We start from the raw sequence: 115,343 nt of genomic DNA on the forward strand, positions 1-115,343 counted from the left end.
GACGCAGGCATTCCCTCACCGCTCTCCGACTCGGCGCGTTTCTTGATCAGGGCAATGACGTCCGTTGCGAATTGATCGGCCATTCTGTTTCCTGTCTTTCTTTCCCGCGTTTCGACCCGGACCCGCGGCTCAGTTCCTGAGGCGCGCCGCGTCGCGAAAGCCATCACGCTTGTGCGACTGACAAAGCCCAATGCTCATAAAGCCGGATCAGGTCCGGCCGGTGTGTGGCGTAGGTGCAGTATGACGATGTGAGCCGCTACACCGTGCGCGTCGTAGCCGATTGCGCGGGCTTCCGGTCTCGCGCCGGCCCAACTGCGGCCGCTTTCGAATGGCTTTGCGTGGAAGGTTCCCAGTCTGTCCATAGGCTCGGAAGAAGTCGGACAGTTGACATGGCCGGTCAGTTGCAACTCCCTTTCCCAGCACTCCACTGCCCGGTAGAGCGCATGAAAGTTCTCCTTTCGGGCAGTTCTTAAGACGCTCGCCACGCCATGAGGCAGTGGGGCATCGGTGTGCGTCAGGTGCTTCTGCCCATGCAGGATTCCACAACATTGATGAAATCGTTTGTTTCGATGAAAGGCATCCACACTTTGGATAGTTGACCACGCGTTTCAAAGATCGTGAACTACATCTCGTCGTTGTGCTCGACGCACTTCCGACAAGTAACCTCACGGGCGCGGCATGCAGGATCCGAGCCCAGCCGGTCATGAGTGCGGCCTTGCCGGGTCGGGCGATAGGCAGTCATGCCCTTCCTGCGGGTCAAGCACTCCGAAAAAACATTTCCCCCATAAATGCTAGATCTTCCGCTGCCTTTTCGCGTCACAGGCCGTCAAACGTCCGGCCGTTCACAACAGTGATCCGGCAAGTGTTTGGCTGCGCGAGACGATGCTGCAGGGAGTCGTCCTGCATGGCACTTCGCTATGATGCTGCGGTGCCGTCTAACGGCGCCTCGTGTTTGAACACACTGAACGGCCACCGCGATCAAAATCGATGGTTCGAGGACCGTTGATCATCACCCCGCCAGCCTCGATCTTGTTTGCCGCCACGAGAGCGACACAGAGACTGCTGGTGAAGATGCCCGCCTGCCCGCTATGTTCCGGATGGTTGACCATCCCGGATGGACCCATCGAGGGTGTCAAGGCGAGCATGAGCACAGGCGCGAACAGTTCACGGGCAGGCGCGACGGTGGCCGCAAAGCAACGTCGCGCCAGCATGCGATCTCAGCAGGATCGGCACCATCCTCTCAGGGAGCAATGCGAGTGGCTGGCTTAGCCGCTGCGACGCTGCCCGGCATCGATGACGAGGACCTGGCGCCGTGCGAGGAGCAAGAGTAGACGGATAGTATGCGCGGGAGTGGCGACCGACCACCTTGTTTCTAAGGCAGACTGAAAGCGGCTCTTACCGGGCGGCTACGCTGTTTCAGAGACTGGGGCGTCGTGCACATCCAGCCGATACTCTTTGTTGCGGATTGCGAACCGATTGCATTGCCGCAGTTACTGGCATCATGTTAACGCGTCGGACGGCGACATTGGCGAGCACGGTTTTGTGGCCGCAGTTGACAAAGCCCATAAGTTCTAGATGCTGCGTGCTAGAATAGATGTTTGAAATCGCAGGGAGTTTCTGATGTCCAACCTTAAGGAAACTGAGGCAACCCAGGCAGCAGGCGAGGTGCCCGTGAAGGAACAGACACCCGATATAAAGGCGCCGAAGACGCGGAAGCGGACCGCGCAGCGCGCAGGTGCTATACGAACCAGAGCCGCCAGCTCGGCTCTTCAGGCGTCTTCATCTAAAGCGATCGCTTCGCCTACAGTCCGGGCAGCGCGGAGAAATTACTCTGAGAACGAGCGTGCCCAGAAGCTCGGCGAGATCGAGAAGCAGATCGGACGGGGAGAGAGTATCAAGGCAGCCGTTCAGAACGCTGGAATATCGGAACAGACGTACTATCACTGGAAAAGGGCTGCTGGGCAGACAACACAGAGCGATGAGCTCAAGGATCTTGTGAAGCTTGAAGAAGAGAACGCCCGTCTGAAGAAGCTCCTCGCTGACCGGCTCCGGAAAGAAAACGCCGAGCTCAGGAAAAAGCTCGGGCTTGCTTGAGCCCTTTGCCGCCATAGGCAAAAAGCCCGAGGGGCGACTGACCTGAGCTCCAAGGTGACCTTCCTTTCTTCCTGTGACACAGCGAACAGCGTCGCGCCCAGCAGCCGATACTGGCGCAACGAGCTGTTTCGACCTGAGACCGGGCAGCCGGCAACTGAAGACGTTCTTGACGAACGCGCCCAGCCGCTCCCGCCGCCAGTGGTGATCGAGCTGGAGGTCGCCGGCAAGGTGCGGCTGCGGATTCCACTGACCACGCCGCCAACACTGGCAGCGGCGATGGTGAAGGCGCGGGGCGTTTCATGATCCCGGTCCCGAGCCAGGTGCGGATCTGGTTGGCGGTGGGCCGGACCGATATGCGTCGCGGAATGCAGCGTCTCGCTCTGCAGGTTCAGGAGACATTGGGCCGGGATCCGCATTTATGCGTCGGGCGAGATTATGTGGCGGAGCCGCCCTGACCCCTTCGGACCGGCCAAACCCAGCTTGCCTCCGCCACATAAACATTCAGATGGAGTTCAGCAGTTGCAGAACGGAGTCATTTGGTCGGAAACGCACGCCGTGATCGCCGGTGACGCCCGCCTTCTCGAGTCCATTGCGCATCATCTCTACATCCGCTGTGGCATAGCGGTGGGTCGTGGCGACCCGTGCATGCCCGAGCCAGGCTTGGATCGTCAAAAGGTCCACGCCGGACTGGAGAAGCTTCATGGCGAGGGAGTGCCGGAAGATGTGCGGCGATATGGGCTTGTCGGCCAAAGCCGGTCTGGTAGGCCCGGCGCTCGTTGCGGGCGCCGAGGAATATCGGTCGCGGCTCGTGACGGGCGATCCCGCGCTCGCTCAACAAGGATGTCAGCGCCCGCAGCCGGGTCCTTAGCAATGGGGACGACGCGGTCTCTACGCCCTTTGCCGCGCAGCAGCACTTGTGGGTGCGGCCGCTCCAACTGAAGGTCGTTTGCGTTGACGCCGGTGGCTTCGGAGGCCCGGGCGCCGGTTCGTGCCAAGAAAGAGCAGAAAGGCTCGGTCGCGCCGACCACGGGGCGTCTTTGGATCTGGCGCCGCGATGAGGGTGTCCACTTCGGCCGTGGTGAGGTGGTACGTCACGTCAATGTGCGTCCGTTTAATGGGAATCGTCAGCACGCGTTGGGCGACGCCGAAGGATGCCGGGTCGGCGGCAGCGACGTGGCGGAAGAAAGATCGGATCGCGGCCAAGCGGGCGTTGCGCGTGGTGACGGAATTGTTCCGCTTCTCCTCGAGTTCGTCGAGAAAAGCGAGAACGAGATCTCGATCAGCTCTTCGAGCGCCAACGCCCCCGGCTTCTTCCGCAATCGGGCGGCGGCAAAGAGGATCAGCATGCGCAAGGCATCGCGATAGCTGGCCACGGTCGCGGGAGTCGCATTGCGCTGCTTCGTCAGGCGCCGGCGGAAATAGGACTCCAGGAGCGGCGCTAGGAGTAGGTGTTAACTCATGCTGCTCCTTGAGCGCGCCGCCATCGAGTGCCACCTCGGCTTGATCAATCAGATCAACGAGGCGTTGACGGTGGTCGAGGCGGATATCGCGGTGGTGCCCACTAGGATCCGACAATCCGTCGCCTGATGACGTTGCCTCCGACGTCACCGTGGGTGCGAACGTTGCCGCGGCAATCGGCAACATTCGGCGCTTCAGCGATCCACAGAGGCTTGTCGCCTACCTTGGCTTCTTCCGAGCGTGCGGCAGTCGGTGAGGGACCGGCCTATCATGGCCGCATCACGAAGCACGTCTCCTGAATCGAAACCTCTATCCGATCGACGAACGCCTCAAGTCTCGCAGGCGAGCAAGGCCGGGCGGGTCCAGATGTAGTAGGTATCCTAATCATCGCCGAGCGTGTTTAGCTTGGGTCGCGCAGAAAGGTGGATGGCGTGAGCGCGCTGAGATGGATCGCCATTTGGACTAAACGACGGGACGGCTGACTGGTATGCGCGTTCAATTGATCTGGCGCCTTAAATGCAGGAAGGCTTCGCGGCCGGTACGAGGCGCATCCCTCCTCCGAAGCAGCACGCCCAAGTATCATCACAAGCCCCGAGCGCTCGCGTTCGGCGATGTCCAATTTCCGACAATGTCGGAATACAGTCAGATCTGCTGGATTGACTTTAAATGGTTTTCTCATTTGGCACAGCGCATGCTGGTTATCCGCAAACACGTGACCGACCAACAAGAAGTCGCATGATCACCTCACCAAAACATACAGCCGCGGAACAATCACTTGGCCCGAACTTGCTTATCGCCCTCCCCGTCACCACAACCGGAGCCATCCATGTCTGACGGGCTGCCCAGGATACCTACTGCGACCGCGCTTGCCCGGTGACGACCGCTCCGGCTCCGCCCGTTACCGACGAGGCAAAGTGACGGATTTCCTGCTTTTCAACGACATGGAGGTGGTTGTCATTCCCGCTGGGGGACAGACTCGGCCTGTTCAAGGCATTGCGCGAAGGCGGCAAGATGACGGCCACCCGTGCGCGAACTCAAGGAGCGCAGCCTGTATCGTGTATCAGGCAAATAGGCCGTCGGTCAGTGACCTTGACACAGGGGACATGCGCAAGGTCCTGAAGTTTGATGTAGCGATAGAAGGGTGCCAATGACAACAATAGCTTACAGGAACGGAACCATGGCTGGCGACGGCCGAGCCTTGGGTTTTGACTCAGTATCCGTCGGTGAGAAAACGAAGGTGTTTCGCTTATGCGACGGCACACTCATCGGCGTTTCCTCTTCGTCCTTGGGTATTCCAAAGGCCGTTCGAGACTGGGTTGAGAAGGGCATGGATGTTTCTGATATTCCTGTGCCGCGCAACGACGACAATTTTGAATTTGAGGCGCTGATAGTGCGCAAAAATGGGGAAGCCGTATTGTTGGACGGCAATTGGCTGCCAAGTGATCCCGTGAAAGGTGAATATTATGCCATCGGGAGCGGCAAGCAGTATGCTTTGGCCGCGCTGGTTTTGGGCAAGTCAGCTAAGGAAAGCGTCGAAGTTGCCGCGAAACTCGACGTTTGGACTGGTGGCACAGTCACTGCCATAACTCACTAAACCCGCCTTTCGGCGGGAGTGTGACAGTGCGAGCGTGGAAGTAGGGCGCCACCCCGGGGCACGTCGAGCCCTGTCATCTGCTTGCGTTGTTGGACATGTGAGCTGGTCCATAAGCGCGCGAAAGCGTCCAGTTGTGGCCAAAAGCACGATTTGCGACAGAACCGGCCCGCTTCTATGAGTATGGGCCGCTTTTTGCGGCCAGCGTGCTTGCCATCCTGCCGCCAGTGGCCGTCGCCTTCTTCTTCCAAGGTTACCTCGTCATGAAGTAGAGCACCACGATCTTGTCGGAGAAATCGGAAAGGCGGACGGCCCTTCCGTCCGCGTCGGCCAGTTCGAAAGGCGGCGCGGCCTGCTCGTCGATCGCCTGGAAGAACCTCTCCGCGCTGTCCCTCATCTTGTCGAGATCGGCGCCCGGATGGTGGGCCAGCGCGGAGGTCGCGAGGATCAGCGCCAGAAATTGAATCGCAAGCGACGGTTTCGCTTTCATGGACAATGCATTCCGGTTGGGGGCGTTCGAGGGCTCCGCGGCTAGGATTGGTCTCACTGTGTCTGCTCCCGCTCCCGGCGGCTCATCTGCCTGATAGGCGCGTTCCCGCTCGGGCCATGTGCTTTTGATGAAGGCCAGAACGGCCCGGATCTCCTCGTCGGTGAGGACATTCCCGAAGCCCGGCATGTCGCTCTGGTAGCCGCCGCCGACGACCGCGGCCGGTCCCGGCGCCGGCATGCGTCCCGAAGGCAGCGGGCTTTCCAATCGCGCTGACCTTCGCCTGGCTAAAACCGTCTTGCCTAGCGCTATCGCCGCGGCCGGGGCGCCGCCACCGGCCATCCGGTTGGCGAGCCAAGGCAATGTCCAGACCAATCCGAGGCCTGCCGCGGCCACGCATCGATAAGAGGACCGACGCCCTTCTCCTTTGCCGCCGCTGGAGAACAGGTACTTGATCAGCGCGGCCGTCCCGAGGACGAGCACGACGACGACAAGCAGCCACACCAGGCCCATGCCGAACATCATCATGCCGCTCATGCATTCCATCATCGAAGCCTCCTATTCCGTGGCGTAGACGCCGCCGGTCCCGTCAGACTTCCGGATTTCGAGAATCTCGAAGGGCGCTTCCTTCGTGCCACTCATGCCGGGGGAGCCCATCGGCATGCCGGGCAGCGTCATGCCCTTTGATGTCGGGCCGCTCGGTCAAGAGCTTGTTGACCGTGCCGACCGGCACATGGCCGCTCACCACATAGCCGTCGATGAACGAGAGAAGGCAGCCATCGGCTTCCGGCGGAATGCCCTCTTCGCGGCTCATGGCGAAAAGGTCGTGCGTCGGCCTTGACGGTGACAGCGAAGCCGTTTCCTGCAAATAGCCGGCATAACCTTCGCAGCAGCCGCATTGCGGGTTCTTGTAGAGCGTGACGTCCTTTCGCCGGCGAACGCCGGAGCGGCGCCTGACAGGATCGAGGCGAGGACAAGAGCTATCAGGGTATTGGACATTTTTGCTTCTCCTTCGGCTTGTGGACTGGTCAGGCGACCGGCCGCCTGGTGTTCGAGAACGTGGCAGTGGAACATCCAATTGCCGGGATTGTCGGCGACGAAGGCGATCTCGACCTTCTCGCGCGGCGAAACCAGCGCCGTGTCCTGCCATTCGCGTTGCTGGAATCGATTTTGCGGAAGTAAAAAGGCCCCGGCGCTGGGTCGGCGCGCAGGGCCTTCAGGCATGTACGAGATACCAGCATGTCCAGTTATGATCGTGCGCTATCATAATGAACAAACGGTGAATGATCGCTATCCGAGGTGCAGGGCGGGCGAGATGGTGGGGGCGGTGGGGGACCTGTACCGCTGCAGCGGGGCCACGAGCAGCGACTCGAGCCATGCGCCACGCTGCAGGACCTCGATTTCGGGCCAAGCCTCGAGCCCGCAACTCGCCTTGCTTCTCGGAAATCATAAGGCTTTGTGGGGCGGTTAAGCAGCGCGATATGGCCGCGGCGATACGAAGTTTTCATCTTTACCCTGTTCAGACGGTCAGGCTGCCTTCGCCGCCGGCTTGGCTGCCTTGACACGGGTTATACTGCGGCGACCGTCGACGCCGATCGGAACGTCACCGTCAACCGTAGCGCGACGCACAACCCGGTGCTGGTCGCCATAGTCGTTGACCGCATAATGCTGGGTAGCACGGTTGTCCCAGATAGCGACGTCGCTTACTTGCCAGCGCCACCGCACGGTATTTTCCGGGGCAGTGACGTAGGACTGGAACACCTCGTAGAGTTTGGCGGAATCGCTCTTGGAAAGGCCGACGAGGCGCTGCACGAAATTGCCGAGCAGCAGCGACTTCTCCCCGGTTTCCGGATGGACGCGCACGACCGGATGCTCGGTCTCGTAGATCGTCGATGTGAAGACTTCCTCGAAGTGCCTCTTCTCTTCGGCTGTGGCGCGCGGGCGCACGGCTGCGTAGTCGTAGGCATTGCTATGAATAGCCCACAGATTGTCCGCCAATATTTTGAGCGGCGCCGGCAGATTCTCGTACGCGGCGTGCGTGTTGGACCAGATCGTGTCGCCCCCCGCCGCCGGAATGACGACGCCACGTAGGACCGAGAATTTCGGATAGGCATCGACGAAAGTCACATCGGTATGCCACTGGTCTGCCCTGCCACCGCCACGGCCGGAATCGAGATTGAGGATTGAGGCCGTGCCGGCTGCCGGCCCCTGCGTGGGATGAGGTACAAGGTCACCCAGACGCCGCGCGAACAATTCCTGCTCCGCATCGTCGAGATGCTCCTGGCCGCGGAAGAAGATCACCTTGTGCTTTAGAAGAAGCTGGTTGATGGCTGCTATCGCTGCGTCCGAAAGGTCTCCGCCAAGGCGAACGCCTCTGATTTCAGCTCCGACACGGCTGGTCAGCGGTACAACGTCGGAGTCAAGAATGGTCCGGTTGACAAGGACTGGATTGCTCATGGGTTCTCCTGTTTGATCTTGAAAGGGATAGCAAGTCACATCCGGCCAGCGGATGTCCGCGCTGCGTTGAAAAGTCTCATCGCTAGTCGACAGAGCTATCGAACAGGATAATTGACGTAAACTATAGAAAGAATGTTCTAAATTAAACTGGCTCGACGAAAGAGCAGTCTCCGTTGCTCCGGTCTCGGTGTTGAGTTCTCTAAGGCTGCGCCACACCTTGGTCTCCACGCCGGCATATGATCTCATTGTGCAGCCCCGTGCTCGCACGCCCCGTAGTGGCGAAACTAATTGCAAGCTGCTGCAACACGCCCCCCTGGCGGCCTGCACCGAAACGACGACAGGGGTGCATCTGATTAGCCGTGAACCCAGGTCTCAAAAACCATCCGGCGTGACGAGCGGACGCACCGCACGTGTGACACCCGCCTTGTGGGGCAGGCTTGCCTTTCTCAATCCCGGCGTTGGTCGACGTCCCAATGAGCAGCAAGCTATTATCGGCCGCCGAATCTTGGTGGCTTCGTCGAGAGCCTCAATCAACCAAGCGGCGAAAGCCTCGCTAGAGTCTCGCCCGCCTGTCGCTATGAAGCAGTTGCAGGCAGCGCTGCTTCAGGCGCATGAACTCGCCCGATGCAATGATTTCCGTTGCCCTGGGTCTTTCGAAGGGCACTGTTTCGATTCCCTTCTTCTTCGGCGCGCGGCTTGATGCCGACATACGGTTTCTTGACCTGCCGCCTGAACGGCTGCCGAAGCGGGTGCCCCGCCAGCGACCCCGACAATCCACTGTTCCGCAACTGCTGAAGAGCCGACTGCGCTCGCATCCCGATGCTGCGCAACGGCACTATGCCGACATTCTGGAGACCGCAGCCGCATGAGCCTCGAGATGTTCCGCCGACCGTCGACAAAGGCGTCCTCGCCTGCGTCCGCCATTTGCGTCAGTGCTCGATCTGATTGGGGAGACGCCGGTCGTCGAACTGAAGAGCTTCGATACCGGCAGGTGTCGTCTCTTCGTCAAGCTCGAAAGCCAGAATCCCGGCGGATCGATCAAGGATCGCATTGCGTTGTCGATGATCGTTAATGCCGAACAGCGTGGCCAGCTCGCGCGGGGCGGTACAATCATCGAAGCGACCGCTGGCAACACAGGGCTCGGCCTGGCCTTCTGGCGGCACGAAGCGCGTGATCGCGTGTCCAAAAGCTGACAGCGTCAGACAAATGTCAGGTTCATTACAACCAACATCTGGGCACTGTCGAGGTTTTTCGAAGCAATGGGCGCTAACTGCGCGCTGAGCGCGTTGGCATGGCTTTTGAGACTGAGTGACTGTGACTGCACTCAATGGGGCAAGACGAGCGATCCGCTCCTCCCTGAACCCGTGTGCCGTCTCTGAGAGGAAACCAGCTCGTGCAGAAACCTTTGGAAATAGCTTTGGACCGCAACGTGGTATTGCAGATGGAGTCCCCGGCTCCTTCGATTAAAGTCGAGAACTGGCTGCGTGGCGAGCCCCTCACCAGCTTTGAGCCCGGCAAAGTGTGCATAGTCGAATTTTGGGCAACTTGGTGCGGCCCATGTGTGGACGGGATGCCCCATCTGATCCAGCTGCAGGAGAAATACAAGGACAACGGCGTTGAGATCGTCGGAGTCGCGGCTTCTGAAGACGCTCCAACGGCCGACGAGGCCCGAAGCACGTTGGACGCTTGGTTGACCGAAAAATTCCCGAATCTGAACTATCGGATCGCATTCGACTCCACAGGCGAAATGGACAAGCTTTGGATGGAGCCCAGCTTTTCTTACGGGGTCCCGACCTCGTTCGTGGTCGACCGAGACGGCCACATCGCCTTTATCGGTCATCCGACGCAACTCGATGAGGTTTTGCCGAAGGTGCTTAACGGCAGCTGGCGCACCAGCGATCAGGCAAAATCCGCCGATACGGAGCGGATTGCGGAAGGCGAAACCATAGCGCGCGAACAAGCGCTGACCAAGCCCATATACGACAAACTTCGGCCGGCAATGGAGGCCGAGGATTGGAAGACGGCGCTCTCGGCGATTGAAGAAGGCATCGCCTTGATACCGGACAAACTCAACTTCCGAGTGAGTCATGTCAATCTGTTGCTTCACAGAATGCGCGACATGCAGGCCGGCTTGCCCGTAATGCGCCAATTCGTTCGCGACGCGATCGACAGAAAGTCCGAGGGATGGATGTATTGGGCGCTATACCAACTCTTCGCGCCGGGCTTTGATTATTCCGGCTTTCCGTCTGCTGAGCGCTTCGCGATGGGCGAAGAGCTGTCCAAACACATCGTGGCACTGCCGCAAGGCGGCGGCTCTAAGTTCCTGTCTTATCCGGTGGTCGCTCAGTACTATCATGAGAGCGGCAACAAAGATCGCGCCATCGAGTTGCTCGAGCAGACACTGAAAGCGCTGGAGGGTCCGGAGCCTGTCTCGGACGACCTGAAACAGCACCTTCTACCCGAGTTGCTGCAGGCTCTGGCCAACTACAAGGGTGAGAAGGTTTGTTACGGCGCTCTCTGTGTGGCTCCGCAAGAGGATTTTCCCAAAAGGTGAAAGGGGGCGGCCAAGGAGGAAACCAAAGAGGGGCGATAGTCGAATGGCTTACTGGCCAATTCGTCCATTTCCCTGACGTGGTTGTACAAATAGGCCGGCCCAGGCGTCCAGCCCAGCCTCGCCGTTATCCGCAAACACGTGACCGAGCAAGGAGAAGACGTGCCTGATCAACTCACCAAAACATACTGCCGCTAAGGGTCTCCCGGACCCGTCAAAGATGGCACTGGAGTAAGGCTGGCAACATGAAGCTCGGCGCTGCCCACCGATCCACCTGCGCCCACAGGCGGGGAAGACGGGGGACGCAGCCGACCGCCTGTCTCTGCGCCAGGCAAGAACGGAGGACAGGACGATGACGGAAGTGACGCCATCTGCGACGAACGGCCCGGCCGCGCAGACGAAAGCGCCAGCCGTCAAAAATCCGTCCATCGCCACTGGCCTGACCAGGATCGGGCGGACCCCTACCGGGTTCGCCGCCCACGGCCTCTACGATCCGCGCAACGAGCACGATGCCTGCGGCGTCGGCTTCATCGTCAATATGAAGGGCGTGAAGTCGCATCAAATCGTCACGGACGGCCTGGCGGTGCTCGAAAATCTGACGCATCGCGGCGCCGTCGGCGCCGACCCGCTGATGGGCGACGGCGCGGGCGTGCTGGTGCAGCTTCCCGACCGCTTCTTCCGCGAGGAGATGGCCAGCCAGGGCGTCGAACTGCCCAAGCCCGGCCATTACGCCGTCGGTCATGTGTTCATGCCGCGCGATCCTGAGCTTCAGGCGCATATCGAAGGCATCATCGCCGAGGTCGCGCAGCTCGAAGGCCAGCCGCTGCTCGGCTTTCGCGACGTGCCGGTCGACAATTCATCGCTGTCAAAGGCGCCTGATATCGCTGCTTCAGAACCGGTCCAGCGGCAGGTGTTTTTGGGTCGTGGCGCCGAGATCGAGAGCGACGACGATTACGAACGGCGGCTCTACATCCTGCGCAAGGTCATTTCCGGTCGTATCCACGAAGAGACCAAGGGCGTCGACAATGGCTTCTACGTCGTGTCGATGTCATCGCGGACCATCGTCTACAAGGGCATGTTCCTGGCCTATCAGGTTGGCGCCTATTACAAGGATCTGACCGATCCGCGTTTCGAGACGGCGCTGATCCTCGTCCACCAGCGTTTCTCGACCAACACCTTCCCGTCGTGGAAGCTGGCGCATCCCTATCGCATGGTCGCCCACAATGGCGAGATCAACACGCTGCGCGGCAACGTCAACTGGATGGCGGCGCGGCAGGCCTCGGTCGATTCCGAACTGTTCGGCAACGACATCTCCAAGCTGTGGCCGATCTCCTATGAGGGGCAGTCGGACACCGCCTGTTTCGACAATGCGCTCGAATTCCTGACGCAGGGCGGCTACTCGCTCGCTCACGCAATGATGATGCTGATCCCTGAGGCCTGGGCCGGCAACAAGCTGATGGATCAAGATCGCAAGGCCTTTTATGAATACCACGCCGCCCTGATGGAGCCGTGGGACGGGCCGGCGGCGGTGGCCTTCACCGACGGCCGCCAGATCGGCGCCACGCTCGACCGCAACGGGCTGCGCCCGGCGCGCTATATCGTCACCGACGACGATCGCGTCATCATGGCCTCGGAAGCCGGCGTGCTGCCGGTGCCGGAGGAAAGGATCGTCAAGAAGTGGCGGCTGCAGCCCGGCCGCATGCTGCTGATCGACCTGGAGAAGGGCCGCATCGTTTCCGACGAGGAGATCAAGTCGGAGATCGCGACCAGGCATCCCTACAAGAGCTGGCTCGCCAACACCCAGCTCATCCTCGAAGACCTGAAGCCGGTCGAGCCGCGGGCGCTGCGCAGGGACGTCAGCCTGCTCGACCGCCAGCAGGCGTTCGGCTTTACCCAGGAAGACACCAAGCTGCTGATGTCGCCGATGGCGACCACCGGCCAGGAAGCGGTCGGCTCGATGGGCACCGACACGCCGATTTCGGCGATGTCGGACAGATCGAAGCTGCTCTACACCTATTTCAAGCAGAATTTCGCCCAGGTCACCAACCCGCCGATCGACCCAATTCGCGAGGAACTGGTGATGAGTCTGGTGTCGTTCATCGGGCCGAGGCCGAACATCTTCGACCTCGTCGGCAATTCGCGTCGCAAGCGGCTCGAGGTGCGCCAGCCGATCCTGACCAATGGCGATCTTGAGAAGATCCGCTCCATCGGTCACACCGAGGACCGTTTCGACACCAAGACGATCGACATCACCTATGCTTCGAACGAAGGCGCGGCCGGCATGCAGGGCGCCATCGACCGGCTGTGCGAGCGCGCCGAGGCGGCGGTCGCCGGCGGCTACAACATCATCATCCTGTCCGACCGTCAGCTCGGGCCGGACCGCATCGCCATCCCGGCATTGCTGGCGACGGCGGCGGTCCACCGTCATTTGATCCGCAAGGGATTGCGCACGTCGGTGGGGCTGGTCGTCGAGTCCGGCGAACCGCGCGAGGTGCATCATTTCTGCTGCCTTGCGGGCTATGGCGCCGAGGCGATCAATCCCTATCTCGCCTTCGACACGCTGCTCGACATGCACAAGCGCGGCGAGCTGCCGGCCGAAGTCGACGCCAATGAGGTCGTCTCCCGCTACATCAAGTCGATCGGCAAGGGCATTCTCAAGGTGATGTCGAAGATGGGCATCTCGACCTACCAGTCCTATTGCGGCGCGCAGATCTTCGACGCCATCGGGCTGAAGACCGATTTCGTGCAAAAATATTTCACCGGCACCGCGACGCTGATCGAAGGCGTCGGGCTGGAAGAGATCGCGGCCGAAACGGTCAGCCGCCACGCCGACGGCTTCGGCAACGACCCGGTGCTGCGCAACAGCCTCGAGGTCGGCGGCGAATACATGTTCCGCATGCGCGGCGAAGCGCATATCTGGTCGCCCGATGCGGTGGCCACCCTGCAGCACGCCGTGCGCCAGGGATCGTGGCAGACGTTCAAGGACTATTCCGCTCAGATCGACAGCGAGACGGCGCGGGCGCAGAGCATTCGCGGCCTGTTCAAGATCAGGCTGGCCGAAGAAACCGGGCGCAAGAAGGTCGCGCTCGACGAGGTCATGTCCGCTGCCGATATCGTCAAGCGGTTCTCGACCGGGGCGATGTCCTTCGGCTCGATTTCCAGGGAAGCGCACACCACGCTGGCCCGCGCCATGAACGCCATCGGCGGCAAGTCTAACACCGGCGAGGGCGGCGAAGAGGCCGACCGTTACCTGCCGCTGCCGGACGGCGGCAAGAACCCCGAGCGTTCGGCGATCAAGCAGGTCGCTTCCGGGCGTTTCGGCGTGACGGCGGAGTATCTGGTGAACTCCGACGTGATGCAGATCAAGGTGGCGCAAGGCGCGAAGCCCGGCGAGGGCGGTCAGTTGCCCGGTCACAAGGTCGATGCCACCATTGCCAAGGTCAGGCATTCGACGCCCGGTGTCGGCCTGATCTCGCCGCCGCCGCATCACGACATCTACTCGATCGAGGATCTGGCGCAGCTCATCTACGACCTCAAGAACGTCAATCCGGCGGCTGATGTCTCGGTCAAGCTGGTCTCCGAAGTCGGTGTCGGCACGGTTGCGGCCGGCGTCGCCAAGGCGCGCGCCGATCACATCACCATTTCCGGCTATGACGGCGGCACCGGCGCATCGCCGCTGACCTCGCTCAAGCACGCCGGCAGCCCGTGGGAAATGGGCCTTGCCGAGACGCACCAGACGCTGGTGCTCAACGGCCTCAGGTCGCGCGTCGCGCTGCAGGTCGATGGCGGCCTGCGCACCGGGCGCGACGTTGTCATCGGCGCGCTGCTTGGCGCCGACGAATTCGGCTTCTCGACCGCGCCGCTGATCGCGGCCGGCTGCATCATGATGCGCAAGTGCCATCTCAACACCTGCCCGGTCGGCGTCGCGACGCAGGATCCGGTGTTGCGCAAGCGCTTCAAGGGCACGCCGGAACACGTCATCAACTTCTTCTTCTATGTGGCGGAAGAGGTGCGGGCGCTGCTCGCCGAGATGGGCTACACCCATCTCGACCAGATCATCGGCGACACCGAACTCCTGGAGAAGCGGGCGCTGATCCAGCACTGGAAGGCGCGCGGGCTCGATTTCAGCAAGATGTTCTTCAAGCCGGATGCGCCGCATGAGGCGGTGCACTGGACCGAGCGGCAGAAGCATCCGATCGACGACGTGCTCGACCGCAAGCTGATCGAGTTGGCCAAGCCGGCGCTCGAAGCCAGGCAGCCGGTCAGCATCGAGCTGCCGATCCGCAATGTCGACCGTTCGACCGGCGCCATGCTGTCGGGCGAAGTGGCAAAGCGCTTCAGGCACAAGGGCCTGCGCGAGGACACGATCTCGGTGAAGCTCACCGGCACCGCCGGCCAGTCCTTCGGCGCCTTCCTGGCGCGTGGGGTTTCGTTCGAGCTGGTCGGTGCCGCCAACGACTACGTCGGCAAGGGCCTGTCGGGCGGACGCATCGTCATCCGCCCGCCTGAGAACACGAAGATCGTCGCAGCCGAGTCGATCATCGTCGGCAACACGGTGCTCTACGGCGCGACCGAGGGCGAGGCCTATTTCTGCGGCGTCGCCGGCGAGCGTTTTGCGGTTCGCAATTCGGGCGTCGCTGCCGTCGTCGAAGGTGTTGGCGACCATGGCTGCGAGTACATGACCGGCGGCATTGTCGTCGTCATCGGGCAGACCGGCCGCAACTTTGCCGCTGGCATGTCGGGCGGCGTCGCCTATGTGCTCGACGAGGTGGGTGATTTCGCCGAGCGCTGCAACATGGCGATGGTCGAACTGGAACCCGTTCCCGAAGAAGACGACCTGATGGAGAAACTGCTCCATCATGGCGGCGACCTCGATCACAAAGGCCGCGTCGACGTGTCCGGCGACATGACCAGCCATGATGAGGAGCGGCTCTATCAGCTGATCTCGAACCACGTTCATTACACGGGTTCGGTGCGCGGCCGCGAGATCCTCGACAACTGGGCGACTTTCCGGCCGAAATTCCGGAAGATCATGCCGGTCGAATACCGCCGCGCGCTGATCGAAATGGAACGCATGCGCATGGGCGTTGCGGCGGAATAGGTATTGGGATTGCCGGGAAGCAAAGCTTCCCGGTCGATGCCTTCATCAACAATCCTGGCCTCGGACTGAAGGTTGCCATGGCTGCCTTATGAGGTTAACGGGTGCGTCGTCGAGCGCGCCATCTGGACAGCAGGGACTGGACTATGGGCAAGGTAACAGGGTTTCTCGAGATCGACCGGCAGGTGCACAAGTACCAGCCGGCTTCCGACCGCATCCGGCATTTTCGCGAGTTCACGCTGCCGATGTCGGACAAGGAGGTCGAGAAACAGGCCGCGCGCTGCATGGATTGCGGCATTCCGTACTGTCACGGGCCGACCGGCTGCCCGGTCCACAACCAGATCCCGGACTGGAACGACCTCGTCTACAATGGCGACTGGGACAATGCGATCCGCAACCTGCATTCGACCAATAACTTCCCGGAATTCACCGGCCGCATCTGTCCGGCACCTTGCGAGGAAGCCTGCACGCTGAACCTCGAGGACATTCCGGTCGCCATCAAGACGATCGAGCAGGCAATCGCCGACAAGGCCTATGAAACCGGTCATATCCGGCCCTATCCGCCGGAAAGGAAAACCGGCAGGCGCGTCGCAATCATTGGCTCGGGGCCGGCCGGCATGGCGGCCGCCCAGCAGCTTGGCCGCGCCGGCCACGACGTTCACGTCTATGAGCGCGAGAGCCGGCCGGGCGGGCTGATGCGCTACGGCATCCCCGACTTCAAGATCGAGAAGCACTACATCGACCGGCGCATCGAGCAGATGCAAGGGGAGGGGGTGAGCTTCCATTGCGGGATCAATGTCGGCGTCGACAAGCCGGTGGCGGAGCTGCTCGCCGAATATGATGCGGTGCTCTATTGCGGCGGTTCGGAAACGCCGCGCCCGGCCAACATTCCCGGCGACGATCTCGATGGCGTGCATGACGCGATGCCTTACCTGGTGCAGCAGAACAAGCGCATCGGCGGCGAGCCGATCCAGTCGGTGGCGTGGCCGTCGCCGCCGATCGTCGCCGGCGGCCAGCATGTCGTCGTCGTCGGCGGCGGCGACACCGCGTCCGACTGCGTCGGCACCGCCTTCCGCCAGGGCGCCGTTCGTGTCACCCAGCTCGACATCCGGCCGCAGCCGCCGGAAAAGGAGGACAAGCTTTCGGTCTGGCCCTACTGGGCGACGAAGATGCGCACCTCGTCCTCGCAGGCGGAAGGCGCCGAGCGCGAGTTCCAGGTGGCGACGCTCGAATTCATCGGCGAGGACGGCGCGCTGACCGGCGTCAAATGCTGCGAGGTCGATGAAAAGCGCAAGCCGATCGCCGGCACGGAATTCGTCATCCGTGCGGATCTCGCCTTCATCGCTATCGGCTTCGCCGGGCCGGCCGCCGTCGGGCCGGTGTCGGAGTTGGCTGGCCAGATGAAGATCGCCATCGACAGCCGCCGCTCGAACAATGTCGAGGCCAATGATCGCGACTACAAGACCAGCGTCGAAAAGCTCTATGCGGCGGGCGATGTGCGCCGCGGTCAATCGCTGGTCGTCTGGGCGATCCGCGAGGGCCGTCAGGCAGCGCGTTCGATCGACGAGGCGCTGATGGGATCGAGCGTGCTGCCGCGCTGAGTCTGTCTCGAGACCCTACTTGCGCGGCCATCTGAGGGCGCTTTGCCCTTCAGGTGTCCCGGGGGCAGGTTTACGGACTGATCGCCGTGGTCGTTTCGGTTGTGGCCGCGGCCGCAGGCTGCCGCCTTGGCGGCCAAGAAAAATCGTCGGCGCGGCCGGGCGAAGCAGCGGGCGCCTTGCCCTCGACGACGAATTTTTCACCGGGCCCGGCTTGGCCGGCGCTGCGGCACCGAGGAGTTCCGAACCGCCGTCGAGTGCCGGTGATTTCGAGTCGGCGTCGGTAGCCGGGGCGGCGGCCTCAGTCTTTTCGTTCGAGGGTGGACTACGCTACTGGCCCAGTACCGGCAAGCATCGAAGGACCTTTACAATCATAAAGGTACGTCACCGGTCTCGCGGCTCACCTATGACGATCTAGACGCGCATTCGAGTGAAGTCTTCTTCAACGCGATCCACAATCCGACTGGCATTTTCGTAAAGGCCTCCTCGGTGCCGGCGGCATCAGGGAGGGTTTTCTCATGACGAGGACTTCTTACGGAAATGGGGGGGCTACTCAAACACATTCAGTGATCAGCGCGGGGGCGGCGTCAGCTATTTCACCGCCGATCTTGGATATAATTTTGAACGCGCCGCGCTACCGCATCGGTGCTTTTGTTGGCAACAATTTCTGGCACGAGAGCTACGACGCTTTCGGTTGCACGCAGCAGGCGACCAACTGGAGGACCTGTGTGCCAACCGTCCCGACCTACGTCAACCTCATCAGCCAGGACAACGATTGGCATTCGCTGCGACTCGGCTTGGCCGGGCAGACGCAACTCACCGCGCGACTCAGCCTTTCTGGTGACGTGGCGTTCCTCTTCACGCGGCTCGACGGCAAAGATCAGCACCACATGCGCCCCAAGATCAAGCTAATTCCCGAAGACGGCGATGGGCATGGCGTCCAGCTCGAGGCGGTGTTGAACTACAAGGTCACGGATTTGTTCAACATCGGCGTCGGCGCCCGCTACTGGGCCGTGGCGAATAACGGCACCGCTCATTTCGAAGAGGCAATGGGCGGTCGTGGTTCCCCGCAGGCCGACGATTGGAAGGCAAAGCGCTACGGCGTGTTCGTGCAGGCTAGCATCAAGTTCAACTGAGAGAGCAAGAACCGGGGAGAGCGGCGATGCCACTCCAGCTCATTACGATCATTGGATCAGCAGAAGGAAGTTTTCCGAAGAGTTCTGCAGGCGTGCGCAAAGTCGCCAGACAAAGTTCTCTCGGTCCATAGTGTACGTGCCGTCACGCCCGTTCTCGACATGGTTGAATGATACGTCCCGCGCGATAGATCAAAGTCGTTCTTCATTGGTTTTCCGGAAATCGCGGGAGCACAGCGTGCTGTGACCCTCGGCTGCTGGTTTTCTGTCAACGCGCAGATGAGGGAGAATGAGCGTACAGCAAAAGTCATCAGTGCTGTCGCTTTCGCCAAAGCCCGCCGCAGCTAAACGGGGCCCCACGTCCGGTAGCGCCCCCTGCCGGTCACCTCACGGATGCCGAGTTCGGCACCAGCCCGAGCGCAGCGCGCTGGCTAATTTTCAGCTCGGCCGCGACCAGACCTGCCGACACCAGCGGCCGCGCCAGCACCAGCTCGATCAGCGCCGGCAGGCTCGAGTTTTTGCGCCGGTTCCTGAGCCGGCGCTCCATCTGGCTTTTGGCCAGCGCCTGGATGATTGCAAGGCTGAAACAGTCGATGGAACGCCCCTCCAGCGAAGCCGAACCGGACGAGGCGCGCGCGCCAGGTCCTTCGGCTGCCATCGGCACGCTGGGTTTAAGTGCTTGGGGTGACACGGCGTGATCTCCGCCGTTGGCGGGAACAGGGCAGTGCAATAGTACTGCCCTGTTCCTTTTGATCAGAGGCCAGTGCGGATTTCTTCGGCAAGCGCCCTCAACGTCGTCTCGACGTCATCGCCGTTTACCATCTTCTGCATCGCCACGGCCCATGCGTTCATGGCTTCGCCGAAGCCGACACGCGGTGTGAAAGCCAGCGCGGCGTGGTCCTGTGTCTTTTTGAAGCTGTCAACGAAGTTGTTGAACTCGGGCTGCGAAGCGTACTTAGTCCAGGTGTCGTCCTGCCAGGTCGACGTGCGCGGCGGATTGACGAGCTGGCCGGCAAGGGCACCCTTGAGCGCCACCTGCTTGGAGGTGGCCCACGGGATGAACAGCCAGGCCGTGCCCTTCTTTTCGGAAGCCGCGTTCATGGCGAGAGCCCAGATCCAGATGTTAGAATCGAAGCTCGTGGCGCTCGGTGCGTGCAGCGGCGGAGCGAAGGCGATCTTGCCGGATGCCGGCTTCCCCGCAACATCGTTCCAGAAGCCGAACATATTTGAGTCGATCGCCATCGCGGTGCGGCCGGACGAGATGCCGTCCACGAACTCGTACCAGTTATCATTGGCGAAGGAAGGAGCCGCGCACTTCTTGATCATGTCCACGTAATCCTTGTGGAACGCGATCGATTCCGGCGAAGCCAGTCCCGTGTCGAGCTTGCCGTCCGTGACGACAAAATCGTGGACACCGTAGGAGCGGGCGATCGAGACTGCGGCGGTGTGGATACTGCTCCAGAAACGCACGCCTCGCACCCCCAACGGCGTGATGGAAGGATCGGCGGCTTTGAGTTGTTCGCACGCCTTTGCCATTTCCGGCGGAGACGTCGGAACCGCGATGTTATACTTCTCCAAGGTATCGTTGCGGTAGAACAGCTGGATGTTCTCAAATGCATGCGGGATTGCCCAGATCTGGCCGCCCTCCCCCGTTGCGATCTGACCGGCTTCCATCTTCCAGGTAAGCGCCGCACGCAGGCTCGGGAAGGAGTCGTTGTAGTCGTATCCAGCATCGGGTAAAAACGGGTAACCGGCACTTAAAGGCGTTGTAGTGTCGCCACCAGAAATACTGCTCCGTGGTGCTGGCCTTTGCGTGGGGGCACAACACGGCAACTACCCGCTCAAAACGGTTGGTCCTCTACCTCTTATTCACCGTCGCTTTCCTCGCGGCCTAACCCGGCCGGAATATCCGTTGCCAGAAAAAGGCCTCGCGGCCGGTTCGAGGCGCATCCCTCCTCCGAAGCAGCACGCTCAAGTATCGTCACAAGCCCCGAGCGCTTCGCGTTCGGCGATGTCCAAATTCCGACAATGTCGGATACAGTCAGATCTACTGGATTGCGTTTGAATGGTTTTCTCATTTGGCACAGTACATGCGGGTCATCCGCAAAACACGTGACCGACCAACAAGAATTCGCATGATCACCTTAACACAACATACAGCCGCCTCGGAACAATCACTTGGCCCCTGATCGCCCGCCCCGGCACCACAACCGGAGTCATCGATGTTCTGACGGGCTGCCCTAGGATACCTGCTGCGACAGGGCCGACCACCGAAGCGAGCGACAAATTCTCTCTCAACGCCGAGCAAGAGCTGGTGTTCGCCGATGAAGACAGCCCGGCCTTCATGGCAGGCGCATTCGAGTTCCTGTCCGCGCTGTGGCTCGATGAAGAAAAGGTGAGGCAGGCATTCCAGTCCGGCAATGGCGTCGGGTGGCACGATCATAGCGCGTGTCTGTTTCGCGATACGGAACGGTTCTTCCGTCCAGGCTACAATGCCAATCTGATCGACTCCTGGCTGCCGGCCTTGGAGGGCGTCGTCGAGAAGCTCGAACGCGGCGTGGACGTCGCGGATGTTGGATGCGGTCATGGTGCATCGACCGTGCTCATGGCACAGGCCTTCCCCAATTCGCGCTTCGTCGGCTTCGACTATCATGCCCCTTCGATTGAGCGCGCCCGCAAGGCGGCCGAGGTAGCCGGCGTCGGCGTCAACACGCGGTTCGACGTCGCGGCCGCCAAGAGCTATCCCGGAACCTACGACCTCGTCACATTCTTCGATTGCCTTCACGACATGGGCGACCCGACGGGCGCCGCCACCCATGTCCACGGATCGCTCAAGCCGGATGGCACGTGGATGATCGTCGAGCCGTTCGCGCATGATCATCTGGCGGCGAACCTCAATCCCGTCGGACGCGTTTACTATGCCGCTTCCACGTTCGTGTGCACGCCCGCGTCCGTGTCGCAGGAAGTCGGGCTCGCGCTTGGAGCCCAGCCCGGTGAGGCGAGGCTGCGCAAGGTGGTGACCGGTGGCGGCTTCAAGCGATTGCGTCGCGCCGCGGAGACACCGTTCAACATGGTGCTGGAGGCCCGCCCTTAGCGTGGCCGTCGCCAGAAATTGCAGCTCATCGCATTTGATGAAGATCACCGCCAAAAATCCGGACGCATCGGGCTTTTCAAGGCGTCTGGGTTCACGCAGAGGTCGCTGCCGAGCCGCCTTCTCTAAACCACTGAAGTCGATGTCCGGCGGCAGATTCTTTCCCTCTCTGCCGCCACAAGGCGAGCAGCCTCGCTGTAGGCGTCTTCCCGCCCAGTGCTTTCTCGACCCGCCGCGGTGGGCTGATCGTCTCGGATCGTCATCAAAGCGGTGGACGCCGGTGCGAAGTCTGGGCATGGAGATCGGCACCTCCGAGGTCGAGCGGATCTGCTAAAAGCGCCAGGAGCGGCACGCGACCAGTGGCCTATTTACGACACGATGGGCTTCCACCTTCGCAATACGCTCGGTGAGTGTCATCTGGATAGCCTCATCGTGTTTGCAGCTTCACGACGCCTTACGACGCAACGCCGTTTGGTATCCAAGCCATTGGTGGATTTCAGCGGCTATACGCTCGGCATGCGCGGTGACTTCGGGAATTCCCATCAATTCGCCAACGCTGCCGCGCGCCAGCGGCCCGCTGACGAAAATGCTGTCGGTCGGTCGGCCGGAAGTGCTGACCGCACGGCCTTGGCTGTCGGTCGCCAGGCCAAGGCCAATCGGGTCTAGCCGGACCAGTCCCATTCGCCCGAGATCGGCAATTGCTGTGTTGGTCCGGAAAATATCGGCATGCGCCGGCCCGGTCGTGACGACCACCCTGTCGAACGTCTCGGTTGTCTGAGTGGGTTGGCGCCTTGGCCGCAGCGTGACCCGAATGCGCCCGTCGACCTGCTCGGCGCCGACGATCGATGCGGCGCGATAGGCGAGCATGCCTTCGGCAACGCGGCGATCGAGCACGTCCGCGACCTGTGGCGCGATGCGGAAGCGATGCACATCCCACAGCGTGCGCAAATGGCGCACGAGGCGGCGTTGCTCGTCGAGCGGCAGGGCCTGCCAGATGATTTGTCCCTGACGTCGGACGGCATCGAGGACCGGGTGCCAGTCTTCGCCCCGACGCTTGGCATCTAGGATCGTGGCCCGGATGCGTCTGAGCATCACTGTTGCGCTGCGTGAAGGCAGACTGATGAAATCACCAATCGGGTCGCCCGGGAGCACCGCGTGGCTGCGCGAACGATAACCATGACGTGACAGCGCGACGATGCGGCTACGATGCCCATTGCGGTCCAGCGTGGCAATGATATCCGCCGACGTCAATCCAGTGCCGACTACGAGCACTTGGTCGTCGCGGCCGATCGCTTGCAGCCCTCCGAGATCATAGGGATTGGCCACCAGCCGGGCAGCAGCAGCCACAGACCGCAGGGCCGATGGCAAGGCCGGTGGCGGATGCGTCGCCGCAATCACTAGGGCGTCGGCTGCGAGCGTCCTTCCATCAGCGAGAATCAGGATGTAGCCCTGGCCACTAAGCTCGACTGACGCGACGGCGGACCTGACATGACGGATCACTTTGCCGAACAGAAAGGGTTGTAGATAAGATTCCACGTAGCGCCCGAAAACGCGTCGTTGTGGGTAGAGTGCTCCATTTGCGGCAATAGCCTCGGCATCGTCGAGAATCGCGCCGGTCTGCTCCAGCCAATCGGCAAAGTGGCTGTCCTGGCCGGAGATCAGCGTCATTCTCGACGCCGGCACATTGATGCGGTGTGAAGGATCGGCCGTCGAGTAGGCCAGACCATAGCCGAGCCCCTCTCTGGGCTCGACGACCACGATATCGGCAGCACCGGCGGGCAGCAGCCGCGCAAGATGAAACGCGGTCGCCGCACCGGAAAAGCCGCCACCGATGATGGCTACGACCGGTCCCCTGCCCAAGTCTCTGGCGCTCAAGACTGACTCGCGCGCAGTGCCGAAGGCCGATGGTCGCCGGCCACCGTTTCGCCGAACGGTCCCATGTTCACTGCCGTCGGGCGCGTCGAGATTTCATGATCGAGCGGCAACAACGGCAACACCAGTTCCTCCTCCAGATGCGGATAGCCGGACAGGATAAAGCTATCGATGCCAATGCGCCGGTATTCGTCGATCCGTTCCGCAACTGTCGCCGCATCGCCGACCAGGGCGGTGCCGGCGCCGCCGCGCACCAGGCCAACGCCAGCCCACAGGTTCGGACTGATTTCGAGCTTGTCGCGGCGGCCGCCATGAAGCCGGCTCATGCGCGACTGGCCGACGGAATCCATGCGCGCGAAAACCTTCTGCGCCTCGGTTATCGTGTTGTCGTCCAGGCGGCTGATCAGGCGGTCGGCATCGGCCCAGGCCTCATGATTGGTCTCGCGGACGATGACATGCAGCCGGATGCCGAAGGTCACCTGGCGCCCGGCTTTCTCGGCAAGACCGCGCACATGGGCAATCTTTGCCGCGACGTCCGCCGGCGGTTCGCCCCAGGTCAAATATTTGTCGATCTGTTCGGCGGCGACCGCGTTAGCGGCATCGGACGAGCCGCCGAAATAGAGCGGCGGATGTGGCGTCTGCACGGGCGGAAACAGTAGGCGACCGTCCTCGATACGGAAGTGCTTGCCTGCGAACGCTACGGTCTCGCCGCGAAGCACCGCCTTGTAGATGTCGAGGAATTCCCGCGTCACCTCATAGCGCTCGTCATGGCTGAGGAAGATGCCGTCGCCCTTGTTCTCGACCGGATCCCCGCCGGTGACGACGTTGATGAGCAGGCGTCCGCCGGAAATGCGGTCGAGCGTCGAGGTCATGCGCGCGGCTAGCGTCGGCGATTGCAGGCCCGGCCGGACGGCGACAAGGAAGCGAAGCCGCTGCGTCAGCGGTGCCAGCGCCGACGCCACGACCCAGCTATCTTCGCAACTGCGTCCTGTCGGCAGCAGCGCGCCATAGTAGCCGATGGCATCGGCGGCTTTCGCGACTTGGGTGAGATAGGGCAAGTCGACCGCCCTGCCCCCCTCTGAGGTGCCGAGATAGCGGCTGTCGCCATGAGTCGGCAGAAACCACAGGACCTTGATCCTGTCGGGAGTGGCAATGCTCATGAATGGTCCTCTGTGATTTGGAGGCGCTTCGCTCAGCTCCAGGCATGGAGCGGCGGATTTACGTCGTTGAGGTAGTAGTTGCCGAGGATCGCGTATTTCCAGCGCACCGGATCGTGCAGCGTGTGGGTGCGGGCGTTGCGCCAGTGCCGGTCGAGATTGTGCTCGGCCAGCGTCGAGCGTGTGCCGGCGAGCTCGAACAGCTTGTTCGTGGCAATGATGGCGATCTCTGTCGTGAGGATCTTGGATTCGGCAACCGCGATCTGCGCTTCCGCGACGGTCTTCTCGTTCGGGTCGGCCACGGCGCGATCGACCGCAAGCCCGGCCCTTTCCAGAACCGCCTCTGCCGCGTTGGCCCGCAGGCGAAGGTCGCCAATCGCCTGGATCGTATAAGGATCCTGCCAGGCATGATCGACGCCGCTGTCGATCCAGGCGCGCGACTTGGTGCGCACGAAGCCGACAGTCTCGTCGATCGCCGCCTTGGCGATGCCGAGATCGACCGCGGCCTGGATGATCTGGAAGATGGCGCCGTCGGCCGTCGGCCTGTCATAGCCCTTGTAGCCGGGGACAAGATGCGTTTTGGGCACCTTGACATTGTCGAGCAGGACCGTGCCGGACAAAGTCGTCTTCTGTCCGAAGCTCGACCAGTCGTCGATCACCGTCAGTCCGGGCGCGCCGCGATCGGCGATGGCATACCAGGCGCGCCCCTCGTCATCGAGCGCCACGATCGGAACCAGATGGGCAAGCAGAGCACCGCTCGAATAGAATTTCTGGCCGTTGACCACGACATGGTCGCCGGCGTCGACGAACTTTGTCTCGAAGTCGGCCGCGCGCTTGGAGCCGAACTCGGAGAACGCGTTGCCGAAGCGCGTGCCGGACAGCACCTCAGCGAAAAGCAGCTTCTTCTGCGCCTCGTCGGAGACGGTGCGGATAGCGGCGACGACGCCAAGATGGTTCTGCGGAATCTGGCCGAGCGACGGATCGGCCGCCGAGATGATGGTGATCACCTTCGACAGGGTCACATAGGAGAGCTCCGGCCCGCCATAGGCTTTCGGCACGTTGATCGACCACAGGCCGCTCTGCGAAAACGCATCGAGCTCTTCCTTCGGCCAGATGCGTTCACGATCCCGCTTGGAGGCATCCCTGGCGAATTCGGCGGCGAGTTTTTCGGCGACAGCGATTGCCTCGGCATCGGCCTTGATCACATGCGCCTTGGCAGAGGGTCGTTCGACCGGCGGGACGGCACTGCGGCTATCCGACGCCTGCCTGGATTGGATGGTCATGCTGCTGTCTCCTTGGGAAAATGTTGCGGTGGAAGCGGCGCGCCGCCGAGGTAGTAGGTTTTGATATCGGTGCGCTGGCGCAAGTCGGCAGCCGATCCTTCCAGCACGCTGACGCCGTTCTCGAGCACGGTGGCGCGGTCGGCGTATTTCAGCGCGACCGCCGAATTCTGTTCGGCAACGAGGATCGAAAGGCCTTCGTCGCGGTTGAGCCGTTTCAGGGCGCTGAAGATCTCGTCGACGATCAGCGGTGCCAGCCCCATCGACGGCTCGTCCAGAACAAAGAGTTTCGGCCGCGACATCAGACCCCGGCCGATAGCCGTCATCTGCTGCTCGCCCCCGGAAGTGAGGCCGGACCGGGTTCGCCGCTTCTCGGCGAGCCTTGGGAAAAGTGAATAGACACGATCGAGGTCCGCCTTGACGCCCGTGCGAGAGGACGAGCGTCCGAGCGCGCCGGTGAAGAGGTTCTCTTCGACCGTCAGCGAGCGGAAGCAATGCCGGCCCTCGAGGACTTGGACAAGGCCGCTGCGGACTAGGTGCGAGGGGCTTGCCCTTGAAACATCCTCGCCACCGAAGGTGATCCGACCGGCGGTAATGGCGCCGCGCTCAGCCGGAAGGAGATTGGATACGGCGCGCAGCAGTGTCGTCTTGCCGGCACCGTTGGAGCCGAGCAGCGCGACGATCTCGCCCCTGCCAACCAACAAGTCGACGCCGTGTAGGGCGGCGATGGCGCCGTTGTAGACAGCCTCCACGCTGCTAACTGACAGTATCGGGTATTCCGGGATGGACATCGATGACTCCGCTCGGGAAGGTGGATGGCGCGGCCGGCCAGATTTGTCGGCCGCACCATACCAAATTCAGTTGCTGACCACCGCGTCGGCGTCCTCGGCCGTGCGGATCTTGATGCCCTTTTCCTTGGCATACGCCTCGGACGACTTCTCGATGATCGGACGCAGCAGCTTCCAGTCGGGAGCGATCCAGTCGGAGACGACATTCCACTTCTTGCCGTCCCATTGCTGGAAGGTCACGTAGCCGTCACCCTCGTGATTGTCCCAGGAGACGTTGATCGAGTGGAACAGGTCCTTGGCGCCGAGTGCCTCGACGCGCGCCGGATCGAGCTTGAGATGCTCGAAGCCCCAACGCACTTCGTCGCCGGTCAGCGTGCGGTTGCCGAACTTGGCCTGTGCGATGCGGACCGCCTCGACATTGAGGATGCCATTGACGATGCCGAGATTGTGGTAGACCGAGCCGATGCGGCTTTTGTCCTCGAGATTGCCTTTGCCGTCGCCGTAGACCGTTTTGACGATCTCCTGGACCACCGGATACCGCTCACCCGAGGCCTGGGTGGTGATGGCCGTATAGCCCTTGGCGGCATCGCCGGCGGGGATGACATCCTCTTCGGAATTCGACCAGACATTGCCTATGATGTGATCGGCCGGGAAGCCTGTCTTCTGCGCGGTCTTCAAGGCGACGGGGTTCATCACGCCCCAGCCGCGCAGCACGACATAGTCAGGATGCTCGCGCCGGATGGTCAGCCACTGCGCCTGCTGCTCGTTGCCGGGATGCGGCACCTCGATCTGCGACAGCTCGAAGCCGTATTTCTGCGACAGCAGCTCATAGATCGGGATCGTCTCCTTCCCATAGGGCGAGCCGTGATAGAGCACGACGATGTTCTTGCCCTTGAGCTTGTCGAGGCCTCCTTCCTTGGACGCGATGTAGTTCACGATGCCGGAGGTCTCGCTGTAAGGATTGAGCAGCAGCGGGAAGACGTAAGGGAACACCCGCCCGTCGGTCGTGTCTGTGCGGCCGTGGTTGATGGTGATCAGCGGCACCTTGTCGTCGGTGATGCGATCGATCATGGCATAGGCGATGCCGACCGAGAGTGGATTCCAGGCAGCGATGCCGGGATTGCTCTTCAACCGTTCATACACCTCGACGCCCTTCTCGACCTCATATTGCGTCTCGCCTTCGCTCCAGGCCAGCTTGACGCCATTGACGCCGCCGTCGCGGATGTTGATCAGGTTGAGATAGTCGATGAAGCCACCGAAAAAGCCGGTTCCGCCGGCCGCATACGGACCGACACGGTAGCTCTGCAGGGGAAAGTATTGTTCTTCGGCGTGAACCGCCGTCGCGCCGAGCACGAAGGCCGTGGCGATCGCCGCTTTTCTTAGGTGACTGAAGAAGGTCATTGCTTACGTCTCCTGATGGGTTGGTCCGAGCGGAGGAGGAAGTTGAGCGGCAATCAGCTGGACCTTGAGCCGATCCGTCGTTTGAGGCGGTCGAAGAGGGCCGACAGCCCGCTCGGTTCCGCGATGAGGAAGATGATGATAAGGGCGCCGAGCACGATGCGCTGGCTCATGTCGAGAACGCCCGAATCGAACAGGCCGCCGAACAGGAAGGCGCCGAGCCGGGACAGAAAGAGCGGGAGGACAACGATGAACGCCGCACCCAAAAACGCGCCACGGATCGAGGCCAGCCCGCCGATGATGATGATGAACAGGATCTGGAATGAGCGGTCGAGATTGAAGCCTGCCGGCTCGACGGTGCGCAGATAGGTGAAGGCCCACAGCACGCCGGCGATACCGATGATGAACGACGAGATGGCGAACGCCAGAAGCTTGGTTCGCAGCACCGGCACACCGATGACGCGTGCGGCGGTTTCGTTGTCCCGCACGGCGATGAAGTTGCGACCGGTCGCGCTGTTGACCAAGCGCCAGACGAGGGCCGTCAGCACCATGACCGTGGTGACCGAAAGCAAATAGCGGCCGGTCGCGCTGTCGAGCGAAAGACCGGCGACGGCCAGGTGCGGCGCCGAGATCACCCCGGACGGGTTGTCGTTGGAGAACCAGCCGAACTTGGTCAGCGCCCATTGCCCGAAGAACTGGGCGGCGAGCGTCGAGACGGCGAGGTAGAAGCCGCGCAGCCTGAGACTGGGCAGGCCGAACACGACGCCGAAGCCGGCGGCGGAAATTCCGGCCAGGATCATGGTCACCGCCAGCGGCAGGCCTTCGACCCTGAGGTTGAAATTGTAGGCGCCGAACGCGCCCACCGCCATGAAGGCGGAAGAGCCAAGCGAGAGCTGGCCGCAATAGCCGGTCAGCAAATTGAGGCCGACCGCCGCCAGGCTGAGCGCCAGGAATGGCAGCAGGATCGCCTCGACCAGATAGCCCGAAGCATAGGCAGGGACCACGCCGTAGGCGACGACGAACAGGGCGGTCGCCAACGCCAGCTTCTGAACGAGTTTCGCCCAGTCGACTGGAAGCCTTGCGGCGTCGAGAGCTTGCACGGCCATGGTTCAGACCCTTTCGACGGTTTTCTGGCCAAACAGGCCGGAGGGGCGCACCAAAAGCACAACCAGCGCCAGCGCATAGGCGAACCAGCCCTCGATGCCGCCGCCGACGAACGGGCCGAGATAGACCTCGGCCAGCTTCTCGCTGGCGCCGATGATGAGGCCGCCAACGATGGCGCCGAGGATGGAATCGAAGCCGCCAAGCACCAGCACCGGCAGCGCCTTCAGCACGATCAGCGACAGCGAGAACTGGACGCCGAGACGCGCGCCCCACAACAGTCCGGCGACCAGCGCGACGAAGCCGGCCGCCGTCCACACGGTGCCCCAGATGCGAGGCAGCCGCAGCCCGACGGCGAGGGCCGCGAACTGATCGTCGGCGACGGCGCGAAACGCAAGGCCGATCCGCGTCCAATAGAAGAAGGCGCTGAGGCCTGCGACCATGGCGGCGGCGATCGCCGCCGCCAGCAGGTCGAAGGATGAGATCAGTATGCCGCCGACCTCGAAGGGGGTGTCGTCGATGCCGAGGTCGAGCCCGTGCACCTGCGTGCCCCAGATAAGCTGGGCGGCACCTTCGATGATGTAGGAGAGCCCCAGCGTCGCCATGAACAGCGTCATCGGCGAGCGGTTGACCAGCGGCCTGAGCACGGTCCGCTCGATGGTGAAGCCGAGCGCGACCATGACCGCGAAGGTGATGAGCAGCGAAAGCGCGAAGGGGATGCCGCGTTCGACGAGGCTGACAAAGGTGAGCGCTGCGAACAGCACCATCGACCCCTGCGCGAAGTTCAGCACGCCCGACGTCTTGTAGATCAGCACGAAACCTATGGCGACAAGCGAATACATGACGCCAGAGAGCAGGCCGCCGACCAGCACTTCGATGACGAAGAGGAAATCATAGTAGCTCATCGGATGTCCTCGCCATTCTCGCCCTCGGCGGTGCCGATATAGGCCCGGATCACTGCCGGATCGGCCCTGACCTCGGCCGGCGTCCCGTCTGCGATCTTGCGGCCGTAGTCGAGCACGGCGACGCGGTCGGAGAGGCCCATGACGACGCCGATGTCGTGCTCGATCAGGATGATGGTGACGCCGTGCCGGTCGCGCGCGGCGCGCACGAAGCCGGCCATCTCGGCCTTCTCGGTCGCCGTCAAGCCGGCCATCGGCTCGTCGAGCAGCAGCAGCTTCGGCTCGGCGACCAGCGCGCGCGCCAGCTCGACCCGCTTCTGCAGGCCGTAAGGCAAGGTGGCGACGAGGCGGTCGGCGACGCTTTCGAGATGCAGGAAGGCGACTATCTGATCGGTCTTTTCGGCGATTCCCGCATCTTCGCTCCGGGCGCGTGGCAGACCTGCAATATGTTCGACGAAACTGGCGCGCCTGGTGTGGACGCGGCCGCACGCGATGTTGTTGCGCACGGACAGACCGCCGAATAGCGCCAGGTTCTGGAAGGTTCGCGCAACGCCGAGCCGTGCTAGACGGCTCGCCGGCACCCGGGAGAAGGACTGCCCGCCGATCGCAATCCTGCCGCGGTCGGCGTGATAGAGGCCGCTGATGATGTTGATCAGTGAGGACTTGCCGGCGCCGTTGGGGCCGATCACCGCGCGGATCTCGCCGACTTCCACTTCGAGATCAACATCGCTCAGCGCCTTGACCCCGCCAAAGGAAATGCCGATCCCGCTCAGCGCGAGAACCACATCCGGCCGTGACGACAGGCGTGCCAGACGCCTGTCGCCGACGGGGTTAGCCACCGCGAGGATGGCGGAAATTTCGGACGCGCGCTCGTATGCGGCCGCTCCCAGCGAAGCACCAATCATGAAACATTCCTGCTTTTGAAGGCGTGTCGGCTGCGGCCCCGTGGGCCGCGCCCGTCCTATTCCGCGGCGACAAGCTCCCTGTCGCGAGCTGCTTCCAGTTCGCGCACCAGAGGAATGACGCGCTTGCCGAAGAACTCGACCTCTTCCTGGAAATGCAGGAAGCCGAGCAGGATCAGGTCGGCACCGGCGTCCTTCAGTTTCAGGATGCGTTCGGCGATCTGTTCCGGCGTGCCGATGAGATTGCTGCGGAAGCCGTCATTGTACTGAACGAGATCCTCGAGGGACGACTTCGCCCAATTGCCTTCGCCTTCCGGCGAGGCCTTGCCGGCATTCTTGACCTGATCGGCAAAGCCCTGCACCGCCTCCGGATTCGCCTTGGCGATGATCTCGTCGAGCACGGCGCGCGCTTCCTGCTCGCTCTCGCGGGCGATGGCGAAAGCGTTGACGCCGATCCTAACCTTGTGGCCGTTGGCTTTCGCCTTGGTGCGGATGTCGTCGACCTGCTTCCGGATCTCCTCCGGGGTATTGCCGTTGGTGAAATACCAATCGGAGACACGAGACGCCATGTCGCGAGCGGCTCGCGACGAGCCGCCCTGGAATATCTCGGGCAAGGGCTCGATCGGCTTCGGCTTCATGGAATAGTTGGTGAAGCGGTAGAAATCGCCCTTCAGCGTGAAGCTGTCTTCCGTCCAGATGCCGCGCAACGCTCGGATAAATTCCTCCGACCGGCGATAGCGCTCGTCATGATCGAGCCAGAGTTCGCCAATCGCGGCGAACTCGCCTCGGAACCAGCCGCTGACGACATTGACGGAGACGCGGCCATTGGTCAGGTGGTTGATGGTAGCGATCTGCTTGGCCGCCAGCGCAGGGTTCCACGGACCGGGCAGGATCGCTGCGATGACCTTCAGCGTTGTGGTCGCGGCAAGCAAGGCATGGCTGAACGAGACTGATTCGTGCTGGTTGTCGGCCCCATAGCCGGCTGTGAAACGGATCTGGCTCAGCGCATAGTCGAACCCGTTGGCCTCGGCAATCTGGGCGAGCTTGCGGTTGTAGTCGATATCCCAACCCGTCCGCTGCTCGATGTTGGAGATGACCAGGCCGCCGGAGACGTTCGGGACCCAGTAGGCGAATTTGATGGCGTCGGAATGCGAACTCATGTCGTCGTTTCCCCTGTTGATTGGCTCAGCCGACGCGGGTGGCGACGGCGGCATTTGCGTGACTTGAGTTGAGCAAGGAGACCGCGTCGGTAGCGGCCCTTGCAATACGCTCGATGATGGCTGCGCCGACGATTTCGCCATCGACGAAATCGTCGGGCGTGCCGTAGACGCCCGTAGGGACGGTGACAGCGCCAAAAAAGCCGAACAATGGCCGGAGCTGATGTTCGAGCACCAGGCCATGGTATGGGCTCCCGCCGGTCGCCGCGAGAAGCACGGTCTTGCCCGTCAACGCGCGATAGTCGACCAGGTCGAACAGGTGCTTGAGAGCGCCAGTGTAGGAAGCCCTATAGACAGGCGTTCCGACCACGAGCAAATCGGCCTTCTCGACACGCTGGATAATCGCTTCTCCAGATGCGCCAAGTGCGCCGCGGGATAGTCCGGCGAAAAGCGACGGTGCTGCCTCCGTGATCTCAATCAGACCGGTGTCGGCAAGCAGGCGCAACGCGACCGCCTTGACCAGCGCATTGACGACCGCCGTGGTGCGGGACGGGTTGCTTACACCGCCGGATATTCCAAGAACCGATAATCGTGCCAAGTCATCTATCTCCCACACATGCGCCATAGGCCACCACCGAAACCAAACGATATTCTACGAAATCTGTAGACATAAGGTACTTTGTTCTGATGTTTTCACGTCAATGGGAAAAACGGCGCTGCTAGGAGCGGCACGCCCACCGCATTCGATCTCAAATGGGATTAACTTGGCAGGGGCCGTAGGCGTCACCCGCGAGTTCGACTTTGGTGAAAACAGGGGTCGTGTCCCACCGCGTGGTGTAGGTCGGCGATAGCGAAGCCGCTCGCGAGCGCGCCCTCAACAGCGCTGTAGCGAGCGAGCGGCGCAGCGGCGGTCATCGATGTTCTTCGGTAGGGTTGGGTTGCTGACACAACCTGATTCGAAGGAACCACCGATGACCAACGACATGATGAACCTGCGCACGCTCGTAGAGAAGACCCCCGATGCCGATATCCTGCGCGAGATGATCGGCTTTGCCGCCGAGCGGCTGATGGAGCTGGAGGTGGGCGCCGCCACCGGCGCGGCCCATGGCGAGAAGAACCCGCTGCGGCTTGTCCAGCGCAACGGCTACCGCGACAGAGACTGGGAGACGCGGCGGCACCGTCGAGCTGCGCATCCCCAAGCTCAGGAAGGGCTCTTACTTCCCGAGCTTCCTTGAGCCGCGGCGCATGGCCGAGAAGGCGCTGATCGCCGTCATCCAGGAGGCCTACGTCCAGGGTATCTCGACGCGCTCGGTCGACGACCTGGTCAAGGCGATGGGCATGAGCGGCGTCTCCAAGAGCCAGGTCAGCCGGCTGTGCGAGGAGATCGACGGCAAGGTGAAGGCCTTCCTCGACAGGCCCATCGAGGGCGACTGGCCCTATCTGTGGATCGATGCCACCTACCTGAAGGTGCGCCGCGGCGGACGCATCGTCTCGGTCGCCGTCATCATCGCCGTCGGTGTAAACGCAGACGGCCGGCGCGAAGTGCTGGGCATGGAGGTCGGCACGTCTGAGGCCGAGCCGATCTGGACGGAGTTTTTGCGCAAGCTGACCCGCCGCGGCCTGCGCGGCGTCAAGCTCGTCGTTTCCGATGCCCATGAAGGCATCAAGGCGGCCGTCACCAAGGTGCTGTGCGCGACATGGCAGCGCTGCCGGGTCCATTTCATGAGGAACGTGCTGGCGCATGCCGGCAAGAGCGGCCGCCGCGTCGCCTCGGCCTTCATCGCCACCGCCTTCGCCCAGGAGACGGCCGAGGCCGCCAGCACCCAATGGCGCGCCGTTGCCGACCAGATCCGGCCGAAGGTGCCCAAGCTCGCCACCATCATGGACGATGCCGAGCCCGACGTGCTTGCCTACATGACCTTCCCCAAGGAGCACCGTGCCAAGCTGCATAGCACCAACCCGATCGAGCGCCTCAACGGCGAGATCAAGCGCAGGACCGAGGTCGTCGGCATCTTCCCCAATGACGATGCCATAGTCCGTCTCGTCGGCGCCCTCCTGCTCGAACAGAATGATGAATGGGCCGTGCAGCGGGCGCGCTACATGACCCTTGAGACCATCAGCCAGATGAGCGATGATCCGCTCATCAGCCTGCCGGCAGTGGCGCGCTGATCAGTCCGGCCCTTGCCGGAGAGCACGGCGACCAATGCCGTTACCTACACCACGCCATGGGGCACGATCAAAACAGGCTCCGCCGGCGCGATATGAGGAATGTCGTCCAGCCGTTTGTGACAGCGCTCTCCACCGATGCCACGCAATCAAATGAGCGCGTGTATCATGACGGCTAGGCGTGCGAGAAACGTCCTCAGGCATTGCCCTACGAAGGAGCCGATATTAGCGCCGAGATTTCAAGGCTGGTCAGGGACGATTGAGAGTTTTGAGCACCGGCAGCACGAAGGCGGCAATCGCAGCGTCATGCCTTCGGAACCATCGGTAGCTGCTCAATACGTTCTGTTGTGCTCCTGCCTGTATATGTGTTGCGTAATTCCCCTGAATGGCAACGGATTACCTGCGTCTGGTTATTCATTCTTCACCACTCACCCGCCCTTGATGATCTTTCGAAGCCGGGCGGGATCGGACAAAATCGCGAGGTCCTTCAACGGATTGCCGTAGACGGCGATGAGATCTGCGTGAGCGCTAGGCGCGATGGTGCCGATGAGGCCTTCCATGTTGAGCACGCGGGCAGCATCCACCGTCGCGGATCGGATCACGTCCCGAGGCTTGAGAACGCGGCCGCGCAGAAGAAATTCCTCTGATTGGTGCCCCTGCATCTGGCCAAGCAGATCGGAGCCGTAGCCCATGGTCACGCCAGCGCTTTGAAGCATTTCGAGCGCCGACAAGCCGGCATCGAGAACGAAGCTCACCTTTTCAAGGGATTCGGCGGACATGCCGTATCTGGCTCCGTCCCGAGCGACGACAGCAAAGGTGATGTTCGTCGGGACGACGAACGCGCCTGCCTCGCGAACCCGGTTGGCGGTTGTCGCTTTGATGAGGTTTCCATGCTCGATTCGGATGGTCGACGTTTCATCCCAGATTTACTTTCGCGCCTCACGCCGGCACTCGCGCACATAGTCCGCCGGGTTATGTCGCCAAGCGCCGAGCGGATTTGCGGCAAGGGGAAGTCCGGGCACTCCTCGCACCCTCGTCCTCGCGCAACACCGCACGTAACAGAAACGATAGCACGCATTCTCACAATTAACGACGGCTGTTCGGCAGTGGGCTTCGTCGCGAGCGAGGACGAGAGTGTCGGGTCTACAACCAAATGTCGGAGGTCGGACCCAAATGTCGGAGGTCGGACACGCAAGGCCCTTACCACGTAGGTGATTGAAAGCTTTATTGACGAGGCGCTCCAATGGCCGGCCCGCAATGCGGGAGATATTGTTAGAGGCGTCTCGAATGACTTCTCCGCGGGACCCGAAGGGCGTCTCAGGCATCCTTTGGCACGATTAGTGCAACGGATGATCCGCAAACGTTGCACCGATACGATGTGAGGGGAGCGTCACCCAGATTTTTGTGTTGACCGTCCACTCACTCTTCACCCAGTGGCTGCCGCGCAGGCGCTTGCGGACGCCGGTCAGCCCGATAGCTCATCGATCCAGATCAGCGGAGAACAATACACAGAATGGGAACGAGATCAGCATGAACTCGAATTTTAGTCGTTTGGCCCAAGCCACCGCTATGAACTTGCTCTGGACGTCGGCGAACGAAGGCATGTGGATGCCGGCCCAGATTACGGAACTTGGCGCGGCCATGCGCGCGAATGGACTCCAGCTTGATCCCGCGCAGCTCAGCCGTCTAGACACTGCCCCGCTCAACGCGATCGTATCACTGGGCGGATGTTCAGCTTCCTTCGTCAGTCCGCAAGGACTGGTTGCGACCAACCGTCACTGCGTGCTGGAATCGATCCAGTACAACAGCAAGGAGAGTCAAGACTATCTCACCAAGGGATTTCTAGCGAAAAGCCTTGGTGAAGAATTACCCGCGGTGCCCGGCAGCCGCATCTATGTGATCGAGGATATCCGTGATGTGACCGCCGACATGCTCAAGGGCGTATCGGACAAGCTGAACGGCTTTGCCCGCTATGAGCGGCTCGACAGGAACCGGAAGGCGCTGATCGCCGCATGTGAAGAACAGCCCAATCGCCGCTGCGACGTGGAGTCCTATTATGGCGGCGCCTCCTACTATCTCCAGCAGAAGCTCGAAATTCAGGACGTGCGCCTCGTCTATGCGCCCGCGCTCGGCATCGGTAACTTCGGCGGCGAAACGGACAATTGGACGTGGCCGCGCCACACAGGCGACTTCGGTTTTTACCGCGCTTATGTCGCTCCTGATGGTTCCTCCCGGCCTTATGCGCGCGACAACGTGCCCTACCGGCCGAAGAGCTGGCTGCGCATTGCCTCTAAAGGCGTGCAAGACGGCGATTTCGTCATGGTCGTCGGCTTTCCCGGAAAAACCAATCGGTTCCGCACGGCGGATGAAGTACGGTTCAATTTCGCGCGGTACGAACCGCTGTTGCAGCATTTGCTGTCGGATTATGCGGCCCAGATAAACCAAACCACGGCAGGCAATCGAGAAGCGCAGATCCGCTACGCCTCCATCCTGCAAGGCGTGGAAAACTACAAGAAGAAGTTGGCGGGCGATCTCGCCGGGGCCAATGCGATCGGGCTCGACGTGCGCAAGGCTATCGAGGAGAAAGCTTATCACGACTGGGTCGCCGATGATCCCGCGCGGCAGGCGCGCTATGGCGCAGCGATCGGCGAACTGGGCGCCATGGTGGACGAGAATAGCCAGGCCTCGCTCGAGGGGCTGCGCCAGGCGCTGCTGAACCGCGCGCAAATGCTCTCATCCGCGCGCACTCTGTATCGCTGGGCCAAGGAGCACGAGAAGCTCGATGAAGACCGCGAACGCGGCTTTCAGGATCGTGACCGTAACCAGACCGTGGATCAACTGACGCAGATCGAACGCGGTTACCTGCCCGACATCGATCGCAAGCTATTTGAGGCCGCGCTCGATGAATATCGCCGGCTAGACGCAAAGGACCGCGATACTGCGTTCGAAACGGCTCTGGACCAAATCGGCCTTGACCGACTTTATGCAGAAACCAAACTCGCCGACACGGCCACGCGGCTCGGCTGGCTCGACAAGCCGGCTGCTGCCTTCGAGGCGTCGGACGATCCTTTCATCAAGCTGGCGGTCGCGCTCTATCCCGGCGACATAGCTGCGGAGCGCGCGGCGAAGGACCGCGCTGGCCGAGCGCAGGCGGCGCGCGCGACTTATATGCAGGGCCTGCGCGCCTACTGGCAGGCGATTGGCCGGCCGGTGTATCCCGACGCGAATGGATCGCTGCGCATCACCTGGGGCAAGGTGTCGGGGCGAACACGCGACGGGCAGATCTGGACGCCATTCACCACGGCTGAGGGACTTCTGGCCAAGCACACTGGCAAGGGCGAGTTTGATGCGCCGGCCGCCGCCGTCGCTGCGATCCGGGCCAAGAATTATGGCCCCTATGTCGCGCCGGAGCTGGGCACTTTGCCGGTCGACTTCATGTCCACGGTCGACATTACCAATGGCAATAGCGGCTCGGCCACGCTGAATGGGCGCGGCGAGTTCGTCGGTCTCGCCTTTGATGGCACGCTCGATGGAGTGATCTCCGATTGGGCATATGCCGCAGACCGCAGTCGAAGCATCCATGTCGACAGTCGCTTCATGCTTTGGACCATGGACAAGATTGACGGCGCTGCCTGGTTGCTCAAGGAGATGGGAGTGCTGCCGGCGTCGCGTTCATGAGCGGGGTAGTCTGGCGGTAGGCCGGCCTGTCGGCGTCATACCTCCACAAATCCCCCTTGGAATTTTAGACAAATCCCGTGCGGAAGCGCCGCCTCAGCCGGTCTTGCAGCGCCTGCCGGTCGGCGACGAGGTCGTCGCAGCGACCCGGCGCCGCTGCCCGGCCATCAATTGTCCAATCGGCGCCCACGTGCCAACACAAACACGCCGCAGTCATAAGCATTCGGCTGTCGGGTCATGGGGGCTGCCTCGAAGGTGCCGTTCAGCACCCTTGCGAGCTGGTTTGCAGGCTCGTCGTTGTGGCCCTGTCCGGGAGGAGTCGTGGTGATAGGCGACCCGCTCCGGGTTGCGGCCATCAACGAGCAGCAGCGAGCAATGGGTGCTGTCGCTGGTACGATTGCCATTGCTCACTGGCACGAATAGGAAGTCGGCTGGGCCGACAGCTCGATTATAGATGACCTGCAATGTCTCTTGCGCGTTCTGCGACCCTGCGTAACGCATTTGCTCCACCTCGCGACCCAAGTTCCATGTGCCAGTCTGCCCTTTATGCGACTTTTCGAGCACAGACCGGGAACATCTGGCGCCCAAGGCCAGTTTAGCGCTGGAAAAGCCAATGTGCGGGAGTTCAGAAATGGCCGCTCCGGGGCCGACTGCGGTCCGTCCGGTTTCGGCCCCGGTTGATGGAAAGCTGCCCATAACCAACCGACGCCCTTTCGGCCGCTCGTACTCAAATACCGAAACCACGATAGCGGTCATTGCCCGTAATAATGTCAATTCGCTTCGCTACGCATGCGCAGCGATTTCGGGCTCAACTCCGAAGCGCCAAATCGCGGCGGAACCGATCGCTGTGGAGATTATGCCTGGGGCGCGACACCTTCGGGACGGGCGCTTTCCGCCCCTTCCTCGGCCGCGGCCGTTGCCTGCGCCCGTGCAGCGCGCTCCACCATCTCGCGCGTAACGACTTTGCTATGATCCCGCTCACGGTAGAGACGCGCATACGCGGAGTCGTCGACATCGCCCGGGCCATAGTCATGGTAGTCGAGATGACGCCAACCCCGTTCCGTGAGGTCCATGCCGTATTCTACGCCGACAAATCCGCTCAAGGGCACGATATAAGTCTTTACGAAGGGAACGTCCTCGTATGTCCGCTTGATGAACTGGGCGCCGGGCGTGTTTTCGATAAACCATGGTTGCCGGCCGAATCCGCCAAACTGCAGTTGGATGATGTGGCCCAGCGTTTTCAATGCCGATAGAGCGTCCTCCCGCATTGTGGAGTAGGTCGCGGGGTTAAAGTGGACCGAGCGGTTGCGCAGCGTCGCAAGCTCCATGAAAGCTATCCCAACATCAGGCAAGAGCACGCCCCAGTCTTCCAGCACGCGCACGGCGAACCGCCAGTCATCGAAAGACTCGCTGCGATAAACACGGCGGTAGTACGGCGACGCTTTGTAGTGATCCCGAAGGTCCAGGATGAGGTGGTTCAGGATGCGCTCGCCGAGGGCGCACGCAGCGACCAAGGCTGGGAAGTAGAGCCCTGATACAAAGGCGCGGCGCGCCTGTTCATGCATCAGGTTATGATAACTGACGATGGAGAACGCCTTTGCGCCAAGGTCCTTAGTGTCCTGGATCACTTGCGCATGGCGGCGTTCGCCGTACTCGGCTTTAAGCCTCTCAATCGCATTGTTGCGGTTCTCGATATGGAGCACCTTCACTTTCTCCTCCCAGTGCTCGCTCGGATCGTCGAGACTCATCGGGGTGGAGTCGAAATCATAGGCAAACGGGTGATATTCGCCGCCGCCCACGGTCTCGCACGGATACGTGCCCCTCATGGTCGTAGAGGCCGCGCGGCAGGTCGGCGACCGTGATGAACCCTTCTGATACAGCGCTCTCCGCGTGGCCGTTGCTCTCGGTCTCAGCGGCTTCCCGGCGCTTGGGCGCCACGTGCTCAGGTTTCATATCTTCGACAGCAGTCGGCTCTTGATCGGCCATGGTCCGTCAGCTTGCCGTCGCGGGTGCGGCCGTTCGGCGGCGCATCCTCACCTTCAGCGCATCCGGATGGAAATTGCCCATAAGATGGCCGCATCCTGTTGTACGGAAGGGCGAAGGCTTGTTCTTGCCCCCGACCGCCTCGAGCTTTTCGTATAACCCTTCGCTGACGGTTAGCATACGTGGATCGGCCCAGATAAAGAGATTATCGTCAACGATCTTCCTCATTCTGAAGATCCATGAACTCGGCGCGCCGGACGCCGAACCACAATGTGCGCTTGCCATATAGACCCTCCGCGAGGCTGTCGAACGTGATAATCTTGAAATCGTCGCGCTCTTCGGCGTCAATACGGCTGCGCCGCAGTTCGCTCTCCGCGTATTCGGCGCGGCGGCCGAACACCAACACGAATTTCGGGTAGGTTGGGTTGCGTTGCATCGTCACCGGCACGCTGATCGTGCTCAGCTGATTGAAGAAGGCCTGCGGGTTACCTTCATCGAAAGTCAGCCTCCAACTGCTGATCTGCTGCGTGCACGAAATCCGGGTGGTACTCGTGGCCGCCGTCCATATAGAAGCGCGAGGTCGGCCTTACCCGCGAGCCCCTCGGATATTCGGATTTGATCACCGAGCATTGGCTATGGATTTGACCAGCGCTGCTGAACCGGCAGCGATGGTGCCACTCTGGCCCGCGATCGCAATGTTGAGCTGCCGCACTGGGCGTTCATCGACCGTATCGTGAAGACTTATCTTTCCGTCGCCTTGTCCTGCTCCCACGGCAACGTCTGACGCGATCGGGAGCCACATCTCGACCGTCGGATCGTTAAGATCGGTGCGATTGGGCGCGGTTAGTTTCACGACTGGCCGGCTGCCGACGATGAAGCTTTTCTTCGGCTGGACGATGCGCAGTATGGCGATGCCACGTCGCTCAAGCACGCGCATCACCTCTGCACTCGGTTGTCCGATTGTCTGAACTCGAACGTTGCGTACTGTTCGAGCCTTGGCATCGGCCGTCGCCAGCGCTTCGATTTCGTCAAGTCGATGGGGTGCGGCTTGGCGGAGCTCGTCGAGTGTATCCTCAACCATTCGCAGTGCTTCAGCATCGGAGACGTTGGCTCGTTGGGTCTCAGGACTGCGTCGCCACTGGGTTAGAAAGAATATGTACCAGAGGCGCTTTTGCTCGGATGTAAGGACGGGAAGCCGGCCCTCCCGTGCCGGCACCAGAATGGATTGCACGACTCCAACAGCCTCGCTCTCAAGAACTGAAAGAGCGTGCTCCATTGCCGGATCCTTGGCCCCGGTTTCAGAAAGCGTACTGTACAGATGATTCTGATGGAACAGTTCAAGAGGCCTTGCGCGGCGGACCGTGACGGGTCGTTCGCGGAGGCGGCACCAGTGCAGCCAGCCATCCGAGTCTGTGAAGCCGTTCAGGATCATCTGCGGCACGTAGTGATGGCGCTTGGGAACTGACATCGGTCCGATCGTCTAGGTGCTAGTTGTGATGCACGGCGGTGCCATCAACAGATCGCCGTCGATACGACGTGGATCGAGAAACTCAGGTCGGCGGATGAGGATCTTAAGCAGGCTACGCAATGCATCGAGCGCCAGGTCCTTCGCCGCCAAATCCCGTTCTGCATGTGCGTCGGCAGCGCCAATTCGTCGCCGAGTGCCATGGACAATGGCTGATCGGGTCGAATAGACCACCGCGATCGCGTCACTCATGGCTTTCGCACCAGCTTGACCTCCCTCGATACCTGCCAACGCGGCTGCGCGCATCCGGAGCTTCCACGAGATCGCCTGCCCGTCTCCGTCGCCAAGTAAAACCTCAAGAGCGATTGTGGCGTCGAGAATTGCGTCGGCGAGGTCACTGCGCGTCATTGCCGTGTTCAGGCGACGGGTGGCCAAGGCAAGCCTTTCGCCTGTTGAACTTTCTAATGCTTCAAGAAGGCATGCGACCTTGCGCATCTGCGCCTTGCTGACGAGGGGTAGGTCCGCACGGTTCCAACCAAAATCGTCGAACACCTCGGGATAGCGGCGTGCGCCAACGGCATAAACATTGGGCAGCCCATAATTGTGCCGGTGACGCCAGCCCCTCGCAAGCCGGATTTCCTGCGCATATCCAGTCTCGATCCCGGTCTCGAGCCGGAGCGCAGCGAATAGCGCATCGATGCGCTCGCGTGCTTCCGAGCTGAAGTTCGATAGTGTCTGGCTAAGCTCGATCCAATTGCCGTTCGGAACGTCCCATCCGGTAAGCACGAAAGCATGGGTCGCGGCCGCGAGCACTTGGTCATGACCGTTAGCGCCGTAGGCCTTCATCTCCCATCGCGCTCGTTGAAAATCTGGCGACATTCGCATGATATAGGCAGAGGGTCCGAGGCGCACCCGGTCGAAGTCGAACCGGACGAGTGCGATCGGCGCGAGCACCGCAAGCTTCAGGCGCGAGTCAAACAATCCTTTGAAAAGCGGCTTCAGAACAACAGCGCGGGTCGCGTCCGTCGCGGGGGCCGCGCCGAAGCGAAGAAAATGAACATCCGCAGCCCGCGCGACTAGAAGGTCGATAGCGACCCTTGCTAACGGATTTTCCGCGTCGGATCCCGTCGGGGGAATGCGGGCGATTTCGGGGTATTCAAGGGCGAACGCTGCCAGCCTCGCCACTGCAGGGAAACGAATGGGTGGGAACTTGCCTAACTGACGCGCCTCAGGGTCGTTGTAGGGAGGTTCGAGCAGTGAAGCATATTCTAGCGGACCCACCCCCGTCCAAGCGCCATCGCCCAACGATGCCATGCCGTTGTTATGCAGCGAGAAGGTCGGATATCTGCTCACCTTGGATGGTTTGCCGCCACCCTCAAGCTTGGAAAGAATGGCAGATACGACTTCATCATACGCTTCGGCCAGCAGCTTGCCTAGGCGCCTCTGTAGCGCGCTCTCCTGGGCGGCTTCCTCATCCATCAAGTTTCCCCTAGTCGAGCAGTGACATTCCGAGTTGGTTTGTTGGAAACTAACATGCAACCAGCCCGAGGCTTAAGACTGCTGCCCGTTTTTCGTTCTTCGAGTGTGGTCGCCTCATCCGTATGCGGGGAAATAGTCAGCAAAAATCCACCGCCATTCGTCGATCGCCAGCTTCGCATATCCCTGGTTCGAGTAGTTTTCCGCAGTACGGGCCCGCCGATACGCCTGGTCGAGAGCGGCGATCATCCTGTCGGCCTCGGACTTAGCGAGATAGGAAGCGACGTCGTCGCTGTAGCCGGCGGGATCGGCAATCTTGGTCCAGACCTTGTCCCTCATTTTGTCGAATACCCATCGAGCGCCGCTCGGATAGTCGGTGATAGTGACGTCCTTCAGAACATGGCGCACTAGGACCTCCAGATGAAAGGAGCGGAAGAGATTTCCCTTCTCGCGGTTCCAGCACTTCAGCATCTTGATCAGTGGCACGAGTGAGCCGTGGTGAGCTTTGTTGGACGCGGACCACAAGTCGACGTGCTTCTTCGGATCCGTGGGAATCCATCTCTTCAGGTGCGAGTCGGGAATAAGAAACCCACCGCCAGTTCGATAAAAGCCCGGAACGACATCGACCTTGAAATCCGTGAAGGTGATGGTCACCGCTTGGCCGTCGGGCTTTATTTTCGGTGTCTTCGGATACCTCTTCTTGAGTGTCGTCATCACGGATGACAGCAGTGCATGCTGGCTTTGGTCCGTGTAGTATTTCGGATCGAGCACGATGAAGACGTCGATGTCTGCCGTAGTGAGGGGTGCGATCATCGTGTTTCGGCGATAGGACCCGGTCAGAAAGGATTCGAGAACTTCGAAATCTTCGGCGACCGTGTCCCGCACGTTCTGCTGACGGCTGGACGTAGTGCTTTCCTGAAGACTTGTGATTTCAAGGTTTGTTCTGAATTGGCGAAAGCCCTCCGATATAGTTGTGACCATGTTTGCCTCAGATTCCGAGACGACCGCGAATCTGATCCCATTCCTTCGTCAGGCGCGCGTTGTGCTTATGAAACAGCCTAGATGAGAGAAGGATCGCGGCCGTAGATTTGGTCGTCTCATAGAACGAGAAAAAGTCGATCGCCTGCGATTGAGCTGCGGGTCGCGAGAAGGCCTGCTTTCCTGTGAACAGTCGAGTTAGATTATCGAAAACCTGCTCGCTGCGGATACGGAGCCATTCCATCCGGAGCCACCGGGCGATGATATCCTCACTGAAGACCGCCTGAGCCGCGACAGCAAGGACTTCGAGATTCGTGGAGCGATTCAAGACGGCGACGAAGTAGATGACGAGGTAACCTGCGGTCTTCGTTCGCTGTCCGACGAGCATCTTTCGAACAATCTCGCGCGTGAAGAACGTGCTTTCCATGACCGACGCCGCGAGGCGCTTCAACGGGTTTGTCTGGTCATTATTGTAGTAGCCGACTGTCTCTTCATGCGTCAGCGTCACGCCGTAACTGTTCGACAGCAATTCCTGCCGGCGTTTGTCTTCGGCACGAGGAAAGAGATAGAGCTTCTGGACCTGTCCCTGGAAAAAGAACAGCAGCACGCAAACGATGAAGACGATCTGCACGATATCGTAGACAATCGGATAGGCCACCTTGTCGGCGAAAAGCGCCGCAATCGAGAGGATCGAAACCACCCAGAACAGTCCAGATCCGACAGCTTCGGCCCGCTCGAGGGGCTTGTAGTAGTTGCCACCTACCGTATCTACCCTGGGCATCGATAGCTCCCTTTCCTCAACCTACTTGATCACAGCGTAGAATGGCTCGCTAAAACCAACGAGCCGATCATCGCTTCTACGGATGATGAATGCTTCCGCCATGTGGACGCCGCGATATTCGAGCGCTTCCCAGCGACGATCACCGTCGGTAGGCTTCTCGAAGCCGCCCCGCCCTTTCTTGAGGGCCATCGCCACTGCCCCGGTATTGGTGATGCGCCACCGTACGTAGCAGTCAGCCGGCACCGTCTGGAACTTGTTGACACGGACGTCGAACCAGAGACCACCCCGCGGGGGTAACGCCTCGCCTGAATTGATCGGATGTCCCTTGCCGGAATACTGGGACGCGCGATATTCGGCGAAGACTTGGACATTCCGGGAAACCTGCTCGGCGGGCTGCCAACGCGGGGCCTGGAGGTGGGATGGCGTCCGGAACCACAATGGGAGGATGCTGATACCAAAGTCAATTACGTTGTCGACTAGGCTATCAAGGTGGGCTGCCCCTTCCATGAGAAGCGCACTGGCCTGCTGCATCGCAGAAGCCTCCGCCTTCTTTACGTTCTCTCCCTTCGCAAAATCGTCGCCGAAGACCTTGCGCCATTTCTCGATGCTGTCGGAGCGGGTCTCGGCATCGATCGCTTCATCGATCCACTTCCGGTACTTGTTCACGAAGTTTCGGAAGTTCGCGTACTGGGTGTCGTTCCACAGGTCGGCAAAATCCTCGGTGGGGAGCGAAGGGTTGTTGACCCCCGGCTTGTCCGGCCGTGCCTGCAGCCAGTCGTCGAGCCTACCCATGATTGTCTGCAACGCGGTTGGCGTGTCCGCGAACCCGTCCGAATCCTTGTCGAACCACTCGATCCGGTGACCGACGAGTGTCGTTAGAAGAACCGACTGGCAACTGAAACGCTTCTTGATGTCCCTGATGTATTTGATGAGCCGGGTCGCCTTGCGAAACGAGTTATTACCCGAGTACCCGTTCTTCTCGCGCATCCATCGAGTGTATTCGATGGGCTGGGATTCGTCGAACTTATCATTGCGCTTGTCGCAGACTTCGAGCGTTCCTCGGTACTCGCGGTCCATCACCAGCGGAGCGATATCAATCTTACAATCGTCCGCATAGGTGATCGTGACGCAGTAATCATAAACGACTGTCTTGTCGGCATATCGTCCGCTCTCAAGGAAAACGCGCCCGAGGTCCTTCACGTATTGAGCGGCACTCCAGCCATCGACCGGCCGAACCCTGACGAGCAGATCGGCGTCGAATTCTCCGCCATCCACCGGGCGGATGATAGTGTCGTGCGCCCAAGAGCCCTGCTCGATGAAGGTGGAGATTGTCGGTTCCCAGTCGGATGCTCGAAGAAAGCTATTAATCGTCTCCGCTCGGTCCTCAAGCAGTGTAATACGGGTTTGATTGAGATTGACGGTATCGGATAGAAAGTTTTTGAAGTCATTTACAAGTTTCACACTGCCCCCTCTTGATATGTGCTAGTCCCCAATGGCTGTCGAAACGCTCACGTTCCCCGACGGACTCTCATTGGCGGAAGGAGAGGTACGGAAAGCCAAGGAAACAGCCGCTCGGGTTTGCGAACACGAACGAGATAATCTGCTTTACACGACCGAGAGTGAAAATAAGAATTTAACTCTCACACGGGGACGAATGCTTTTGGATAGATTGCGAGAAACCGATGCGTAGCACGCGTGCGGTGACCAAGCCGAACACGTATTATGGCGTCCATGGTAATGTGGTCGAGCAGTACAAGATCCAGGGTGTTTGGTTCTGCCATGCGTGGAGAGAAAATGGCTGCGCATGATACGGTACGCATTGTCGCGCACGACGAAGAATGGGCCGCGCGTTGTGCCGGCGAGGCGGAGGCGATCCGCGCTGTCATTGCACCGGCGCGGGCATTTATTGATCATGTAGGATCTACGGCGATCCGCGGTCTTATGGGCAAGCCGTGTATCGACCTCCTGGTCTCCCTTCTCGACTGGTCAGAAGCACAACAAGTCGCCGCAACGCTGAAAACAGCGGGCTATGTCGAGGAGGAGAGTTGCGATAACCCACCGCGCATTTTTCTTGTGAAACCCGATCCCGTCACGCCCTTTCACCTTCACCTAGTTCCCAACGGCAACTCTTGGGGACAGGACATGATTGTATTTCGCGACGAGTTGTCCGGCGATCCAGACCTAGCGAGCCGCTATGCCGCTCTCAAGCAACGCCTTGCGCAGGCGTATCCGACCGACGCCAAGGCCTACACTCGAGGTAAGTCTAGCTTTGTCGCCGAGGTTCTGCGTCATGCAGCGGCGGCGTTTAGCAATGACCGCCTGCTGACCCATCAGCGTGCGGAGCTGAACCGTGCGCAGGCATCAGAACCTGGCACTTGCCGCCCAATTTGGTGTTGCGGCCATCGCCGCAATCTCAGTCTATTCCAGTGACAACGCCACCCTTCTCAACTTCGCGCTCATCGGCTTCGGGCTTGCCGGCTTTTGGCTCTTGCTGGGCCGCAGGCAGCGGAAGCACCGCTCGGCTGGCGACCAAGCGCGCCGGGCGGTGCTCTTGGCGAGCGGTCTCAATGCACGATTCTCGGCAGAGCAGCGGCTTAGAATCTTTGACGGCTTCACCGCACCCATCGAAAACAAGCCAATGGTGCGCGAGGAAAGCTACTTTGCGAGCCGCGCAGAGCCGAGTTATTTCCGCCTGGCCGAGTTGATTGAAGAATCAGCATATTGGACGCGCGACTTGCAGCGCGCGAGTGCCCAAGCGATGCGCCTCGTGCTGGTTGCGGTTGCGCTTCTGATGGGCTTCACGCTCTGGCATGCTATGTCTTCGATGTCCACCGACGCACAGGTCTCACTTGCGCGCGTGCTGGTGGCGGCACTAGTTTTTCTGCTTTCGTCCGATACAGTCGGCACGATGATCGCACACAAGAACGCCGCCGACGCTATCGATGATGTCCTCCAACGCGTCGAAAGTGCGGCCGCACGTGGCTACACAGAGCCGGACCTGCTGCTACTCCTGTCGGACTACAATGCGGTCGTCGAAGGCGCACCAGTCGCTTTGCCGGGTATATATCAACTCCGTCGCGGCAAACTCACCCGCAGATGGCGCGCTTATCTGGAGAATAAGCGACTAACGGAGCTGAGCTGAAGCGTCTCGGCGATCAACTCAGCCCTGCAGCTCACTAGCGTGCGGAAAGCGCGAGTGTCGGCTGCTACCGGAAGCTACCTTCGCTTCACGACGTGAGATGAGGTGCGACCAAAACCTCCAGCATGTTTAATCCCGATGTCTGCTCCCGGACACAGGCTAAGTTTCCCTCTACGGCCGACATCAGGCGCAAAGCGGTCATGCCTGGATCCATCAGCAATAGTTCGAGCGACGGAGACATCCGACAAAACCATTGCTTTCAAGGAGATGGTGCATCCAGAAAGGGCTCAATTCAAAAACCTGCCGGGAAACCAACGCGCGATCGGGATGTATTTGGATCGGTTGGCCGGCCGTCACGTCATAGTAATTTCGGGAAACCTCTTCTGGCCACCTGAAGCTTGGTTCAAATGGCACTTGCGCATGAGGATTAAAATAAACGTGCAGCCCATCTTAGATGGCTCTCGCGATGAAATGAGGAATGCTGGATGTGCACTGAACCCTTTCCTTCTCTATCAATCTATAGCGGGTTGCCCTGACAAACCTCTCAATCCTGCTTTCAGCGACCGCCTTGCCGAAAGTCCCGACTGTGGAGAAAATGACAGCGCTGATCTCCTAATCGTTCGTGAAAATCCCCATTTCTACAGGCGCGCCGGAAGCTGTCGCAAGCGACCTTATCTTATCTTGTCTAAGCTCGGTTCCTTCAAGCACCGGGGCACCGATGCCGAAGAGGACCAGGTTGATCAGTTCATTGTTCTGCATGACGGATTGGCTACTATCGAAGGGGGCAATCGCAATGACGAACGGTCGGCCCTGCACATGGCTCAGCGAAGAATAGGGATGTTTTTTGCCATTGCTGCCTCGAACTATTTCCAACTTGTCCCTGATTTTCCCAACCAGCTTTAGCGCACCGCGATCCTTGAAATCTTGATAGCTGGAAGGCAGCCATTCTTTGTCGCCCGCAGGCTGGTCCGATATCACCGCTTCGATGTTGAATTGATAATTCCCAGGCGCCGTCACGAAGAAATCTGGCGAGGATTTGGAATAGTCCACGCTACAGCCGAAGTCAGTCAAAGCCTTGTTGAGCAGGCCCGCTGCCCAGCTTTGAATTACGGGCATCACCTTGGAATAGCTTGGGTTGGATCGAATTTCGCGAAAGCTCTTGTGGAGTTTGCTGTCTGGCAGTCTCGGCTCAAATAAGTCTAGCATTTTGAATCGTCCCTAGCCCATGGCTTCTTGAAGCTGCATGTTGATCGGCCGCAGCCAGAATTCCCGTAACCCTGCAGGCGACCGCGCTCGGTCAGCCTCAACCCGTCTTTGACTTCATTCTTGGTCAGGCTCCAGCGGAAGGCCGATCACATCGATATGATGGCCTACGCGCAGTGGTGCCGCCAGCTGAACTCACACAGGGCGCTCGCATATCGACAAACGGGGAGAAGGTGGCAATAGGGAGCATGAAAAAGTTGGGGGTCTCGTCGGCTCTGCGTTAGCCTGAGCGCCATGTCCGGTGTTGCAAATTCCCAAGTGTATCAACTCAAAGTGAGCTTGCGACGAATCTCGCCGATGATATCGCGCCGGCTGCTCGTTCCGGAAGAAATGACACTCTACGCGCTGCACCGAACAATCCAGATCGCCTTCGGCTGGGAGGACTGTCATCTGCATGCTTTCAAGCTGCACGGCCGGCACTATGGTAGGACTTGGACCGGCGAACGCCACCGCGACGCGGCGGGTCGCGAGGTGACATTCGTCGATCTCCAACTGCGCGTGCGCCAGAGGATCCTCTACGAGTATGATTTCGGCGATTTGTGGGAACACGAGATCCGGGTTGAGGCCAAGCATGAGCGGGAGGGCGGCAAGGTCTATCCGGTCTGCATCGCCGGCGCGCGTGCCGGCCCGCCCCAAGATATTGGTGGCCCACCAGGCTATGCGGCGCTCCTCGATCGGTTCCGCTTCGGCGACATCGAGCGGCTACTTCGTGGGGAAGATGTAGTTCGAGGACGATGATCCGCTGCGCACCTTCGAACCCGAGCGTTTCAGCCGGCGTGAGGTGAATGCGGCTCTGAAACGCGAACTTTCGCGGCTCACCAAGGGCTGACTGCAACCGGTCAACATGCTTTCCTCTCCCCAGTTCAGGAGGGATGTGGATGGGGTTTGCGATTCAACTCATGATCGACAGCGGTGACGCGGCGGTCGAAACGCAAGAGATTGTCAGCTTCGAGCGAACAGATGGGACGCTGTCGATCGATGAGCTCGGCCTAACGCTGGAAGAAGCAAAGAAGGCTTTGGCCGCGCTCCAGGTAGCCATCACGGAAAGGCAGGCCCTCGACCTCGCCCGTCGCGAGCGGCCCTGTCCGTGTTGCCATCAGCCCACGCAACTGAAGGACAAGCGTACAATCACCGTACGCACGTGCTTCGGCAAGCTCGCGCTGCCGAGCCCACGATCGATATAGACACTGCCGATGCCAAACGGTGTCTGGCTTTGTCGCGCCTGTCGTGGCAGCTCTTCCCGAAGGAAGTGACCTTCATGTCGGATGGCGCCTGCAATCTGCGAGACCTTCAATATTACATGCGCCCCAATGCGGAGCATGTTCTCGACTATTTCCACATCACCATGCGCATTACAGTGCTCCAACAGATGGCCCGCGGCCTGCCACCACCGCTCAGCGCCGCAGCGCCTGCGGCTGTCGCGACCCTCGAAAGCGTGAGGCACTATCTGTGGCACGGCAACGTCGCCGAGCGCTTGAGCTGATTGAGGATTGCCGCCTCCAGTTCTGGATCAGGCTTTCCGATCTCCTCGACAGGAAACGCTTTTGCGCGCGGAGTCGGCTGCTCCTCGACTGGGGTGTCGTTCGTGCTCCAGCAGCCGGATCGACTCGCGAAGCCCATCAATAAGCGTTAGGCGTCCCGGAAGCGCGTTTACGTCGGCGTTGTGCCAGATTAGTTACGTGTTTAGGGTTGTGTAGAGGAGTCGCCGGGGCCAATGACAATTGCAATTATTGCACCCGAGAAGTTCGCCTTCCAGGATCTCGTGTGTGTAGAAATTGCGTATCGGTTTCGCGCAGTGAAGGACGCAACGCTCGTAGTTGAACCAAAATCCGGCGAAGACGGCACTCTAACCTGGTTCAATCCACGTAACGTTCGGCTCACAGCGGAGATACAGATCAAGGGTGCGGGAGGCGTCGCTACCCTCGAGGATCTTGCAACGTATCTCTCCCACTTTCCCGAACGAAGTGGCAAAAGCTGCCTCTTCGAACGGCTGTTGAATGATCCAGACCGGAGAGCGGTTTTCGTCCTTTCGGCGCGATGCGACGATCAGCTTCTGCCCTTTCTGAATGGAGGTAACGACGACACATATCCAATCCGAGCGGTGTCGGGACAGATTGCTCAGCTCTTCTTCAAAAAATTCCTTGCGACCCACCTGATCTCCTCCGGAGCCAAGGTCTCAAAGCTAGCCAAAGGAAGACGGCGACGATCGCCTCGCTCAAAAATCTTCCGGATTCGAAGATCGCTTCAGTTCTCTCGTTCTCTCCAGGATCTTTGTCATCGAGCAGGAAACCGACGCTTCGGTGGAAGTCAGGCTGCAGGCCGCTTTGCGTGCGCAGAGGATTGATTCACAATCCCTCCGCGGGGCTATTGCCCACCTTACCGATATCGTCTCGCATGCAAAGCGAACCCAGTCTGATATCATTGCACCGATCATGGAGCGCATTCGGCGACTAGCCCCTGATACAGTCGCGGCACCGGGCTATCTTCTTCGGGGCAGCGAAGGCAATCTCATCGATGTGTTGAATTCGCAGTTGGTCCTTCTTCTCAGCGGCCAACCTCGAACAGGCAAAACTTGGATCGCTCGAGAAATTGCAAGCGCGCTTCAGATGGCCGGCTTCGAGGTGCGAGTCGGCCAGCACGTCGATGAGGCAGAGCGCTTTTTGACCGAGGCCGCCGGGGGTGAACGGCTCTACCTCCTCGATGACCCTTTGGGGTCACGCGAACCGCTCCCCGGTGCGAGTGCGTCGCTGGCAACACTCCGTGGCTTAATAGGGCGCATTCCACGGAATCGACGCCTCATCGTCGCACAGTCCGAACCCGTCTTGCTGCAGGCCACTCACCAACCCAGCATCGAAAACTGTTCCCTAGGCACTCACGGGTGGGTGGTTGTTGGGGGTCTCACACACGACCTCGCTCTTGCCGTCTGGTCAAGAGCTTCGGAGGTGCACAGCGTACCGAATGACCTCCGGCGACGCCTCGAAGCTCTGATCATGGATGGAGAGGAATTGCGAGACGTTGGCGCCATTACATATCTTGCCCAGACTCATGCGCAGTTGCCTCCCAATGCTTCTGACGCCGAGATTATTCGCCAGGCACGCAGTGACGCATTCGACTTCGTTGTCCAACTCGCTGAGAAGGGCCCGGCATATGAGAGTTTGTTGCGGGCCGTCGCCTTGGCAACGACAAATTCCACCGGTGCCTCTGATACGGAACTTTCGTTCATCATCAATGGCGGCGATGAGGAGCCCGGGCTGGTGCCAGAATTGGGAGTCTGGAGTTTTTCTGGAGATACGCCTCCGCTTCCCCAATATGGCGTGGAGCCTTCATTTACAGAAGATCAGATGGCAGCACTCAATGCCTTGCAGCGTCGGCGTGTCGTAGATGAGGTCGGCGATTTAACCTTGTTTTCTCATCCCTACCTTCGCGCTGGCGCGCAGGCGCTCCTCAGAGGGGACACTCGTCACATGCGCGAGCAGGTGAAAGCTCAAACGACTCGCGGTATCGCATGTCTTTCCGATCGCGTCGAGCTTGCTTCATCACCACCTCCCAGCTTGAGCCGTCATGGCCCTCGCCATACGCACGCATTTTGAACATGTCCTTAGGGCCCTTAGCACTCCAAGCGCAACGGAAGACGACGAACACCTTATTTTGAAGATAGCTTTGCCCGGCTTCATCCGCTTGGGCCGCCAGCACGAACACCTATGCGGGGGATAACTGGTATGTTCCTTTTTTGTTCTTTTCGAGGTGGCCGCGTTCCTGTATACATTGCAACATCTTTTGTTCCCGACGGAGTGTCCGATGACTGTGCAGCCCAGGACTCTCAATGAGCCGACAATCAGCTGCCCGAGCTGCAAGACGGACATTAAGCTCAACGAGTCGCTCGCGGCACCGCTGATTGCGGCCACGCGCGAGGAATACGAACGGCGCCTTGCGCAGAGCAATGCCGTCATGGCGGCGCGGGAAGAGGAGCTTCAGCGCAAACAGGACGCGATCGACGCCGCCCGGGAGGACATCGACGGCCAGGTCTCTGAAAAACTCAAGCTTGAGCGTGCCGGGATAGCAGCCGAAGAGGCCCGTAAGGCGAAGCTGCTGGTCTCGACCGACCTTGAAGACAAGGACAGGAAGCTGGGCGAGTTGGAGGCGACGCTGATGGCGCGGGACGAGAAGCTCGCCGCGGCGCAGCTGCAACAGGCCGAATTTATGAAGCAGCAGCGGGCCCTCGACGATGAAAAGCGGGAAATGGCGCTGACCATCGAAAAGAGAATCCAGGAAGGGTTGGACGCCGTCCGCGTCAAGGCCAGGACCGAAGCCGAAGACGGCCTCAAGATGAAGGTGGCCGAGAAAGAGGAACAGATCGCCGGCATGCAGCGCCAGATCGAGGAGCTGAAGCGCCGCGCCGAGCAAGGATCTCAGCAGCTTCAGGGCGAGGTCCTTGAGCTCGAGTTGGAGTCGCTGATCGCTAGCCGCTTCCCGATGGACATCATCGAACCCGTCGCCAAAGGTGAGTTCGGTGGTGACGTGCTGCAGCGCGTGGTGGGACCGGCCGGCCAGCCCTGCGGAGCGATCCTGTGGGAATCAAAACGCACTAGGAACTGGAGCCCGGGCTGGCTCGGAAAGCTCCGGGCGGACCAGCGTGCGGCCAAGGCTGACATTGCGTTGATGATCTCCGAGGCGCTGCCTGCGGGGGTCGAAACGTTCGATCTGGTGGATGGCGTCTACATCGCCCATCCCAAATGCGCGATTCCGATCGCGATCATGCTCCGGCAGTCCCTCATCGAGCTCGCCAACTCCCGCCTCGCCCAGGACGGCCAGGCCACCAAGATGGAGCAGGTCTACGGCTACCTGACTGGCCCTAGGTTTCGCCACCGGGTCGAAGCGATCGTCGAGAAATTCTCCGATATGCAGGACGACCTTGCCAGGGAACGGAAAGCCACAATCCGCCTGTGGGCCAAGCGGGAGGCTCAGATCCAGGGTGTCATCGAGTCGACCGTCGGAATGTACGGCGATCTGCAGGGCATCGCCGGCAAGGTGATGCAGGAGATCGCGGGCTTGGATGTGTTGGCCATAGAAGCATCCGCGTCCATCCCCGATTGAGAAAGGCGAATCTAAACTGGATATCGGGTTTGGGAACGAGGGCAAGCTGCCCTTTGTTACGGATGATCCGTCAAAGGCGGAACGCAACGCCAAGAAGCCGCCGCGCTGAACCCCCTCGCCCGGCCGGGTCATCAGATTGCTATGCAGCCTCCGGTTTTTGAGCCAAGCTGTGCGGGCAATGAAAGCCTGCCCGTGACAGACCGCGAAATCCACCTCTACCTCGATGACAGCGGCAGCCGAGAGCCGGACCGAGAGCCAAAAGAGAAGCGCCGCGACGAGATGGATTATTTCGCCCTCGGCGGGATCCTCATCAACGAGGAAGATGTCGATGAGCTCTACAGTCGCCACAAGGCCTTTTGCCAGCAACACGGCATAACGTACCCCCTACACTCCTGGGCGATCAGGGGCGGGCGCGGCGACTTCGGCTGGCTGAAGAAGCCTGAGGCTGCCTACGAGTTCCTGGGTGACCTGGAACGGATGCTGCTCTCCCTGCCCGTCATTGGGATTGCCGCAGTCATCGACCGCCCGGGCTATGTGGCCCGCTACCGCGACCGGTATCAGGATCAACTTTGGTTCATGTGCAAGACCGCCTACTGCATCCTGATCGAGCGCGCCGCTAAATACGCCCGCAGCCAGGACTGCAAGCTGCGCGTGTTCTTCGAACGTGCCGGCAAGGCGGAGGACCGTGATCTGGTGGCCTATATGCGCATCCTGAAGACGCAGGGCATGCCGTTCGACGGCGCCAACTCGGCCGGCTACGGGTCGTTGACCGCAGAAGAGTTCAAGGACATCGTGCGCGGTGAGCCCCGCGGCAGGACCAAAGCCACACCGATGCTGCAGATCGCCGATCTCTACCTCTATCCGATGGCCAAGGGCGGATATGACCCGTCCTACCGGCCCTATAGGGCCCTGATGGGTCACAAGCGTCTCATCGACGCGCACCTGCCGCCCGAGGAGCTGGCGTCCCGTGGCATCAAATACAGCTGCTTTGACAGGATAAAAAACAAAGACCCGGACTAGCCGGGCCTTCGTTTTGAAAAGTTCGGCTGGCGCCTGGCGCCAACCCCGGAGCGATGCTCACGACGGAACTATGGGTGTCGACAACCCGATTGTCAATACCCCGGGTGAACCTTGGGTCAGGGGGACCTATCTTATCGCTTGCATATAGCACGGTTCATCTGATCGACACTTCATATTATCAAGTCATCTTCTTCGGGTGTAGCGCGGGTCCCCGGCCCCTGAATCAAGAGACGTAGGCCGGACGAACCGTGAAACACCCTCCCCCTGAATGCAGAACCGTCCCCAATGCCCTTGCGTCATCACGGGAAACCACCATATCTGGATGCAGTTCACCACAGGGAGCCTCATATGGCCCAGCCAGAAACCGCCAAAGCAGACGTCGACAAGCTACGCACCAACGAGAAGAAGTGGACCAAGGCACTCATGGCCACCGGCTGGAGCGCTTTCCCCAACATCATCATCGAGAAGCAGCAGGCTCTCGGCCTCGATGCGCTCGACATGAACATCATCATCCACTTGGTCCAGTACTGGTGGCTGCCCGACAACCTGCCCCACCCCTCGGTCGAGACGATCGCCAAGGCAATCGGGGTGACGCCCCGCACCATTCAGAAACGCATTGCCGCGCTCGAGGCCCTTAAACTTCTTGGCCGGGAGGAACGGCGCAACACGCCCAATGGCAGCATGACGAACCGCTATCATTTCGATGGCCTGATCGAGGCCGCCAGGCCGTTTGCCTTGGAAAAGGCCGCCGAGATCAAGAAGGCGGCCGAGGAGAGATCGAACCGGTTGAAGCGTAAGAAGCCGCAGCTGGTCGTGGACAACGATGCATAGGCAGATCGTGGCGTAGCTCAGAGGATAGAGCGCCTCGCTTTCGACCGGGGTGGTGCGTGACACCGCTATCTAGGGGCGAGGAGGTCGCAGGTTCAAGTCCTGCCGTCACGCCATTGTCCTCGATATGGATCCCTCGGCTCCGGAAACTCGAAAGATTTCCGGCACCGGACCCATAATCTACCGTGGTTTTTCAATTGGCCTCCCTTTGATATTTGTTCTGCGTATGTTCATATCAAGGGACCAACACGAGGACTCAATATGGGCATGCGATACAATGGCCGGCCGTTTGATTCGGGGGATTTTGCAAAGGATTTTGAAGCTGCGGCTGTCGAGAGCATCAAGGAACAGCTGTGGGAGAGGTTCAGTGCCATTCGCCATCCTGATACAGGCGAATTTCCCACTGTCCTGGTCCTTGGAGAAGCCCTTGACGATTTGCGGCTCAGTATTGAGGGCTCGCCGCAGCTTCTCGCGCTGGTGAAGGACAAGATGAGCGACAATGAGCAGGCGTCGACTGTGTTCCTGCCCCTGCAACAGGGCTCCCCGAAAGCCTTTCTCAGCTACTCGTTCGACGATCGCGAGCTAGCAGAGACGGTCGCGCGCGCCCTGATGGCGGATGGAATCGATACCTGGTGGGCGGAATGGGAGATCCGTTCCGGAGATTCCTTGCGCCGCAAAATCGACGAGGGACTGGGCAACTGCACGCATTTCATCGTGCTGCTGACTCCGAGCGCCATGCAGAAGCCGTGGGTCCAGCAGGAGATGGATGCCGGCCTGGTCCGCCGCATCTCTGGGCAGGCGCGCTTCATAGCCCTTCGCTACGGTGTCGCGGCACGGGAATTGCCGCCGCTTCTGTCGGGCATGCTCTCGCCAGAACTTGATGCCGCGCGCCTAGACGAAGGCGTGCGCAATCTGGTGAACGACATCCATGGCGTGACGCGTAAGCCGCAGCTCGGCGCAGCGCCCATTGCGGCTGTGCAGCCGGCGACGGGTTACTCCAAGGTCGCAACGGCAATTGCCAAGATCTTTGTTGAGGAGACGTCGGATGCAATGTTCTCGCACCCTCAGAAAGGGGTAGATGAGCTGGCGGCCACCATTGAAGCGTCAGAGGAGGACATCGAGGACGCTCTGCACGAGCTGCGCGATCTGGTTTCCGTCAGCTTCGGCCGCGTCTTGCCCAAGGAGGACCTGTTTGCCACATTCGACAAATATTTCATGGATTGGTCGCCCGAAGATGACGCGCTGCGTATCGCTGCCGACCTGATCAACGACCCGTCGATGCCCCACGATACAGGCCAGGTCGCCGAGCGGTACGGCTGGGAGCCGAGGCGCATAAACCCCGCTCTGGCCTATCTGATGGCCCGCAAGCTGATCGTCGACTACAAGGTACTCGCCAGCCAGTACAATTCGATCAGGGTGGTGAAAACGGACGCCACGCGGCGCTTCGTGAAGAGCCGAAGCTGAGGATCCCAATCCGCAGGGTCATGCCCGACAAGGTGCAGTGACCGGGGAGCCCGACCACAGGACCATGGAGCAGTCACCCTTGTTTTTTGGCAAATGGGGAGACGTCCCCATCGATGGCGATGTGAGGCCATTTAGCATCTTCAATCCGGTCCGCAGCGGGGCGGGACGGAAGAACCGAAAACACCACTTCATCTCGGTCACCTATATGGAAGGCTTCGCCGATGACCGCGGCCGTGTCCAAGTCTATCGGGCCGAGGCGCCAGAGGCACCGCTGCCGAAGCAGCCGAGGGCAACTGGGTACGAGAACTACTATTACTCTCAGAAACTCCCCGGTGGCGGTCAAGAAAACCACAGATTCGAAGACCTCTGGAATCCGATCGAGACCGTTTGGCCGGAGACCGTCCGTGCGCTTCAGGCTCGTCGTCTTTCACCGGCTTTATCCTTCAATGTCCAAGGCATGCAAACGATCATGCGGACGCGCGTTCCGGCGACCCGAGATCGCATCGCGCTTATGCTGGAGGCTAAGCTGCGAAGCGAATGCAAGGTGTTCGAGGAAATCGGCAAACTGCCGCCAGAATTGGAACGCTACGCCGGTCAGTTCGACACCGTGCCGGTCGGCGTCAATCCGCATGAAACACTGCTCGCGATGGAGGACGAATTCAAGACGTTCGGCGATCTCTGCTTTCGGCTTGGCTTCGAGGTTCTCCACAACAAGACCGACATCCCATTCCTGACTTCCGACAATCCGGTGTGTACATATGACCCGCGCGAACCGCTGCTCGCACGCACCCCCTATGATCACTCCGGTGACATCGAGCTGATCTTTCCCCTGACCGCCCGCATGCTGGTGCGCGGTTCAAGCAAGCGTCAGCCGTTTGGCGTCCTGACACGGCACCGCGACGTCACGGATAAGCACAAAGTTCGCCGGTTCAATCGAACAATCGCTCAATTCGCGTACCGGATGACGGTCGGCCAGGACCGGTCGAGCGATGCGCTGATTTGTGCCCATGCGCGTCTCGTACCGACGATCAGCACCGAGGTCCGCCGACACAACAATGAAATCCAGATCGTCTGGCGGCATATCTTCGGGCCGAAACCGGATCTTTCTCAGTATATTGACACCCCGGAAAAGGCCTCCCGCCTTGAAGCAAAAATGGCCTTGGCCGCATCGAGCCCCGTGTCCGACGGCTGCTAGCAGCGACGTCGGCACTACGGCGCGCCAAGCACCTCCGGCAGCAGTATTCCCCCAACCAAGCCGCAGCTGTTGCTTCGACGTTCCGTCCCAGACTAACCCGCTGAAAGAAGGGGATAAATTGAAATTCCGCAGCTTGGCCAGGTGAGGCGTGCTAGTTCTCTCCTCCAAAGGAGACATCATGCCCGACGTGACGCGGGAACGCGTGAGAGATGAACTTCTCCGCATGGAAGAAGATTGTATTCATTCCGGCAAAGCGCACTTCAACGCTTCAGCGCGCTGGGCGGTGTGGAACTATGTCTTCGGCATTCCCTCGGTGATCCTCAGCACCGCAGCGGGCGCTGCTTTTTTCAAGGACTATCCTGTCGCCGCGGGTTCTATGGCGCTTTGCGTTGCCGTCCTCACGTCGCTGATGACGTTCCTGAAACCCGGTGAGAAGTCGGCTGACCACAAGAGTTCGGGCGACCAGTACCTGGCGCTACGCAACAATTCCCGCGTTTTCCGCGAGGTCGAACTCGACAACACGCCCGATGCCGAAACCGTGCTGACCGCCCTGAAAGGCTTCACCACGCGGCGCGATGAACTGAACCAGGCAAGCCCTGCTTTTTCAGACCGCGATTTTAAGAGGGCCCGCGATGGCATTAACGCCGGCGAACCCAAGCACGCGGTCGACAAAGGTTCCCACCAATGACAGTCAATAGCTACCTCGTATCCCGTGCAAGCGACGCGGTGCTCTCGGCCGACGAGAAGGCCTCGATCGCGACCTCGGTCACGACCTTGAGCTCCCGGCTGGCCAGTTATTTCACGGTCGCCGGTGATGGCCTAACGTCGCATTTCCGGTTCGGCTCGCACACCCGTGGCACGATCCTTCCCCGCAAGATGGATGCGCACTCGGACGTTGACTACATGATCGTTTTTGAAAAAGGCGGACTGAACCCACAGACCTACCTCACCCGACTGCGTAAGTTCGCCGAGCAGAAATACGCCAACTCCGAACTCTACCAATCGAGCCCCACGGTGGTGCTGGAGCTCAACCATATCAAGTTCGACCTAGTGCCCGCCTTGCTCTCGTGGGGCACGACGTATCAGATCCCCAAGGGTCCCGATGAGTGGCAAAGCACGAACCCGAACGATTTCAACAGCACGCTCGAGACTGTCAACGGCAACAATTCCTATTTGATCAAGCCAACCGTGCGCCTCGTCAAATTCTGGAACGCAGAAGCCGGCTATGTCTACGATTCGTACGGCCTCGAAAAATGGATCGTCGGCCTGGGCTTTTATGGCTGCTACACCCAGAAGGACTACTTCTTCAAAGTGTTCGACAACCTGTCGGCGAACGAAGTGGCCCAATGGCGCAACGACAAGATCACGCGCGCCAAGGACATCATCGCCAGGGTCCGCAAGTACGAAGCCGATGACATGCCGAATTCGGCTGAGATCGAGGTCAAGAAGCTTATCCCGGCGTAGCGAGCAACTCTTGTGATAGCACTTCCGCCCCGGCCAACACGGCTGAGCCTGCCGTCCCTGTAAACGCGATCATGCGCATCACTGATCGCAGGTCGGTCAAATGTCGTGTCCCCTCCCCGTCGTTGGAATGGGCAGCTCGAGCGCAGCCAAGTCAGCCTTTCCAGCGTGCCCGACGCCTTTGAAATTGGGCAGGCGCCGACGCTCCAAACCTCCTATCAGTCGCCTCGACCTAACCTAGGACAACCTGTTGAGGCTCCGCGACTAGCTTGGCGCTTCGGGCGGCAACCGAAGCGATTGGCGGGTTAATGCCGGGGACTTTGTCCGAAAGATGTAGTCCTATTTCGTACGAGATCACGGTTGAGAGGTCAGAAATATGCTACGAATTTCGGACAAAACTCACTCGCAAAGCGGCACGGCTATTTGTCGAGTTCGACTCCGACGTAATCTTGGTCGACAACAAAGTCAGGGATGATGTCACCAGCCAGTAATTTCTCCTTCGACAGCAACCCGGCATCCTCGAGCGCCTCGTCTCCGGCAAATCGCGCAGCGTATCAAGCCCGAACTCCAGCAGGAATTCTTTGGTCGTGACATAAGTGTGGGCGCGCCCGGCGTCGGGCTACGCGGGCCGGAAGCGATCAGACCGGCACCGCGCAGATGACCAATAAAATCGCGACTGATCTCCTTGCCGAAGAAGGAAGAAAGCTCGGCGCGGGTGATCGGCTGGAAATAGGCGATGCACATCAGCACCAGCACCTCCGACTGCGTGAGATCGCCCGCACCCCCACCGCCGCCAACGGCTGTGTCAAATGCACTGCGGATCGCATCGGCATAGGCAGGCCGGGTCAGGTGCTTCCAGCCACCAGCGACGGCAACGAGGTCATAGGGTCGACCGCGCAGTTCTTCGCGGATGTCGTCGATGAGAAGATCAATGCTGCAGCTTTTGCCGACGACGCGAGCCAGCGTCTCGCGGCCGACTGGTTCACCGGCAGCAAAGATCGTGGCCTCGACACGGTTCATCCATTCGCGCCAACGCGCCTCCGGCGGCAGGTGATCCAGCTCCCGGTCAAACAGCTGGTCAGCTGATCGACGGTCATCTGACCGGCTCCCCCCTCGCCTGCGCGCCGCTTGCACCATTATCGTCAGAGCCCGTAGATGCGGAAGGTCGGGCGGCCGGATAGCTCTCGGACGGCGCCTAGCTCGACCAGACGGTCGAACAGGCGGCGCAGCCCACGGCCACTCCTACCGGCGATCTTTTCCGAGGCAACGATCGCATCGTCGGACAGCAGCTTGTCGACAACAAGATCCGCCGCCTTGGCCCTGAGTTTCGGCGCAACAGCAAGCAGCCGGTCCGAGCGGCGCTCGAGCTCGGCGGAAAGATCGATGGCGCGTAGCGCAGCCCGCGCCTGCGCGGCAAGCAGACTTTTGGCACGCTCAGGATCGGTCTCAATGCCTGTCGCCACCGAGTTGGCTGCTGATCTACGCGGGCGGACGCTTGTGCCCAGGGCCGCTTCGGCGCCGAGCAACGGCACCGCGTGTGCCCAACCCAGCCGTTGCGCCAGCAGGGCGTCGGCGAGCCAGGCTCCAAGGGCGCGCGCAAAGCCGTGGCGTTCGGCGATCGCGACGGCGCCGGTTATCATTCCCACCGTCCCGTCAGTGGCGGCTAGCTGCCGAAGTTCGTCCGTCAGGTCGCTTACGCCCTCGTCATAACGCGCGAGACCGAGGCCATCCAGCACCGCGCCGATGCTCGCCTCGGTCAGCAGTTTCTCCGCCTCAAGTAATGAAGCTAGGGTTGGGCTTAGCTCTGTGTCGACTGGCCCAAACAGCTTCTGTACATGACGACGATTGTCTTCGGTTCCGATCAACTCCCGAACGGCGTCTGCAAGGGACTTATGCCCAGCTATGTCGCGCTTTATCATGTCGGCCGAGGTTCCCCGCCTTTTGCGTAACCCGCAGATCAGGGATGGTTGCATTAGGGGAACAAATGCAGGTCCACTTCGGTTAAAGACTTGCAGCGGTCGATCCGTCTCGGTGCAGCCACTGTCGAGGTCCGTGGCCAATTCCTCTCGGTGGCGAACCTCCAACGATAGTTACAGCGGGACTAAAAAGTAGGCCCAATCTCGCGCTCCAGGGCGACGCGGGCCTTCCGTAACGAGACGAGCAGCCGCTCCAGTAGGCCTTCATCCAATTCGGATGCTAGGCCCGAAACGCCCGGTCGTGCTCAACGATCCGGTCCTGTATCGACATTACGGTTTCATAACGAGCTACAAGGCTCGTGAGGACTTCCTGATGATCGGAGGTCATACGCTGCCCGTTCTGGGCAAGGAGCGGGCATCAAGCTTAAGCGTTCATAAAGAACGGCCTCATCGAACTCGCCGTCCGAGAACAGTGCCATTACGCTCACGCTCAGGCGCTCCGCCTGCATGCGGCTAACGGAGATACCTGCCTCGGCGCAGACACGATCAAAGACCTGCTTCAACAAAGCCAGGTCGCTGGGATAGGCAATGCCACTCATTGAGCTGGTGTTACTGACCATAGCTGTTCCTCCCATTAGGGCGGAAGCGTGGCCGTCGCTCAACGGCGATGCCCATGATGTAAATCGCCGATGGAAGCAGGCTACTCCGATTCATGCGGAGAGTCTGGGAAAGGGCTGCTAGAGTTCTGCTCACCGAAGTCGCGCCTCCGAGACAGAACCCAAGCAGCGATCCTTGGGTCAATTCCTAAAGATATCAAGAGTTGGAAACGTACCAAACAGAGGATGGGATGTTTGGTATTCAGTGAGGCGCTTTCTATGGACACGCTCAAGTGGCTTCTCAGCTGCTGAACTGCGGCATGCACTAAATCGCCACCTGTGTCCCGATCTCGACGACGCGTCCGGTCGGGATCTGGAAATATTCCGTTGCGTCGGCCGCCGTGCGCGCCAGCCCGATGAACAGCTTGTCCTGCCAGACCGGCATGCCGGAATTGGGCGAGGCCTTGAGCGAGCGCCGCGACAGGAAGAAAGAGGTCGTCATGATGTCGAACTTCCAGCCCTGCTTGCGGCAAATCGCCAGCGCGCGCGGGATATTGGGCTGCTCCATATAGCCGAAGGTCAGCGTCACCCGCATGAACAGCTCGTTGATCGTTTCCATCTTGACCCGGTCACTGTCGGGCACGACGGGTTGTTGCGCCGTCACCACCGAGAGGATGACATTCTGTTCGTGCAGCACCTTGTAGTGCTTCAGGCTGTGCATCAACGCGGTCGGCGCGCTGGCGGGATCGCTGGTCAGGAACACGGCCGTACCGGACATCAGCTGCGGTTTCCTCTTCAACAGATTGCCTGCAAGGGAATCGAGCGGAATCTCGTTCCTGCGCGTCTTGTCGAATAGATACCTGGTGCCTCTTATCCAAGTCCACATGGTCATCACGATCACTGCGGCAATGGCAAGCGAGGCCCAGCCGCCTTCGAATACCTTGACGATGTTGGCTGCAAAGAAGCCGGTATCGATGAAGACGAACACCGCCATTAAGGCTATCGCGACGCCGAGCGGCCATTTCCAGATGCGCGTCATGACGACATAAAGCAGTATGTTCGTCACCAGCATGTTGCCTGTCACCGAAATGCCGTAGGCCGAGGCAAGCTTGCTGGATTCGCCAAAGCCGACCACCAGCAGCATCACCACGAGCGCCAGTAGCATGTTGACGCGCGGCATATAGATCTGGCCGGATTGTCTTTCCGACGTATGCAGGATTTCCAGGCGCGGCAGCATGTTGAGCTGCACTGCTTGCCTGGTCAGCGAGAAAGCGCCGGAGATCACCGCCTGGCTGGCGATCACGGTCGCCGCCGTCGCCAGCACCACCATCGGGATAAGCATCCGGCCTTCGTTCATCTCGAAGAAGGGATGACCGACGACACCGCCATTCGCCAGCACGAAGGCGCCTTGCCCGACATAGTTGAGCAACAGGCAAGGAAACACGATGGCCAGCCAGGCAAGCACGATCGGCTTGCGCCCGAAATGGCCGAGGTCGGCATAGAGCGCCTCAGCGCCGGTGACGGCGAGAAAAACCGCACCAACCGTGACGAAGGCGACTTCGGGCGAGTTGATCAGGAATGACACGATATAATACGGGCTGATTGCCAGCAGGATTTCCGGGTCGTCCATGATGTGGTTGAGGCCGGAAAGGCCGATGGCCAGGAACCACAGCGCGGTAACGGGCCCGAACACCAATCCTACGCCGCCGGTGCCAAACCGCTGTACCGCAAACACGACCGCCAGAATGGCCAGTGTCAGCGGCACCACATAGGGCTGGAATGTCGGCGTGACGACATTCATACCTTCGACCGCCGACAGCACCGAGATCGCCGGCGTAATGACTGCGTCGCCGAAAAAAAGCGCCGCGCCGACAATGCCGATGCCGAGGATCACCGCCGAGCGCGTCGGGAAACTGTTGCGCGCCAGCGCCATCAGCGACAGCACCCCGCCCTCGCCGCGATTGTCGGCACGGAGCACGAACATGATGTATTTGATGGTGACGGTGATCGTCAGCGACCAGATGATCAGCGAGAGTACGCCGAGGATGTCGCCACGGTTGGCGACGTTGCCACCGGCCGATGCGTGCAACGCCTCTCGGAATGCATAGATCGGGCTGGTGCCGATATCGCCGTAAACCACGCCCAACGCGCCCAGCATCAGCACCTTGGTGCTGTGCTGCTCGACCTCAGAATGGCTCGATTGTTCGACAGGTTCTGCCTCGTTACCAGCATTGGTAAGGGCCATGGACGACACTCCGATAAGCGGGCGGTGCTCTACGCTTGCTGCACTGCAATATCAAGTGCCGTCACGTAATGTCTGCGTCTCGGTATTGCCTATCGCTCGTCGGCTTCGCAGACTCGTCAGCCCCGAAGCGGCTTGGGAATTTTTGCGAGACTATGCTGAAGCTCCGGGAGCAACCATGCCCCGAGCCAGTATCGGATTAGGTCGATGCTCGGGCGCGCGAGCTCAGATGCCGAGAGCTTAAATTAACGCTGTAGCCGTGTAACAGACTGTCTAACAAATGCCGCGAAAAGCTCAATATTTTCAAGGACGTAAGCGTCAAGTCGAAAGACGCTCTCGCCGCCATCTTCAAGTGGTAAGGGCGATCAGATCTCGGGGAAATTGGAGGCAGCAGCGGACCTGCGACTTGCTCAACGCTCCGCTTCTGAGATGAGGTTGGGATCCGATGGCATTGAGCGAATAGAGCGATATCCGGGAACCGAACCAATCCACAGAAATATTTTGTTGGTATTTTTGTTGGCTATCCCTGCTCTTGTGTGGGTGTCAACTATTTGGAAACAAAGCCAGATTTCCTTCGCTTCGAATCCGCCTCTGGGCACCATCACTTCATCAAGCAAAAGCAATAGGATAGTGCCGAAGAGGTGAAGACCGGCGGGCGTTTTCTTGTCGCGTCCTGTTGCAATCAGCTTCCGTTGATTTCCAACGATTTCCTGCGACTATCGGCAAATCCGTGCGACATGGTGTGCGACATACGAGGAGACGATCGATGGCTGACAATAAAAAGCGGCGAGGCAAACAGGACCGCACAAAAATCGCCCTGAATGAACCGTATGAGCTGAACTACTTCAAGCGGAAGCACAGCATAACGAAAGAGCAGGCCGAAAAAATCATCAAGGCCGCCAAGGGGAACAGGCAGAAGGCCAACGAGGCAGCCGAAAAGCTCATGTAACCATCAGAGAGACCCGGCCGTTCTATCGGGTTTTCACCGTCACATGGTACGAGGCAGCGATCCAACAGATCGACGCGGCTATCGCTGCGTTCTATGCCGGCCATTTCGCTGCCACGATCACCTTGGCTACAGCCGCCGAGGAAATGGCGCCGGGCAAACTTGGTGGTTTGTAAACGACCGTGCGCGACAATCCTTCTCGGCCGGTCGAAAGAAGCAAGGACTGGATCGACCACCTCAACGAGACCCGCAACTGGCTCAAGCATCACAAGTGGGAGCCGTGGACGTCCGTGATGATCGCGTTCAAGGATCTGTGGCTCTCGTCCCCAAAGCCGATGCGGCCAGAAGACTACCGTCCTGAAGCAGAAGCCCGGCCACATAGCAGCCGGGCCAAATCGGCATTGTGGAAAAAATTCCACAAAGTTCCGACCGCGCTTTTCAGAACCCCTTCGCCTCCCAATAACGCATGCGGCCGTCCACTCTCTCGACGTCGGCTTACGATAGCGGGCCAGTCCAGCCCGCACCGTCAAGACGGGCCCGACGATCGTCAGAGACGGCTCTGCACGCCTGCTGTGGCCGGTGCGAAGCAGTCGTTATCGCAGCCGCTGAAGACGCCGTCATCATGGGGCTCGTCAAGGATATCCCCGCCGTGCTCGTTTTCTTCCTCGACGTCCTCGCACCAATCCCCGCCCTTGGCCCAGGTCCATGTCGCCGAGTGGGTTCGGTGTCATTGTCGGGTTCCCCGAATGCTCAATCCGTGGCTCGATCAATATGCGTCGGCGCTGGAAGCACATCAGGTGATCTGGCTTCGAACGCTGCGGATTGCCCGCGGGTGTAAAATGGCAGAGCGGGAAGCGAAGCAGATGGTCACTGAGAAAGTCGAGGCAGCCGCGCTCGCCGGCGCGCTCTTCGCTACCGGCTCCGTGGGCAAGATCGCAGCCGTCTACCGGAGGAAATTCAAAGCCAACAAAAAGCGGCTCTCAATCTAGTGTTCTGAAGACGGCCGCTGTTCCTACGCCGCCCTTGCCTCGATCGCACTCTGGCGGGCGTCCCTGGCCAGCGCCATGCATTGCATCGCCCTCGAGCGAGACAGACCGGCTGCTTCTCGACCCATGGCGCGAAGTGCCCGCGCGGCAGGGTTAGCTTGAGCGCCGGCGACCGATGGCCTCCAGGAAGGGCTACAGCGTCGTTGTCGGCCGGATCGGGCTTCGTCGGCGCCATCAGCGTCAGATAGGCCCTGTGGACCGCCTGCTGCCTGTCCAGCGGCAGCTTGGTGAACTGGCGCCGCACCCGAAGGCCAGGACCGCGGTATGGCGGGCCTCGCCCCGCAGCCGGCCAAGGCGCCCATATTGCCAGTCGTTTGGCAGGCGGTAGGTTCCGACGCCCTCGACCTCTATCTCGGTCATGGCCAGTCTCCGATAATACTTGATATTGCTTAAGCCGCGACTTATGGGCAAGGCTGCCGGTTAACCTATCTGGTGGAATGCAGCGCACGACGCCCAGTCTTACTCAACGAGTCGAATGGAGGTGGTCGCCGGAATGTCTTTCATTCCCAGACTCGAGCAGTCCTGGTTGATGTTGGAATTGCCGGACCACTGGATGGTGTCGGCCACCACCTGCGTGCAGCCGTTCTTGCCGGAGAAATTGCCTAGATAGTTGACCTGCTGCTTGGGAAAATAAATCGCTCCCGTAAGCGAGGAGGTGGCGGTGCCGTTGAAGGTACTTTGCGTAGTGGTGCCGGTCCTGTCGCCATAAAACAGTACCCCGGAATACGTGCCGGAGGTCGGCGCGCTCATCGTCACGGTGGCGTTCCCGTTCATGCTGACGGTGTTGCTGCCCGACATATAGATGGTGACGCCACTGCCCGAGATCACTGCACCCGCGTTGATCTTCATATTGCCTTGGAGGACATAGACGCCCGGCGCGAACGTGACGTCGCCGCCGAGGTTCATACCACTACAGTAAGTTCCTGGCTGGAGAGTTTGCGTCGTTTTGTTGCCGTTAACGTTCTTGCAACCGCCGCTGGCTATCGGCGCCGGCAGGCTCCCGAACGGGTCGGATGCCGGCAGGGCCTGGGTGATCTTCGATGTGCATGTCGTGGTCACTGGGTTGTTCAGCACCATGCCGCCCACGGTGATCAGGCAGTCAGCCTGCAGACCGGACGCCCCTTGCACCTTAATGGCGTCCGAGGCTGTTGAGTTGGACATGACCGAGCAGCCGTTCAGCTTGACGCTGGTGCTACCGGAGAACAGCGCCGCCTGCGAGGCTGACTGACTGAGCGCCAGCACGCAGGCTTTGGAGGCATCGGTGACCAGCGCCACCGCCCTCGCCTTCTCGGGCACTTTGCTAGAGGTGAAGATCGAGGTGAAGATCCGGTCGAGGTTCTGGTTGAGGATGACCTCGACCGCCTTCTGGGTCGTATACGCCCCCGACGTCGGCGGCGTGTGGACGGTGATGGTGCCGGTGCCCAGGCCGTTTTCGGTCGCCGATGTCGTGGCAGTCGTGGTGATGGCGGCTGTGTCGGAGCCCCAAGACTTCTCCACCGCGCCGGCATAGGCGGCAGCGTCCGCCGTCGCCTGAAGCCTCAGGCTGGAATAGTACCAGTAGGAGGTCTCGACGCCGAGCCCTGCCCCGCCGACGACGACCGGCAGCGTGAGCGCGAAGAGGGTAGCGACGTTGCCGCCCTCGGCCATGCGCAAGCCGCGAGAGAAGAATTTTCGAACGATACGAGCGAGTGACGCCACGGCAGCCTTCCTCGAAATCAACCTGCAACAATGTGAAAAGCCATGTTGATAAAAGAACAGCTAATATTTTTGCTCTATTTGCAGGGGTTGGACTTTAGTGCCTGGTCGACTGGGCCTTGCGTCCCACTTACGCGAGCATCACGCGAGCGAGCATTCTTTGTCCATTGGTGGGTTGCCCGCGGCGAGGGCTGCCCCCTCACCTCTGGTACCTCTCGCCCGCTAGTTCACTCTCCCTGCCGTCAGGTTCGCCTCGCCATCGCGCTACCGGCGGCGCGGGTCGGCACGTTGCCTTCCCGCTAATGGCCGCATGGGCGCGTACTTGGTGTTGCGCTAAACCGAAACCCGTTGCCGGGGGGAGAGCAGCGGGCCTTGGCTTCATCAATTAGCGCCTCCAGGGATGTTCCCCGCTTAGCGGGACCCCTGCGCAACCGGAAACGACTGAGACACGCTGATGGTAGCAGAATAGACCGGCCTCCCGGCTTCGTCATGGACCGAGACGGTCATGGAATTCATCCAAATCGCTTGAGGCCATTTCGTCGACTGCTATGTCTTGCAGAGCCTTGAGCGCCTCTCGTCGGATTTCGCTCAGGCTATCGAGATCGACCCAGGCATCGCCAAGAGCGTGCCCATTTCTCACAACCTCGAAGAGGTATTTCGACATTCGGACACTGTGAGACAAAGCAATTGTGGCGGCATTCAAATTTGAGGGCCGGCTGAGCACGGCGTCTAGCCCTCCGCCTAGCCGGCGGTCAATGCTTTGTGGGGCCTGACGCCGTGGGCGAGAATGCTGATTTCGGCTTCGGTCAACGTGATCTGATAGCGCTGTGTGGAATTCTTCGAGTAGATGTCGTCAGCAATAATCGAGACGGTCACATCGCCATTTTCGTCGATCTGCACATCCTCGATCTGCAGCGGCGCTGAGTATATGCACTTCGGTGATCCCGGCCTTCGCGCAGGTTGAGCAGACAGTCGCAATGTGAAAAATCCCTTGCTGTAAAATCGTCTGACGCAAAATTGATGCCAGCAATTCGGTCCCGAGATGAAACACTGAAACCTTGGGCTACTCCCACGTTCGTCCTTTTGGATACGTGCCTGCTATTTGGGCAAGAGCGTAGTGTTTCGCCAGCCGGCGCCGCGTTCGCCCCCGAACCCGGCGCCGGTTAGGCCCGGCGTTTGCTGGCCTACCCACGCCAGCCTGCCGGGCCGCTCCCGTTCCGCGCAAATTGGGTGCTCACGGCTTTGAGATCGTAGCCCATGTGCCATCTGGCTGGCATTCGTTGCCTTCATGGATGGCGTCAGTGTTGAAGAATTTTTGTTCGAAGACACAACCGGACGCTGCCGCCTTGCTGGTCTCCCATACAAACGAGGGCGTGCACAACATGACGCCCTCACCTGCGCGAATCGTTGCTCCCGGGAGTAGCTCGTCGATCCCAGCCAGCATCGCGACTGCTCTGGAGCGACTTGTTCTTGGGCGAATGCCGAATGTGAAACCATTAGAAACGCCGCTGTCACGAGCATCATGCGCATGGGTCACTCCTCTCGAAGAAATCACGCAGAAGATAGGCCTGCCCACGGCCAGGCCACGTTAAAGCCAAGAAAGAGCCCGCCGCCATAAACCTCCCTGACAACGGGCTCCACGTCGGGAGCTGTGGACCCGACGGGCGCTGCTCAACCGCGATGCGAGAACTGCGCCATGATCCATCAACTGCGACGCCGCTCAAGAGGTTCCGAGAGAGAGCCCGTGCGCTTTTGAGAAGCCGAACGGGCTGCACTTAAGGCAAGGGCGAGCCTGGGCCAGGCACCGCGCCATGCAACGAACCGGATGCCCGGGGGAATGTGTTCCAGGGCCAGTCAATTCGGCTCGATTAAAGTCCGATATCTATCTGCAGGAAAGCGAAGCCCGCCGCCTCGGGGAGAGAATGCATGCAGCCGGCAAGAAACCATGCAGCGAGCCGTCGAGGACCGAGCGCGGGACGAGGGGCGCTGGTGGCGCCGTACTGCCTAGCGCTTGCGATTGGCCGGATGGGACGGGAGTTGGCCAACCGTCCAAGGCTATCTCGTTCGTGTAACCAGCACTTCCTCTTGCTGCATGGGCAGCGTTCAAGGTCGGGACATATTAGCTAAGATGCATTTAAAGTGATTATTAGGGAAATCTGCAAATGCGGATTCGGTCGAGCGCTTCCTGCTGTTCGCGTTTATTAGCAATCGCTTGCATTACAAGCAAAGCAGGATCATGCTTGAAGAGCGGGCGAAAAGGAGGCCACCAGGCAAGGTGGGTTTTAAGGGGTAACGTCATGGAATCCGTTTGTGTTTACAGCGATGTCTGTTTTCTGTCGGTTTTCGTCAGTGTCGCGACGGCTTTCATTGTTATGGCGCCGTTCGCCGCGACACGCCTTCTTATGTTGAGGGTTCGCGCGCACTCAGTTGGGCAGCTTCAACCGGTCTAAAACGCCTTGGGCAAACCACGCAAAAATGCGGATAATGCTCGCCGGTCTCTGCCTTCTCATCGTTGTTTCGATCATCGCGCTGCTCACGACGTCGAGCGGAATCATGATCTATCAGGTGAAGGCCGGGGACGGATATTTCTGCCGCTACTTCACTGGAATAGGGTCGTTTACCACGCCGTCTTATGCGGTGACTGGATGCCCGAGATTCATCAGTGTCAATCGGTAGCGGGGCCGCGCATCCACATCAGCTATACGTATGCGCGGCGAACGCTTGCACGGTGTTCGAGTTCGAGGCGGCCAGAGCCCGCGCCGCTTCTGCGGCAAGGTTGGTGACGGAACCAAAGGCCGCCTGCATCGTGGCGAGGCCGCCGTAACTCTGATTATCGTCGATGTTGACGCCGGTGAGCGTGAAGGCGCCGCAACCAACCACCTTTGGGCGGCTTGCGCCGGGCGCCGATTGGCACGATGCTGCCGCAGGCGAACCGGGGGGCAGACCGGCACGCCGGATCGGTATGGCTGCTGGAAGATCGATGTCGCGAGCTTGCTTCGCCCTTGTTGCCATCGTTGCCTTGATGATGCCGGTGGAGGCAGGCGAGCGCGCGTCTCATCTGCTCGACCATGCCAGTCTGGCGACTGCCTATGCGCATGAATCGGATACCGTCACGGCCTACACGACCGCCATGGCGCGGTTCCGGTTTCAGCTTGCCGGGCGCTCCGGCGATGCCGACCTTGCGGTCCCCCTGGAACCACGCCTGTTGCGGACGGAATTCAGCCAGCGGACGTGGCGCGCGGCGGACGGCAGTCTCTTGCAGGGCTTCGCCGGCAAGGGCGGTTTCCGGCTGACCGCGGGGAACTGCCTCGCCCAGATCTGCCTGGCCAGCGAATGCAGCGACGACGGCTGGCCGGTCTATGCCTGCAGCGACGGGCGCAAGCGCAAGATGTCCGTCACCGACTTCGTGACAGCAGTGTTCGACGGCGTCTCCTTCCGGCGACTGAGCGCGCCGCCAGTGGAATGACGTCTTAACGCGTCGATCATCCTGCCCGACAGGCATTCGGCAAAAACCGGCCCACCTCACCGCAAACGCTGCGGCTTGCGATCCCGCTGCCGGCCGTGGCATCTGTCGCCGTCCATCGGGAAAGAACGCCGGATCATGGCACGACCGCCGCCGCACAGCATCAGACGACCTCCGGGCGCGGGTGTCAGCCTCAGCCGCGCGCTGTCGAAGCTTGGGCTGTGCTCGCGCAAGCAGGCCGAGGTACTGATCGCGGAGGGCCGCGTGCGGGTGGCGGGCAAGGTCGCGCGCGATCCATCGCTGCGCATCGATCTCGACCGTGACCGCATCGCAGTTGACGGCGAGCAGGTCGTTGCCGACCGCAAGGTCTATCTGATGATCAACAAGCCGCGCGGGCTGGTCACAACCCGCGACGATCCCGAAGGGCGCGGCACGGTCTACGATTGCCTCGAGGGGCTCGACCTGCCCTTCGTGTCGCCCGTCGGGCGGCTGGACAAGGCCAGCGAAGGCCTGCTTTTGATGACCAATGACACGCGCTGGGCGAACGGACTGCTCGATCCGGCCTCGCATGTCGACAAGACCTATCACGTGCAGATCGGCACCGCGCCCGACGACGCCATGCTGGCACGGTTTCGCGACGGCGCTTCGGTCGACGGCGAACTGCTGACGGCGCGCTCGATCGAGCTACTGCGCAGCGGCGGCCGCACGGCCTGGCTGGAGGTCGTGCTCGACGAAGGCCGCAACCGCCAGATCCGCCGGCTGCTCGGCGCCTTCGACGTCGAGGTGTTGAGGCTGATCAGGGTGGCGATCGGGCGCCTGCAGCTCGGCGATCTCGCCAAGGGCAAGGCGCGTCATTTGACGGCGGAGGAAGTAGCGATGCTGGCGGGCGAGTGAGGAGCCGCGTCTAGCATTCCCCTCACCCGAATTGGCGCCGGCACCTGCCTCTTCACCCCCGGGGGAGTAAGTGGCCGCGAAGCGGCTGGATGAGGGGGCACCCGATCGGCTATTTCTGGTTCCACCGGCGGATCACCGGCTCGGTCAGGTCATGCTCGTAGCCGAAGATGCTGAGGCTTGCCGTGTCCAGCACGAAATGCTCGCCGCCGTCAGGCGGCAGTCCGATCCATCGCGCCGCTAGCACGCGCAGGAAATGCGCGCTCGAAAATATGAGCACATTGCCGGCGACAGCGCGAAGCGCCGCGATGATGGCGTCGGCCCTGGCGCCGACATCGCTAGCCTGTTCGCCGCCCGGACAGCCGTCGCGAAACACGTTCCAGCCAGGGCGACCGGCGACGATCTCCTTCGTCGTCACGCCTTCATAGGCGCCGTAGTCCCATTCCTGCAGGTCGAGCTTCTTGATCGCGGCCGCCCCGAAGCCGGCCAAGGTGCAGGTATTGAAGGCGCGTTGCGAAGGGCTCGACCATACGGCCTGGAAGGTGAGGCCCTTGAGCCGATCGGCGAGGCCGAGGGCGGCTCCCTCGCCCTTCGCCGTCAGCGGAATGTCGGTGCGGCCGGTGTGCTTGCCCGAGGCGCTCCATTCGGTTTCGCCATGACGGATCAGGTAGATCTCGGGAAACGTGCTGCTCATGCCGGCCCCTCGCCGCTTGCGACTGGGCCGGACGAACGGCCCGCGCCAGCCTATTCGGCGACCGGCAAAAAGAACAGGCCGCGACCGGTTTTACCGGCCGCGGCCTCTCCAGGCTTGGGAGGCGCCTGACTGGATCAGGCGGGCTGGAGACCCCCGGACAGCGCCAGGTCGGCCTCTTCCGGCAACTGGCCAGCCATGGCGGCGGCGAATTGCGTCTGGTCGAGTTCGCCTTCCCAGCGCGCCACGACGATGGTCGCGACCGCGTTGCCGACGAAGTTGGTCAGCGCCCGGCATTCCGACATGAAGCGGTCGACGCCGAGGATCAGCGCCATGCCGGCGACCGGCACCGAAGGCACGACCGAGAGCGTGGCGGCGAGCGTGATGAAACCGGCGCCGGTGATGCCGGCGGCACCCTTGGAGCTCAGCATGGCGACGAGCAGGAGCAGGATCTGGTCGCCGAAGGTGAGCGGCGTGTCGGTCGCCTGGGCGATGAACAGCGCGGCCAGCGTCATGTAGATGTTGGTGCCGTCGAGGTTGAAGGAATAGCCGGTCGGGATGACCAGGCCGACCACCGAGCGGTTGCAGCCGGCGCGTTCCATCTTGGCCATCAAGCCAGGCAGGGCGGCTTCCGAGGACGAGGTGCCGAGCACCAGCAGCAGCTCTTCCTTGATGTAGCGGATCAGCGCCAGGATCGAGAAGCCGTTGTACCATGCTACCGCGCCGAGCACGACCAGCACGAAGAGCAGCGACGTTAGGTAGAAGGTGCCGATCAGGAAGGCGAGGTTGGCGATCGCGCCGATGCCGTACTTGCCGACGGTGAAGGCCATGGCGCCGAAGGCGCCGATGGGGGCGGCCTTCATCAGGATGGCGACGAGGCGGAAGATCGGCGCGGTGAGCGCCTGCAGGAAGTCGACCACCGGACGGCCGCGATCGCCAACCAGCGCGAGGGCGACACCAAACAGCACCGAGAAGAACAGCACCTGCAGGATATCGCCCTGGGCGAAGGCGCCCGTGATGGTGTCGGGAATGATGTTCATCAGGAAGCCGACGATGGTGGTGTCATGCGCCTTCTCGGTGAAGGTCGACACCTTGCTGGCATCGAGCGTCGCCGGATTGATGTGCATCCCGGCGCCGGGCTGGACGACGTTGGAGACGACGAGGCCGACGATCAGCGCCAGCGTCGAGAAGAACAGGAAGTAGATCATCGCCTTGCCGGCGACGCGGCCGACCTTGTGCAGGTCGGAGATGCCGGCGATGCCGGTCGCCACGGTCAGGAAGATCACCGGCGCGATCACCATCTTGACCAGCTTGATGAAGGCATCGCCGAGCGGCTTCAGCGACGCGCCGAGTTCGGGATAGAAGTGGCCAAGCAGGATGCCGGCGGCGATGGCCGCCAGGACCTGCACATAGAGATGCCTATAAAAGGGCATTTTGCCGCGCGGCTCGGCGGCAGCGAATGTTGTCTGCATGACGTCCTCCGTTGCGCCCCGATCGAAAGGCTCGACCTCCCGGGGCATTTGACCTCCAACAGCCTTGCGACTGCCGACTCCGTCTTTGCAACCCGCGTGCCAGTTTCGACCGACGCGGACTTGCTCTGATTTTGTTAGCTTTTTTCGATCCGCTGGCCGCCCGGTCTGGTGGCGGCGTGCGGCCATCCGCATGGGTCGAATTGTGTTTTGTGCGAAATCATGCACAGATGGGCGATGCTGCAGCGCCCCGCCGCCGGCTCTATTGCCGGCCTTTCTCCAACGCCCGAGCAGCTCGGCAGAAGGGCGCGCCGGGCCTGGCTGCTGTTTGCCGGCGTGGCGCTCGCCATCATCGCCGCGGCACTCTACGGCGCCGGCCTCTATGGCCGCGCGGTCGAGGTCGACGCGCTTGCCGCACAGGGGCGCACCGACGCCAATCTGAAGGTGGCGCTGCTGCGCGCCGTGCTGGAAAACCCGCGCGCGCTGCCGCTGCTCCTGTCCGAGGACCAGCAGGTGCATGACGCGCTGGCTGCGCGCAGCGCTGCCGCGATCGACGTGCTCAACCGCAAGCTCGAAGGGCTGGTGTCCGGCACCAAGGCGTCGGTGCTCTACGTCACCGGCACCAACGGCCTGGCGGTCGCGTCGAGCAACTGGCGCGAGCCGACCAGCTTCGTCGGCAACGACTACGGCTTCCGCGCCTATTTCTCCCGCGCCATGCAGACGGGAACGGCCGAGTATTTCGCGCTCGGCAATGTCAGCAAGCGCCCGGGCCTCTACATCTCGCGCCGCGTCGGCAGCGCCTCGGCGCCGCTCGGCGTCGTCGTCGTCAAGATGGAGTTCGACCAGCTCGAGGCTGACTGGCACGAGGCGAACCGCCCGGCCTATGTCAGCGACGAGCATGGCGTCGTGCTGATCACCAGCGTGCCGTCCTGGCGTTTCATGACGACGGCGCCGCTTGCCGGCGCCACCCTTGCCGAAATCCGCGACAGCCAGCAGTTCGGCGACGCGCCGCTGGTGCCGCTGCCGATCGCGCGGCCGGAAACCTTGAGCGCCGACGTGTCCATAGTGCATGCGATCACGCCGGGCGGCAGCGACGGCGAGTATCTCAGGCTGTCGACGCCGGTCGCCTCGACGCCGTGGCGGCTCGACTATCTCGTTCCGGCCGAGGCGCCGATCGCCGCCGCCCAGCGCGAGATGCGGCTCCTGGCGCTTGGCGTCATCGGGCCGCTCATCGGCCTTGCCGCCTATCTCTTATGGCGCCGGCAATCCGCGCAGATGCGGATCGCCGCCGAACAGGCGACGCGCGCCGAGCTCGAACGTCGAGTCGTCGAGCGCACCGAGGATCTGAGCCGCGCCCGCGACCGTCTGCAGGCGGAGATCACCGACCATCGCAGCACCGAGGCCAAGCTGCAGGTGGTGCAGCAGGAGCTGGTGCAGGCCAATCGGCTGGCCATCCTCGGCCAGGTCGCCGCCGGTGTCGCGCATGAGATCAACCAGCCGGTGGCGACCATCCGCGCCTATGCCGACAATGCGCGCGTCTTCCTCGACCGCAAGCAGACTGCCCCGGCCGGAGAAAACCTCGGCGCAATCGCGGCGCTGACCGAGCGCATCGGCACCATCACAGAAGAGTTGAAAACCTTCGCCCGCAAGGGCCGCACCGCGGCCGAGCCGGTCGAGTTGCGCGGCGTCATCGAGGGCGCGGTGGTGCTGCTCAGGAGCCGTTTCGCCGGCCGACTCGACGCGCTCGAGATCACGCTGCCGCCGCCCGCGCTCAAGGTGATGGGAAATCGGGTGCGGTTGGAACAGGTATTGATCAACCTGTTCCAGAACGCGCTGGAGGCGCTGAACGGCCGCGACGGCGCCAGGGTCGAGGTTTCGGTCGAGGAAAGAGACGGCGTCGTGCTCAGCGTCTCGGACAACGGCCCGGGCATTCCGCCGGCGATCCTCAAATCGCTGTTCACGCCCTTCAACACCTCGAAGGAAAAAGGGCTTGGGCTAGGCCTCGTCATCTCGAAGGACATCGTCGCCGACTATGGCGGGCGCATTGAGGTCGCGAGCGGCGCCGAGGGCACCCGTTTCACCATCCATCTTGCGAAAGCAGCCTAGCATGGCGACCGACCAGCCCGCCCCGGTCATCCTGATCGACGACGACGCCGATCTCCTGAAGGCGACGCGGCAGACGCTGGAGCTCGCCGGTTTCGCGGTATCGGCATTTTCCGTGGCGAGGGAGGCTCTGGCCGGGCTCGACGCCGGGTTCGCCGGCGTGGTGGTGTCCGACATCCGCATGCCCGAGATCGACGGACTGCAGCTTTTCGACCACATCGTGGAGGTAGATCCGGACATTCCAGTCATCCTCGTTACCGGGCATGGCGACATCGCCATGGCCGTGAAGGCGATCAAGGACGGCGCCTACGACTTCATCACCAAACCCTTCGCCGCCGAGCGGCTGGCCCAGAGTGTGTGGCGGGCAGCGGAAAAGCGCCGACTGGTGATGGAGAACCGCGCCTTGCGCGAGGCGGCCGAGCAGGCGCAGGACAGCTTGCCGCTGATCGGCCAGACACCGGCGATGGAGCGGCTGCGCCGGACGCTGAGGCAGATCGCCGACACCGACGTCGACGTGCTGGTGACCGGCGAGACCGGCTCCGGCAAGGAGGTGGTGGCGAGCCTCCTGCACCGCTGGAGCCGCCGCGCGCAGGGCAATTTCGTGGCGCTGAACTGCGGCACGCTGCCGGAGACCGTGATCGAGAGCGAATTGTTCGGCCACGAGGCCGGCGCCTTCACCGGCGCGCAGAAGAAACGCATTGGCCGCATCGAGCATTCGAGCGGCGGCACGCTGTTCCTCGACGAGATCGAGAGCATGCCGCCCTCGACCCAGGTGCAGATGCTGAGGGTGCTGGAAATGCGCGAGGTAACGCCGCTCGGCACCAACGAAATTCGGCCTGTCGACCTGCGCGTCGTCGCCGCCGCCAAGGTCGATCTCGGTGATCCAGCCCAGCGCGGCGCCTTCCGTGAGGACCTCTATTACCGGCTGAACGTGGTGACGCTGTCGATCCCGCCGCTGCGCGAGCGCCGCGACGACGTGGCCCTTTTGTTCGGCTATTTCGCCGAGCGCGCCGCCGCTCGTTTCCGACGCCCGATGCCGGCCGTGCCTGCGGCCGTGCACCGGCATTTGAGGGAGCATGATTGGCCCGGCAATGTGCGCGAGCTCACCCATTTCGCCGAACGCTTCGTACTGGGGCTTGAAGATGCCGGCCACGCCGAAGCCCCTGCCCCGGCCGAATCGGATGCGGCCATGGCGCTGCCCGAACGTCTCGAGCGCTACGAGGCCGAGATCATCCGCGAGACACTTGGCCGCAATGACGGCGATGTCCGGCGCACGATCGAGGCGCTGGGGATCCCGCGCAAGACCTTCTACGACAAGCTGCAGCGGCACGGCATCGTGCGCAGCGATTTTTCCAGATAATTCAAGCGCGTGGAACGCAAGCCATGCCGCAATCGTTGAATGGCGCCCGCAAACCGTGGCACGTCGGCACCAGAAGATGTTGAAGATCGCGGCGGATGCCCCCGGCAAGGCGCGTTCGGGTTGCGCTCGGCGGATGTTGATGGTTTGTTGCCGGGCAGCGGAGATTGAGTGATGCGAGAACCCGTCGGTCATGACGAATATGGGTCGACCAGCCCCTTCGATCCGGACGAGCTGTCGAACTTGAACGCGATCGGCCCGGCCATGGGGAGCGGCAACGATTTCGAGAAATACGCCGTCGCGGTCATCATCGTGTTCGGCGCGCTGATCATTGGCGGGCTGATGGCCGCCTCGATGACGTTCGGCCACCGCAACGGCTTCCTGTTCGCGCTTGGCGGCGCGACATCCGCCTGGATATCGGGCAACGCGCTGCTGCTCGACCGTCCCCGCCTCTATGCCCTGTTCGTCGGCATCGCCGCCCTTATGCTCTTGGCTTCCACGCTGACGCTGGTCATCTGACCCAGGCCTAGACCAGTCCTAGAGCGTTTCATGGAAACGGCGGAACCGCTTTATCTTTTTGGTTTGACGCAATTCCGGACGGAAGGCTACGGCGAAGTCGCCGAGCCTGACCGTTCACACTTTTCCTGAAATTGCTCTAGTACCCAAGCGCCTCGCCCGCCGCGGCGCGGCTGTCGATGGCGCCGTTGTAACGGGCGCCGCCGCCCTTCTCGATTTCGTCCAGGCTCTTGCCGCCGACCAGGATGCCGGCTGCCTGGCCCCAGGTCTTGTCAGCGAGTTCGAGATGGTAGCCCATGCCGGCAAGCAGCCTCTCGGTATCCGGCGACAGGCCGAACGGCTCGACATAGACGGTATCCGGCAGCCATTGATGATGGATGCGCGGGGCGTCGATCGCCTCCTGGATGTTCATGCCATGGTCGATGACGTTGACGATCGCCTCCAGCGTGATGGTGATGATGCGCGAGCCGCCGGGGCTGCCGATGACCATGAACGGCTTGCCGTCCTTGGTGACCACGGTCGGGCTCATCGAGGATAGCGGCGTCTTCTTCGGCTCGATCGCGTTGGCCTCGCCCTGGACCAGCCCGTAGAGATTGGGCACGCCCGGCTTCTGGGTGAAATCGTCCATCTCGTTGTTGAGCAGGATGCCGGTGCCGTCGGCAACGACGCCGGCGCCGAAGGAGCCGTTCAGCGTATAGGTCACCGCGACGGCATTGCCGTCCTTGTCGATGATCGAATAGTGGGTGGTCTCCTTCGACTCGCCGAAGCCTTTCGGCATCAGGTCTTTCGACACGCCCGCGCGGAACGGATCGATCTTGTCACGAATGTCCTTGGCGTAACCCTTGTCGAGCAGCTTCTCGACCGGATTGTCGACGAAATCCGGGTCGCCGAGCGCCGAATTGCGGTCGACATAGGCGTAGCGCATGGCTTCGACCATGACATGCACCGTTCCGGCCGACCCCGCGCCGAGATAGGACAGCGGATAGAGCTCGAGCACGTTGAGGATTTCGCAGATGATGACGCCGCCGGAACTCGGCGGCGGCGAAGAGATGATCTCATAGCCGCGATAGGAGCAGGTCACCGGCTTCAGCTCGCGCACGGCATATTGCTCGAAATCGCCCTTGGCGAGGATGCCGCCCTTGGCCTCGCTTGCCTTGACGATCGCATCGGCGATGGCGCCCTTGTAGAAGGCGTCCGGCCCCTTCTCGGAAATGGCTGACAGAGAGGCGGCGAGGTCCGGCTGGGCGAGCTTCTCGCCGATGCCATAGGGCTTGCCGTCCTTTTTCAGGAAGATGGCGGCCGCCGCCGGGTCCTTGGCCAGCCGTTCGGCGCCGCCGGCGAAGGAGGCGGCGTCGCCCTGGTTGAGGACGAAGCCGTCCCTGGCGTAGGCAATCGCCGGCGCCATCAGGTCCTGCCTGGTGAGCGTGCCATACTTCTGGCGTGCCATCTCGAAACCGGCAACGGAGCCCGGCACGCCGACGGCGAGATAGCCGTCGAGGCTGGCGCCCTTCACCGGCTTGCCGTCCTTGTCGAGATACATGGTCTTGGTCGCGGCGAGCGGCGCGCGCTCGCGGAAATCGAGGAAGGTCGAACGGCCGTCCTTGAGGCGAATGGTCATGAAGCCGCCGCCGCCGATGTTGCCGGCGTTGGGATAGACGACGGCCAACGCGTAGCCGACGGCGACCGCGGCATCGACAGCGTTGCCGCCCTTCTTCAGCACATCGACACCGACTTCCGAAGCGAGATGCTGGGCCGTCACCACCATGCCGTGCTCGCCCTTGGCTGGGGCCGGCGAGGCGGCGAAGACGGCGGCCGATGGCGTGAGGGTGAGGGTAAGCGAAAGGCTGACGGCGATCAGCGTCCGACGGGTGAGTTGCATGGCGGGGACTCCGGGGCGTGGGGGACGCCTAGGAAAGACCCTTGGAGCGCGATAGTCCAATAACAATTGAATAATCGAAACGGCCCGCTGGGCCGGCCTCCGCTTCGGTCTTTGTCCTAAGGATAGGAAATGGCCGAGGTCAGCGCTGCCCCTCATCGCCCTGCCGGGCACTTCTCCTCGTATAGTGACGGGGAGAAGGGGCGCTCTCGTCGGGCTTCGCCAATCGCCAAGCTGGCAGAGCAGACGCCGAGGTCGCAGCCAGCGCTCTTCTCCCCGTTCACGGAGTGAAGGTGCCGGCAGGCGGATGAGGGGCAGCGCCGACAGTGACGATTATCGAAAAACTGCCTGGAGCAATCGCCGACTTGGCCTCAAACAATCCCACCACCGCCGCCGGCGACAGCCGGCCGTTCGGCCGCGACCTTCGCCCGGTAGCCGGCGGCGCGATAGGCGGCGACCGGATCGATGGCGCCGCCAGTCCGCAGCCGCGCCATGGCAAGGATCGGCTCGACGTCGGTGCGGTAGGCCGATTTCAGCGTCTGTGTCGCCATCAGCGCGTCGTTGATTTCCTGAAAGCCCTCCAGCGCCTTGCGATCGACCAGCAGCGCCTGCGCATAGGCGCGCTGCACCTCGACCGCCGACAGCATCAGGCTTTCGATCGGGTCGGTGACGTTGTGGCTCTGGTCCAGCATGTGCGCGGGATTGAAGCCCTCGGCTCCGGATAGCTCGGCGTCGACCAGCTCGTTGAAGACCAGGAACAGCCGGTAGGGGTCGATCGAGCCAGCATCGAGATCGTCGTCGCCATATTTGGAATCGTTGAAGTGGAAGCCGCCGAGCTTCCTGAACTGGATCAGCCGCGATACGATCATCTCGATGTTGACGTTCGGTGCGTGATGGCCGAGGTCGACCAGGCAGTAAGCCTTGTCGCCGAGTTCTTTCGCGATGAGGTAGTTGGTGCCCCAGTCCTGCACGACCGTCGAATAGAAGGCCGGCTCGTACATCTTGTGCTCGGTGAACAGCCGCCAGTCGTCCGGCAGCCCGGCATAGATGTCTCGCATGGCGTCTAGGTAGCGCTCGAAGGCCCTGGCGAAATTGACCTGGCCGGGAAAGTTCGAGCCGTCGCCGATCCACACCGTCAGCGCCTTCGAGCCAAGCGTCTTGCCGATCTCGATGCATTCGAGATTGTGCTCGACCGCCTGCCGGCGCGTGCCGGCATCGGCATGCGACAGCGACCCGAACTTGTAGGAAAGCTCCTGGTCCTTGGCGTCGGAGAAGGTGTTGGAGTTCATGGCATCGAAGCCAAGGCCAAAGCGCGACGCGGCCTGCTTCAGCCGGTTCGGATCGGCCTTGTCCCACGGGATGTGCAGCGAGACGGTGGGTGTCGCCTGCGTCAGTTGCCTGATGACGGCGCAGTCCTCGATCTTGTCGAAGATGTCGCGCGGTTCGCCGGCGCCGGGAAAGCGGGCGAAGCGCGTGCCGCCGGTGCCGACGCCCCAGGACGGGATCGCCACGGCGAATTTTTCGACCTTGTCGCGGATGGTGTCGATGGCGATGCCGCGCCTGTCGAGACGCTCTCCGAGCGAGGCGTAGTCGCGCTCGAGGTCGGGTTTGCGCGCGGCGTTGCTCTTTTCGACGACATCGGCAGCGATGATCAATTCGGACACTACAATTCCTCCCAGTACTCGTTCGCTGGCGCTGCCCCTCATCCGCCCTTCGGGCACCTTCTCCCCGTGAACGGGGAGAAGGGATGCGCGACTAGCGCGTAAAGCTCTGCGCGTTGCCGGCGTCGACGTTGATGATGTTGCCGGTCGACTTGGCCGACATGTCGGAGGCGAAGAAGTAGATCGCCTCAGCGATGTCTTCGGGGAAGACCGAGCGCTTCAGCATCGAGCGCGAGCGGTAGTGCTCCTCGAGGTCGTCGGTCGACATCTTGTAGGCGGCGGCGCGCTGTTCCTTCCACTCGCCGGACCAGATCTTGGAGCCGCGCAGCACGGCGTCGGGATTGACGACGTTGACCCTGATCTGCGCCTCAGCGCCCTCAAGCGCCAGGCAGCGCGCGAGATGGATCTCGGCCGCCTTGGCGGTGCAATAGGCGGCGGCGTTGGGGGAAGCGGCAAGCCCGTTCTTGGAGGCGACGAAGACGACGTTGCCGCCGATCTTCTGCGCGCGGAACAGCCGGAAGGCCTCGCGAGAAACGAGGAAATAGCCGGTGGACAATATGTCCATGTTCTTGTTCCACAACGCCAGTGTCGTCTCCTCGATCGGCGCCGAGGAAGCGAGACCGGCATTCGAGACAAGAATGTCGACACCGCCGAACTCGACCGAAGTTTCGGCGAAGCCCGCGACGACCTGATCCTCCGAGGTGACGTTGATCACCACCGGCCGGACGAAATCCTTGCCATAGGCTTTCGACAGTTCGTCATTGGCGCTGGCGAGCGCAGCCTCGTCGATGTCGGCCAGCACCACGCAGGCGCCTTCGCGCAGCAGCCGGTTGGCGGTGGCGCGGCCGATGCCGCCGGCGCCGCCGGTGACCAGCGCGATCTGGCCCGCCAGCGCCCTCGGCTTCGGCAGACGCTGCAGCTTGGCTTCCTCGAGCTGCCAGTATTCGATGTCGAAGGCCTCCTGCTCCGGCAGGCCGACATAGGACGAGACGGTCGAGGCGCCGCGCATGACGTTGATGGCGTTGACATAGAATTCGCCGGAGGTACGCGCCGTCGCCTTGTCGCCGGCGAAGGTGAACATGCCGACGCCAGGCATCAGATAGACCACGGCATTGGGATCGCGGATGGCGGGCGAGTCCGCATGCTTGCAGCTGTCATAGTAGGCCTGGTAGCCGACGCGATATTCGGCGATGTCGTCGGCGAGACGCGCAATGACGGCGTCGACGTCGGGTTTCGCCGGGTCGAATTCAATGACCAGCGGGCGGATCTTGGTGCGCAGGAAATGGTCGGGGCATGAGGTGCCCAGTGCTGCCAGCGGCCGCAGATCCCTCGAATTGACGAACTCGAGCACGGCGGGCTGGTCGTCGAAATGGCCGAGCTTGTGGCTCTTCTCCGAGATCAGGCCGCGTATCCTCGGCATCAGCTTCGCGGCAATCGCGCGCCGCGCAGGCGCATCGAGCGACTTCACCACTTCGCCGCCGAAGATAGCCACGCCCTCGGACCGACGCTCGAACCACTCGATCGCCTGGTTGATCACCGAGATCGTCGTTTCGTAGCACTCCTTCGGCGTGTCGCCCCAGCTGAACAGGCCGTGGCTTTCGAGGATGACGCCTTTTGCCTCGGGGTTTTCCAGGCAGAATTTCTCCAGCCACAGGCCGAGCTCGAAGCCCGGCCGTTTCCAGGGCAGCCAGCCGATCGCATCGCCAAAGATCTCCTTCGTCAGCGCCTTGGAATCCTTCGCCGCGGCAATGGCGATGATGGCGTCGGGATGCATATGGTCGACGCAAGGCTTCGGCACGAAGGCATGCAGCGGCGTGTCGATCGAGGCCGCGCGCGGATTGAGGTTGAAGGTGCAGTGCGGCAGGTAGCCGACCATCTCGTCCTCATGCGCGAGGCCGCGATAGAGACCTTTCAGCGCGCGCAATTTGTCCATGTAGAGCGTGGCGAAACCGTCGAGCTTGATCGAGGCGCTGTCGCCGCCCGAGCCTTTGACCCACAGCACCTCGACCTCCTCGCCGGTCAGCGGGTCCTTCTGCCAGACCTTGGACGAGGTGTTGCCGCCGCCATAGTTGGTGACGCGCTTGTCGGAGCCGAGCGTGTTGGAGCGATAGACCAGCAGCTCCGGGTCGCTCAATCCCTTGGCCTTCGCATCATCCCACAGATTGGCGAGGCGCGAGCCGGAGCGCTTGTCGAGCATAGGTATCCTCCCTTGGGACGCAAAAGGTGTGGTCCTTTTCGCGGGGAATGTCTACGCAAGGCGCCGTCTTGTCAATCATAAACGATCAATATCGATCATATTGCACTGCACAATGAAATTATATGATCGGAAATGATTGACACTGCTCGTTTTGAGTGCCTAGATGCTCGGGCAGGGAGGAACCATGCACGAAAAAGAGCGCCACAGGATCATTCTGTCCGCCGTCCAGGAAAAGCCTGTGGTGACGGTGCAGGAGATGGTCGACCTGACGGACTCCTCCGAGGCGACGATCCGGCGCGACATCGCGGCGCTGCATGTGCAGAAGCGCCTGCGCCGGGTGCGCGGCGGCGCCGAGGCGATCTCGCCGCCACAGTTCATCGGCCTCGCCGGCCGCCCCTTCTCGGTCAACGAAACGCTGAACGCCGCGCAGAAGCGCGCGATCGCCCGGGAAGCGGTGAACCTGTGCAAGGACGGCGAACCGATCATTATCAACGGCGGCACCACCACTTTCCAGATGGTGCATTTCCTGACCGGCCGCCGCATGCCGATCTTCACCAATTCCTTCCCCATCGCCGAGCACCTGCTCAAGCATTCCAAGAACACGGTGATGCTGTCCGGCGGCACCATCTACCGCGAGCAGAACATCATCCTGTCGCCGTTCGACAATGACGTGACGCGCAACTTCTACGCGCGCCGCATGTTCATGGGCGCCCAAGGGCTGGGGCCGCTCGGGCTGATGGAAGGCGACCCGCTGCTGATCCAGGCCGAGCAGAAGCTGATCGACCAGGCCGACGAGCTGGTGGTGCTGGTCGATTCCTCGAAATTCCGCATGCGCTCCAGCCTGATCCTGTGCGGACTGACGCGCATCGCCACCGTGATCACCGACGACGGCATCGAGGACCGCGAGGCCAAGATGCTCGAAACCGCCGGGGTAACGCTGATCGTCGCCCGCAAGGCGGCACAGGAAGAATCTTCACTGCAGGCCTGAGCGGCCCGCAGCGGCGATGGAAATGCAACGCTCAAGGGAGGATATTCGATGAGCTTTTTGAAGAAACTGCTGGTTACGGCGGCCTTTTCCGCCGCCATGTTCGTGAATGCCGCCTATGCAGAGAACGTCAAGATCGCGCTGGTGGTGAAATCGCTCGGCAACGGCTTCTTCGACGCCGCCAACAAGGGCGCCGAGGAAGCGGCCAAGGAACTGGGCGATGTCGAGGTGATCTACACGGGCCCGACCAAGGCGACCGCCGAGGCGCAGATCGAAGTGATCAACTCGCTGATCGCGCAGAAGGTCAATGCGATCGCGGTTTCGGCCAATGACGCCGACGCGCTGGTGCCGGTGCTGAAGAAGGCGATGGATCGCGGCATCACCGTGATCTCGTGGGACTCCGGCGTTGCCAAGGAAGGCCGGCAGTTGCACCTCAACCCGTCGGACACCGGGCTGATCGGCGAGACCATCATCAAGCTCGCCGCCGACTACCTGCCGGAAGGCGGCGACGTCGCCATCCTGTCGGCCTCCTCGACCGCGACCAACCAGAACGCCTGGATCGAGGCGGCGAAGAAGGTGCTGCCGGAGAAGTTCCCGAAGATCAAGCTGGTCGCCACCGTCTATGGCGATGACGACTCGGCCAAGAGCACCGACGAAGCCAAGGGCCTGCTGAAGTCCTATCCGAACCTCAAGGCGATCATCGCGCCGACCACCGTCGGCGTCGTCGCCGCCGCCCAGGTCGTCACCGACGCGAACCTGATCGGCAAGGTCAACGTCACTGGCCTGGCGCTGCCGTCGGAGTTCAAGAAGTTCATCGACAACGGCGCCAGCCAGGCGGTCGCGCTGTGGAACCCGATCGACCTCGGCTACTCGGCGATCTACCTCGCCCATGACCTGGCAGTGAAGAAGGAAGAGGCCAAGCCCGGCGCCACGCTGTCGATCGGCCGCGTCGGCAAGGTGACGCTCGACGACACCAACTCGGCTGCGATGGCTCCGCCCTTCCAGTTCGACAAGACCAACATCGAGAAGTTCTCCAAGATCTATTGATCCTGGTCGACTTCAAGCTCGTGCGGCGGGACAATTGTCCCGCCGCATCTTCAAACGGACCTTCTCTCAGGGCCTGATACGGATATGGACACGACAGCCCAGCACAAAGTGGAGACGGAACGGCCGCTTTCGGGCCCGGCCCAGCCGGCCGCCCCGCGCCTGACGCTCTCCGGCATTTCGAAAAGTTTCCCCGGTGTCCGCGCGCTGCACAATGTCAGCCTGTCGCTCTATCCGGGCCAGGTGACGGCGCTGATCGGCGAGAACGGCGCCGGCAAGTCGACGCTGGTCAAGATCATGACCGGCATCTACCAGCCCGACGCCGGCGAAATCAGCATCGATGGCGAGGCGACGACGCTGCATAGCGCCCATGCCGCCTTCGGCCACGGCATCACCGCCATCCATCAGGAAACGGTGCTGTTCGACGATCTTTCGGTCGCCGAGAACATCTTCCTCGGCCACGCGCCGCGCACCCGTTTCGGCACCATCGACTGGCGCACCATGCGGAAAAATGCGCGCGAGGTGCTGGAGACGATGCGCGCCGGCCATATCGATGCCGACGCAAGGCTGAAGGACCTCGGCATCGCCAACAAGCATTTGGTCGCGGTGGCGCGGGCGATGTCGATCGATGCGCGCATCGTCATCATGGACGAGCCGACCGCCGCGCTCTCGATGAAGGAGATCGAGGAGCTTTTCCTGTTGATCGAATTCCTGAAGAGCGAAGGCAAGGCGGTGCTGTTCATCAGCCACAAGTTCGATGAGATCTATCGCATCGCCGACCGCTACACCGTCTTCCGCGACGGCGAGATGGTCGGCGATGGCCTGCTCAAGGATGCCGGCCAGAACGAGATCGTGCGCATGATGGTCGGCCGCAACGTCGACCACATCTTCCCGCAGCGCGAGCCGAAGATCGGCGCGCCGGTGCTTTCCGTATCCGGCCTGTCGCATCCGACCGAGTTCGACGATATCGGCTTCGAGCTGCGCAAGGGCGAGATCCTCGGCTTCTACGGCTTGGTCGGCGCCGGGCGCAGCGAGGTGATGCAGGCCATATCGGGCATCACCCGCACCAGCCGCGGCACGATCACGCTGGACGGCAAGCCGATCGCGCCGAAATCGGCCGCCGACTCCATCAAGGCCGGCATCGTCTACGTGCCCGAGGAGCGCGGCAAGCAGGGCGTGGTGATCGGGATGCCGATCTTCCAGAACGTTTCGCTGCCCTCGCTCATGCGCACCTCGAAATCGGGCGTGCTCAGGCTGGCGGAGGAGTTCGCGCTCGCCCGCTCCTACACCGAACGGCTGGATCTCAGAGCCTCATCGCTCAGCCAGGATGTCGGCACGCTCTCCGGTGGCAACCAGCAGAAGGTGGTCATCGCCAAATGGCTGGCGACGGCGCCCAAGGTGATCATCCTCGACGAGCCGACCAAGGGCATCGACATCGGCTCCAAGGCCGCCGTGCACGGCTTCATGGCCGAGCTCGTCGCGCAAGGCCTGTCGGTGATCATGGTGTCCTCCGAACTGCCGGAGATACTCGGCATGTCGGACCGTGTCGTCGTCATGCGCGAAGGCCGCATCGCGGCCGTCCACGACAACAAGGGGCTCGATGCCGAGACGCTGGTGCGAACCGCAGCGGGGATCGCGACATGAAGAATTTGCGCAAATACCGCGAGATCTGGCTGCTTGCGGCAATCGCGGTGCTGATCGGCCTGATCTCGACCCGCTTCCCGGGTTTCGCCGACCCGGCCAATCTGCGCCAGGTGTTCAACGATACCTCGATCCTGATGATCCTGGCGCTCGGCCAGATGGTGGTGATCCTGACGCGCTCGATCGACCTGTCGATGGCGTCGAACCTCTGCTTCACCGGTATGGTGGTGGCGATGCTCAACGCCGCGCATCCGGCGATCCCGATCCCGGCACTGATCGTCATCGCGCTTCTCGTCGGGCTGGTGCTCGGCGCCATCAACGGCTTGCTGGTGTGGCGGTTGAACATCCCCTCGATCGTGGTGACACTAGGCACGCTCACCATCTATCGCGGCGCGACCTTCGTGGTTTCCGGCGGCGCCTGGGTCAATGCCGACCAGATGAGCCCGGACTTCATCAACTTCCAGCGCGCCGCCTTCCTCGGCCTGCCGGTGCTTTCGTGGATCGCATTGCTGGTCATCGCGCTGTTCTTCGTGGTGATGACGCGCACGCAGATCGGCCGCTCGATCTACGCCATCGGCGTCAACCCGACCGCGTCGGTCTATGCCGGCATCGACGTCGGCCGGACAAAATTCATCGTCTTCTGCATTTCCGGCATGATCGGCGGACTGGCCGGCTATCTGTGGATCTCGCGCTATGTGATCGCTTCGGTCGAGGTCGCCAACGGCTATGAGCTCAACATCATCGCTGCCTGCGTCATCGGCGGCATCTCGATCGCCGGCGGCATCGGCTCGGTCGGTGGCGCGGTGCTCGGCGCGCTGTTCCTCGGTATCATCTCCAACGCGCTGCCGGTCATCAACATCTCGCCCTTCTGGCAGATGGCGATATCGGGCAGCGCCATCATCCTGGCCGTGGTGCTGAATGCGCGCGGCGAACGCCGCCAGGGCCGGATCATACTCAGAAAGGCGGAAGCGGCATGACCGACGCCCCTCACCCGCGCCACATCCCCGACCGGCTCGACAAGCCGCTCTCGTCCGCGATCTTTTCCTGGGAGGCGCTGCTCGTCGTCATCGCGGTTCTCATCTTCACGGTCAACAGCTTCGCCTCGCCCTATTTCCTCGACCCGTGGTCGCTGTCGGACCTGACTTTCAACTTCACCGAAAAGGCGCTGATCGCGCTTGCCATGGCGCTGTTGATCATTTCCGGCGAGATCGACCTGTCGGTCGCGGCGATCGTGGCGCTCGCCTCGACTATGATGGGCATGGCGGTGCAGGCCGGCGCCGGAACGCCAGTGCTGGTTGCCATCGGCATCGTTGTCGGGCTCGGCTGCGGCGCCTTCAACGGGCTGCTGGTCACGCGGCTCGGCCTGCCTTCCATCGTCGTCACCATCGGCACGATGAGCCTGTTCCGCGGCATCGCCTTCATCATCCTCGGCGACCAGGCGTACAAGGGCTATCCGGAGAGCTTCGCCTTCTTCGGCCAGGGCTATGTCTGGTGGGTTTTCTCGTTCGAGCTGGCGCTGTTCCTCGTCGCCGCGCTCATCTACTGGTTCGTGCTGCATCGCACGAGCTTCGGCCGCCGCGTCTTTGCCATCGGCAACAATCCGGTCGCATGCCAGTTCTCCGGCGTGCGTGTCGACCGCATCAAGTTCATCCTGTTCTGCCTGACGGGGCTGATGTCCGGCATCGCCTCGGTGCTGATTACCTCGCGGCTCGGCTCGACAAGGCCGTCGATCGCGCAAGGCTATGAGCTGGAAGCGATCACCATGGTGGTGCTCGGCGGCGTCTCGATCCTTGGCGGCGCCGGCAGCATCCTGGGCGTCGTGCTCGCCGCCTTCATCATGGGGCTGGTGACTTTTGGGCTCGGGCTGCTCAACGTGCCGGGCATCGTCATGTCGATCTTCATCGGCCTCTTGCTGATCATCGTCATTGCGCTGCCCATCGTTTGGCGGCGCCTGCGAGAGGGACGCTTCGCGTGATGGAAAAATACGCCTTCAAGATGAAGCTCAATCCCGGCATGAAGGCCGAGTACAAGCACCGCCACGACGAGATCTGGCCTGAGCTGGTGGCGCTTTTGAAGCAAGCCGGTGTCTCCGACTACTCGATCCATCTCGACGAGGAAACCAACATTTTGTTCGGCGTGCTCTGGCGCAGGGATAGCCACGGCATGGCCGAGCTACCCAGCCATCCGGTGATGCAGCGCTGGTGGGCGCACATGGCCGATGTGATGGAAACCAGGGCCGATAACGAGCCGGTGGCGGTGCCGCTGGAAACCGTGTTCCATATGGCATGATTGGCCCGCATTTCTCACACGCTGCCTGCCGGGTTCTCCAACCGACCCTCGATCGAGTGTGAGAAATGCGGGTAAGCCACGTCGCCGTCATCGATATCGGCAAGACCAACGCCAAGGTGGCGCTTGTCGATCTCGCGACCCTGCGCGAGACGGCACTGCGCCGCAGCGCCAACGCGCCCCTCACTGACGGCCCCTACCCGCAGCACGACATCGAGTGCCTGTGGACGTTCATCCTCGATAGCCTCGCCGAACTGCACCGCGAGCAGCGCATCGACGCCATCTCGATCACCACCCATGGCGCGACGGCGGTGCTGGTCGACGCCGGCGGAGGCCTGGCGCTGCCGGTGCTCGACTATGAATTTTCGGGACCAGACGAATTCGCCGAGGACTATGACCTCATCCGTCCGCCCTTTGTCGAGACAGGCACGCCGCGCCTGCCGGCCGGCCTGAACATCGGCGCGCAGCTCTTCTGGCAGCAGAGGCGCTTTCCAGCGGAATTTGCCAAGGCGGCCGCAATTGTGATGTACCCGCAGTATTGGGCGCTTCGGCTAACCGGCGTCGCGGTCAACGAGGTGACATCGCTCGGCTGCCACACCGATCTGTGGAACCCGTGGACGTCCGACTACTCGTCGCTGGTCGACAAGATGGGCTGGCGTCGGCTGATGGCGCCGGTGCGACCGGCGAAGGAGCGGCTAGGACCGATCCTGCCGGCCCTCGCCCGGCGAACCGGGCTCGACCCGCAGACACCGGTGTACTGCGGGCTGCACGATTCCAACGCCTCGCTGCTGCCGCATCTCTTGTCCGACCGGCCACCCTTCTCCGTCGTCTCGACCGGCACCTGGGTGGTTTCGATGGCGGTCGGCGGCGGCAGGGTCGAGCTCGATCCGGCCCGAGACACGCTGGTCAACGTCAACGCGCTCGGCGATCCCGTGCCTTCGGCTCGCTTCATGGGCGGGCGCGAGTTCTCGCTGCTGACCGACGGTCAGCCGCAGGACTGGAACGAGGACAACGTCGCCGCCGTGCTGGCGCGCAGGACGCTGCTTCTGCCCTCGACCCAGCAGGGATCGGGGCCGTTCCCGCACCGCCAGCCGCAATGGCTCAATGCCCACGGAACGAGCGGCGGCGAGCGCTTCGTCACCATCTCCTTCTATCTGGCGCTGATGACCGCGACCTGTCTTGGGCTGATCGGCGGCGACGGGCCGACAACCGTGGAAGGACCCTTTGCCCGCAACCGCCTCTTTACCGGCATGCTGGCGGCGGCGACGGGGCGCACGGTCATCGCCTCCGAGGCCGCCACCGGCACCAGCATCGGCGCAGCACTTCTGGCATCCAAAGAGACGCCCGCGCACAGCAAGGTCGAGACAATAGAACCGCAAACTGATCCCATCTGGGCGGCCTATTTCAGCGCATGGCGCGGGGCGGTCGAAGCGCGGATCTGATCAGGTCACGAATGATAAGAAGAAGTACGAAGAATACAATATCGCCATATTAATGGCGTAAAAAGCATGCCGGATCGGAAAATACACTTTACTTACTGACGAAAATGTTAAAAATATGATTGAAACCAAACAGAAGTATATAATTAGCGGAGTTAATAAGAAATCCAACTGAAAGCCACTGGATTGCGAAAATAGATCTATGCCATACTTAATGGACAAATACGATTCACATTCCGAACCTCCATCCCCATAGCTAATACCCATTCCAACATAATTTCCACAATTGTTGGCTTTTTCAAAAATGCAAGCAGACGATCCTGATAAAAATGCCATTCCAGCGAACAAGATGGAATTAACCCTGCCGACGTCCCCAATTAATCTCATCCACGCATCCAACTGGATTCAAAATTTCTGGGTTGAGGTTAAGTTCCGCGCCGATCGCAAGTCAATTTAGCTATAGAATCCGCTTGCCGAAGGCCGACATGACGAAGCTGACGGCATCGGTGGCGATCCTGGGTTCGAGATCGGCGGTGAAGCCAGAGACGCTCATCGACAAGAGCCCGCCCGAGAGTGCCACCGCCTCCATCGCCTGATGCGTTTCGCGCACCGTGAGCCCGCCCGAGCCTGCCGCCCAGCCGGCGAATTCGGTGACCTCGGGCGCATAGGCGACGTGGAACCCTTGCGTGCCTGAGGAGGCGATGTGGATCGCCTCGCGCATCACTTCCCCCATGCCCGTGGCGTCGATGTCGGTCATGGTGAAGGCGGAGACACGCGAATCCGCCAGCACGCGCGCCTCGGCCGGATCGGCGTGGCGCAAGCCGACGATGACGATGTTTTCCGGCGAAAGCTGCGGCTGCAACGCGCCCGGTTTGTGATCCAAGCCCAACATGCGGGCGAGCACCGAAGCCTCGGGCAGGTCGATGCCTTCGATCTCCTCCGGCATCAGCGCGGCGATGGAATCGATCCAGATCAGGCCAAATGAGTGTGTCGCCCGCGCGGTCGCGGCAAGTGCCGTGTGGGCAATGCGGCGGTCGGCGCCGGCGGTCAGCCGGATCAGGCCCGAAGGCGGCCGTTCCGCGTCGGCCAATTCGACGACATCGAAGTTCATCGCCTCAAGCCGCGCCCCGGTCGCCTCTCGGGCGAGGATCCCCGCCGCCGACGGCTCGGCCGAGATCGACACCATCTTGCGGCCGGAATAATCCTCGACGTCGTGCATCGGGGCCTTCTCGACATATTCGGAGGTCATGGCGAGAAGCATGGCGCCATAGCTCATGCGGAAGGCGACGCGGCCGCCGACGACGGGAGGTGGATCGGCGTCCTGGACGTCAAGCAAAAGATGATCGCTGGAGGCGCCGAGCACGCGCACGCCCTTGGCGATCGGCATCAGGCCTTCGACCAGCACGTCCTCGCGGCCGATATTGGCGATGGCGCGCAGCCTGTCGCCCTCGTCGGGAAAGACCGGCTGGTTGCCGAACGCGTCGTAGCCGGACTGGCCGATCGGCCGCGATGGCTTCTTCTTGACCTCGATGATGTCGGCGGTAAGCCGGCAGGCATCGAGCTCCAGCGCTTCCCAAGGCGGATCGCGAAAAGTTTCCAGCCCGCCCTGCAGGATCGCCTCGCCGACCCTCAGATTGTTGATGCCGGCGGGGAGCCGGCCTTCGAGCAGCAGCGGCAGCGAGGACGAGGCACCGCCCGAGATCCAATCGAGGCTTTTGCCCGACAGACGCTCGATCTTGTAGGCATGGGCGACGAGCTGGCCGAGATTCTCCTCGGTCGGCAAGATGGCGCCGAAGCAGCCGAGATTGGTGCCGATGCCGGCAATGCGTACGCCCTTCATCTCCAGGATCTGCTCGACGGTCGGCACAAGGTCGTTCGGCCAGATGCCTTCCCGCAGGTCGCCGAGGTCGACCATCAGCATGATGTCGTGGACGCGGCCCATGCGTTCGGCGATGCGGGCGATCTCGCGAATGATCGAAAGTTCCGACTGCAGGCTGATGTCGACGGTCCGCACCACCTCCTCGACGCGGGCGATGGGCGGGCCGCGCAAGAGCATGATCGGCGCATTGATGCCGCTGTCGCGCAACCGGCGAATGTTCTCGAAGCGTGACTCCGCGATGCCGGCAACGCCGCCGCGCAGCATGGCGCGCGCCACCTGCGGCATGCCGCACATGCCCTTGGTGACGCCGAAGACCTTGATGCCGGATTGCGAGCAGCGCTCGACGACGGTGCGCGCATTGCGCTCGATGCGGCCGAGATCGATGGCGACTTGCGGTCCCGACATCTCTAGTTCCTGTAGACCAGCCCCTGCGGATCGATCTCCGGCTTGCGGCCGGCGACGATGTCGGCGAGGAATTTTCCCGAACCGCAGGCCATCGTCCAGCCGACATGGCCGTGGCCGGTGTCGAGATAAAGATTTGTGTAGCGCGCCAGGCCGATGACCGGCACGGAGTTCGGCATCATTGGCCTGAGGCCCGCCCAAAGCTCCGCCTTCTTCTCGTCGAAGGCGCCCGGAAACAGATCCTTGCCGGTCCTGAACATGGCGGCGAAGTCGCGCGGGCGGAAGCTGCGGTCGAAGCCGGTGAACTCGGCGGTCGAGGCAAGCCGCAGCCGGTTGCCGAGCCGCGAGTAGCCGATCAGCTGGTCCTCGTCGGCGCCGCCCATGGTCGGCCCCTTGCTCTCGTCATCGAGCGGGATGGTCGCGGTGTAGCCCTTCACCGGATAGACCGGCAGGTCGATGCCGTAGCGGCGGCCGAGCAGGCCGCTTTCCGGCCCCATGGCGATGACCACCGCGTCGCCGGCGACCGGGCCGGCAGAAGTCATCACCGCGCGCACGCGGTCGCCCTCGATGTCGAGGCCCTCGACGGTCGTGCCGAAAAGGAATTTGACGCCGAGCTTTTCAGCCGAATAAGCGGCGAGCTTTTCCACGAACTGCCTGGAATCGCCGGTCTGGTCGATCGGCGAATAGACGCCGCCGGCGATCTTGTCCCTCGCGCCGGCGAGGCCGGGTTCCAGCTCGATCAGCCGGTCACGGCCGACGATCTCGATCGGCAGGCCATGTTCGGCCAGGTAGCGGTAGTTGTCGGTGCCGGTGTCGAGACTGTGCTGCGAGCGGAAGAAATAGAGGATGCCCTTCTTGCGCTCATCATAGTGGATGCCAGTCGCTTCGGAGAGCGAATTGATGCAGTCGCGCGAATAGAGCGCCAGGCGCAACTTGACCTGGCTGTTGGCGCGCAAGCGCGCCACCGTGCACTGGCGCAGGAAGCGCAGGCTCCAGGCGAGGAAATAGGGATCGAAGCGCAGCCGGACCTTGATGCCGAGATCGTGGTTCCAGAGCGCACGCAGGAAGGTCTTCAGCGCGGCCGGCGAGGCCCAGGCGGTGGCGTCGCCGGGCGAGACAAGGCCGGCATTCGACTGGCTGGTGCCGCGCGCCGCCGTCTGGTGGCGCTCGATCACCGTCACCTCATGGCCGTCGCTCGCCAGGTAATAGGCGGCCGCCGTGCCAACGACGCCGGCCCCGAGCACCAAAACCTTCATGCCGCCCCCCAGACAAATATGCGGAGCGCCTCCACGCCTCCGATGCCTTCAATAGCGCGTCTCGGGGTGCGGGACGAGCCCTTGTGATTGCAGAGGGCCGCGCCGCCCCTCATCCGCCTGCCGGCACCTTCTCCCCGTATAGTGACGGGGGGAAGGTGGCTTGCCGCGGCGCCGGCGCCTTCCCTGCAGCGTTGGCGATTGGCGAAATCATTGGTGACAGCGCCCCTCTCCCCGTCACTATACGGGGAGAGGATGCCGGCAGGCAGGTGAGGGGCAGCGCTGGCGGACCGAAATGTAATTCGGCCCTGGCAAAAGCACCCCTATCCCCTCGCCGAATTCTTCCCCGTCAAAATCCGTTCCCAGGCCAGCGCGTCGGCAACGATCCGATCGAGATCGTCGCGCTGCGGCGTCCAACCAAGCTCAGCGCGGGCAAGCTCGGAATTGGCGACAATGGCGGCGGCGTCGCCCGGGCGGCGATCGCCCATCTTGACCTCGAAATCACGGCCGAAGGCGCGGCGCACGCTGTCGATCACTTGCAGCACCGAGTAGCCGTGGCTGTAGCCGCAATTGGCGACAAGGCTCTCTCCCCCGGCGCGCAGCCGCTGCAGCGCCAGCCGGTGCGCGGCCGCGAGGTCGCTGACATGGATGTAATCGCGGATGCAGGTGCCGTCCGGGGTCGGATAATCGGTGCCGAACACCTGCATGAAGGGGCGCTTGCCGAGCGCGGTCTCGCAGGCGACCTTGATCAGATGCGTGGCGCCGGGCGTCGACTGCCCGGTACGGCCCTTGGGGTCGGCGCCGGCGACGTTGAAATAGCGCAGCGCCGTGTAGCGGATATCATGCGCCTTCGCCGCGTCGCGCAACATCCATTCGCTCATCAGCTTGGACAGGCCATAGGGAGAAACCGGCGCCAGCCGCGCATCCTCGCGCACCGGCTCCAGCCCGGCGCCGCCATAGACGGCGGCGGTGGAGGAGAAGATGAAATGCGGCACGCCCTCGCGCACCGCGGTCTCGATCAGCGTGCGCGTCTTGGAAGTGTTGTTCTCGTAGTAGCCGAGGGGGTCGGCGACCGATTGGGGCACCACGATCGAGCCGGCGAAATGGATAATGGCGTCGACCTTGTAGTCCCTGATGATCTGGCCGACCAGTTCACGATCGCCGACATCGCCAACGACGAGCTTGGCCTCCGGCGCCACCGCCCATTCGAAACCGGTCGAAAGCCGGTCGAGAACGACGACGCTCTCGCCCGCGTCCAGGAGCTCCCAGACCATATGGCTGCCGATATAACCGGCACCGCCCGTCACCAAAACCGCCATCCGTATCCTCGCTGATCAAGATTTATTGGAAACTGTCTCAAGGCCGCCTTACTGGAAAGCGCGCCGCAAGGCGAATAAAACTCCAGTGTCAAATGCGTAACAGTCGCCGGAGCCCAAGGCATCGTACTGAAACAAAGTTGATCCACATCAAGGGAATAGGCCACGATCCGTGGTCGTTAGAAACAGGCTCGGGGCGTGGCATTTTGACCGGAAGCGGCCGGTGGACGCCGAATGGGGCAATGACTATGATCCGGCGCAAAATTGGGAAGGCGACATGAACTACCAGCGGTTCTTCGAGGAAGCGATCGACCAGCTCCACGCGGAGCGGCGCTACCGCGTCTTCGCCGACCTCGAACGCATCGTCGGCAAGTTCCCGCGCGCCATCTGGCGCTCCAACGGCCGCGCCCAGGAGATCACCGTCTGGTGCTCCAACGACTATCTCGGCATGGGCCAGCATCCGGACGTCATCGCCGCCTTCCAGAAGGCGGCCGGCAGGATGGGCTCGGGCGCCGGCGGCACCCGCAACATCTCCGGCACCAGCAACCCGCTGGTCGAGCTCGAACTGGAGCTGGCGGACCTGCACGACAAGGAAGCAGCGCTGGTCTTCACCTCCGGCTTCGTCTCCAACGAGGCCTCGATCTCGACCATCGCGCGGCTGCTGCCGAACTGCCTGATCATCTCGGATGAGCTCAACCACGCCTCAATGATCGAGGGCGTGCGCCGTTCGGGTGCCGAAAAGAAGATCTTCCGCCACAATGACATCGCGCATCTAGAAAGCCTGCTGCAGGCGGCGGGACGCGAGCGCGCCAAGCTGATCGTGTTCGAGAGCGTCTATTCGATGGACGGCGACATCGCGCCCATCAAGCAGATCGTCGACCTCGCCGAGCGCTACAACGCCATGACCTATATCGACGAGGTCCATGCCGTCGGCATGTACGGTGCGCGCGGCGGCGGCATCACCGAGCGCGAGGGGCTGGCCGACCGTATCGACATCATCGAGGGCACGCTTGCCAAGGCCTTCGGCACGCTCGGCGGCTATATCACCGGCACCAGCGCTGTGATCGACGCCGTGCGCTCCTACGCGCCGGGCTTCATCTTCACCACGGCGCTGCCGCCGGCTGTCGCCGCCGCCGCCACCACCTCGATCCGGCATCTCAAGCGCTCGCAGGCCGAGCGCGAGGCACAGCAGCGTCAGGCGTCGCGGACCAAGGAAGTGCTTGCCGCCGCCGGCCTGCCGGTGATGGAATGGCCCACCCACATCGTGCCGGTGCTGGTCGGCGATCCCGAGCTCTGCAAGATGGCCAGCGACCGCCTGCTCGGCGTGCACGGCATCTATATCCAGCCGATCAACTACCCGACGGTGCCGCGCGGCACCGAGCGGCTGCGCATTACGCCGACGCCGTTCCATTCGGACGCGCTGATCGCCGAATTGCAGGACGCATTGGTGGAGACTTGGGACGCGCTCGGCATCCCCTACGCCTCGACAGGACGGCCGGCCGTCGCCAAGACCGACCGGATCATTCCCCTGCTGGTGCCGAAGTCGGGCGGGTGACCTGCTGGTGGTTTGTGGGCGGTGATGGGTAACAGGTCCTGCCAATCATAGAACGCTGGCGCTGCCCCTCATTGTCCTGCCGGACATTTCTCCCCGTGAAGAACGGGGAGAAAAGCGCTGGCGTTGATGGTTTCGCCACTTGGCGCGTCGCAGAAAAGAGCGGCGAGGTTGCGGCCCTCCCTTCTCCCCGTCCTTCACGGGGAGAAGGTGCCGGCAGGCGGATGAGGGGCGGACCGCCCTTTGAAAGTAAGCCGTTCAGGCAAGAACTTGCCTGAACCACAATCCAGCCTTGCTCAAATCGTCGTCATCCAATTCGCCAGGCGATGCGCCGCTTCCTCGAGTTGGTCGAGGCGGCGGTGGAAGCATAGCCTGAGGAAGGCCTCGCCGCCTGGGCCGAAGGCGGTGCCGGGCGCCAGGCCGACATTGGCATGGTCGACGATGTCGAAGGCGGCGGTGCGGGAATCGGTGATGCCGTCGACGGTGAAGAACAGATAGAAGGCGCCCTGCGGCACGGTGAAGCGCGCCTTGCCGGTCGCGCCCAGAATGCCGCAGACCAAGTCGCGCGCCGCGTGCGCACGCTCGACCTGTTCGACGATGAAGGCATCCCCCTCGTCGAGGGCGGCGACGGCGCCGCGCTGCATGAATTGGGCGACACCCGAGGTCGAATACTGGATCAGGTTCTCGAACACCTGCTGCAAGGCGGGATGGGTCTTGATCCAGCCGACGCGCCAGCCTGTCATCGCCCAGTTCTTGGAGAAGCTGTTGACGAACAGGATGCGGTCCTCCGCCGTCGCGATGTCGAGGAAGGACGGGGCGCGGCCGCTTCCATAGTGGAAATGCGAGTAGATCTCGTCGGCGATGATCCAGACGCCACTTTGGCGGGCAAGGTCGAGGATCGCCTGCAGCGTTTCCCTGTCGGCGGTCCAGCCGGTCGGGTTGGACGGCGTGTTGACGAACAGCGCCTTGGTGCGCGGCGTGATCGCCGCGGCGATCTTGTCGACGTCGCAGGACCAGCCATTGCCGGACGGATCGAGCGTAACCGCAACCGGAACGGCGCCCGCCACACCGGCCGCGGCGGCGAAATTCGGCCAGGCCGGCGACAGATAGATCACCTCGTCGCCCTGGCCGGCGAGCGCGTCGATCGCCAGCTGGATGGCGTGCATGCCCGACGCGGTTACGATGAATTCCTCACCGGCGAAGCTCTTGGCGAAATGCCGGCCATAGTAGCGGGCAAGCGCCTGCCTGAGCTCCGGAATGCCCTTCTGCCATGTGTAGAAGGTCTCGCCGGCGGCGAGCCCACGGGCGGCGGCATCGCTGATGAAGGAAGGCGTCGGCAGGTCGCCCTCGCCGGCCCAAAGCGGGATCATGCCGTCGCGCAGCCGGCCATGGTTGATCACGGCGACGATGCCGCTTTCGGGCGCGGCGCGCGCTTCGGCGCGCAAGGTCTGGATCAGGGTCATGCAAAAATCCGCTTGGTTTGCCGACAGCTAGCGTGTTTTACGACGGCCGCAAACAGAAAACCCCGGCCGCGAGCGGCCGGGGTTTTGGTCCAGAAATCCGCTGCGCGCTATTTCCTGGCGAGGAGATCGCGAATTTCGGTAAGCAGCGCAATATCGGCGGGCGGCGGCGCCGCAGGTGCTGCAGGCTTCTCGCGCTCGAGCCGCTTGCGCATGCCGTTCACGGCCTTGACCATCAGGAAGATGATGAAGGCAAGGATGAGGAAGTTCAGTACCGCGGTGATGAAGCTGCCATAGGCAAAAACGGCGCCCTCCTTCTTGGCGTCGGCCAGCGCGGGCGAATGGACGTTCGAGGACAGTCCGAAGAAGTAGTTGTTGAAGTCCAGCCCGCCGAAGATCGCACCGACGATCGGCATGATGACGTCGTCGACCAGCGAAGTGACGATCTTGCCGAAGGCGGCGCCGATGATGACACCGACGGCCAAGTCCATGACATTGCCCTTGGAAATGAATTCCTGGAATTCTTTCAGCATTCGACCCTCCTTGCCGTGGCCACGCTGCCGTCCCCAGCTCCCACTCGGCGCCGGCCCTCGCTTAGCATAACAAAAACCCCCGGTTGCAAAACGGGAAAAAGGGCCAGGGCACCGCTTTCTGCTGGCCGCCCGCGGCCATTGCAATCCGCCGCTATGCGCCGAAAGCCGCGATGGACTCGACCTCGAAGCTGTGATTGCGTCTGGCATGGGCCGACGCGAGACCGGCCAGGCAGGAGGTTCGAACCGTGCAGGGCTGGTTCATCGTCATCATCGCGATCGCCTATGTGACGCTGCTCTTTGCCATAGCGAGCATCGGCGACCGGCGCGCTGCGGCGGCCGGGCTCGGCCGGGCGCGACCCTTCATCTATGCGCTCAGCCTTGCCATCTACTGCACCTCCTGGACCTTCTTCGGCTCGGTCGGCCTGTCCTCCGAGCGCGGCCTGGAATTCCTCGGCATCTACACCGGCCCGGTGCTGGTGTTCGTGTTCGGCTTTCCGCTGCTCAACCGCCTAGTCAGGTTGGCAAAGACCGAGAAGATCACCTCCGTCGCCGACTTTCTCGGCGCCCGCTACGGCAAGAGTTTTACCGTCGCGGCGATCGCCACGCTGATCGCGACCATCGGCGCCGTGCCCTACATCGCGCTGCAATTGAAGGCGATCTCCGGCTCGGTCAGCCTGATGGTCGAGCATTACACCGGCTCGCCGCCCTCTTTCGATCCTTTTGTGAGCGACATCTCGCTGGTGGTGGCGATGCTGCTGGCACTGTTCGCGGTGCTGTTCGGCACCCGCCATGCCGACGCCACCGAGCACCAGGACGGGCTGGTGCTGGCGGTTGCGGTGGAAACCGTGGTCAAGCTCGCCGCCTTCCTCGCCATAGGCCTGATGGTGACGTTCCTGATCTTCGGCGGTCCCGGCGACATGTTCGACAAGCTTGCCGACAATGCACAGGCGCGTCAGGCGATGGGCTATGGCACCTCGCTCGCCACCTGGCTGGTGCTGACCTGCCTCAGCGGCTTTGCCATCCTGATGCTGCCGCGCCAGTTCTACGTCACCATCGTCGAGAACCGCAGCGAGGCGGAACTGCGCACCGCGACCTGGGTGTTCCCGCTTTACCTGGTGGCGATCAACCTGTTCGTGCTGCCGATCGCCTTCGCCGGCCTGGCGCTGGTCGGCGACAGGACCAGCAGCGACCTCTACGTCTTGTCGCTGCCCCTGTTCAGCGGCCATGATCTGCTGGCCATGGCCGCCTTCATCGGCGGCCTGTCGGCGGCGACCGCGATGGTCATCGTCGAGAGCGTGGCGCTGTCGATCATGATCTCCAACGACCTCGTCATTCCGCTCTTCGTGCGCCGCCTGCTCAGGACCTCGACCTCGGAAAACGAGGACTGGTCCACGCTCATCCTCAATGTGCGGCGCGGCGCGATCTTCATCATGCTGTTCATCGCCTTCCTCTATTATCGCGAAAGCACCAACAGCGCGCGGCTGTCCTCGATCGGCCTGATGTCGTTCGCGGCCATCGCGCAGTTCGCGCCGGCCCTGATCGGCGGACTGATCTGGCGCGGCGCCAACGGCAGAGGGGCCGCGCTCGGCATGGTCGCCGGCATTCTGGTGTGGGCTTATACGCTGCTCCTGCCTTCGCTGGTGGGTTCCGACGCCGACATCATCGTCCACGGCCTGTTCGGTTTCGAAGCGCTTCGGCCGCAGGCGCTGTTCGGTACCGTCGCCGAGCCGCTGAACCATGGCGTGCTGTGGAGCCTGTCGATCAACGCGCTGTTCTTCGTGCTCGGCTCGCTCTCCCGCGCGTCGGTGCCGCTGGAGCGCATCCAGGCGGCGATCTTCGTCCCGCGTGAGGCCGTCCCGATGCCGAGCCTGCGCCGGTTCCGCACCGCCGTGACCGTCAACGACCTCAAGGACACGATCTCCCGCTATCTCGGCGTCGAGCGCACCGAGCGCTCCTTCCAGTCGTTCGAGAAGAGCAACAGTGTGACGCTGCATGGCAACGAGCAGGCCAGCATGGATGTCATTCGTTTCTCGGAACAGCTTTTGGCGAGCGCCGTCGGCTCGTCCTCGGCGCGGCTGATCCTGTCGCTGCTGTTTCGCCGCAACGACCGCGATTCCAAGGACGCCTTCCGCCTGCTCGACGACGCCACCGAGGCGCTGCAGCACAATCGCGACCTGCTGCAGATCGCGCTCGACCAGATGGAGCAAGGTATCACCGTCTTCGACCGGGATTTCCGCCTCATCTGCTGGAACCGCCAGTACCGGGCGCTGTTCGGCCTGCCCGACGAAATGGGCCAGGTCGGCGTCTCGCTCGACCGGATCCTGCGCCACCTCGCCGAGCGCGGCGATATCGCGGCCGACCAGCGCGTGGCGATGCTCAACCGCCTGACCAGTTTTGCCGGCCCCTGGCAGATGGAACTGAAGACCAGCGGCCGCATCCTGGAACTGCGCTCCAACCCGATGCCGGACGGCGGCATCGTCGCCACCTATGCCGACATTTCCGGCCGCGTCGAACAGGACCTGGCGCTGAAGCGGGCCAATGAATCGCTGGAGCAGCGGGTGAAGACCCGCACCATCGAACTGACCCGCGTCAACGAGGAGCTGGCGCAGGCGCAGATGCTGGCCGAGGAGGCCAATCTCGGCAAGACGCGCTTCCTCGCCGCCGCCGGCCACGACATCCTGCAGCCGCTCAACGCCGCCCGGCTCTACTGCTCGTCGCTGATCGAGAAGGCCGGCAAGGGTCCCGCCGGCAAGGCCGCGGTCAACATCGAATCCTCGCTGGAGTCGGTCGAGACCATTTTGGGCGCCGTGCTCGACATTTCTCGCCTCGACGCAGGCGCCATGAAGCCCGACGACACCGCCTTCAGCCTCGACGGGCTGCTGCGCCAGATCGGCACCGACTTCCGGCCGATGGCCGCCGAAAAGAAGCTCGAACTCACCATCATGCCGTCGTCGCTCACCGTGGTGACGGACCGCAACCTGTTGCGCCGCCTGATCCAGAACCTGGTATCGAACGCGATCAAATACACCCGCCATGGCCGCATCCTGGTCGGCGTCAGGCGGCGGGGGTCGCTGGCCGAGATCCAGGTGATCGATACCGGCATCGGCATTGCCGGCGACAAGCTGAACACGGTGTTCCACGAATTCACCCGGCTGGACGAAGGCGCGCGCGAGGCCGAGGGGCTTGGCCTTGGCCTTTCGATCGTCGACCGTATCGCCAGGGTGCTGAGGCTGGAGATCCGCATCTTCTCCAATCCCGGCAAGGGCACGCGCTTTTCGGTCATCCTGGCGGTGGCCGCGGTCGCGGCGCCCCGGCGCGAGATCGAGAAGGCGCCGGCGCGCGCGGCCTCCTCGCTTGCCGGCCTCAAGGTGCTGTGCATCGACAACGATGCCCGCATTCTCGACGGCATGCGGCTGTTGCTCGAAGGCTGGGGCTGCCATGTCGAAACACTCACCGGCGCCGGGCAGTTGGCGGAATCGGCGGAGAGCCGGCCAGACATCGTGCTGGCGGACTATCATCTCGACAGCGGCACCGGGCTCGACGCGATCGCGACGCTGCGGGCGCTTCACGGCCAGGACTTGCCGGCCGTGCTGGTCACGGCGGACCGATCGAGCGAAGTGCGCGCATCGGCAGGCCGGCTCGACGTGCCGGTGATCAACAAGCCGCTGAAGCCGGCCGTGCTGCGCTCGATGATGGCGCGGATCAGGCCGCTGGCTTCGGCGGCGGAATAGCCGCGCCTGCTTACAACACAGGCCGAGCCCTGTTTCAGCGGTGTCCAAGGCTTGCGATGTAGGCGCAGAACATGTCGGCCATGGCATCGGCGTAGGCTTCGATCTCCGCGTCGGTGCGCGGGCTTGCCGAAAAATCCTTTCCCGCCGCGCTCAACGTCATCGTGATCAGATCGCCGGCCAGGTCCTGGGTTGCTTGCGGGGTCCCGGGCAGAACTTCGCGCAGGAAGACCTGGACGGTGCGCTCACCCGAGGCCCTTGCCTCGTGCGCCTCGGGCGCGTCGCGGTAGAGTGGGGCGGCGTCATTGAGTGCCACGCGCACGGCAGCTTCCTCGCACTCCGAGCGGATAAAGGCATGGACCAGCGTGCGCATCCGCTCCAGCGGCGGCCGCTTGTCGTCCTCCAATATGGTGCGCAGCAAACCGCCCGTCTGCCGCCATTCATCGCTCTGCAGCCTGAACAGCAGCGCGGCCTTGTTGGGGAAATATTGGTAAAGCGAGCCGACGCTCACGCCGGCCCTTTCTGCCACGCGCGTGGTGGTGAAGCGCTGGGCGCCCTCACTCGCCAGAACCTGAACAGCAGCCTCCAGGATCGCCGAAACAAGTTCCGTCGCGCGAGCCTGCTTGGGCTGCTTTCGCGAGGAAATAGAATGGCTTGAGCGTTCGGTCATGGCGCGGCCGGGTAATGCGAATTGGAAACCTGAAGGATTATTCGTATTTTCAGCACAACACAAGAACACAGCCATTTTCGATTGGAGACTTCGATGATCACGCTCACAAACGCCCCGCTTGCACCCCTGCTCGCCCGCCTGTTCAAGGAAGCCGAGACCGCAACCAGCCCGGCAATGGCCGGCATCTCGCACGACGAGCGGGAACGCCTGCTGCGCAGCAAGACCGAGTATGTCGATCTCTACGGGCGGCTGAGGGATTTGTGGCTCGCTGTTTCGCCGGAAACCGGCACGCTGCTTTACATGCTGGCACGCAGCAGCGGCGCGCGCGTCATCATCGAGTTCGGCACCTCGTTCGGCATCTCGACGCTCTATCTTGCCGCGGCGCTCAGGGACAATGGCGGCGGCCGCCTGATCACCACCGAGTTCGAGCCGTCCAAGGTGGTCCGCGCCAAGGCCAATCTGACGGAGGGCGGCCTCATCGACCTGGTGGAAATCCGCGAGGGCGATGCGATGCAGACGCTGAGGGCCGACCTGCCCGACGCGATAGACCTTCTATTGCTGGATGGCGCCAAGGCGCTCTATCCGGAAATCTTGAGCCTGGTCGAGAGCCGGTTGAAACCGGGCGCGCTGGTCATCGCCGACAATGCCGACCTCTCACCCGAATATCTGGAGCGCGTGCGCTCGCCGGCATCGGGCTACATCTCCACCCCCTTCGGCGACGATGTCGAGCTGTCCGTGCGGCTCAGTTGAACAAGCCTCGGTACAAGCAGCTGATGCTGCTTCGACGGCAGGCGCCCGCCAATCAGCTCGCAGGCTGCAGCGGGTCGCCGCCGATCCGGGAAAGCTGGATCACCGCCTGAGTGCGGCTGTCGACGCCGAGCTTCTGCAGGATGGCCGAGACATGCGCCTTGATCGTCGCCTCGGAGACGCCGAGCTCATAGGCGATCTGCTTGTTGAGCAGGCCTTCGGCCAGCATGCCGAGCACACGCGTCTGCTGCGGCGTCAACGCCTGCAGGCGCTTGATCAGGTCAGAGATCTCGGGATCGCGCTCGACGCCGAGATCGATGCCGACGGGCGCGGCGATATCGCCGGCCAGCACCGCCTGCACGGCACGGCGGATTTCCTCCATGCTGGCCGATTTGGAGATGAAGCCGGAGGCGCCGAGGTCGAGTGCGCGGCGGATCGTCACCGGATCGTCATGCGCCGAGACCACGATCAGCGGCACGGCCGGATGAACGCCGCGCAGCGAGATCAGGCCGGACAGGCCGCTGGCGCCCGGCATCGACAGGTCGAGCAGCACCAGATCGATGTCTTCATTGGCCACGACCAGCGCTTTGGCGCTTTCGAAATCGCCGGCCTCGTGGATAGCGGCGACGTCACCGACGCCGACAAGCGCCGCTTTCAGCGCGCCGCGAAAAAGCGGATGATCGTCGGCGATGACGAAGGTGTAACCCGACGGCAAACAGTCCTCCCGAATCCCGGCATTTGCTAGTTCTGCTTTTACGGGATCGGTTCGATTATGCGGCGATATCGGCCGTTTTCAAGCGGCAAAGGCCGGCCGCTCAGGTCTTTTGCTGGTTGAGCCTGGCGCCGTCGTCGCCGCTCTCCTTGTCCATGTCCTTGACGATGTCCTTAAACGTCCGGAAGAACTGCTCCATGTAGCCCATCGTCTTGTTGAAATCCTCTTCGCTCGGCAGCTGCGATTCGAGCCGGGCGGAAAGCGAGTTCTCAAGTTTGGCGACACGCTCGTCCAACGCCTTGACCGAGGCCTGCAACTTGTCGATCTCGTCCTGGTAGGCGGCGCGCTCGTCGGCCGCCGTCTTGCAGACGAGCTGGCCGGAGCGCTCCTCGCAGATCGACATGGCGCCGGTCTGGGTGTCCATGCGGACATAGCCATTGGCCGACTTCTCCAGCCGGTAGCGATCGGTCTCCTCCGAATAGGCGGATGCCGCGACCAGCGAGCAAAGCGCCGCCGGGATCAGTATATGCTGCAGACGCATGTTGTTTGTCCTCCATGAGCCGTTGAGCCAAGAATATCACAGGTTTGCGCCTGAAATGGGGAAGAGTTCGGAAGTGCCCTTTCCCCCATGGTTGGTTCGGACTATAGCGCAGCCATGTCTCAGTTTATCTACAAGATCGCGCCCGAAGCGCTCTGGCGCGAGGCCGAGAGCAGCGGCCGCTTCACCGGCGCGCCAATCGACATCGCCGACGGCTTCATCCATTTCTCGACCGCCGATCAGGTGCGAGAGACGGCGGCGAAGCATTTTGCCGGCCAGACCGGCCTGCTGCTTGTCGCCATCGATGGCGAGCGCCTCGGCGAAGCGCTGAAATACGAGGTGTCGCGCGGCGGCGCGCTGTTCCCGCATCTCTATGCGCCGCTCGATCTCTCGGCGGTGCTTTGGGTCCGCCCCTTGCCGCTCGGCGCCGACGGCCGGCACGAGTTTCCCGCGCTGGAGGCCGAATGAGCCTGCTCGACCGGATCGGCCAAAAGGTTCTGTTCACGCTCGATCCGGAAACGGCGCATGGCCTGTCGATCGCCGCGTTGAGATGTGGCCTGCCGGTCACCTCGCGCCCGCCGCGCGACGAGCGGCTGAAGCTGCGCGTCGCAGGCCTCGATTTCCCGAACCCGCTCGGCATGGCGGCGGGCTACGACAAGAATGCCGAAGTGCCGGACGCGCTGCTTGGCCTCGGCTTCGGCTTCGCCGAGGTCGGCACCGTCACGCCGCTGCCGCAGGCCGGGAACCCGAAGCCGCGCATCTTCCGGCTGACGGCGGACGAGGCGGTGATCAACCGGCTGGGCTTCAACAATGAAGGTCACGATGCCGCCGAGAGACGCCTTGCCGCCCGCAAGGGCCGTGCAGGCATCGTCGGCGTCAACATCGGCGCCAACAAGGACAGCGCCGACCGCATCGGCGACTACGAACGCGGCGTCACGCGCTTCGCGCCTTACGCAAGCTATCTCACGGTCAACATCTCCTCACCCAACACGCCGGGCCTGCGCAACATGCAGGCGCGTGCGCAGCTCGGCGAGCTGCTGGCGCGCGTCATGGCGGCGCGGGCGTCGGCTTCGGCAAAGCCGCCGGTCCTCCTCAAGATCGCGCCCGATCTTGTCGAGGCGGAACTGGAAGACATCGCCGCCGAGGTGGCCGACAAGCAGATCGACGGCGTCATCGTCTCCAACACGACGCTGGCGCGGGCGGGGCTGCGCAGCTCGGCGGTCGCCGGCGAGACCGGTGGACTCTCAGGCAAGCCGCTGTTCGAGCGCTCGACCGCGGTGCTGGCCAGGATGCGCAGACTGCTCGGTCCGGAGATCGCCATCATCGGCGTCGGCGGCGTCGATTCCGCCGAGACGGCGCTGGAAAAGATCCGCGCCGGCGCCGACCTCGTGCAACTCTACACCGGCATGATCTATGCCGGGCCTTCACTGCCGGGTCGCATCATCGCCGGCATGGCGCGGTTTGCCGCGAAGGAAGGGCTGACATCGCTGCGCGATTTGCGCGACAGCAGCCTCGACCGCTGGGCGTCGAAGCCGCTCAGCTGAAAGCCTCGCGCACCCTGAGCCTCAGGATCGTCAGCAGGCTGAAGCCGCGCACCAGCAGGAAGACGTGCAGCGACGCCCAGAGCCCGCTGTTGCCGAAGGTTGGCGCCAGGGTGAGCAGCGCGGCGCTGAAGGCAAGGAACGACAACAGCATCATGTTGCGCATGTCGCGCGACCAGGTGGCGCCGATGAAGACGCCGTCCATCTGGAACGCCAGCACGCCGCTGAGCGCGGTGAACGCCGCCCACGGCAGATAGGTGTCGGCAACCAAGCGGACCTCGGGCGATGTCGTGATCAGGCCGACGAGATCGACACCGGCCAGCAGCAGCACGGCGGTGGCGACGCCCGACAGGCCGAAACCCCAGAAAAGGGTGAGCCGCACCGCTTGCCGGAAGGGCGTTTCGGCGCCCGCGCCGATGGCGCGGCCGGCGAGCTGCTCGGCGGCGGTGGCGAAGCCGTCGAGGAAGTAGCCGGCGATGAGGAAGAAGTTCATCAGCACCGCGTTGGCAGCCAGCGTCACCGTGCCGAACTGCGCGCCCTGGCGGGTGAACAGCGCGAAGGCGGCGAGCAGCGAGAAGGAGCGGATCATGATGTCGCGGTTGAGCGACAGCATGCGCCGGTAGGCCGGCAGGTCGAGGATGCGCTGGCGCGAGGGGCGCTCCAACCTCCGGAAACGACGCAGGACGATGGCGAGGCCGAGCAGCATGGCAAGGAACTCGCCGGTGACGGTCGCCCAGGCAACGCCGGCGACGCCCCAGCCGAGCTTCAGGCCGAGCAGGAAGCAAAGCGCGATGTTGATGCCGTTCAACACCGCCTGCAGCATCAGGCCAAGCCCGCCCTCGCCGCGCCCGAGCACGTAGCCGAGGATGGCGTAGTTGATCAGCGAGAAGGGCGCGGCGAGCAGCCTGATATGGACATAAACAGCCATCGCTTCGCTGACGCGCGGCTCGGCGCCCATGAACTTTTGCCCGCCTATTGCGATCAGGGGCGCAAGCGCGGCGAGCACGATGCCGGCGACGATGGCGATCAGCACGGCGCGCCAGAGCACCGCCTGCTCTTCCAGTGCGTCGCCGCGCCCGAACGCCTGGGCGACGAGACCGGTGGTGCCGGAGCGCAGGAAATTGAAGGTGGTGAAGACGACGTCGAAGGCAAGCGCGCCCGCCGCCAGGCCGCCGAGCAGGGCGGCGTCGCCGAACTGGCCGACCACCGCCGTATCGACGATGCCGAGCAGCGGCGTCGTCAGATAGGCAAGCGTCATCGGCACGGCGATGGCAAGCACCGAGCGGTTGGTTACGGCGAAAGACCGGCCGGCGGCCGATGTCGATAGCTGATCCAGGACCTGGTCCTCAGGGCGGCTTGATCGGACGACCGATGTGCCCCAGTTTGCCGGTGCCGCGCAATCACGATCCGGCGTCGGCCAACCGAATCCCGGAGCTGGCATGCCGCTGCAGATCGTCCACCACCCCGGCTATGACGCCGGTTTCGCCGTCAACCACCGCTTCCCGATGAGCAAGTACCCGCTGCTGATGCAGGCGCTGGAGGCGCGCGGACTGGCGAGCCGCGACGCGCTCGCCATGCCCGAGCCGGCGCCGGCATCGTGGCTGAAGCTGGCGCACACGGCCGACTATGTAGACCAGGTCCTGGCCTGCCAGGTGCCGGAAAGGATCGAGCGCGAGATCGGCTTTCCGGTCGGTCCGCGGGTTTCGCTCAGGGCACAGCTTGCCGCCGGCGGCACGGTGCTGGCGGCGCGGCTGGCGCTGAGGCATGGCATCGCCTGCAACGCCGCCGGCGGCAGCCACCATGCGCGGCGCGCGCAGGGCGCCGGCTTCTGCACCTTCAACGACGTCGCCGTAGCCTCGCTGGTGCTGCTCACCGAAGGTGCCGCTAGAAACATCCTGATCGTCGATCTCGACGTGCATCAGGGCGACGGCACGGCCGATATCCTGAAAGATGAACCTCGCGCGTTCACCTTTTCCATGCATGGCGAGCGCAACTATCCGGTGCGCAAGATCGCTTCCGATCTCGACGTCGCGCTGCCCGACGGCACCGGCGACGCGGCCTATCTCGACAGGCTCGGCGGCATCCTGCCGGACCTGTCGGCCAGAGCGCGCTGGGACATCGTCTTCTACAATGCCGGCGTCGACGTCCATGCCGAGGACAGGCTGGGCCGGCTGTCGCTCAGCGACGACGGCCTGCGAGCCCGCGATACGATGGTGGTCCGCCATTTTCGCCGGCTCGGGATGCCGATCTGCGGTGTCATCGGCGGCGGCTATTCGACGGACGTGCCGGCGCTTGCCGCTCGCCACGCCATCCTGTTCGAGGTGGCGTCAGGCTTCGCCTGAGATCACTTCCTGTAGCTGGCTATCCTGAGCAGGATGAAGACCGGCACGACAATCGCCGCGCCCAAGAGGATGTAGCCGAGGAAACGGTCGATGGCATGGAAGCCGAGATTCCACAGGTCGAGGAAGAACTGGCGGATGCCGTAGTAGACGTCCATCGGCGACCAGCCGAAGGCGTGCATCACAAGGCCGACGAGGAACGAGACCACAAGCAGCTTGATCAGCACCCGGAGCGGTGAGTCACCGAGAAAGCGCGTCAGTGCGGACAAGTTCCGTCTCCACGTTTCGGCCGCCCCGATTCGGGGGTTCGATCCCAGAAATACGCACTTGCCCGTCCGGCATCAAGCCGGCGGGATGCCGGCAACGGCCACGCTCACCAAAACCGCCAGCGCAAGATGCGGGCCCATGGCGGCCGTTCGCGATAGACTTCCCGGTAGCGCCAGAGCCGGTTGTAGCGGTTGCCGCCGCCGATGCCGAGCTCCGACACCGGCCCGCCACCCCGCTTGCGTTTGATCGCCACCACTTCCTTGCCGTGCCGAAGGCAATGGCTCGGCTTCTGCCCCGGTTCGCCTGGCGGCAGCGTCAACTTGACCGCTTCTCCGACGACGAGGTCCTCCGGATCGCAGGTCATGGCGATGGCCTTGCCGAACAGCGTCGGGCCGGTCGGGCACAAGGCGGTCGGGCCGTAATATTCGCGTTTGACATTGGCGCAGACCAGCTCGATGGCCTTGGCCATGGCCCTGTGGCGCATGGGGGCGGCGACCACGCCGAGGCTGGTGTCCCATGGCGTCGAGCTCAGGAAGTCGCGAAACACCGACAGGCGGCCCTGGTCGCGCGGAACGCCGCGCAGGAATTCATAGGAAAGGTCGGCGTAGACGCCGCCCCGTTCGTAGAGCAGGCAGTATTTGGCGAGGTCTGCCTTGTAGGTGTAGGGACGCAGGGTGCGGAAAGCCGACAGCACCTCGGCGTCGAAATGCGCCGCGATGAACTCACTCAATTCCGCTTCCCCGAACAGGACATGCTCCTCGCCCGGATGGGCGGCCTTGAACGACCGGATGTTCTCGCTGACCCGTTCGGGAAGCTCAGCGCTCCGATCGTCGGTTATGAGAATGCTGAATAGCGGCATGAGCTCTCGATCGTCAGCGCGGGGTGAACGCCGTCAGTTTCTCCCAGTCGCGCCACTGGTGCGGCCAGCTTTGCAAATAGGGCAGATGCCGATCTGCAAACTCCTGCGCGGCGCCTTGGATCATCTCGGCCTTGTCCCGATGGCGGGCGAGATCGATCGGCCGCTCGACGACCACGTGCAGTTGGCCGGTGCTGTCGTCGCGCCCGACAAAGACCGGCAACAGCGGAGCGCCGGCGATCCTGGCCAGCCGGGGCGCACCGCTGGCCACTTCGATGCCCGATTCGCCTATTCGCGCCGTGACCAGCACTTCGCCCTCCCAGGCTCCGGCGGTTATTGAAACGAACTTGTTGGCGCGAAGCAACCGACGGGCCTCGTTCATGCTGGCAGCTGGGTCGGCGCGGTCGATGACGACGCGGCCGGCGGCGTATCTCAGCTCCGCGCCAATCCTGATCGGGTTCAGGAAGCGGATGCCGAAACGCGACTTGGTGAAGCCATGCTCTGGCCGGCTGACGTGAAACACCTCGAACCCGGCCCTGGCGAAGGCGATCTTCGCCGCCAGCGCATTGAAGCTGAAATGCGCGATCCACAGCACCGCGCCATGGCCTGCATTTTGCGCGGCTTCGAGATGCTCGATGCCTTGCAGCGCAATGGCCGGGTTCCACCCACCGAGCCGCTCGCGCATGATCTGAATGTGATGCTCGTGGCGCGTCGCGCGGACGCGGCGCAGATCGTCATCGCCGGCCAGTCCGAACGAACGAAGGGTCTGCAGGACCCCGCTGTCCTGTGCGGCGAACGATACGCTCCCGAGCCGCTCCATGGACCGGCAAACCGCTTGCCATCCCCGCTCAGGAACAAGACAGGAAACAATCGCGAAGGCAGGAAGCTGCAGCAGGAATTTGAAATCTTCCGGCGCAAATATCTTCCTGGCCCCGGAGGCCCGTTTTCTCTTGCGTATGCTGAATTCCAAGCCGGGTCCCCACCCTCGCGCCGTGCTTGCGATGGCAGGTGAACAGCCGCCGATTCGCAAAGCGCACGCGCTTCTAGCACGCGCGGCGCCGGCGTCAAAAGCGCTGTTGTCGTCAGGGCGCGGCTTTGGCGATTGCCCGATGCCCGGCCCTCATGGTAACGAGGGCGCGCGCGGGTATGATGTAATGGTAGCCTGTCAGCTTCCCAAGCTGAACGCGCGGGTTCGATTCCCGCTACCCGCTCCAGCAAAATCAATCAGCTTGCATGGAACTTGCCATATCCGGCCGCGGGCCGCTGGCTGTTTGCCAGCACCCCGCACAGGGGCAGGTGCTTTGCCACCTCGTCGGCCTCCATCCGCACTATGGTGTGCGACAGGCCGCCATGTTCCTCGATCCATTGCCGGACCCAGTCGGGATATTGCGAGATCAGATAGTTGGCGGCGGCCGCATTCTGCCGGCCGCCGACGCCGTAAGGTAGATGGAAGCCGAAGGAGGCGTGCGGGCTCACGCAAAGCTGCTCGACGGGCAGCGACAGATAGAGTGTGCAGGCGCTGTCGCACGCCCCTTCAAAGCTCACCTGCTCGTCGGCGGCGCGCAATTCGGCAACGTGCAGCGCGAAGCTTATGATCTGGCCACCGGGATTGTCGCCGACCGTCTCGGCCTTCGCGGGCAACGCCGTCAGGATGGCGGCGAAGAGCCCAACCGCCATGGTCTTCAACGTCCATCCAGGCTTTACGGGCGGCAGATCGGTTTTCATCCTGTGTTCTCGTTCTCGCGTTTGTCTCGCGGGCGTCTACGCTAGATCAGGATGGTTAACATTAGGCATCGCTCATCAATCTTCCGATCGGTGTGTTACACTCGCGCGAGCACGGTTCCCCGAGAGGGGGCGCTCTACGGCGAGGGAGGCGCCAGGAAGCGCGCGACGAATTGTTCGGCCGGCAGGTCGAAGGCCGCCTTCTCCCGCATCAGCCTTTCGGTCGGCCAGTCCCACCAGCGGATTTTCTGCATGGCGGCGATCGTCTGGTCCGGGAACCGGTATTTGATGATCCTTGCCGGATTGCCGCCGACGATGGCGTAGGGCGGAACGTCCCTGGCCACCACGCTGCGGGCGGCAATCACGGCGCCGTCGCCGATGGTGACGCCGGACAGGACGATGGCGTCGGTGCCGATCCAGACATCATGGCCGAGCTTGATCGGGCCGTTCGTGCGCAGATATTCGAAGGTCGACTTGGTCTTGAATAGCTGGTGCTGCAGCGCGTAGTTCGCCGCCGTGTCCGTCGGGTGGTTTGCCTGGCAGAAGAAGCGGACGCCGGGAGCGATCGCGCAGAACGAGCCGATTTCGACCGGCGACTGTTCGGTGCAGTTGAAGAACGAATGCCCGTCCAGGCTCTTGGAGTGGCGGCCGATCCTGGCATGCGCCGGAATTGCGTTTGGGTCGGCCTTCAGGCCGAGCAGGATTCGCAGTTTCTTGAAAGCCATCGCTGGAGAGCCCCCACCCCGACGCAACGTTGGAATCCGGGCCCGCGACTTGTAAAGGGTGGATTTTGGGTTTTGAACATGCGCGAGGGAGGATGGCGCCGTCGGCGGCCGGGGCGGGTCAGCCCAGCGCCGTAGCGACTGCGCCAGCGGCCGTCATCCCACTTCGCGCAGGATGAAATCGTGCAGCATCTTGGCTGCCGGCGACAGCACGCGGTTCTTCGCCGTGATCAGGCTGTAGGGCCGGACCTCGATGTCGAACTCGGTCTGGACGACGTCGATGGCGCCGGCCAGCCCTTCGGGATTCTGGATGAATTTCGCTACCTGAATCGACACCGGCGCGATGGCGTCGGACTGCGCCACCATGACCAGAGTGAGCAGCAGCGAGCTGGTGTTGAGGATGCGGTCCGGGAGCGCGATGTTGCGGTTCAGGAAATTGCTTTCCATCGCCTGGCGCAGCGGCGAGCCGCCGGACTGGAAGACCCAGTCGTAAGCGGCGGTCTCCTCGAGCCGCACCGCCTTGCCCTTGCTCAGCGGGTGGCCGCGACGCACGATCAGGCAGGCCTTCTCGACGCCGATGACGCGCGATTCGAACAGGCGCGGATTGAGGTCGTCGGGAATGCGCGCGATGATGAAGTCGTGGCGCGACGCGATCAACTCGCGTGCCAGCACATTCGAGGTCTCGACCTGCATGGTGATCTCGATGCGCGGATAGAGGCGGCGGATTTCGCGAATCGCCGGCACCGCCAGCTCGATCGCCGGCGCCGTCACCGCGCCCAGGAACACCGACCCGCCCTTGCCTGCCTTGAGCTCGGAGATCTCTCGGTCGGCCTCGCGCATCTCGAGCAGGATCGAGCGCGCGCGCCTGGCCAGCGCCTTGCCGTAAGGCGTCAACGTGATGCCGCGCGGCAGCCGCTCGCAAAGCTTGACGTCGAGCACCGCC

99 protein-coding genes, 2 tRNA genes and 6 pseudogenes (1 of these 107 running past the window's edge) are annotated in these 115,343 nt (G+C 62.2%); 50 read left to right on the forward strand and 57 right to left on the reverse strand.

The genetic code is table 11. The features are described from left to right. Window positions 1-194 precede the first annotated feature (194 nt). The gene (locus tag EN846_RS00005) at window positions 195-362 is read right to left on the reverse strand and encodes a hypothetical protein (RefSeq protein WP_236372582.1); all 168 of its coding nucleotides are present in this window, start codon (window positions 360-362) and stop codon (window positions 195-197) included. Window positions 363-935: 573 nt separating this feature from the next. Then, on the reverse strand, window positions 936-1,211 hold the full coding sequence (locus tag EN846_RS00010) for a hypothetical protein (protein ID WP_091600633.1): 276 nt from the start codon (window positions 1,209-1,211) through the stop codon (window positions 936-938). 409 nt (window positions 1,212-1,620) lie between these two features. Between EN846_RS00010 and EN846_RS00015 the strand changes: the two genes are divergently transcribed. The 3 genes from EN846_RS00015 to tnpB are packed head-to-tail and all read left to right on the forward strand — an operon-like array spanning window position 1,621 to window position 2,549. Next, on the forward strand, window positions 1,621-2,094 hold the full coding sequence (locus tag EN846_RS00015) for a transposase (protein ID WP_029356640.1): 474 nt from the start codon (window positions 1,621-1,623) through the stop codon (window positions 2,092-2,094). Between the two features lie 54 nt (window positions 2,095-2,148). After that, window positions 2,149-2,397 carry a transposase gene (locus EN846_RS35695; RefSeq protein WP_236372571.1) on the forward strand — a complete coding sequence of 83 codons (249 nt, stop codon included), beginning with the start codon at window positions 2,149-2,151 and terminating at the stop codon, window positions 2,395-2,397. Continuing rightward, a complete protein-coding gene (gene tnpB / locus EN846_RS36345; protein ID WP_084831567.1) occupies window positions 2,394-2,549 on the forward strand; it encodes an IS66 family insertion sequence element accessory protein TnpB in 156 nt (51 codons plus the stop codon). The genes EN846_RS35695 and tnpB overlap by 4 nt, the downstream gene beginning before the upstream one ends. A 46-nt stretch (window positions 2,550-2,595) precedes the next feature. Here tnpB and EN846_RS35705 read toward each other — a convergent pair whose 3' ends face one another. After that, window positions 2,596-2,844: a tyrosine-type recombinase/integrase gene (locus EN846_RS35705; protein WP_236372574.1), complete on the reverse strand. Its 249-nt coding sequence runs from the start codon at window positions 2,842-2,844 to the stop codon at window positions 2,596-2,598. A gap of 201 nt (window positions 2,845-3,045) precedes the next feature. On the opposite strand from EN846_RS35705, the gene EN846_RS35710 reads away from it, so the two are divergent. From EN846_RS35710 to EN846_RS00035, 3 genes are all read left to right on the forward strand, one after another. Further along, on the forward strand, window positions 3,046-3,459 hold the full coding sequence (locus EN846_RS35710) for a hypothetical protein (RefSeq protein ID WP_236372576.1): 414 nt from the start codon (window positions 3,046-3,048) through the stop codon (window positions 3,457-3,459). Between the two features lie 93 nt (window positions 3,460-3,552). Then, on the forward strand, window positions 3,553-3,681 hold the full coding sequence (locus EN846_RS36350) for a hypothetical protein (RefSeq protein ID WP_259980032.1): 129 nt from the start codon (window positions 3,553-3,555) through the stop codon (window positions 3,679-3,681). Between the two features lie 1,048 nt (window positions 3,682-4,729). Further along, window positions 4,730-5,146 (forward strand): hypothetical protein, encoded by a 417-nt coding sequence (locus tag EN846_RS00035; protein ID WP_063169404.1) that lies wholly within the window; start codon window positions 4,730-4,732, stop codon window positions 5,144-5,146. Window positions 5,147-5,396: 250 nt separating this feature from the next. On the opposite strand, the gene EN846_RS36485 is transcribed toward EN846_RS00035, so the two are convergent. The 4 genes and pseudogenes from EN846_RS36485 to EN846_RS00065 form a co-directional block, all read right to left on the reverse strand. After that, the gene (locus EN846_RS36485) at window positions 5,397-6,179 is read right to left on the reverse strand and encodes a redoxin domain-containing protein (RefSeq protein WP_244529185.1); all 783 of its coding nucleotides are present in this window, start codon (window positions 6,177-6,179) and stop codon (window positions 5,397-5,399) included. Between the two features lie 40 nt (window positions 6,180-6,219). Further along, window positions 6,220-6,444, reverse strand: a complete 225-nt coding sequence (locus tag EN846_RS35720; RefSeq protein ID WP_236372580.1) for a DUF411 domain-containing protein — start codon at window positions 6,442-6,444, stop codon at window positions 6,220-6,222. A gap of 212 nt (window positions 6,445-6,656) precedes the next feature. Beyond that, window positions 6,657-6,785 (reverse strand): annotated as a pseudogene (locus tag EN846_RS00060) (multicopper oxidase domain-containing protein); the annotation flags it as partial. 372 nt (window positions 6,786-7,157) lie between these two features. Next, window positions 7,158-8,087, reverse strand: coding sequence for a TauD/TfdA family dioxygenase (locus EN846_RS00065; RefSeq protein WP_135913808.1), 930 nt, complete (start codon window positions 8,085-8,087; stop codon window positions 7,158-7,160). A gap of 611 nt (window positions 8,088-8,698) precedes the next feature. Between EN846_RS00065 and EN846_RS00070 the strand changes: the two genes are divergently transcribed. From EN846_RS00070 to EN846_RS00090, 5 genes and pseudogenes are all read left to right on the forward strand, one after another. After that, window positions 8,699-8,956 (forward strand): hypothetical protein, encoded by a 258-nt coding sequence (locus tag EN846_RS00070; RefSeq protein WP_091600625.1) that lies wholly within the window; start codon window positions 8,699-8,701, stop codon window positions 8,954-8,956. A gap of 42 nt (window positions 8,957-8,998) precedes the next feature. After that, window positions 8,999-9,238 (forward strand): annotated as a pseudogene (locus EN846_RS00075) (pyridoxal-phosphate dependent enzyme); the annotation flags it as partial. 290 nt (window positions 9,239-9,528) lie between these two features. Continuing rightward, window positions 9,529-10,641 (forward strand): TlpA disulfide reductase family protein, encoded by a 1,113-nt coding sequence (locus tag EN846_RS00080; protein WP_051695610.1) that lies wholly within the window; start codon window positions 9,529-9,531, stop codon window positions 10,639-10,641. A gap of 349 nt (window positions 10,642-10,990) precedes the next feature. Further along, complete coding sequence (gltB, locus tag EN846_RS00085) at window positions 10,991-15,739, forward strand: glutamate synthase large subunit (protein WP_135913809.1); 4,749 nt, start codon at window positions 10,991-10,993, stop codon at window positions 15,737-15,739. Between the two features lie 143 nt (window positions 15,740-15,882). Then, entirely contained in the window at window positions 15,883-17,337 is a 1,455-nt protein-coding gene (locus EN846_RS00090) for a glutamate synthase subunit beta (RefSeq protein ID WP_023798073.1), read from the forward strand. A 70-nt stretch (window positions 17,338-17,407) separates the two neighbouring features. Here EN846_RS00090 and EN846_RS35725 read toward each other — a convergent pair. Then, window positions 17,408-17,598 (reverse strand): annotated as a pseudogene (locus tag EN846_RS35725) (DUF459 domain-containing protein); the annotation flags it as partial. Between the two features lie 356 nt (window positions 17,599-17,954). On the opposite strand from EN846_RS35725, the gene EN846_RS00100 reads away from it, so the two are divergent. Further along, window positions 17,955-18,470, forward strand: a complete 516-nt coding sequence (locus tag EN846_RS00100) for an omptin family outer membrane protease (protein WP_029356667.1) — start codon at window positions 17,955-17,957, stop codon at window positions 18,468-18,470. Window positions 18,471-18,849: 379 nt separating this feature from the next. Here EN846_RS00100 and EN846_RS36490 read toward each other — a convergent pair whose 3' ends face one another. Together EN846_RS36490 and EN846_RS00110 are read right to left on the reverse strand one after the other, a co-directional pair. Then, window positions 18,850-19,158, reverse strand: coding sequence for a helix-turn-helix domain-containing protein (locus EN846_RS36490; RefSeq protein ID WP_236473435.1), 309 nt, complete (start codon window positions 19,156-19,158; stop codon window positions 18,850-18,852). Between the two features lie 62 nt (window positions 19,159-19,220). Continuing rightward, window positions 19,221-20,141 carry an extracellular solute-binding protein gene (locus tag EN846_RS00110; RefSeq protein ID WP_084831568.1) on the reverse strand — a complete coding sequence of 307 codons (921 nt, stop codon included), beginning with the start codon at window positions 20,139-20,141 and terminating at the stop codon, window positions 19,221-19,223. A gap of 598 nt (window positions 20,142-20,739) precedes the next feature. Here EN846_RS00110 and EN846_RS00115 point away from each other — a divergent pair. Then, window positions 20,740-21,561, forward strand: a pseudogene (locus EN846_RS00115) (class I SAM-dependent methyltransferase); the annotation flags it as partial. Between the two features lie 441 nt (window positions 21,562-22,002). On the opposite strand, the gene EN846_RS00120 reads toward EN846_RS00115, so the two are convergent. The 10 genes from EN846_RS00120 to msuE all read right to left on the reverse strand — a co-directional run bounded on the left by EN846_RS00120 (window position 22,003) and on the right by msuE (window position 32,740). Then, window positions 22,003-23,433: an FAD/NAD(P)-binding protein gene (locus tag EN846_RS00120; protein WP_091600474.1), complete on the reverse strand. Its 1,431-nt coding sequence runs from the start codon at window positions 23,431-23,433 to the stop codon at window positions 22,003-22,005. Next, window positions 23,430-24,590, reverse strand: coding sequence for an FMNH2-dependent alkanesulfonate monooxygenase (gene ssuD / locus EN846_RS00125; protein ID WP_135913810.1), 1,161 nt, complete (start codon window positions 24,588-24,590; stop codon window positions 23,430-23,432). The genes EN846_RS00120 and ssuD overlap by 4 nt, the downstream gene beginning before the upstream one ends. Window positions 24,591-24,622: 32 nt before the next feature. Then, window positions 24,623-25,870, reverse strand: coding sequence for an SfnB family sulfur acquisition oxidoreductase (locus EN846_RS00130; RefSeq protein WP_095517101.1), 1,248 nt, complete (start codon window positions 25,868-25,870; stop codon window positions 24,623-24,625). Further along, the gene (locus EN846_RS00135; RefSeq protein ID WP_091600476.1) at window positions 25,867-26,658 is read right to left on the reverse strand and encodes an ABC transporter ATP-binding protein; all 792 of its coding nucleotides are present in this window, start codon (window positions 26,656-26,658) and stop codon (window positions 25,867-25,869) included. Before EN846_RS00135 ends, EN846_RS00130 begins: the two co-directional genes overlap by 4 nt. 66 nt (window positions 26,659-26,724) lie before the next feature. Next, window positions 26,725-28,056: an ABC transporter substrate-binding protein gene (locus EN846_RS00140; RefSeq protein ID WP_127240525.1), complete on the reverse strand. Its 1,332-nt coding sequence runs from the start codon at window positions 28,054-28,056 to the stop codon at window positions 26,725-26,727. 53 nt (window positions 28,057-28,109) lie between these two features. Further along, complete coding sequence (locus EN846_RS00145) at window positions 28,110-29,159, reverse strand: branched-chain amino acid ABC transporter permease (protein WP_135913811.1); 1,050 nt, start codon at window positions 29,157-29,159, stop codon at window positions 28,110-28,112. 3 nt (window positions 29,160-29,162) lie between these two features. Then, window positions 29,163-30,059, reverse strand: coding sequence for a branched-chain amino acid ABC transporter permease (locus tag EN846_RS00150; RefSeq protein ID WP_029356685.1), 897 nt, complete (start codon window positions 30,057-30,059; stop codon window positions 29,163-29,165). Continuing rightward, complete coding sequence (locus EN846_RS00155) at window positions 30,056-30,961, reverse strand: ABC transporter ATP-binding protein (protein WP_135913812.1); 906 nt, start codon at window positions 30,959-30,961, stop codon at window positions 30,056-30,058. The genes EN846_RS00150 and EN846_RS00155 overlap by 4 nt, the downstream gene beginning before the upstream one ends. A 56-nt stretch (window positions 30,962-31,017) precedes the next feature. Next, the gene (gene sfnG / locus EN846_RS00160) at window positions 31,018-32,118 is read right to left on the reverse strand and encodes a dimethylsulfone monooxygenase SfnG (RefSeq protein WP_091600500.1); all 1,101 of its coding nucleotides are present in this window, start codon (window positions 32,116-32,118) and stop codon (window positions 31,018-31,020) included. 25 nt (window positions 32,119-32,143) lie between these two features. Then, window positions 32,144-32,740: an FMN reductase gene (gene msuE, locus EN846_RS00165; RefSeq protein WP_051695613.1), complete on the reverse strand. Its 597-nt coding sequence runs from the start codon at window positions 32,738-32,740 to the stop codon at window positions 32,144-32,146. 346 nt (window positions 32,741-33,086) lie between these two features. Here msuE and EN846_RS00170 point away from each other — a divergent pair. Then, window positions 33,087-34,284: pseudogene (locus EN846_RS00170) on the forward strand (IS256 family transposase). 425 nt (window positions 34,285-34,709) lie between these two features. Here the strand turns inward: EN846_RS00170 and EN846_RS00175 are convergent. Continuing rightward, the gene (locus EN846_RS00175) at window positions 34,710-35,207 is read right to left on the reverse strand and encodes an amidohydrolase family protein (protein ID WP_329609722.1); all 498 of its coding nucleotides are present in this window, start codon (window positions 35,205-35,207) and stop codon (window positions 34,710-34,712) included. 604 nt (window positions 35,208-35,811) lie between these two features. Between EN846_RS00175 and EN846_RS00180 the strand changes: the two genes are divergently transcribed. Next, the gene (locus EN846_RS00180) at window positions 35,812-37,959 is read left to right on the forward strand and encodes a S46 family peptidase (RefSeq protein WP_095517097.1); all 2,148 of its coding nucleotides are present in this window, start codon (window positions 35,812-35,814) and stop codon (window positions 37,957-37,959) included. Window positions 37,960-38,810: 851 nt separating this feature from the next. Here the strand turns inward: EN846_RS00180 and EN846_RS00185 are convergent. The 8 genes from EN846_RS00185 to EN846_RS00220 form a co-directional block, all read right to left on the reverse strand. Beyond that, a complete protein-coding gene (locus EN846_RS00185) occupies window positions 38,811-39,755 on the reverse strand; it encodes a hypothetical protein (protein WP_135913813.1) in 945 nt (314 codons plus the stop codon). Between the two features lie 193 nt (window positions 39,756-39,948). Beyond that, complete coding sequence (locus EN846_RS00190) at window positions 39,949-40,167, reverse strand: hypothetical protein (protein WP_095517096.1); 219 nt, start codon at window positions 40,165-40,167, stop codon at window positions 39,949-39,951. After that, window positions 40,151-40,387, reverse strand: coding sequence for a hypothetical protein (locus EN846_RS00195; RefSeq protein WP_127240888.1), 237 nt, complete (start codon window positions 40,385-40,387; stop codon window positions 40,151-40,153). The genes EN846_RS00190 and EN846_RS00195 overlap by 17 nt, the downstream gene beginning before the upstream one ends. A gap of 171 nt (window positions 40,388-40,558) precedes the next feature. After that, the gene (locus EN846_RS00200; RefSeq protein WP_095517095.1) at window positions 40,559-41,407 is read right to left on the reverse strand and encodes a DUF4238 domain-containing protein; all 849 of its coding nucleotides are present in this window, start codon (window positions 41,405-41,407) and stop codon (window positions 40,559-40,561) included. 12 nt (window positions 41,408-41,419) lie between these two features. After that, window positions 41,420-42,883, reverse strand: a complete 1,464-nt coding sequence (locus tag EN846_RS00205; RefSeq protein WP_127240887.1) for a HEPN domain-containing protein — start codon at window positions 42,881-42,883, stop codon at window positions 41,420-41,422. 114 nt (window positions 42,884-42,997) lie between these two features. Continuing rightward, a complete protein-coding gene (locus tag EN846_RS00210) occupies window positions 42,998-43,861 on the reverse strand; it encodes a CBASS oligonucleotide cyclase (protein ID WP_135913814.1) in 864 nt (287 codons plus the stop codon). A gap of 7 nt (window positions 43,862-43,868) precedes the next feature. Beyond that, on the reverse strand, window positions 43,869-44,639 hold the full coding sequence (locus EN846_RS00215; RefSeq protein ID WP_029356721.1) for a hypothetical protein: 771 nt from the start codon (window positions 44,637-44,639) through the stop codon (window positions 43,869-43,871). A gap of 21 nt (window positions 44,640-44,660) precedes the next feature. After that, the gene (locus tag EN846_RS00220; RefSeq protein ID WP_095517093.1) at window positions 44,661-46,100 is read right to left on the reverse strand and encodes a cyclic GMP-AMP synthase DncV-like nucleotidyltransferase; all 1,440 of its coding nucleotides are present in this window, start codon (window positions 46,098-46,100) and stop codon (window positions 44,661-44,663) included. Between the two features lie 333 nt (window positions 46,101-46,433). Between EN846_RS00220 and EN846_RS00225 the strand changes: the two genes are divergently transcribed. Together EN846_RS00225 and EN846_RS00230 are read left to right on the forward strand one after the other, a co-directional pair. Next, window positions 46,434-47,069 (forward strand): GrpB family protein, encoded by a 636-nt coding sequence (locus EN846_RS00225; protein ID WP_164746801.1) that lies wholly within the window; start codon window positions 46,434-46,436, stop codon window positions 47,067-47,069. Next, entirely contained in the window at window positions 46,990-47,781 is a 792-nt protein-coding gene (locus EN846_RS00230; protein ID WP_029356716.1) for a hypothetical protein, read from the forward strand. Before EN846_RS00225 ends, EN846_RS00230 begins: the two co-directional genes overlap by 80 nt. Before the next feature lie 609 nt (window positions 47,782-48,390). On the opposite strand, the gene EN846_RS34950 is transcribed toward EN846_RS00230, so the two are convergent. Further along, a complete protein-coding gene (locus tag EN846_RS34950) occupies window positions 48,391-48,984 on the reverse strand; it encodes a hypothetical protein (RefSeq protein ID WP_189523677.1) in 594 nt (197 codons plus the stop codon). Window positions 48,985-49,299: 315 nt separating this feature from the next. Here EN846_RS34950 and EN846_RS00245 point away from each other — a divergent pair, with 315 nt between their 5' ends. The 3 genes from EN846_RS00245 to EN846_RS00255 all read left to right on the forward strand — a co-directional run bounded on the left by EN846_RS00245 (window position 49,300) and on the right by EN846_RS00255 (window position 50,524). Continuing rightward, complete coding sequence (locus EN846_RS00245) at window positions 49,300-49,779, forward strand: plasmid pRiA4b ORF-3 family protein (RefSeq protein WP_189523678.1); 480 nt, start codon at window positions 49,300-49,302, stop codon at window positions 49,777-49,779. Between the two features lie 140 nt (window positions 49,780-49,919). Beyond that, window positions 49,920-50,225: a hypothetical protein gene (locus tag EN846_RS00250; protein WP_127243397.1), complete on the forward strand. Its 306-nt coding sequence runs from the start codon at window positions 49,920-49,922 to the stop codon at window positions 50,223-50,225. A gap of 74 nt (window positions 50,226-50,299) precedes the next feature. Continuing rightward, window positions 50,300-50,524 carry a hypothetical protein gene (locus tag EN846_RS00255; protein ID WP_133116099.1) on the forward strand — a complete coding sequence of 75 codons (225 nt, stop codon included), beginning with the start codon at window positions 50,300-50,302 and terminating at the stop codon, window positions 50,522-50,524. A gap of 363 nt (window positions 50,525-50,887) precedes the next feature. On the opposite strand, the gene EN846_RS00265 is transcribed toward EN846_RS00255, so the two are convergent. Then, window positions 50,888-51,193 (reverse strand): hypothetical protein, encoded by a 306-nt coding sequence (locus EN846_RS00265; protein ID WP_095517091.1) that lies wholly within the window; start codon window positions 51,191-51,193, stop codon window positions 50,888-50,890. Window positions 51,194-51,341: 148 nt separating this feature from the next. On the opposite strand from EN846_RS00265, the gene EN846_RS00270 reads away from it, so the two are divergent. The 9 genes from EN846_RS00270 (at window position 51,342) to EN846_RS00310 (ending at window position 60,106) form a co-directional block, all read left to right on the forward strand. After that, window positions 51,342-52,631, forward strand: coding sequence for a hypothetical protein (locus tag EN846_RS00270; protein ID WP_095517090.1), 1,290 nt, complete (start codon window positions 51,342-51,344; stop codon window positions 52,629-52,631). A 208-nt stretch (window positions 52,632-52,839) separates the two neighbouring features. Further along, complete coding sequence (locus tag EN846_RS00275) at window positions 52,840-54,135, forward strand: DUF2130 domain-containing protein (RefSeq protein WP_029356705.1); 1,296 nt, start codon at window positions 52,840-52,842, stop codon at window positions 54,133-54,135. A gap of 192 nt (window positions 54,136-54,327) precedes the next feature. After that, window positions 54,328-55,155: a DUF3800 domain-containing protein gene (locus EN846_RS00280; RefSeq protein WP_236378326.1), complete on the forward strand. Its 828-nt coding sequence runs from the start codon at window positions 54,328-54,330 to the stop codon at window positions 55,153-55,155. Window positions 55,156-55,503: 348 nt separating this feature from the next. Next, entirely contained in the window at window positions 55,504-55,986 is a 483-nt protein-coding gene (locus tag EN846_RS00285) for a helix-turn-helix domain-containing protein (protein ID WP_023679072.1), read from the forward strand. A 6-nt stretch (window positions 55,987-55,992) separates the two neighbouring features. Next, a tRNA-OTHER gene (locus EN846_RS00290) sits at window positions 55,993-56,097 on the forward strand. A 153-nt stretch (window positions 56,098-56,250) separates the two neighbouring features. After that, complete coding sequence (locus EN846_RS00295) at window positions 56,251-57,447, forward strand: toll/interleukin-1 receptor domain-containing protein (RefSeq protein ID WP_245460781.1); 1,197 nt, start codon at window positions 56,251-56,253, stop codon at window positions 57,445-57,447. Between the two features lie 79 nt (window positions 57,448-57,526). Continuing rightward, window positions 57,527-58,642: a DUF4238 domain-containing protein gene (locus EN846_RS00300; RefSeq protein ID WP_236378328.1), complete on the forward strand. Its 1,116-nt coding sequence runs from the start codon at window positions 57,527-57,529 to the stop codon at window positions 58,640-58,642. 178 nt (window positions 58,643-58,820) lie between these two features. Continuing rightward, window positions 58,821-59,330 (forward strand): SLATT domain-containing protein, encoded by a 510-nt coding sequence (locus tag EN846_RS00305; RefSeq protein ID WP_029356699.1) that lies wholly within the window; start codon window positions 58,821-58,823, stop codon window positions 59,328-59,330. Further along, a complete protein-coding gene (locus tag EN846_RS00310) occupies window positions 59,327-60,106 on the forward strand; it encodes a nucleotidyltransferase (protein ID WP_095517088.1) in 780 nt (259 codons plus the stop codon). The genes EN846_RS00305 and EN846_RS00310 overlap by 4 nt, the downstream gene beginning before the upstream one ends. A gap of 416 nt (window positions 60,107-60,522) precedes the next feature. Here EN846_RS00310 and EN846_RS00315 read toward each other — a convergent pair. The 3 genes and pseudogenes from EN846_RS00315 to EN846_RS00325 all read right to left on the reverse strand — a co-directional run bounded on the left by EN846_RS00315 (window position 60,523) and on the right by EN846_RS00325 (window position 64,860). After that, window positions 60,523-61,240, reverse strand: a pseudogene (locus EN846_RS00315) (SMC-Scp complex subunit ScpB). A 5-nt stretch (window positions 61,241-61,245) separates the two neighbouring features. After that, window positions 61,246-62,022 carry a DUF1403 family protein gene (locus tag EN846_RS00320; protein ID WP_245460780.1) on the reverse strand — a complete coding sequence of 259 codons (777 nt, stop codon included), beginning with the start codon at window positions 62,020-62,022 and terminating at the stop codon, window positions 61,246-61,248. Window positions 62,023-62,940: 918 nt separating this feature from the next. Further along, window positions 62,941-64,860: a potassium transporter Kup gene (locus EN846_RS00325; protein ID WP_135913815.1), complete on the reverse strand. Its 1,920-nt coding sequence runs from the start codon at window positions 64,858-64,860 to the stop codon at window positions 62,941-62,943. A 763-nt stretch (window positions 64,861-65,623) separates the two neighbouring features. Here EN846_RS00325 and EN846_RS00330 point away from each other — a divergent pair. Together EN846_RS00330 and EN846_RS00335 are read left to right on the forward strand one after the other, a co-directional pair. Further along, window positions 65,624-65,806, forward strand: a complete 183-nt coding sequence (locus EN846_RS00330; RefSeq protein ID WP_127393334.1) for a DUF3606 domain-containing protein — start codon at window positions 65,624-65,626, stop codon at window positions 65,804-65,806. Window positions 65,807-66,549: 743 nt separating this feature from the next. Beyond that, a complete protein-coding gene (locus EN846_RS00335) occupies window positions 66,550-66,792 on the forward strand; it encodes a hypothetical protein (protein WP_127393333.1) in 243 nt (80 codons plus the stop codon). Between the two features lie 516 nt (window positions 66,793-67,308). Here the strand turns inward: EN846_RS00335 and EN846_RS00340 are convergent. From EN846_RS00340 to EN846_RS00345, 3 genes are all read right to left on the reverse strand, one after another. Then, window positions 67,309-68,547 (reverse strand): pilus assembly protein TadG-related protein, encoded by a 1,239-nt coding sequence (locus tag EN846_RS00340; protein WP_348630815.1) that lies wholly within the window; start codon window positions 68,545-68,547, stop codon window positions 67,309-67,311. Between the two features lie 738 nt (window positions 68,548-69,285). After that, window positions 69,286-69,444 (reverse strand): hypothetical protein, encoded by a 159-nt coding sequence (locus tag EN846_RS34955; protein WP_189340449.1) that lies wholly within the window; start codon window positions 69,442-69,444, stop codon window positions 69,286-69,288. A 1,794-nt stretch (window positions 69,445-71,238) separates the two neighbouring features. Beyond that, a complete protein-coding gene (locus tag EN846_RS00345; RefSeq protein ID WP_127393900.1) occupies window positions 71,239-71,556 on the reverse strand; it encodes a hypothetical protein in 318 nt (105 codons plus the stop codon). Between the two features lie 10 nt (window positions 71,557-71,566). Here EN846_RS00345 and EN846_RS00350 point away from each other — a divergent pair, with 10 nt between their 5' ends. Together EN846_RS00350 and EN846_RS00355 are read left to right on the forward strand one after the other, a co-directional pair. Further along, window positions 71,567-72,010 (forward strand): hypothetical protein, encoded by a 444-nt coding sequence (locus EN846_RS00350; protein ID WP_245509091.1) that lies wholly within the window; start codon window positions 71,567-71,569, stop codon window positions 72,008-72,010. A 135-nt stretch (window positions 72,011-72,145) separates the two neighbouring features. Next, window positions 72,146-72,901, forward strand: coding sequence for a pseudouridine synthase (locus EN846_RS00355; RefSeq protein ID WP_127393899.1), 756 nt, complete (start codon window positions 72,146-72,148; stop codon window positions 72,899-72,901). Window positions 72,902-73,010: 109 nt separating this feature from the next. Here the strand turns inward: EN846_RS00355 and EN846_RS00360 are convergent, their stop codons facing one another. Next, the gene (locus tag EN846_RS00360; protein ID WP_127393898.1) at window positions 73,011-73,592 is read right to left on the reverse strand and encodes a histidine phosphatase family protein; all 582 of its coding nucleotides are present in this window, start codon (window positions 73,590-73,592) and stop codon (window positions 73,011-73,013) included. A gap of 134 nt (window positions 73,593-73,726) precedes the next feature. Further along, complete coding sequence (locus EN846_RS00365; RefSeq protein WP_135898875.1) at window positions 73,727-75,061, reverse strand: dicarboxylate/amino acid:cation symporter; 1,335 nt, start codon at window positions 75,059-75,061, stop codon at window positions 73,727-73,729. A gap of 234 nt (window positions 75,062-75,295) precedes the next feature. Between EN846_RS00365 and EN846_RS00370 the strand changes: the two genes are divergently transcribed. The 3 genes from EN846_RS00370 to EN846_RS00380 all read left to right on the forward strand — a co-directional run bounded on the left by EN846_RS00370 (window position 75,296) and on the right by EN846_RS00380 (window position 79,037). Next, window positions 75,296-77,164, forward strand: coding sequence for an ATP-binding protein (locus EN846_RS00370; protein ID WP_127393007.1), 1,869 nt, complete (start codon window positions 75,296-75,298; stop codon window positions 77,162-77,164). 1 nt (window position 77,165) lies between these two features. Further along, on the forward strand, window positions 77,166-78,521 hold the full coding sequence (locus EN846_RS00375) for a sigma-54 dependent transcriptional regulator (RefSeq protein WP_127393005.1): 1,356 nt from the start codon (window positions 77,166-77,168) through the stop codon (window positions 78,519-78,521). A 171-nt stretch (window positions 78,522-78,692) separates the two neighbouring features. Then, on the forward strand, window positions 78,693-79,037 hold the full coding sequence (locus EN846_RS00380) for a hypothetical protein (protein WP_127310107.1): 345 nt from the start codon (window positions 78,693-78,695) through the stop codon (window positions 79,035-79,037). Between the two features lie 136 nt (window positions 79,038-79,173). On the opposite strand, the gene ggt is transcribed toward EN846_RS00380, so the two are convergent. The 3 genes from ggt to EN846_RS00395 form a co-directional block, all read right to left on the reverse strand. Then, window positions 79,174-80,913 (reverse strand): gamma-glutamyltransferase, encoded by a 1,740-nt coding sequence (gene ggt / locus EN846_RS00385; RefSeq protein ID WP_127310106.1) that lies wholly within the window; start codon window positions 80,911-80,913, stop codon window positions 79,174-79,176. Between the two features lie 368 nt (window positions 80,914-81,281). After that, window positions 81,282-82,574 (reverse strand): L-rhamnose catabolism isomerase, encoded by a 1,293-nt coding sequence (gene rhaI / locus EN846_RS00390; protein ID WP_245518499.1) that lies wholly within the window; start codon window positions 82,572-82,574, stop codon window positions 81,282-81,284. A 91-nt stretch (window positions 82,575-82,665) separates the two neighbouring features. Then, the gene (locus EN846_RS00395) at window positions 82,666-84,768 is read right to left on the reverse strand and encodes a bifunctional rhamnulose-1-phosphate aldolase/short-chain dehydrogenase (RefSeq protein ID WP_127391456.1); all 2,103 of its coding nucleotides are present in this window, start codon (window positions 84,766-84,768) and stop codon (window positions 82,666-82,668) included. Window positions 84,769-84,952: 184 nt separating this feature from the next. On the opposite strand from EN846_RS00395, the gene EN846_RS00400 reads away from it, so the two are divergent. The 7 genes from EN846_RS00400 to EN846_RS00430 all read left to right on the forward strand — a co-directional run bounded on the left by EN846_RS00400 (window position 84,953) and on the right by EN846_RS00430 (window position 92,166). Then, entirely contained in the window at window positions 84,953-85,756 is an 804-nt protein-coding gene (locus EN846_RS00400) for a DeoR/GlpR family DNA-binding transcription regulator (RefSeq protein ID WP_127282435.1), read from the forward strand. Window positions 85,757-85,804: 48 nt separating this feature from the next. After that, window positions 85,805-86,800, forward strand: coding sequence for a rhamnose ABC transporter substrate-binding protein (rhaS, locus tag EN846_RS00405; RefSeq protein ID WP_126056558.1), 996 nt, complete (start codon window positions 85,805-85,807; stop codon window positions 86,798-86,800). 84 nt (window positions 86,801-86,884) lie between these two features. Continuing rightward, window positions 86,885-88,441, forward strand: coding sequence for a sugar ABC transporter ATP-binding protein (locus EN846_RS00410; RefSeq protein ID WP_127391457.1), 1,557 nt, complete (start codon window positions 86,885-86,887; stop codon window positions 88,439-88,441). After that, entirely contained in the window at window positions 88,438-89,415 is a 978-nt protein-coding gene (locus tag EN846_RS00415; RefSeq protein WP_127391458.1) for an ABC transporter permease, read from the forward strand. The genes EN846_RS00410 and EN846_RS00415 overlap by 4 nt, the downstream gene beginning before the upstream one ends. Next, entirely contained in the window at window positions 89,412-90,413 is a 1,002-nt protein-coding gene (locus EN846_RS00420) for an ABC transporter permease (protein ID WP_126056561.1), read from the forward strand. The genes EN846_RS00415 and EN846_RS00420 overlap by 4 nt, the downstream gene beginning before the upstream one ends. Then, window positions 90,413-90,727, forward strand: coding sequence for an L-rhamnose mutarotase (gene rhaM, locus EN846_RS00425; RefSeq protein WP_189379495.1), 315 nt, complete (start codon window positions 90,413-90,415; stop codon window positions 90,725-90,727). Before EN846_RS00420 ends, rhaM begins: the two co-directional genes overlap by 1 nt. 65 nt (window positions 90,728-90,792) lie before the next feature. Further along, a complete protein-coding gene (locus EN846_RS00430; protein ID WP_127309840.1) occupies window positions 90,793-92,166 on the forward strand; it encodes an FGGY-family carbohydrate kinase in 1,374 nt (457 codons plus the stop codon). Between the two features lie 454 nt (window positions 92,167-92,620). On the opposite strand, the gene EN846_RS00435 is transcribed toward EN846_RS00430, so the two are convergent. The 3 genes from EN846_RS00435 to galE form a co-directional block, all read right to left on the reverse strand. Then, complete coding sequence (locus EN846_RS00435) at window positions 92,621-94,447, reverse strand: alanine racemase (RefSeq protein WP_127391460.1); 1,827 nt, start codon at window positions 94,445-94,447, stop codon at window positions 92,621-92,623. A 2-nt stretch (window positions 94,448-94,449) separates the two neighbouring features. After that, window positions 94,450-95,700, reverse strand: coding sequence for a D-amino acid dehydrogenase (locus EN846_RS00440; RefSeq protein ID WP_127312178.1), 1,251 nt, complete (start codon window positions 95,698-95,700; stop codon window positions 94,450-94,452). 320 nt (window positions 95,701-96,020) lie between these two features. Then, on the reverse strand, window positions 96,021-97,016 hold the full coding sequence (galE, locus tag EN846_RS00450) for a UDP-glucose 4-epimerase GalE (protein ID WP_127391461.1): 996 nt from the start codon (window positions 97,014-97,016) through the stop codon (window positions 96,021-96,023). Between the two features lie 274 nt (window positions 97,017-97,290). Between galE and hemA the strand changes: the two genes are divergently transcribed. Next, window positions 97,291-98,568 carry a 5-aminolevulinate synthase gene (hemA, locus tag EN846_RS00455; protein ID WP_135913824.1) on the forward strand — a complete coding sequence of 426 codons (1,278 nt, stop codon included), beginning with the start codon at window positions 97,291-97,293 and terminating at the stop codon, window positions 98,566-98,568. Window positions 98,569-98,861: 293 nt separating this feature from the next. Here the strand turns inward: hemA and EN846_RS00465 are convergent, their stop codons facing one another. Both EN846_RS00465 and mscL read right to left on the reverse strand, forming a co-directional pair. Continuing rightward, window positions 98,862-100,028: a pyridoxal phosphate-dependent aminotransferase gene (locus EN846_RS00465; protein ID WP_127391462.1), complete on the reverse strand. Its 1,167-nt coding sequence runs from the start codon at window positions 100,026-100,028 to the stop codon at window positions 98,862-98,864. A gap of 107 nt (window positions 100,029-100,135) precedes the next feature. Next, entirely contained in the window at window positions 100,136-100,558 is a 423-nt protein-coding gene (gene mscL / locus EN846_RS00470; protein WP_127282424.1) for a large conductance mechanosensitive channel protein MscL, read from the reverse strand. Window positions 100,559-100,803: 245 nt separating this feature from the next. Between mscL and EN846_RS00475 the strand changes: the two genes are divergently transcribed. Then, window positions 100,804-104,289, forward strand: coding sequence for a PAS domain-containing hybrid sensor histidine kinase/response regulator (locus EN846_RS00475; RefSeq protein ID WP_135913816.1), 3,486 nt, complete (start codon window positions 100,804-100,806; stop codon window positions 104,287-104,289). A gap of 34 nt (window positions 104,290-104,323) precedes the next feature. Here EN846_RS00475 and EN846_RS00480 read toward each other — a convergent pair whose 3' ends face one another. Beyond that, window positions 104,324-104,956: a TetR family transcriptional regulator gene (locus EN846_RS00480; RefSeq protein WP_127393035.1), complete on the reverse strand. Its 633-nt coding sequence runs from the start codon at window positions 104,954-104,956 to the stop codon at window positions 104,324-104,326. 93 nt (window positions 104,957-105,049) lie between these two features. Here EN846_RS00480 and EN846_RS00485 point away from each other — a divergent pair, with 93 nt between their 5' ends. Further along, complete coding sequence (locus EN846_RS00485; protein ID WP_127393033.1) at window positions 105,050-105,706, forward strand: O-methyltransferase; 657 nt, start codon at window positions 105,050-105,052, stop codon at window positions 105,704-105,706. Window positions 105,707-105,758: 52 nt separating this feature from the next. Here the strand turns inward: EN846_RS00485 and EN846_RS00490 are convergent, their stop codons facing one another. Both EN846_RS00490 and EN846_RS00495 read right to left on the reverse strand, forming a co-directional pair. Continuing rightward, a complete protein-coding gene (locus EN846_RS00490; RefSeq protein WP_127393032.1) occupies window positions 105,759-106,418 on the reverse strand; it encodes a response regulator transcription factor in 660 nt (219 codons plus the stop codon). A 100-nt stretch (window positions 106,419-106,518) separates the two neighbouring features. Continuing rightward, window positions 106,519-106,956, reverse strand: coding sequence for a hypothetical protein (locus EN846_RS00495; RefSeq protein ID WP_127393031.1), 438 nt, complete (start codon window positions 106,954-106,956; stop codon window positions 106,519-106,521). Window positions 106,957-107,070: 114 nt separating this feature from the next. On the opposite strand from EN846_RS00495, the gene EN846_RS00500 reads away from it, so the two are divergent. Next, a complete protein-coding gene (locus tag EN846_RS00500; protein WP_127393030.1) occupies window positions 107,071-107,421 on the forward strand; it encodes a DUF952 domain-containing protein in 351 nt (116 codons plus the stop codon). After that, on the forward strand, window positions 107,418-108,497 hold the full coding sequence (locus EN846_RS00505) for a quinone-dependent dihydroorotate dehydrogenase (RefSeq protein WP_127393029.1): 1,080 nt from the start codon (window positions 107,418-107,420) through the stop codon (window positions 108,495-108,497). Before EN846_RS00500 ends, EN846_RS00505 begins: the two co-directional genes overlap by 4 nt. Here EN846_RS00505 and EN846_RS00510 read toward each other — a convergent pair. Beyond that, entirely contained in the window at window positions 108,490-109,830 is a 1,341-nt protein-coding gene (locus EN846_RS00510; RefSeq protein WP_189379497.1) for an MATE family efflux transporter, read from the reverse strand. The two genes, EN846_RS00505 and EN846_RS00510, sit on opposite strands and share 8 nt — an antisense overlap. Before the next feature lie 103 nt (window positions 109,831-109,933). Here EN846_RS00510 and EN846_RS00515 point away from each other — a divergent pair, with 103 nt between their 5' ends. After that, complete coding sequence (locus tag EN846_RS00515) at window positions 109,934-110,836, forward strand: histone deacetylase (RefSeq protein WP_128345972.1); 903 nt, start codon at window positions 109,934-109,936, stop codon at window positions 110,834-110,836. A 2-nt stretch (window positions 110,837-110,838) separates the two neighbouring features. On the opposite strand, the gene EN846_RS00520 is transcribed toward EN846_RS00515, so the two are convergent. The 3 genes from EN846_RS00520 to EN846_RS00530 form a co-directional block, all read right to left on the reverse strand. Then, the gene (locus tag EN846_RS00520) at window positions 110,839-111,102 is read right to left on the reverse strand and encodes a DUF6460 domain-containing protein (protein ID WP_127286066.1); all 264 of its coding nucleotides are present in this window, start codon (window positions 111,100-111,102) and stop codon (window positions 110,839-110,841) included. Window positions 111,103-111,206: 104 nt separating this feature from the next. Then, window positions 111,207-111,959, reverse strand: coding sequence for a glycosyltransferase (locus EN846_RS00525; RefSeq protein WP_127393712.1), 753 nt, complete (start codon window positions 111,957-111,959; stop codon window positions 111,207-111,209). 13 nt (window positions 111,960-111,972) lie between these two features. After that, window positions 111,973-112,986 (reverse strand): hypothetical protein, encoded by a 1,014-nt coding sequence (locus tag EN846_RS00530; protein WP_127393713.1) that lies wholly within the window; start codon window positions 112,984-112,986, stop codon window positions 111,973-111,975. A gap of 110 nt (window positions 112,987-113,096) precedes the next feature. Here EN846_RS00530 and EN846_RS00535 point away from each other — a divergent pair. Beyond that, window positions 113,097-113,170: transfer RNA gene (locus EN846_RS00535), tRNA-Gly, on the forward strand. A gap of 10 nt (window positions 113,171-113,180) precedes the next feature. Here EN846_RS00535 and EN846_RS00540 read toward each other — a convergent pair. The 3 genes from EN846_RS00540 to EN846_RS00550 form a co-directional block, all read right to left on the reverse strand. Then, on the reverse strand, window positions 113,181-113,681 hold the full coding sequence (locus EN846_RS00540; RefSeq protein ID WP_127393714.1) for a hypothetical protein: 501 nt from the start codon (window positions 113,679-113,681) through the stop codon (window positions 113,181-113,183). Between the two features lie 134 nt (window positions 113,682-113,815). Further along, window positions 113,816-114,403, reverse strand: a complete 588-nt coding sequence (locus tag EN846_RS00545; RefSeq protein ID WP_127393715.1) for a CatB-related O-acetyltransferase — start codon at window positions 114,401-114,403, stop codon at window positions 113,816-113,818. A gap of 153 nt (window positions 114,404-114,556) precedes the next feature. Then, window positions 114,557-115,343, reverse strand: the 3' portion of a protein-coding gene (locus EN846_RS00550; RefSeq protein WP_128272426.1) for a LysR family transcriptional regulator. 203 nt of this gene lie beyond the right edge of the window; only the last 787 of its 990 coding nucleotides appear in the window; the start codon falls outside the window, past its right edge; its stop codon occupies window positions 114,557-114,559.

Source organism: Mesorhizobium sp. M4B.F.Ca.ET.203.01.1.1 (assembly GCF_004791025.1).
GTDB classification, from domain to species: domain Bacteria; phylum Pseudomonadota; class Alphaproteobacteria; order Rhizobiales; family Rhizobiaceae; genus Mesorhizobium; species Mesorhizobium abyssinicae.

Coding starts and splice junctions, on each gene's coding strand:
- EN846_RS00010 (WP_091600633.1), bottom strand. CDS start 1,211: ATGCTGGCGCGACGTTGCTTTGCGGCCACCGTCGCGCCTGCCCGTGAA.
- msuE (WP_051695613.1), bottom strand. CDS start 32,740: ATGGCGCATGTGTGGGAGATAGATGACTTGGCACGATTATCGGTTCTT.
- EN846_RS00380 (WP_127310107.1), top strand. CDS start 78,693: ATGCGAGAACCCGTCGGTCATGACGAATATGGGTCGACCAGCCCCTTC.
- EN846_RS00440 (WP_127312178.1), bottom strand. CDS start 95,700: ATGAAGGTTTTGGTGCTCGGGGCCGGCGTCGTTGGCACGGCGGCCGCC.
- EN846_RS00210 (WP_135913814.1), bottom strand. CDS start 43,861: ATGGTCACAACTATATCGGAGGGCTTTCGCCAATTCAGAACAAACCTT.
- EN846_RS00150 (WP_029356685.1), bottom strand. CDS start 30,059: ATGAGCTACTATGATTTCCTCTTCGTCATCGAAGTGCTGGTCGGCGGC.
- EN846_RS00190 (WP_095517096.1), bottom strand. CDS start 40,167: ATGAGGAAGATCGTTGACGATAATCTCTTTATCTGGGCCGATCCACGT.
- EN846_RS00505 (WP_127393029.1), top strand. CDS start 107,418: ATGAGCCTGCTCGACCGGATCGGCCAAAAGGTTCTGTTCACGCTCGAT.
- tnpB (WP_084831567.1), top strand. CDS start 2,394: ATGATCCCGGTCCCGAGCCAGGTGCGGATCTGGTTGGCGGTGGGCCGG.
- EN846_RS00545 (WP_127393715.1), bottom strand. CDS start 114,403: ATGGCTTTCAAGAAACTGCGAATCCTGCTCGGCCTGAAGGCCGACCCA.
- mscL (WP_127282424.1), bottom strand. CDS start 100,558: ATGCTGAAAGAATTCCAGGAATTCATTTCCAAGGGCAATGTCATGGAC.
- EN846_RS00350 (WP_245509091.1), top strand. CDS start 71,567: ATGATGCCGGTGGAGGCAGGCGAGCGCGCGTCTCATCTGCTCGACCAT.
- EN846_RS00540 (WP_127393714.1), bottom strand. CDS start 113,681: ATGAAAACCGATCTGCCGCCCGTAAAGCCTGGATGGACGTTGAAGACC.
- EN846_RS00005 (WP_236372582.1), bottom strand. CDS start 362: ATGGACAGACTGGGAACCTTCCACGCAAAGCCATTCGAAAGCGGCCGC.
- ssuD (WP_135913810.1), bottom strand. CDS start 24,590: ATGAGCATTGCCACTCCCGACAGGATCAAGGTCCTGTGGTTTCTGCCG.
- EN846_RS35720 (WP_236372580.1), bottom strand. CDS start 6,444: ATGAGCCGCGAAGAGGGCATTCCGCCGGAAGCCGATGGCTGCCTTCTC.
- EN846_RS00305 (WP_029356699.1), top strand. CDS start 58,821: ATGCCCGACGTGACGCGGGAACGCGTGAGAGATGAACTTCTCCGCATG.
- EN846_RS00360 (WP_127393898.1), bottom strand. CDS start 73,592: ATGAGCAGCACGTTTCCCGAGATCTACCTGATCCGTCATGGCGAAACC.
- ggt (WP_127310106.1), bottom strand. CDS start 80,913: ATGCAACTCACCCGTCGGACGCTGATCGCCGTCAGCCTTTCGCTTACC.
- hemA (WP_135913824.1), top strand. CDS start 97,291: ATGAACTACCAGCGGTTCTTCGAGGAAGCGATCGACCAGCTCCACGCG.
- EN846_RS00110 (WP_084831568.1), bottom strand. CDS start 20,141: ATGGAAGCCGGTCAGATCGCAACGGGGGAGGGCGGCCAGATCTGGGCA.
- EN846_RS36485 (WP_244529185.1), bottom strand. CDS start 6,179: ATGATGGAATGCATGAGCGGCATGATGATGTTCGGCATGGGCCTGGTG.
- EN846_RS00420 (WP_126056561.1), top strand. CDS start 89,412: ATGACCGACGCCCCTCACCCGCGCCACATCCCCGACCGGCTCGACAAG.
- EN846_RS00395 (WP_127391456.1), bottom strand. CDS start 84,768: ATGCTCGACAAGCGCTCCGGCTCGCGCCTCGCCAATCTGTGGGATGAT.
- EN846_RS00410 (WP_127391457.1), top strand. CDS start 86,885: ATGGACACGACAGCCCAGCACAAAGTGGAGACGGAACGGCCGCTTTCG.
- EN846_RS00370 (WP_127393007.1), top strand. CDS start 75,296: ATGCTGCAGCGCCCCGCCGCCGGCTCTATTGCCGGCCTTTCTCCAACG.
- EN846_RS00310 (WP_095517088.1), top strand. CDS start 59,327: ATGACAGTCAATAGCTACCTCGTATCCCGTGCAAGCGACGCGGTGCTC.
- sfnG (WP_091600500.1), bottom strand. CDS start 32,118: ATGAGTTCGCATTCCGACGCCATCAAATTCGCCTACTGGGTCCCGAAC.
- EN846_RS00200 (WP_095517095.1), bottom strand. CDS start 41,407: ATGTCAGTTCCCAAGCGCCATCACTACGTGCCGCAGATGATCCTGAAC.
- EN846_RS00525 (WP_127393712.1), bottom strand. CDS start 111,959: ATGCCGCTATTCAGCATTCTCATAACCGACGATCGGAGCGCTGAGCTT.
- EN846_RS00225 (WP_164746801.1), top strand. CDS start 46,434: ATGGCTGCGCATGATACGGTACGCATTGTCGCGCACGACGAAGAATGG.
- EN846_RS00035 (WP_063169404.1), top strand. CDS start 4,730: ATGGCTGGCGACGGCCGAGCCTTGGGTTTTGACTCAGTATCCGTCGGT.
- EN846_RS00295 (WP_245460781.1), top strand. CDS start 56,251: ATGCGATACAATGGCCGGCCGTTTGATTCGGGGGATTTTGCAAAGGAT.
- EN846_RS00415 (WP_127391458.1), top strand. CDS start 88,438: ATGAAGAATTTGCGCAAATACCGCGAGATCTGGCTGCTTGCGGCAATC.
- EN846_RS00180 (WP_095517097.1), top strand. CDS start 35,812: ATGAACTCGAATTTTAGTCGTTTGGCCCAAGCCACCGCTATGAACTTG.
- EN846_RS00140 (WP_127240525.1), bottom strand. CDS start 28,056: ATGACCTTCTTCAGTCACCTAAGAAAAGCGGCGATCGCCACGGCCTTC.
- EN846_RS00320 (WP_245460780.1), bottom strand. CDS start 62,022: ATGATAAAGCGCGACATAGCTGGGCATAAGTCCCTTGCAGACGCCGTT.
- EN846_RS00345 (WP_127393900.1), bottom strand. CDS start 71,556: ATGGCAACAAGGGCGAAGCAAGCTCGCGACATCGATCTTCCAGCAGCC.
- EN846_RS00015 (WP_029356640.1), top strand. CDS start 1,621: ATGTCCAACCTTAAGGAAACTGAGGCAACCCAGGCAGCAGGCGAGGTG.
- EN846_RS00130 (WP_095517101.1), bottom strand. CDS start 25,870: ATGACCATCCAATCCAGGCAGGCGTCGGATAGCCGCAGTGCCGTCCCG.
- EN846_RS00430 (WP_127309840.1), top strand. CDS start 90,793: ATGCGGGTAAGCCACGTCGCCGTCATCGATATCGGCAAGACCAACGCC.
- EN846_RS00515 (WP_128345972.1), top strand. CDS start 109,934: ATGCCGCTGCAGATCGTCCACCACCCCGGCTATGACGCCGGTTTCGCC.
- EN846_RS00065 (WP_135913808.1), bottom strand. CDS start 8,087: ATGAGCAATCCAGTCCTTGTCAACCGGACCATTCTTGACTCCGACGTT.
- EN846_RS00400 (WP_127282435.1), top strand. CDS start 84,953: ATGCACGAAAAAGAGCGCCACAGGATCATTCTGTCCGCCGTCCAGGAA.
- EN846_RS00375 (WP_127393005.1), top strand. CDS start 77,166: ATGGCGACCGACCAGCCCGCCCCGGTCATCCTGATCGACGACGACGCC.
- EN846_RS00215 (WP_029356721.1), bottom strand. CDS start 44,639: ATGCCCAGGGTAGATACGGTAGGTGGCAACTACTACAAGCCCCTCGAG.
- EN846_RS00090 (WP_023798073.1), top strand. CDS start 15,883: ATGGGCAAGGTAACAGGGTTTCTCGAGATCGACCGGCAGGTGCACAAG.
- gltB (WP_135913809.1), top strand. CDS start 10,991: ATGACGGAAGTGACGCCATCTGCGACGAACGGCCCGGCCGCGCAGACG.
- EN846_RS00255 (WP_133116099.1), top strand. CDS start 50,300: ATGTCGGATGGCGCCTGCAATCTGCGAGACCTTCAATATTACATGCGC.
- EN846_RS00145 (WP_135913811.1), bottom strand. CDS start 29,159: ATGGCCGTGCAAGCTCTCGACGCCGCAAGGCTTCCAGTCGACTGGGCG.
- EN846_RS00250 (WP_127243397.1), top strand. CDS start 49,920: ATGGGGTTTGCGATTCAACTCATGATCGACAGCGGTGACGCGGCGGTC.
- rhaM (WP_189379495.1), top strand. CDS start 90,413: ATGGAAAAATACGCCTTCAAGATGAAGCTCAATCCCGGCATGAAGGCC.
- EN846_RS00155 (WP_135913812.1), bottom strand. CDS start 30,961: ATGATTGGTGCTTCGCTGGGAGCGGCCGCATACGAGCGCGCGTCCGAA.
- EN846_RS00330 (WP_127393334.1), top strand. CDS start 65,624: ATGGCTGACAATAAAAAGCGGCGAGGCAAACAGGACCGCACAAAAATC.
- EN846_RS00480 (WP_127393035.1), bottom strand. CDS start 104,956: ATGACCGAACGCTCAAGCCATTCTATTTCCTCGCGAAAGCAGCCCAAG.
- EN846_RS00365 (WP_135898875.1), bottom strand. CDS start 75,061: ATGCAGACAACATTCGCTGCCGCCGAGCCGCGCGGCAAAATGCCCTTT.
- EN846_RS00485 (WP_127393033.1), top strand. CDS start 105,050: ATGATCACGCTCACAAACGCCCCGCTTGCACCCCTGCTCGCCCGCCTG.
- EN846_RS00275 (WP_029356705.1), top strand. CDS start 52,840: ATGACTGTGCAGCCCAGGACTCTCAATGAGCCGACAATCAGCTGCCCG.
- EN846_RS00435 (WP_127391460.1), bottom strand. CDS start 94,447: ATGTCGGGACCGCAAGTCGCCATCGATCTCGGCCGCATCGAGCGCAAT.
- EN846_RS00080 (WP_051695610.1), top strand. CDS start 9,529: ATGGAGTCCCCGGCTCCTTCGATTAAAGTCGAGAACTGGCTGCGTGGC.
- EN846_RS34950 (WP_189523677.1), bottom strand. CDS start 48,984: ATGCTAGACTTATTTGAGCCGAGACTGCCAGACAGCAAACTCCACAAG.
- EN846_RS36350 (WP_259980032.1), top strand. CDS start 3,553: ATGCTGCTCCTTGAGCGCGCCGCCATCGAGTGCCACCTCGGCTTGATC.
- EN846_RS00355 (WP_127393899.1), top strand. CDS start 72,146: ATGGCACGACCGCCGCCGCACAGCATCAGACGACCTCCGGGCGCGGGT.
- EN846_RS00325 (WP_135913815.1), bottom strand. CDS start 64,860: ATGGCCCTTACCAATGCTGGTAACGAGGCAGAACCTGTCGAACAATCG.
- EN846_RS00135 (WP_091600476.1), bottom strand. CDS start 26,658: ATGTCCATCCCGGAATACCCGATACTGTCAGTTAGCAGCGTGGAGGCT.
- galE (WP_127391461.1), bottom strand. CDS start 97,016: ATGGCGGTTTTGGTGACGGGCGGTGCCGGTTATATCGGCAGCCATATG.
- EN846_RS00465 (WP_127391462.1), bottom strand. CDS start 100,028: ATGACCCTGATCCAGACCTTGCGCGCCGAAGCGCGCGCCGCGCCCGAA.
- EN846_RS00285 (WP_023679072.1), top strand. CDS start 55,504: ATGGCCCAGCCAGAAACCGCCAAAGCAGACGTCGACAAGCTACGCACC.
- EN846_RS00495 (WP_127393031.1), bottom strand. CDS start 106,956: ATGCGTCTGCAGCATATACTGATCCCGGCGGCGCTTTGCTCGCTGGTC.
- EN846_RS00205 (WP_127240887.1), bottom strand. CDS start 42,883: ATGGATGAGGAAGCCGCCCAGGAGAGCGCGCTACAGAGGCGCCTAGGC.
- EN846_RS00500 (WP_127393030.1), top strand. CDS start 107,071: ATGTCTCAGTTTATCTACAAGATCGCGCCCGAAGCGCTCTGGCGCGAG.
- EN846_RS00335 (WP_127393333.1), top strand. CDS start 66,550: ATGCTCAATCCGTGGCTCGATCAATATGCGTCGGCGCTGGAAGCACAT.
- EN846_RS00070 (WP_091600625.1), top strand. CDS start 8,699: ATGAACTCGCCCGATGCAATGATTTCCGTTGCCCTGGGTCTTTCGAAG.
- rhaS (WP_126056558.1), top strand. CDS start 85,805: ATGAGCTTTTTGAAGAAACTGCTGGTTACGGCGGCCTTTTCCGCCGCC.